A 112431-nucleotide genomic window follows, 5' to 3' on the forward strand; every position below is an offset into this window, starting at 1 on the left:
TCGGCGCTGACCGGTACGATCACCGATCCGCGCGACCTCGCCGACGAGCTGGGCCTGGACTATCCGGTGCTGAATCTGCCCGCACACGCGTCGGTCAACACCGCGATGCTGGTGCCGCCGCTGCCGGTGGCGCAGGCGCGCACGGTGGAATTGGTGAAGGGCCCCAACATCTCCGCGCTGCCGGATTTCGATCCGCTGCCCGACGTGATCGAGGCACCTGTCCTGCTGGTGGTCGGCGACAACATCTCCACCGACGACATCTCCCCGGCCGGAGCGCGGGCGCTGCCGTTCCGCTCGAATATTCCGAAACTGGCCGAATTCGCTTTCACCCGTATCGATCCGGACTATCCGCGGCATGCGGCCGATATCTCCGCCACCACCGGGCATGTCATCGTCGGCGGAGACAACTACGGGCAGGGCTCGTCGCGGGAACACGCCGCGATCGCGCCGAGGTATCTGGGGCTGCGGGCGGTGATCGCGAAATCGTATGCGCGCATCCACTGGCAGAATCTGGCCAATTTCGGCATCGTCGCGCTCGAATTCGCCGATCCCGCCGATTACGACCGCATCGGAGTGGGCGACGTGCTGCGCATCGAGGGGCTGCGTTCGGCACTCACGGCCGGTTCCGCGATCACCGCCCGCGATGTCACCGCGAATGTGGATATCTCGCTGCGGCACCGGCTTTCGGGCCGCCAGGTGGAAACGGTCCTGGCCGGCGGCATCATCCCGCGGCTGGCGGCCGCACAGGCGGCGCGGGAGATGTCGACCCCATGAGCTACTCGATGAGCTTTTCGCTCTTCAACCAGTCGTAGGCGACATCGGCGGGATCCTCGCCGTCGATATCGACGCGGCCGTTGAGTTCCTGCATCAGATCATTGGTCAGGCGTTCGGAAATCGTGCCCAGCAGCTGTCGCAACTGCGGATAGCGGTCCAGGATCTCACCGCGCACGACGGCGGCGCCGCTGTAGGGCAGGAAGAATTTCTTGTCGTCGTCGAGCACGACGAGATTCAGATTCTTCACCCGGCCGTCGGTGGTGTAGATCATGCCGAAATTGCACGGCGAGCTCTTGGCCGTGGCGGTGTAGACGACGCCGGCGTCCATCCGGGTGACGTTGCCGGTGGGCACGCCGTTCGGATCGTTGTAGGGGATGCCGTATTTCTGCAACATCGGAATGAAACCGTCGGCGCGACTGAAGAATTCGTCGTCGACACAGAACGTGCGCTCGCGCACCGGCAACGCCGCCACATCCGACAGCGACTTCACCCCCAGCCGTTGCGCGGTCGGCGTGGACACACCGAACGCGTAGGTGTCGTTGAAATTCGCCGGTGGCAGCCACTCCAGATTGTGCTCGCGCTTCTCGATGTCGTGCACGCGCTGCCAGAGTTCCTGCGGATCGGAGATCGTCTCGGTTTCGTTGTGGTAGTTGACCCAGCCGGTGCCGGTGTACTCCCAGAGAATGTCGGCGTCGCCGTTGAGCTGAGCCTGCCGCGACGACGCCGAACCCGGTGCGCCGGTCAGGTCGGTGACCTTCGCGCCGGCCGCGGCCAGATAGGTCGCGGTGATCTTGCCCAGCAGCACGCCCTCGGTGAAACTCTTCGACGTCACCACGAGTTTCGCGCCGTCGAGCGGTCGTTGCCCGCCGGGCAGGCTCGCGTCGTGGAAGGTTCCCGACGAGCTCACCAGACCGCATCCGCCGAGTATCGACACCGCGAGGACGATCGCGCACACCGCCAGGGCCCGTGCCGATCTCATGACACACCTCGCGGGGTCGCGGCCAATTCGACGAGTCTGCCCAGCCAGTCGATGATCAACGCCAGCAGTCCGACCAGGATCGCTCCGGACACGAGCAGTTTCGGCAGGAACAGCGTGACGCCCGTGGTGATCAGCGTGCCGAGGCTGGTGGCGCCGATGAAGGTGCTCAGGGTCGCGGTGCCGACCAGGATCACCAGGGCGGTGCGCACCCCGTTGAGGATCACCGGCACCGCGAGCGGCAACTCGACTCGGACCAGGGTGCGGGTGGCGGAGAACCCGATCCCGCGCGAGGCCTCGATGGTGCGCTGATCCACCTGCCGCAGGCCGATGATCGTGTTCTGCAGGATCGGCAGAATCGCGTACACCACCAAACCGACGACCGCCGTACGGAATCCGGTGCCCAGCCAGAAGGTGAACAACACCAGCAGCCCGACCGCCGGCGCCGCCTGGCCGATATTGGCGATGTTGACCGCGATCGGCTCCAGGCGTTTCAGCGCGGGCCGGGTCAGCGCGATACCCAGCGGAATCGCGACGACGACCACGATCACCGTGGCCACCACGGTCAGCTCGATATGCGACCAGATCGTGGTCTGCAGGTTGGACCAGGCCAGCGAGGCCTGCTCGGTCGGGGTGAACGTGGTCGACCGATACCAGACGATGTAGCCGATTCCGATGACGAGGATGATCAGCGGCTCGAACCAGACGTCCATCGGCAGCCGGCGCAGGCGGGTCATGATTGCCCGGCCGATTCGTGTTCGTCGTCGTCGGCGGCGACCACCGGCGTGGGCGCGGGATCGGTTCCGTCGACGTAGGTTTCGTACGAGGTGTCGTGTTCCTCGGAGCGCACATCGGCGAGTGCGGCCTGGATGGTCTCGGTCACCGCGCCGATGCCGATCGAGCCGACGACCGCGCCGCGTCCGTCGGTCACCAGGGCCGCACCCTGACTGGCCGCCAGCATCGCGTCGAGGGCGTCGTTGAGGGTCGAGGAGCGAGCGACGACCGGCAACCGCCGATCGAGGTAGTCCGACACCTCCGGTTTGCTCGCCAGTTCGGTGAGCGAGGGCCACGACCGTGGCCGTCCGGCATCGTCGACGACCACCACCCAGGTCTGCCCGGCGGCCCGCGCGCGCTGGATCACCGCCTGCGCCGGCTCCCCGATGCGGGCGGTGACCACGTCGTCCCATTCCACGTCGCGCACCCGCTGCACGGTCAGATAGGCGAGTTTGGCGCCGGATCCGACGAATTCCTCCACGAAGGGCGTGGCCGGTGCGGTGAGGATCTCCTCGGGCCGCGCGTACTGCTCGACGTGCCCGCCCTCGGACAGGATGAGCACCTTGTCGCCGAGTTTGGTGGCCTCCTCGAAATCGTGGGTGACGACGACGATGGTCTTGCCGAGTTCGTGCTGAATCGCGATCAGGCTGTCCTGCAGGCGAACCCGGGTGATCGGGTCCACCGCGCCGAACGGCTCGTCCATCAGCAGCACCGGGGGATCGGCGGCCAGCGCCCGCGCGACACCGACCCGCTGCTGTTGTCCGCCGGACATGTCCTTGGGCAGCCGGTCGGCGAAGACGCCGGGATCCAGGCCGACGAGTTCGAGCAGATAGTCGGTGCGCTCGGCGATCCGCTTCTTGTCCCAGCCGAGCACCCGCGGGATCGCGCCGACGTTCTTGCGCACCGACCAGTGCGGGAACAGGCCGCCGGATTGGATGACGTACCCGATCGACTGCCGCAGCTTGTCCGGGTCCTCGCGGGTGACGTCGCGCCCGCCGATGAAGATGCGGCCCTCCGTCGGTTCGATCAGCCGGTTGATCATCTTCAGCGTGGTCGTCTTGCCGCAGCCGGAGGGGCCGACGAAGGCGACGATCTGTCCGGCCTCGATCTCGAGGTCGAGGCGGGCGACGGCCGGTTTGTCCTGGCCCTTGTACCGCTTCACGACCGAGTCGAGGACGATGGACGCCCCGGTGACATTGCGTTCCGGCGTCGCCGGTCCGTGCCGGTCGGTCACAGCGTCGGTCATGAGAGTCCTTTTGCGATGGTGAGGCGGCCCAGCAGAACGAGTAGCGCGTCGAACACCAGCGCCACGATGACGATGAGGATCGTGCCCGTGGCCGCCGTCTCCAGGGCGTTCGCGCCGCCCAGTCGCGACAGGCCGTTGAAGATCAGCGATCCCAGACCCGGCCCCAGGACGTAGGCGACGATGGCGGCGACACCGACGATCATCTGCGTGGAGACCCGGATACCGATGAGGATCACCGGCCACGCGATCGGCAGTTCGACGGTGAGCAGGATGCGGGTGCGGGAGAATCCGATTCCGCGTGCGGATTCCACCACCGAGGCAGGTACCGAGCGCAATCCGACGATCGCGTTGCCGATCACCGGCAGCGCCGCGAAGAACGCCAGCATGATGAACGACGGGACGACGCCCAGCCCGAACGGCACCAGCAGCAACGCCAGCAGCGCGAGCGACGGAATGGTCAGCGCGACCCGGCTCGAGGTGAGCGAGAGCTGCGACAGCAGCGGCAGCCGGTAGACCGCCATCGCGATGAGCACGGCGACGATCGTGCCGACGAGAACCGTCTGAAACGCCAGTGACGCATGCTGATAGGTGAGGAAGGCCAGAGTGTCACCCCGCCCTCGGATGTAATTCCACAGGTTCACGGGACTCCCATCGTCAGCCCTCTGCCGGCACCCGTCCGCGCGCCGCCGCCGGACGCCGGTGTGTCAAAGACTAAATGACAGTACGGCTCCGGTTCCGCACGCCGCGCGGTTCAGGCCGCTCGCGGGAGCGGCTCCACGCGGGAATAGGCCTGCGCGTCACCGGCGATCACCGTGCTCGCCCGGCCGTCGACGCCGACGGGTATGTCACCGGCCAGTGTGATGCGGGTGAGCCGGCGGTGTTCGGCGCCGTCGTAGTCGTCGATCGCGTAGTGCTGGGTGGCGAGGTTGTCCCAGATCGCCACATCGACGGGCGCCCAATCCCAGCGCGTGGTGTGCTCGAGCTGGGTCACCCGATCCTGGAACAGGCGAAACAGCGCGCGCGATTCGGCGGTGGACAGGCCGACGATCTCCTTGACGAAGCAGCCCAGCAGCAGGGCGCGTTCACCGGTCTCGGGATGGACGTGCACCACCGGATGTTCGGTCTCAAAAATTCGGGACTCGAATTCGGTTCGGTACGAACGTGTTCCGTCGTCCGGTCGGTCGTCGGTGTCGGCAGCGTAGTCGTAACGATTGGTGTGGCGGGCGCGCAGATTCTCGGCCAGCAGGTAACCACCCGGTGGCCGGGCCCGGCCAGCGTTACGGTCACCGGGATCGAAATCCAGCAGTCTCAGGCCCGGCCGCGTGCCTCGAGCTTGCGTTCCAGCCCGGCGATCACGAGCTCGAGGTCGAATTCGAACTGCTCGCCGACGCGCGCGGCGCTCTCGCGGGTGGTCGCGACCTGGCGCAGGAGTGGGAACTCTTGTCCCGCTTCCGAATTCAGGGTCCGGGCGACATGTTCGGCCTGGATGTCGACGTGGCCCCGGGTCGCCTCCGCGGCCTCGCGCGCCGCCGAGTACGCGATATCGGCGAGCAGTCGCAGCGTGCGCCCGGCCTCCATCGGCTCGAATCCGGCGCCGACCAGCGACTGGAATATCCGCTCGATCTCCGCCAGCGTCGAAAGGCCGCCTCGGCCACCGAATCGCACATAGGAGATCAAGACGCCGACCTGGGAGAGGGCCTCGGCGACCGCGGCGGCGAACAGCCGCAGCAGTTGCCGCCAATCGCCCTCGGCGGGCAGGGCCAGGCGGCGGAACTCGGTTTCGAAGGCGTCCAGCGCGACGAGTTCCAGCAATCCGTCCCGGTCGCTGACGTAGTAGTTCAGCGATTTGCGGTCGACGCCCAGCGCGTCGGCGACCGCTTTCATGGTGAGGGTTTCCGGCGGCAGCGCGCGGGCGGCCGCGACGATGCGATCCCGGCTCAGCCGGGGCGGACGCCCGCGGCCGCGCCGCGATGTCTGCACGATTCCAGTCCCGGACCCGGTTGTATTCCCGCCGCTCACCCCTCTCAGGCTACGGCTGCCGGCGGCGGGTCCGGACAACACGCCCGGTGGATGGACACGAGTTCGGCCAATATTTTCTCCCGCTGGGGGAAAATAAACTAGTCTCTGCTCGGGCGATGTGGGCCGCCCGAGGCGGGGGAAGGCAGTGGTGGTTGTGATCGGAACGGAAGTGCTATGTCTGCTGTGTCGCACCGGTACCCAACGAACGCCCACGCGGCGGAAGCTCCGCGCGAATGCGCCGTGGCCGAATCCGGCCGGCGCTCGCTGCGATATCAGCTGGTCGTGGTCGCGGACAATCCTGTCGAGGTCGTCTCGCGCGCCGGCGGCTGGCTGTTCGACCGAGCGGTCGCCGGCTGGGAGGTCACCGTCGCGGTCGATGCGCCCGGCGACATCCGGCCGCTGATGATTCTCGGGCTGGGCGTCCTGGATCTCGGATGTGTGCTGCGCTGCCGGCGGCAGGTGCCGATACCGCATGCTTTCGCGGTCGCCGGAGATCTGTCCGCACTCGGCGAACCGGCGCGCGAGTGGGCCCACCGGTATCTGGGCAGCGCACGCACCGATGTCCGGTTCTGGGGCGATACGGAGTACCGCGACACATCGTTCGCGCAGGCCTCGCCGACGCAGTACGTGCCTACCCGTGCGGCACGAGCCTTCAAGGCCTACGCGCTCGAGGCGGTGGGCATGCGGCCGCCCGCCACCGATGTCGAATTCTTCCGCGCGGTGGTGGGTGCGGTGGTCGCGGGGTCGGCGGTGCGCACCCTGCCGGCCGGTTGAAGCGAATTACCGGACGGCCGCGATCGCCCCGTCGAGTGCGCGCTGCATCCGGCTGCCGACCACCCGGGTGATTTCGGCCGGTCGCTCCGGGAAATCCGGCAGCGGCTCGTCGAGGTAGAACGTGGCGCGGCCGTCGGGGCCGTAGGTCAGGCCGAGGAAGACGAAAACCGGTGCCGCCCCGGCCTTTCGGGCGCGTGCGGCGATGTGGCCGATGCCGGTGCCGATGGTCTGCACGCGGGCCGGATCGGTTTCGTTGCAGGTGCCCTCCGGGAACAACGCGAGGTCGTCACCGTCGACCATGCGCCCGACGCAGACGTCCATCAGTTGCTGGCCGGCGGCGTAGGCGGCGCGTGGGCCGTGGTCCTTGCCGCGGAACACCGGGATGGCGCCCATGATGTCGATGCGCGACCGCTGCTCCGGCTCGGTGAACAGTTCGTCCTTGGCCAGCACACGGATATGGCCGATCCGCGGCCGGAACACGCTGCGCCAGGCGAAGGCGGCCACCGTGCGCGGATCTTCCACGCTCACATGGTTGATCGCGATGATCATGCGGCGGTTGTCGCGAATCAGCTGCCGGATCGCCGCGCGGGCGCCGTCCGCATAGCGGACCGTGGGACGTTTGCGATACGCGGTGATCGCGTAGAACAGGCGCGCGCGGGTGCGAGGCGCGCGGTGGGTGCGGTAGTACTCGTAGACGGCATCGCGATTGTCGAATTCGACCGACGGGGGCGCAACGACGGGATCGGCGGTCGAGGTCGGGACGTTCATTCAACCTACGCTACCGTAACCTACGCCTGCGTAGGCAGAGGTAGTCGCAGCGGCCGTGGCGAGCGGGCGAAAGACGCTGCTCCCGTGACTACCCTCGAATGCGGGAAGTGGGGACCGGCGACCCCGCGCCGCGGGAGCCGGACGATACGGCCGACCGAAGGGAGCAGCGCGATGGCGAGTGCACGACCGCGGGTTCAGGTCCGGCGGATCTACGACGATCCCGATCCCGACGACGGAATGCGGGTGCTGGTCGATCGCCTCTGGCCGCGCGGGATGAGCAAGGAGAACGCCCACCTCGACGAGTGGTGCAAAACGATCGCACCCTCGACCGAGTTGCGCACCTGGTACGGGCACGATCCCGCCAAATTCGACGAGTTCGGTCGCCGCTACCGCGAGGAGCTCCGAAATCCGGAACGCGCCGGCGACCTCGACCACCTCCGCGAACTCGCCGGGCGCGGCATGCTCACTCTGTTGTCGGCCACCAAGCGGATCGACATCAGCGAGGCGGCCGTACTCGCCGATCTGGTCGGGAAGAAGCCGGCGTCGCACTGAGGTGGCCGGGTGCACACCTGCCCGCTCACAGCGGATTCGCGGTGTGCCGCACGGTCCAGGCGGCGCCGCGGCCGTGCAGTGTGGTGGCGCTGAGTGGCGGAATGTCGATGCGCCAGAACGATTCCGGCGGCGCAGCGAGGGCGAGGAGCACACTCGCGCGGACGACGGCGGGATGGGTGATCGCGACGATCCGGCTTCGGTTCGCGGCCACCGATTCGAGCCAGTCGCGCACCCGGTCGAGCAGGTCGGTGATCGCTTCACCGCCGTGGCCGCGGTAGGCGGGATCGGACATCCAGGCCATCAGGTCGGCCGGGTTCACGGAGTCCAACGGCCTGCCCGCCCACTCGCCGCAGTCGAGATCGCGCAGGGCGGGTTCGGTGGTCGCCCGCAGACCCAGCAGGGTGGCGGTCGCGGCGGTCCGCAGTTCCGGCGCGGCCACGACCCGGTCGGCCCGCGGCGCCGCGGGGGAGGCGGCGTCGCGGGGAAGTTCGGCGAGTGGTTCGTCGACCGGGAAGCGGGCCGTCCGCATCGCCTCGGTCATGCCGTGGCTGATCAACGTGAGCCGGGTGACGGTCGCGCTCATACCGCCGCTGCCGGCGCGGCCGCGGCCGATTCGTCCGCGTGCCGGAACAGCCGCGGCGCCAGCGTCGCGAAACCCACGCCGATGACGGACCACAGAATGACCTGCGCGGCAAGGGAATAGAAGCGGAAGTAGTACAGATCGTCGGCGGGGAAGCCCGGATAGACGATCCGGCCGCTCGAATCGATGAGCGGCCCGGGTGTTTCGGTGGCCGCGTCGCCCAGTGCCCGGTTGGCGGCCAGATGCCCGAGTGCGGGCAGCAACGCCGCGATCGCGGTCACCACCACCACGAACGCCAGGCCCGCAGCGATGGTCGCCGTCCAATTACCCAGGCGCGCTTGCAGTTTCCGCCCCAGCCACACGGCGCCCACCGCGCAGACCGCGGCGATCGCCACCATCGACAGGTACAGGCCGGTGCGTTGCCCGATCGTGTCGGGATTGCCGATCGAGGGTGGATTGGCCGGATATTTGAGGAACGGCACGGCGTACAGCACGCCGAACATGCCGCCCGCCACGCACAGCGCGAGATTGCGCGGGCTCAAACTGCCGACGCGGCCCATGAACAGGCAGTACACCACCGCGAACAGCGCGCCCATCGCGGCGCCGAAGACGACCGTGCCGAAGCCGAGACCGATGGTCGACTGCACCGACCGGGTGAACAGTTCGCTCTCTTCCATGCCGGCCGTCGAATGTCCGGCGGCCGCTTCGAGTGTCGCGTGCGCCGCGTCGCGCCCGCCCTCGTAGTCGATGGCGCGATCGATGATCGGCTCGGCCAGGATCCGCGCGAAGACGAAGGCCGCCAGCCCGCCGATCGCACCGACCAGCACACCGCGGGCGATGATTCGTTTTTCCATTGTGGGGGCTCGATCCCGCGGTCAGTGGCAGGGGTAGCCGAGGAAATGCCGTGCGTCGTGGACGAATTCGTGCACGTGCATATCGTCGCCGAAGATCGAGACCGCGCCCTGATCGATGCCGATGAAGTAGAGGGCGAGCAGAGCCAGGAGCGTGGTGCCGCCCAGCCACAGGGCCGTCGTGGGAATGGAGAGCCGAATCGACTCCAGGCCGGACCGGGGAACATAGGACGTCGCCATGTGACTCTCCTCCGGGGATTGCGCGTCCCCGCTCGATGGTGGTTACCACGCGATCCGAGTATCTGACTCACATTCCGCCCGGCGAAACGCTCACAGTGGCGCGACCGTCCCGGATTTTCACCGGGTTCCTCGAATCGTCGCTCGCACAACCATACGAAATTGCCGTTCGGCTGGTCAATCGGCGGATTGCGAGATCGGGTCGTGACTGAAATGTCAGCGTCATCGTCGCTGTAAGAGGAGGATTCCAGGGTAGTAACCGAGAAATAGCTATTAATCGAAAGGTGGGCACTCATGAGCGGATTGCCGCGATACGCGGCGATGCTGGCGACCGCCGGCGCTCTGCCCGCCGACAGTGCGGCCTGGGCGTACGAGGTGAAATTCGACGGTATCCGCGCCATCGGTTACGTCGAGCGGGAATTGCGGCTGATCTCGCGCAACGGCAACGATGTGACCGCCGCCTGGCCGGAGCTCGCCGACCTCGCGCCCGCGGTGCCGCCGATCGTCGTCGACGGCGAAATCGTCGCCTTCGCCGCCGACGGCCGTACCTCCTTCGCCGCCCTGCAACCGCGGATGCACCAGCGCAATCCGGCCATGATCCGCGCACTGACGCGCTCGGTACCCGCCACCTACCTCATCTTCGACCTGCTGCACATCGGCGACCGCCCGCTGATCGACCTGCCGTACGAGCAACGCCGCGGCCTGCTGGAACAACTCGGCCTGCGCGGCCCGAGCTGGCGCATCCCGCCGCGGCTGACCGGTACCGGCGCCGATGTGCTCGCCGAATCGGCGCGGTTGGGGCTCGAGGGCATCGTGTGCAAGCGGCTCGACAGTCCCTATCTGCCGGGCCGGCGCAGTCCGCTGTGGACGAAGGTCAAGAACGTGAACGATCAGGAGATCGTCATCGTGGGGTGGCGGCCCGGCGCCGGCCGTCGCGCGGGACGCATCGGCTCACTGCTCATGGGCGTGCACGACGAGACCGGGGAATTGGTCTACATCGGCAATGTGGGGACCGGTTTCACGCAGGCCATGCTCGACGATCTCCAGGCCCGGTTGCGTCCGCTGCGACGGCAGACCCCCACTGTCGCGGCGCCGGTAAAGGACGCGATCTGGGTGGAACCCGAACTGGTGGGCGAGGTGTCGTTCACGGAGCGGACCGGCGACGGGCGCCTGCGCCACCCGTCCTGGCGCGGCTTGCGGCCGGACAAGACGCCGGACGAGGTCGAAGTGCCCGGGCGCGCCGACAGCGCGCTCGATTCCTGAACGGGAAAGGGACGATTCGCCCACTGCTGCGGCTTGGGAAATCACTATAGTGACCGCGTGTCTGCTCGTGATGCATCGTGGAATCGGTGGAACCGTCTCGCGTACACAGCGCAGGTCATTGCCGTCGGCGCGCTGGCTGTGGCGTGGCTGGCGATCGGGCGCGGACTGTTCTCGGGACCAGATCTCGATGCGGGTGGCCAATTCGCCGTCAACTTCTCGATCTATTGGCCGTTCCTGTTCGTGATCAGCCCGGTGCTGTTCGTCACCGCCATCTTCGGGCTGTTGCCCTACCCGTTCGCGCCTGGCGGCACCATCGCGGGTGGAATGATTGCCAGCTTTTTCGCTCAGTGGGTGGGAACCGAGCTGTCCTTGTCCGACTACAAGCCGGAGCTACCCGGACGCCTCGACACGAGCGTCGCCGCGGCGTGCTTCGCCGTTGGCGCAGCGTTCACGGCAGCCTTCTTGCACCTGTACAGCAACCGATCCGGTCGGACGCGTTCCGCCTCGATGCGAGGCGGAGCAGCGCTGGCAGTTGCCGTTCTCGTCGGTGCGGTGGTCACGATTCCGCCGCTGATCGCGGGCAGCGGTACCCCGTCCGGTGTCCTGGCCGGGCTCGTCACCAACTCCCATTGCGGCAGGAAAGTGTCGGACTGGACGGACGAGGCACAGGCGACCGTCTATACGGGCGACGCGACACAGTGGTATCCGCCGAAGAACGGGCCGGACAACGTGTTCGGGGTCCTGGTCACTCTGCGTAACGGCACGGGCAGCGTCGAAACCAACCCGCCGACCGCGATGTCGTTCCGAGACGAGCTGCCGTTACGGTCGGGTCCGCCGGCAACCGAATTGCTGCTGCATCAGCCCGGTACCGGCAACGGGTTCGCGTTTACTCGCCTGCGCGATCCGCAGTGTGAGGACGGCAGTAGCCGGGTGGTTTCGGCGACCTATCACTATGAGGAGTACGGCGGAACGAGCGACAGTCGGCTTCGGGGCAAGGTCTCTCGTAGCAAGTAACACGCGGTCCCACGCGGTGGCGAAACGCGTGGTTCAGCGTGTGGTCGGGGCGCGCGGGCACGCTCACAGGTCCGCGCCCCAGCGGTCGACCGGGTCGGTGCCGCCGACACCGGAGGCGAATTCCCGCACCCGCAGCCGCCCGCCGGCGTCGGACGCCAATGGTGGTGTTGGCGCCGCCGGATCCGTGACTCATACCGGTGAGGACTTCGCGCAGGGCGGACACGGCGTCGATGCGCGGCGTCCAGCCCAGATCACGCCTGGCCCGCGTGGTATCCATGATCGGCAGGCGCATCATCGCGTCGAACAGTTCGGGCGGGGCGGGGACCAGGCGCAGGCGCCAGCCGACGGCCAAGGCGGCTCGCACGGCTCCGGGGGGTACGGAAACCGTTGGCGCATCGAACAATACGCCGAGTTTCGCGCGGTCGATCACCGGATCGGCCGCGAGGTTGAAGGGGCCGTGCACACTCGGGTCGACGATGGCGAGACTGTAGGCGCTGCCGATGTCGTCGGCGTGCACCGCCTGCAGCCGCAGACCCGCCGGCACGGGCAGCACCGGAATCAGCGGCGGGCGCAGCACACTGCCCGGGACCAGCGGGCCCGCGAACAGGCGGCGCTGCTGGCTCGCGGAGGCCTGCTGGAATGTGAAGGCGGGCCGCATCCGCACCACGCGCCGGTCCGGATGCTCGTTCTCGAACAGATCGAGCAGACGCTCGACGTAGGCCTTCTCTCGCATGTACCCGGCCGGAGGCCAGCCCTCCGTGGGCCAGTCCTCGCCGACGGGATCATCGTGGTGCGCAGGGGAATACGCGCCGACCGACGACGCGTACACCAGTGACGGAACACCGGCCTGCGCGACCGCGCGCAGTACCCGTTCGGTGCCCTGTACGTTCGCGCGCCAGGTCTCGAGCGGCCGATGCGTCGGCTGGAACAACCACGCGAGATGGACCACCACATCGGCGCCGCGGAATTCGGTGAGCAGATCGTCGCAGCGTATGTCGGCACGCGCCCACCGCACTCCGTCGATCGGTTGCCGCGGCAGCCGCCGGGCCAATCCGACGATCGCGTCGATCTCGGGACGCCGCGCGAGCGCGGAGACCACCGCGGTACCGACGTTTCCGGTGGCGCCGACCACGACCACACGCATGACCGTCACCTCCCTCCCGGTGAAGGCGACTGTGCCGCTTGGAGCGCGCGGGCCCGCGCGGTGAAGTCGATGCGGAAGTTGTCGAAGGTGATCGGCAGCGCCGCCGCGGGGGTGGGCTGCGGGTGCGAGCGCAGCTCGAGATCCAGTTCGTCGATCAGATGCGCCAGCAGGCTCGTGGTGAGGAACAGAACCAGATCGCGACCGGGGCATCGGGCGGGCCCGGCACTGAACGGCACCAACTGCGGATACCGCTCGGCGCGGCCGTCGAGCCAGATATCGGGGTCGAAGCTGTGCGCGAACGGCAGGATGTCGGGGTCGCGGTGGAAGGCAGGCACCGGAATCAGCAGGGCCGCACCGGCTTCCACGGTGAACCGCTGGGCACCGCGGCCCCATTCGGTGTCCTCGGTGGTGTCGCGCAACACCGCGGGGGTGGTCGGCCACAGCCGTACCGACTCCAGAACACAGGCCCGCAGATACGGCCGCGGCACGGCGCGCTCGGGCTCGTGCGCGTCCAGCCGCGCGCGGGACAGTTGCTCGGGATGGGTGGACAGGACGGCGAGGGCGCGCAGGGTCGCCATACCGGCAGCGTCGAAGGCGAACAGCCAATGCGGGATCTGGCCGACCGGATCGACCGCCCCCGCGGCCGGCAGTTGCGCCAATGCGCCTGCGAGGCTGTCCGTTTCGGCCGTCTGCACGTAATCGTAGAGTTTTTCGTAGAAGCGCTCGCGCAGGCGACGATGCGGAAGCGCGGCATAGGACCAGTTGCCCGCCGCGCGCAGCCGCCACAGCCGATCGGTGATCGAGTCGTCCTCGCGGGCGCGCCGGCCCAGCACGATCCGGCGCACCAGCCGCCACCAATCGGTGGTGAAGTGCGCCGCGTCGAGACTGCCGCGCTGCACCGCGGCGCGGATCTGTTCGCGGGCGGCATCGGCGACCACCCCGGCGAACGGATCGGCCAGGTGGTGCAGCGGCCGGTCGGTGTCGAGCGCCTGTTCGTTCAGGCGCCGGCGCTGTTCGCGGGCCGCACCCTCGGAGATGAGAACCCCGTGCGGCTGAAAGGTGCGCAGCGCGGCGATCTTCTCGCGATTGGCGGGATGGAACGGAGTCGGCGTGCCGTCGAGGATCCGCGAGACGTCGGCGGGATCCAACGGCACCAGCACCCGCTGGCCGGGCAGCACCAGTTCGACCGGGCCGCTGCCGAATTCACGCCGCAAGCGATGCATCCTGCGGACCGCGCGGTCGTCGGCGCCGACGCGCTCCAGCAGCGCCATCACGGCGCGGCGCCGGGCGATCACCCCGGCGGCGACCGGTGCCAGGCCGAGGTCGGCCAGTGCCGCCGCGGCGCGCAGTCCGGTCAGCCGGTGGGCGGCTCGGCCGGGGGCAGGCGGCGGACGGGCAGGGTCGGCTGGGCTGCGCGAATCGGCTTCACCGTGCGGATCGGGTTCGCGGTGCACATCGGCCTCCTTTGGTCCTCAGCGACCGCCTACCCGGGAGGACCGGGGCGAAACGACACCCCGGGTCCCGATCGAATATTCGCCGGGAGGCCGGGTAGTGCCACGGTGATCGGTTAGTGCGACGGTGACGAGCGCACGACGAACGGGCCGGAGGTGACGATGGCACGCGAGGTCAACCCGCGCTGGAGTGACCCGCCGAGTTTCCGGCGGGCGGTGCGGTATGCGGTCGGTGTGCTGGTGCTGGCGGCGATCGTCGCCGGGGTGGCCCTGGGTTGGGCGGCCTCGCGGGATCAGTGCGCGAACGCCGATCACGTGGCCTGCGATACCGCGTCCCGGCTGGCCGTGGGACTGGTGCCCGGAATCGTGTTGTTGCTGGGCGGCATCGGCGCATTCGTCATCACCGTGCGGCAGTGGCGCGGCGGGCGGCCGTGGCCGGTATGGCAGGGCGCGGGCTGGTTTCTGTTCGCGGTGATGGTCGTGTATCTGGCGATGGCGATGGCCGCCGGCTGAACCCCGCCGCTCGTTTGGAGTGGCCGGCAGCGGGTAGGTCGTGCACGCAAGCAGTCGCCTAGGTGATGACTGTCAGCGAGGAAGGAGACCATCGTGGCCAAGACCTCCACGACCACCGATCCGATCGCGACGGTGCTGGAGCCGGAACAGCAACGGATCGCCGGTGACGCGCTGTGCGCCACCGTCGTCGATCTGATCGATCTGAGCCTGATCGGCAAGCAGGCGCACTGGAATGTGATCGGCCCCCGGTTCCGCACCGTCCACCTGGCGTTGGACGAACTGGTCGAGACCGCGCGCGGCTTCACCGACGCGGCGGCCGAACGGGCCACCGCGATCGGCGTCAGCCCGGACGGGCGCGCCCACACGGTCGCGGAGAGTTCCAGCGCCGAACCGTTCCCGTCGGGGTGGCAGCAGGACGGCGACGTGGTCAGCGCGATCGTCGCCGCCCTGGCCGCGGTCGTGCGCAGGCTGCGCGAGCGGATCGACGCCTCGGAGAAGGCCGATCCGGTCACCCAGGATCTGCTCATCGATATCGCCGCCCGGTTGGAGCAACTGCATTGGATGTGGCAGGCCCAAGCCGCGTAACGCGCGCGCTGCGCCGATATCTGGTTCCGGCGGCGGCCGTGCTCGCCGTCGCCGGGTGCTCGGCGCCGGGGTCGCGATTGGAAGCACCCGACGCCGTGCGGGTGACACCGATCGGGGCGATCGTGCACGCGCCGGTGTGGTCCTACCGATCGGGAGCGCTCGTGGCGCTGGCGCCCGACCGCGTGGTGAAGGTGAACGGCCTGGCCGACGGCCGCGGCGACACGGTCGGCTCGGCCCGCCTGCCGGGCTTGGGGCCGAACCTGCAGATCAGCCCGGTGGACGAGGGCACGGCGCTGGTCAGCGCCACCGATCGGCAGGCCGTGGCCTCGATTCGGCTGTCCGATCTGGTCGATACCGGCACGCTGTCCGCCGGACCGCGGCCGTCGTATCTCGCCCTCGATTCCGGGGAGCGGATGCTGCTGGCGCTCTCGGAGGACGGCGCCACGGTCACGCCGGTGGATCTGCACCGCCGCACCGCATGGGCGCCCACGGTGGTGAACGCGGGTCCGCAAGCCCGTCTCGACGGGGCGAACCGCAGCCGTGAAGTGGAGTTCCACATCTACGGACCGCGGGGGAGCGCGCACTACAAGGGCAGTTCCTCACCCGCGGACGAAACCGGCGCCGACGACGAACCCGTACTCGCGGCGGCGGGGGACGGCACGAAGGTCACCCGGCTGTACGTGGCCCGGCCCGGAGGCAGGCTGGTCGCCCTCGACTCCCGTCGCGACGGATCCGGAAGCGAGACGGTCGGATCCGTCGACCTGGGCGCGCCGATCCGCTATCTGGCCACCGACGACACCCGCATCTACGCCGCGACGGACCGGCAGCTGGTGGTGCTGGAAACCCGCAGCTTCGAGGGCTACGCGAACGGCACCATTCCCGTGCTGCGCCGATTCGATCTGCCGACGCGCGGAGCGCAGGGATCGGCGTGGTCGGGGATCGCCGTGGGGCCGCATCGGGTCTATCTGACCGTCCGCGACCGGCCCGAGGTCGTCTCCGTCGCCAAGCCGCAACTGTGAGAGGTATCGTCGTGGCCGAAACCCGTGCCGGCACAGTGGATGTCGGTGAGGATCTGGACATCTTGAGTGAGCAGCTGCGGGGATTGCGAGAGTTGGCCGCCGACCCGGATCTGACCGCGGCGGACGGCGTCGTCTACGACTTCGGCATCCGGTGGGGTGCGATGATGTCGGGACGGCTGCCGCGCGTGGTGTACTACCGCGAACGTGACGCCCTGTCCGCGGCCGACCGGGACCGGTTCGACCGGCTGGCCGGCGAATTCGCCGCGGCCGCCGCGACGATCGAGCGCTTCCGGCTGGCCCCGGCGCGAACGGGCGGCCGGTCCGAGCCCGCCCGCTAGGCCACCGGTTCCAGCCACAGCTGAGCGCGGCGCATCCGGATTCCGGTGTGCGGCACCGGACATGCGGGATTCGCGCAGGTCAGCGCGACCATATAGGAGTCGAGTTCCTCGTCGAGAAACAGGAACCCCAGATACAGCGCATCGCCGACACGGAAATCCGTTGCGCCACAGGCCGGGCAGCGTGCGCGCCGTCGGTCGAGGTAGGCCAGGACGCGATCGCGTTGCCGTTCGGTCAGTTCGATGTTCTCCGGTCGCCGCGGCGGGGTCGTCGTCTGCTGCGTCGTCATATCTCGACGTCCTTGTCGTAGTAGATGTTGTCCTCCCGCCAGCCGCCCATCCCGCGGCCGATATGGGAGTAGTCGGAGACGAATTCGATCCGGTCGATCCATTTCGCCATCTTGAAACCGACCTGGTTCTCCACCCGAAGCCGAAGCGGCGCACCGTGTTCGATGGGTAGCGGCTCGCCGTTCATGCGATAGGCGAGCAGCGTCTGCGGGCTATCGGCCAGCTCCAGATCCAGTACCTCGTAGAACTGGCCGACGCCGTCGGCGCTCGGATCGTCGCGACCGGTGTCCTGCATGGTGAGGAAGCACAGATACTTCGCGTCCGGCAACGGGCCGGCCCGGGCGACGAGTTCGCGCAGCGGCAGTCCGGTCCACTCGCCGATACTCGACCAGCCCTGTACGCAGTTGTGCAGCACCCGCTGGGTCTGCGGTTCGCCGAGCGCGCGCAGATCGTCCAGGCTCAGGTGCATCGGGTGCTCGACCAGACCGCCGACGTCCAGGCGCCAATCCGCGAAATTGTGCGCGGCCATCACCTTGTACGGCAGTGCCGTGGGCGGTTTGCCGTTCACCCGATGTTCCGGCGAGAGGGCGCGGGTCGAGTAGTCCTGTCGAGGTGTCAGCGGCCGGAGCAGGCCCAACCGCAGCCGGCGCACGAAGGCACCCAGCACGCGCTGCACCGATCGCGGGTCGCGCAGGCTCCACACCGTGGCCGCGATATGCAGCAGCACGATCGCGCCGACGATCACGAACGACAGCGCGATCGCCCAATTGATATTGCGCACCTGTCCGAAGATCATCAAGGCGCTGAGCTGGCCCCAGCTCCAGAAGAACACCATCGACACGTGGATGACGATGAACACCGCGAAGGCCAGCAGACCCAGGAAATGCAGGCTGCGCGCCGACTGCCGGCCGCCGAACATGCGCACGAACCATGGAAAGCGCGCCTCCATGGCCGGTGATTGCGCTGCGCCGGTGAGTATCTGGAACGGGGCGAGCACGAAGATCACGCCGGCGTAGGCGAGTTTCTGCACCGCGTCGAACGGCTGTCCCGGCAGCAGCGGCGGCAAATTGAAACTCATGTACGTCACGATGTCGTGCCAGGCCGCGGGAAACAGCGACCACGAGGTCGGGATGTAGCGCCGCCACTGGCCGGTCGCGAACAGCAGGATGTAGTAGGCGAGGCCGACGAGTATCCAGCCGGCGACCGTCGCGAAATGCCAATGTCTGCCGAGGCCCAATTTCTTGTGGCCGGGCAGCGCGATCAGGGAGGGGTAGCTCTCCTCCTCGTCGAGAGTGTCGTAGAGCTTGTCGGTCGGCATCCGTTTGCGGGTGAATCGCGCCCATTCGGTGCCGGGTTTGCTGTCGTCGCGCCAGAAGAGTTTCGGGTAGCTCGACAGGATCTCCACACCGCTGCGCATCGCGAAGGTCAGAAACAGCACATTCAGCCAATGTTCGATGCGCAACCAGGCCGGAAAATCCAAGGTGGTCATCGTGTTTCACCCCGTTCCGTTCAGTCGTGCCAGTGCTGTCCCCGCGGATGCGCCACGGTGATACCCAGCACGATCGCGGTGATCACCGCCAGGAAAGTCAGTGCGCAGACTCCGGCCACGCTGCCCGGAGCGCTGTCCCACCAGCCTCGGACCTCAGGCAGGCCGGGGAGCCCGGCGAGCCTGCTGACCACATAAACGACCAGGAACGCGAGGCAGACGAGCCCGCCCAGGGCCCAGCCCGCGCGTGCGGTGCGGGACCCGCACACCAGCGCCGCGGCGACGACGCAGCAGGCGATCAGGAATCCGAAACCCACCCGCAGGTAGTTCGGCAGCCCCGCCTCGCGCAGCAGCACGTACAGATGCACCCCGCCCAGACCGAGCAGCAGTGCCGCCCCGGCCGCGGTGGTGGTGCGGGGCAGGTCGACGGCGGCGTAGCGGTCCACGATCAGCGGAAGGCCACCGCGTCGAGGACGCGGCCGTCCTCGGTGGCGGTGGCGTAGAGCTGCTCCGGTCCGTTGGTGCTGTGCAGGTCGATGCGCAGCGGCCGCACGCGCGCGCCGGAACGGCGCGGCGATTCGGCGGCCACGTCGATCGCGGCGTCCTCGGCGGCGATGACCACCTCGTAACCGCGTTCGGTGAATTGTCTGGCGCGCTCGAACCCGATACCGCTGGACGCGCCGGTCACCGGGGCGAGGGGAGGTGTGTCGGTCATATCTCCCGCCTACCCGGACAGGGCGAACACATACCTGTGCGTCGCGATCGCGGCCGTCGGTCGCCGACCCCGCCACCGGCCTAGGTTTCGCCCGATTTCCCCGTACCGGCGTGGTTGTCCGCGGCGGTGCGGGGTATGGGCTGCAGTGAGAGCCGACGACGATCAGGGGCGCTTCGCCCCGGACAGGACGCCGAACATGTCTGCAATGGATCCGGACCCGGCCAAGACTCCGGACCTGGAACCCGGTGGTGGCGTAGCCCCCGGTTCCACCCCGCCGGATACGGCACAGACCTCGGGCCTCTCGGCGCCCGAGCCGAGCACCCGTCACCATTTCCCGGCCAGCGGGGCGATGCTGATCGTCATCGTCGCGGCGATCGTGCTGGTGTTCGTCGCCGTCGCGATCGCGCTGATCGTCTCCCTGGCCTGACGTGTCCGGTCCTTGACCGAAACTTTATCGAGCTCAATCGAATTCGCGGTTTTTCTTCCTTCCGGCTCGGGTACTCGCGCTCATATCGCCATGGCGCGGGCCGGAGGGAGGGCGCGAGATGTCGGTCGAACAGAGGGAATTCGACGACGGGCCGGTGACTCCGGAACTCGACGACCAGCCCGGCCGGATCGTGGGTCTCGTCCGGGGCGCGCAATGTGGGGCGGCGCGCGGGCGCGAGCGCGGATACCGCCCGTACGCCACGCATCGCCCCACGCATGCGTCACCACCCGGTTCGGGTGGGACGACCTCACGGAAAATCTTTTGGCACAACATCATCGGAGAAATCGGCCGGCACCGTCCGTGAGGTCGGTGCCGGCCGCCGCGGCAGTCTCCATGCCTGCTGTGAGGGCCTGCTGTGACTACCGCCCCGTCCGGAGAGACGATCCGTCGTACGCCTCGCATCGGTGCACTCCGTTGTGCGGGACCGAATTGCGGGTATCCGTCGCCGTTGACGAATAGGGCGCTACGTGCGGATCGTTCTCGGTACGGGAGAAGTACCCCGCCCGCTCGGCCGTAACCGGCGCAGTGATGGCCGATTCGAGGTGCACGCGATCAGTCGACCTCGCCGGTCCGGTCGTGCTCGGCGCCCTCCGGCGTCGTGGTGTGCGGGGGTGTGAGCTCGGGGTCGTCGTCGGCGGGTGGTTCGGGATCGCGCCACTCCTCGGCGCGGCTGGAACGGTTGCCGCGCAAGGTCCCCTGTAGTTCGTGCCGCAGTTGATCGTCCTCGCGCGCACCGTGTTTGGTGTTTCCTCGGTCCATCGTCCTCTCCTTTCGCGGATCACCGGTGTCGGAGCAGGGCAGCGACGCCGTCGGTCGGAACGGGATCTCGATCGATGGTCACGATGTCGGCGCCGGCCGCGAGCGCGGCCGGCGGCAGCGCTTCGTCGGCGGTGGCATCGATGGTCCGGCGCACCGTCTCCTCGACCCGGCTCTGCATCGAGCGATGCGACCACCCGCCACCGTGCACCTTGTGCTCCGTATGATGCGCCCCCTCGTCCGGCGATCGGTGCGGTGACCGTCGCCGTCGACCGCGTACAGATCGGCGCCGCGATCGTCGACCACCGCGACGACGTGCGCGACGGCCGGCGGGCGCACCTGCAGCAGCGGCAGCAGATACGGCATGTCCGACAGTCGCACGGTCGCGCGAGCGGGCGGCTCCGGCAGCGCCGCGGTGAGCAGGACGCCGTCGGCGTCGGCGATGACGGCCTGTCCCGCGCGCCCCGGCGGTGGATCCGACAGACCGCGCTCGACGGCGTCGAGGACGGTCTCGATGTAGACCGATGCGAAAGGCCCTGGGTGCTCGCTCAACTCTCGTAGTCCTGAAATGGTCACATGCGGCGGGCTACCCGCACCCGCCGAGTGAAACCTCGATCCGCCCCGGAATGCGTTTGCGGGTCCGGTCGCCGGGCATCTCCGAGCCATGGAGTGTGCCGGGCGGGTGAGCCGATGGATGCCGCCGATGTGACCTTCGGGGTCGAGGAGGAGTTCCTGCTGGTCGATCCCGTTTCCGGAGCGCCGGTCCCGAAGAACTGCGAGGTCGCGCGGTCGGCATGCGACGCCGGTATCGATCTGCAGTTGGAGTTGACCAGTTGTCAAGTGGAAACCAGTAGTTCGGTGCATACGCGCGCGGACGACCTGCTGCGGGAGTTGCGGCAGTTGCGCGCCGCCGTGGTGCGCGCCGCGGCCGGCAACACCGCCCGACTGCTCGCGACCGGAGTGCCGCCGACCGTGCCCGACGCCTATCCGGTCACCGATACGCCGCGTTATCGCCGCATCGAGAAGCATTTCGGCATGCTCGCGCACGAACAGGGGCTGTGCGGCTGCCATGTGCACGTCTCGGTGGACGATCCGGAGACCGCGGTGCAGATCAGCAATCATCTGCGGCCCTGGCTGCCGGTATTCCTTTCGCTCACAGCCAATTCCGCGGTCTACCGCGGCACCGACACCGGATACGCGAGTTGGCGCAATGTGCTGTGGCGGCGCTGGCCAAGTGCCGGCCCGCCACCGTATTTTCAATCCTGCGCCGACTACGACGCCGCGGTCGACATGATGCTGACCTGCGGCAGCATTCTCGATACCGGCATGGTCTATTGGGATATTCGCCGCTCCACGCATTTCCCGACGCTGGAGATCCGCATCAGCGACGTTCCCGTGACGGCCGAGGAATCGGCGTTGCTGGCGAGCCTGGTGCGTGCCGCGGCGGTGGTCGGCCGTGCGGAGGTGCGCCGCGGCCGGCGGGCGCCCGCGGTACCGGCCGCCACCCTGCGTGCCGCCTACTGGAAGTCCGCGCGCGAAGGACTCGACGGCGACGCCGTCGATCCGCTGGACGGCCGGGTGGAACCGGCCCGCATCCGGCTGGCCCGGCTCGTCGACCATGTCACCCCGGCCTTGCGAGAACTCGAGGAGGAGCAGTTCGTGACCGAGACGATCGCCGCGGTGACGGCCCGCGGCAACGGAGCCCGGCGGCAGTCGGCCGCGTTGCGCCGGCGCGGAGCGATCGCCGATGTGGTGGACGAACTGGCCGAGGCGACCGCGGACGGCTGTCCGGTATAGGGGAGGGGTGCGTATGCGTATCGCGATCACGGGCGCGAGCGGCAATGTCGGCACGGCACTGTTGCGGGCGCTGCCCGACGCCGAGGTCGTCGCGATCGCCCGGCGGCCACCGCCCGCCGACCGGGAACCGTATGCGCGCGCACGCTGGCTCGCCTGCGATATCGGAGATCCCGCGGCCCGTCCCACGCTGGCGGCGGCATTCGACGGGGCGGACGCGGTGGTGCACCTGGCCTGGGCGGTGCATCCGCGCCGCAGCGACCCGCCGCTGGAACGCACCAACCGGACCGGCACCGACCACGTGCTGGGCGCGGTGGCCGACAGCGGCGTAGCGCATCTGACGGTCGCGTCGTCGGTGGCGGCCTATTCGCCCGCGCCACGCTGGACCCGCGTCGACGAGCAGCAGCCCCGCGACGGCGTACCCGGCGGTGCCTACAGTCGGGGCAAGGCCGAACTGGAACGGCGGCTGGACGCGTTCGCCGGTGAACGACCGGCGGTCGGTCTCGCCCGGATCCGGCCGTGCGGCATCGCCCAACCCGACGCGGCCGCGGAACTGGGCGACTGGCTGCTCGGGCCCTGGCTGCCGCGTTCTCCGGTCGGGCGCCCGTGGTTGCCGGTGCCGCTGTGGCCGCGGCTTCGCCTGCAGCTCGTGCACGCCGAGGATGTGGCCGCGGCGATCCGGGCCATCCTGGTGCGGCGGGCCACCGGTGCGTTCGACCTGGCCGCCGAACCCGTGCTCACCCCACCTACGCTGACCGAGATATTCGGCGGATTCCGGCTGCCCGTCCCCCGCCCGGTGCTGAGCGCCGCCGCCTTCGCGGGCTGGCGAGTCGGACTGCTCCCGTTGCACCCTTCCTGGCTGAATCTGGCCGACCGGGCCTGTCTGGTCCGCGCGGAGCGGGCGCGGCGTGAACTCGATTGGCGCCCGGTGCATTCCGCGGTCGATGTGGCGACGGAGCTTGCCGCCGGTTTGCGCGAGCACACCTCCGGCGGCAGCCCGCCGCTGAATCCCGATCCGATGCGGTTTCGCCCGGGCCGCCCGACACACCAGGATCAGCGGCCGGACCATCGGCCGGGGGATGAACGCCGGTGACTCGGACGCCGGTGACTACGGCTCCGGGTTGTCGGGCGTGAGGGTCCCGGGCCGATGGGTGTCGAACTTGCGGGTGTCCACGTAATGGGAGGCCACCAGGTCACAGAGGCGCGCCAGCGACTGCTTGTTGCGGGGCTTGAGGGCCAGGGTCTGCAACACGTCGGGGATGAGCCGGCCCGGCCCGCGAATCACCTCCTCGCTCATGCTCACCTCGGTGGTGTCGGCGTCGATCGGCGTCATCGCCAGCCGGATCCACGCCACTCCCAGCGGCCACAACTCCGCCTCCAGTTCGATGCTGTTGGGTGGATCCACGGCCACCACCCGGGTGGCCTGCTGAGCCATCAGCGGCCAGGCGCCGACGCTGTGATGAATCCGGGAGCCGATCCGCGGCCAGTCCTGGTCAACGTCGCGCATATGGGTGGACCCCACCACCCAGTGGCCGTAGGACCAGCCGTCGGCCAGCACGGCGAACACCTGCTCGGCCGAGCCGGGAACTCCCATCGTGACCTCGCCCATCAGCACACCGCCAACGCGTCGCGAATCATGTCCAGATGGTGTTGAACTACGGGCGCCGCGTTCTGTGCCAGCGCCGTGACCTGCGGGCTGCTGCCCTGCGCGGTCTCGGTGGCGCCCGCCTGCAGCGTCTGGACGTGGAATCCTTCCTGCATGTGCAGCCAGGCCAGGTCGTAGTCACGCCCGGTCTTCATCGCCGTGTCGCGCATCTGCTGCGACTGGTCGGCGGTCGGCATCAGCGGCAGGGCGACGCCGTTCGGTATCGCGACCGCGGCGCCCATCGCCTCCAGCCGGGTGTGGTCGGCGACCAGAACGGGACCGAGATCGCGGACCTGCTGACACGTACCCATGGCCGCCGCGCCGGCTCCCGACAGCATCTCGGTCATATTGCCCTGGTGGACGGCGACGAGAAAATCACTGTCCTGTGCCGACAACGCGGCCGGTTGGGCCGCGCCGACCGCGGTCGCGCCCAGCCCGAGGCCGATCGCGGCGGCGGTGGTGACCAGCAGACGATGCGGTGATCTCATGATGTGCTCCTGTTCGCCGGGTATTTGCAGGCCGGATGCCCAGCGCGGCGCGTCGTACACGTGCCGATGGCGCTCACAGCACGACGGTTTCGCCGCGCGGGATCTCCACGATCCGGTCGGCCCAGCCTCGCCGGCCCATCCGGTCCCGGAATTCGCCGAGCGGGGAGGCGAAGACGGTGTAGTCGTCGTAGTGCACCGGCACCGCACGCGGCAGTCGCAGCAGGTCCACCAGTCCGGTTCCCTGCGCCCCGTCCATCGTGACGGTGAGTCCGAAGGGCAGTCGCGGCCCGGCGGGCAGCCGCCGGGAGATCAGCCCGTAACCCAGATAGGCGTGCTGGTTGCGGTGCAGGAAGTTCGGGTCGGTCAGCACCGTGATCTCGCCGAAGGACAGCAGCGTCGTCGCGTTGCCGACGAAGGTGATCGACAGGTCCACAGCTGTCTCCGTCCGGTCAGCGGTCGGTGTCGTAGAGGGCGTTGTGCAAGCGGGACAACAACTTTCGCCGCGGCCATCCGGTGGGCCGGGAATCGGCCAGGGCGGCGCGGGCGGCGTTGGCGCCGCAGGTGCCGTGCACGCCGCCGCCCGGATGTGCCGACGCCGAGCCCAGATACAGTCCCGGCACCACGGTCTCGGGGCGGCCGAGCCCGGGAACCGGGCGGAACACCAACTGCTGGTGCAGTTGGGAGGTGCCGCCGTTGACCGCGCCGCCGACGAGATTGCCGTCGGCGCCGTGCAAATCGCTGGGCCGCTGCACGATTCGTGCGTGAATCCGGCTGCCGAAGCCGGGGGCGTGGGCCTCGAGCACGGCGTCTACCCGTTCGGCCAGCAGGTCGGCCGAGGCGTCGTCGGTGACCCCGCGCGGCAGGTGGGTGTAGGCCCACGCCGATTCGGTGCCGGGCGCCGACCGGCTGGGATCGGCCGTGGTCATCTGACCGAACAGCATGAACGGCGTGTGTGGGACCACGCCGGTGCCGATATCGGTGGTCCACCGCGCCAGCCCTGCCCGGTCGGCGCCCAGATGCACCGTGCCCGCCGCCCGCAGTTGCTTCGATCGCCACGGAATCGGTTCGGAGAGTGCGTAATTCACCTTGACGGTCGGCGCGTCCCAGGTGAATCGTTCGAGATCCGCGCGCAGCCGTTGCGGCAGATCCGCGTCGGCGAGCAGCCGGGTGTAGAGCGTCGGCGCGTCGATGTCGGCGATGACCGCCTTGCGTGCCCGCACCACCTGGCCGGCGGCGGTGATCACCCCGGCGGCGCGTCCGTCACGGATGAGGACGCGGTCCACCGGCCGGCCGCAGTGCACCCGGGCCCCCGCCGATTCGGCGCGGTGGACCAGGGCCGCACTCAGCGCCCCGGCGCCGCCCACCGGAACCGGAAATCCGCCGTCCTGGGCGAGCATGGTCAGCAGATAGCCGTAGACACCGCTGCCGGGGGCGTCCACCGGGACATCGGCATGCATCGCGTTGCCCAAGATCAGCAATTTGGCGGCCTCGTCGTGGAACAGTTCGTCGACCATCCGCCCGACCGGCAGGATCAGGAACCGCAGATAGCGGAACAGTTCGGCGGAGCCGAGATCGCGCCACAACCCGGCCGCGCCGCGTACGGGCGGGAACGGGCCGAGGAACGAGCCGAGCAGATGTTCGCGCACCTGCCGCCACTGCTCGACCAGCCGCAGCCAGGTGCGGCCGTCGCGGGGATCGCGCCGAGCCAGCGCCTCGGCGGTGGCGTCGGCGTCCGGATGCACGACGGCGGCATCCGTATCCTCGGGGCTCGACGGGTGGCCGTACACGATGGGTGCTCGGCTCCACCGCAATCCGTGATCGTCCAGACCGAGGTCGCGCAGCGCCGGCGAGGCGCCGGCCATCGGATAGAACGCGCTGAACAGATCCATCCGGTAGCCGGGCACCAGCTCGGCACTGCGCACGGCGCCCCCGGCGGTGTCCTGGGCTTCCAGCACCGCCACATCCCAGCCGTGATCGGCGAGCAGCGCGGCGCTCACCAGGCCGTTGTGCCCGCCGCCGATGATCACGGCATCGACCGGCTCGGCGTCGAGCGGCGTCGAACCACCGGGGGCGGGCGAGGTCACGGGCACTCGCTACGGCTGGGGCCGGTCGACGTCCCCGCGCCACGCACCGGATCCTGTTGGCGCGCTTCGATGAAGTCGCGGAATCGCTCGAGGTCACCCTTGACGCGGCGATCGAGTATGCCGAGCTTGTCGGCGACGTTCTCCACGAACCCGTCCGGATCGATATCCATCTGCGCGGTGACGCGCGTGGTGTCCTCGTCGAGCCGGTGGAAGGTGATCACGCCCGCATGCCGGGGGCCGGCCTCCGAGGTCCACGACACCCGCTCGTCGGGGTGCTGCTCGGTGATCTTCGCGTCGAATTCGCGCGTCGCGCCGGCGACGTGCACCGTCCAGTGGGTGTGCGTGTCGTCGCGCTGCTCGACCCGCTCGACGCCCTGCATGAACTGCGGGAACGATTCGAACTGGGTCCACTGGTTGTAGGCGGTGTTTACCGGTACGTGCACATCGACCGATTCGGTGACTGTTGTCATGCTGCGACCTCCTCGTGGTCTCGGTGGGCAACGCTGACGCCATACCCGCGCCACGCGCTCGTACACGGATCACTCGGTGGTGGCGCCGAGTGCGTGCGGCGCCGCGTCGCGGGTTACCAGGTCAGAACGGGTTTGACGACGCGTCCCGCGTGGTGGTCGGCCAGGGCGGTGCCGATCTCGGTGGACGGGTAGGACCGGACCAGCCGGTCGAGCGGTAGCCGCCCGGCCGTGTAGAGCTGGAGCAACTGCGGGATGAACCGCTGCGGCACGGCGTCGCCTTCCAGGCAGCCGTGAATGGTCTTGCCGCCCAACACGATCTCGCGCATGTCGAGCTGCGGGACGCCGATGCCGAGGCCGACCACCGCCACCGCGCCACCGGTGGCCAGGGCCGCCACCGCCGCGGCGAGCACCTCCGGGCGGCCGGTGGTGTCGAGGGCATGGGTGGCGCCGCCGCCGGTGAGTTCGGCGATCGTGGCGGCGGTCTCGGCGTCGGCCGGGTCCAGCGCGGCGGCCGCGCCGAGTTCGAGGGCGAGCGCACGGCGATCGGCCGAGGGTTCGACGACCAGCACCGTGGTGCCGGGCAGTGTCCGCGCGGCCAGGAGCCCGGCCATGCCGACCGCACCCGCGCCGTAGATCAGGATCTGCGAATCCGGTTCGGGGGCGAGCACATTCAGGATCGCGCCCGCGCCGGTCTGGAAACCGCAGCCCAGCGCGGCGGCGACGACCGGATCGGTGTCGGCGGGGACGACGATCGTGTTGTCCGCGGTGCTCAGCGCGTACCCGGCGAAACTCGACTGCCCGAAGAAGCCGTCGCGCACGCGCGTGCCGTCGACGGTGATGCGGGGCGAGCGGTCGGCACGGCCGCCGAACTGGTTCAACGCGGTGGATCGCGCACAGTACGGCAGCCGGCCGAGACGGCAGTTGCGGCAGCTCCCGCAGTGCCGGAAGGTCAGCACCACCCGGTCGCCGGGCCGCACACCCGTCACCTCGGCGCCGACGGCCTCCACCACACCCGCGCCCTCGTGGCCGAGCAGCACCGGACGGTCGGACGCGCCGGCGGCGCGGGAGACCAGATCGGTGTGGCAGATGCCCGACGCCTCGATCCGGACCAGGATCTCGTCGGTGCGCGGCTCGTCGATCGCGACGGATTCGAGGCTGAACGGAGCCCGCGGATCACGCGACAGCGCGGCAGTGGTCAGCGGCACGGCTCAGACCCGCTCGAGCAGGAAGTAGAAGAATTCGCCGCCGGCCAGCACCAATTCGGGGCGGCCGTTCATGATGCCCATCAGCGTGTTGTCGTCGAGGCGCTTGAAGTGGTCGAACACCGCGCGGCCGTCGTAGACCATGGTCGCGGTGACCTCGCCGCGGAATTCGATATTCCACAGCGTGGCCTTGCCGCCGCCCAATTCGACATCGGAGAACAGCGTGCCGTCCTCGGCGCGGCAGATCAGCGGTTCGGCATCCATCGTCGAATGGAAGGTCTTGCCGTACCAGCCGCTCTTGTCGAGTGCGCGGCACAGCGGATGTCCGGTGCGGAAGGCGGCGCCTTTCCATTCGCCGAGGATGTCCTCGGCGCGTACCACGGCGAGGTCGGCCCACAGCCGGTCCAGCTCGTCCGTCGTTACCCCGCTCGATTGCGCCGCCAGCTCGCGCCAGCGTTCGGTCGTCCCGGTCATCGCGTCCTCCACAGTTTCCCGAACCAGCTGGTTCGGCAACCTACACCCGAACCAGCTGGTTCGGCAAGATAGGATCCGCGGCATGCGCGCAGCAGGCCATGCCACCAGGGAGCGAATCCTTGCCGCGGCCAAGGCGGAGTTCGCCCGCTACGGCGTGGCCGGAGCCCGGATCAACCGGATCGCGGAGGCGGCCAATGCCAGCAAGGATCGCCTGTACGCCTATTTCGCCGGCAAGGACGATCTCTACGCTGCGGTGACCGAGCAGTGGGCGACCGAGACCACCGCCGAGACCGCCCTGGACGCGGGCGATCTGCCGTCCTATGTCGGCAGGCTTTTCGATCACTATCTGCGAAACCCCGACAATGCCCGCCTGCAGGCGTGGGCGGAGATCGAACGCACCGACATCCCGGGCGCCGACGAGGCGATCCGCCGCGCGGTCGCACCCAAGATCGCCGAGATCCGCCGCGGTCAGCGCGCCGGGGTGATCACCGGCACCTTCCATCCGCTGACGCTGCTGACCCTGCTGACCGATCTCGCCCGCACCTCCGCGGTCCACGCCCTGCACGACGACGATGCCGAGGACCGGCGCGCGGCCACCGTTCTCGCGGCCCGGCGGCTGATCGCCCCCTGAGTGTGGCGCCGGTTTGCCCGCCGTGGTCGCGGGTAGCGCGAGTGCTGAGGCTCCGCGCAAGCGCGGGGCTTCCACCGCCGCCACGTCGACAGGAGATCGTGATGGGTTTTCCGGAGCAGCAGCAACAGGTCCCCGGGGTGCAGCAGCGGATGTCTCCGCGACCGGACTGCGGGGAGGGCAGCTATCAGGGATCGGGCAAGCTCACCGGAAAGTCAGCGGTGATCACCGGCGCCGACAGCGGAATCGGCCGGGCCGTGGCCATCGCCTTCGCGCGCGAGGGCGCCGATGTGCTGATCTCCTACCTCGACGAGCACGAGGACGCGCAGCAGGTCGTCACGCTGGTGGAGCAGGCGGGCCGCAAGGCGGTCGCGGTACCGGGCGACCTCTCCGATCCCGAACACTGCAAGGCCGTCATCGACCGCGCCGCAACCGAATTCGGCAAGATCGACGTGCTGGTCAGCAATGCCGCGTATCAGATGACGCACGAAAGCCTCGACGAGATCTCCGGCGAGGAATGGGATTACACGTTCAAGCTCAATGTCGGCGCGCTGTTCCATCTGGTGAAGGCGGCCGTCCCGCATATGCCGGCGGGCGGCTCGATCATCGGCAGTTCCTCGGTGAACTCCGATATGCCCTCACCGACGCTGGCGCCCTACGCCGCCACCAAGGCGGCGATCGCCAACTTCTGCGCCAGTCTCGCGCAGATGTTGGGGGAGAAGGGAATTCGCGTCAACAGCGTGGCGCCCGGCCCTATCTGGACGCCGCTGATCCCGTCCACCATGCCGGTGGAGAAGGTGCGCAACTTCGGCGACGACGTCCCGCTCGGGCGGGCCGGGCAGCCCGCCGAGCTCGCCGCCTCCTATGTACTGCTGGCCTCCGACGACGGCAGCTACATCTCCGGCGCGCGGCTCGCCGTCACCGGCGGCCGACCGATCCTCTGATCGGCCCGTCAATCGGTCCGGCCGTGGCCGGTCCCGGGCGGCGGAGCGGACTCCGGCCGTCCCGGCTGCGGAGAGCCCTCGAACAGGATGGGACGGTCGCCCGGGCCCAGGAACAGGCCGAACAGCAGCATCGCCGCGCCGAGGCCCAGATGCAGCCAGTTGTCCGCGGTGTTGACCGGAATGACGTTCGCGGTCGACTCCTTGTCCACGACCAGTCCGTACACCCAGAGCGCGAGATAGACGACACCGCCGGCGATGAGGTAGGTCCGCGCGGTCATCGTCGTGCGGCCCATCGCCAGACCCGCGACGCCGAACACCAGGTGCACGGTGTTGTGCAGCCCCGAGACCTGGAACACCCCGAACAGTTCGGCGCCGGAATGGTGCCCGCTCCAGGTGAGCATGTCGTAGTTCGTGGTCACGCCCGGAATGAACCCGAGCACCCCGACCACCAGGAACGCCGCCCCGACCAAATAGGCCGCGGCCTGCACCGGGGAAACCCGCGCCCGATGCCGAGGTACAGATGCGGTGGCCATCGCTGCTCCCTTCGAGTGCCGACGATTCGCCCGTATCTCCGAAGGTAACCGCACCGGACCGCCACAAACAGCGCGAAGCAGTTACAACCCGGTGAGCGCGGGTATGGCGCACACAAACCTGAGCTACCGCCAGGACCGGTCCGCTTCGTCCGCCACTCTTCGTCTCCGAGGTGACCATGCATATCCGATCCGGCACAGACACGGCCGGGACGAGTGAACACGACCGCATCGCACACCCGTGGGGAACGCGAACTCCGTACGGCCCCGGCCAAGCGTGGCCGGAGCGCGTGGATATGTTCCTGGCCGAAGGTGTGCGCGAGGACATGGTGGAACGCTGGGTGCCGACCGCCTCGGTGCTGCACTCCAACGGCGACGCCATGGATATCGCCGTGCACGAGGGACGCATCGTGGGAGTGCGCGGCCGCGCCGGGGATCGGGTCAACCGCGGTCGGCTGGGACCGAAGGACCTCTTCGGCTGGCAGGCCAACAATTCACCCGACCGGCTGACGGCCCCGCTGGTGCGCCGGCGCGGCAAACTGGTCGAAACCGATTGGGACACAGCCATGTCGATGGTGGCCGAGCGGACCCGCGAACTGCTGGGCGAGCGCGGGCCGGGCTCGATCGGCTTCTACACCACCGGGCAATTGTTCCTCGAGGAGTACTACGCGCTGACCGTCCTGGCCCGGGGCGGCATCGGCACCAATCATCTCGACGGCAACACCCGGCTGTGCACCGCCACCGCCGGTGAGGCGTTGAAGGAATCCTTCGGATCCGACGGGCAGCCCGGCAGTTACGCCGACGTCGACCACGCCGACGTGATCGCGCTCTACGGCCACAACGTCGCCGAAACCCAGACCGTGCTGTGGGCGCGCATGCTCGATCGCCTGCGCGGCCCGAATCCGCCCGCCCTCGTCTGCGTCGATCCGCGCACCACGCAGGTGGCGCGCGCGGCCACCGTCCATCTGGCGCCGCGCCCGGGCACCAATGTGATGGTGATGAACGCGCTGTTGCACGAGCTGATCCGCAACGACTGGATCGACCGCGACTACATCGACGCGCATACGGTCGGATTCGACGAACTGCGCAAACAGGTCGCCGACTGCACGCCCGAACGCGCGGCACAGGTCTGCGATGTGCCGGAGGCCGATCTGCGGGCCGCGGCGCGGATCATCGGCACGGGCGAGCGGGTGCTGTCGACCGTGTTGCAGGGCTTCTACCAATCCCATCAGGCCACCGCGGCCGCGGTGCAGGTCAACAACATTCACCTGATTCGCGGCATGCTCGGCCGGCCCGGCTGCGGCGTCCTGCAGATGAACGGCCAGCCCACCGCGCAGAACACCCGGGAATGCGGGGCCGACGGCGATCTGCCGGGATTTCGCAACTGGGCCAACGATTCTCACGTCGAAGAACTGGCCCGGCTGTGGAATGTCGACCCGCAACGCATACCGCACTTCAGCGCGCCGACGCATCTCATGCAGATCCTGCGCTTCGTCGAGGACGGGTCGATCCGCTTCCTCTACGTCAACGGCACCAATCCGGCGGTGTCGCTGCCCGAACTCGCGCGCGTTCGCGCCCTGCTGTCGCAGCGGCGGCTGTTTCTCGTCGTGCAGGACATCTTCCTTTCCGAGACAGCGCAATTGGCGGATGTGGTGCTGCCCGCGGCGACCTGGGGTGAGAAGACCGGCACCTTCACCAATGCCGACCGCACCGTGCACCTGTCGGAGAAGGCGGTCGAGCCGCCCGGGGACGCCCGGCCCGACCTGGATATCTTCCTCGATTACGCCCGCCGCCTGGATCTGCGCGACGCCGACGGCGCACCGCTGTTGCCCTGGCGGACGCCGGAGGAGGTGTTCGAGCAGTGGAAGCGGTGCAGCGCGGGGCGCCTGTGCGACTACTCGGCCATGACCTACGCGAAACTTCGCGTGCGCGGTGGCATTCAGTGGCCGTGCACCGAGGAGCATCCGGACGGCACCGAGCGGCTGTACGCCGACGCGACATTCCGTGCGGCGCCGCAGGATTGCGAAACCTACGGTCGCGACCTGATCACCGGTGCTCCGCTGGAGCCGACCGAGTATCGCGCGCTGAACCCGGAGGGCCGCGCCGTGATCAAGGCGGCGCAGTACCTGCCGCGGCACGAGACGCCGAGCGAGGACTATCCGTACGCGCTGATCACCGGTCGCACGCTCTACCACTTCCACACCCGCACCAAGACCGGCCGCGCACCGCAACTGCAGGCCGCCGCGCCGCAGGTGTGGGTGGAGATGGCGGCCGAGGACGCCCGGCGGGAGGGATGGGACGACGGCGACCTGCTGCGCATCCGCACCGCGCGCGGGCAGGTGACGGCGCGGCTGCGCACCGGCGCCATCCGCTCCGGCGTGGTCTTCCTCCCGTTCCACTACGGCTATTGGGATACCGCGGCCGGGGATCGCCCCGCCGGTAAGGACGGCACCGCAGCCAACGAGCTCACCCCCACCGAATGGGATCCGGTCTCGAAACAACCGCTGTTCAAATCCGGCGCCGCCGCAGTGGAACTCGCCCGGCCCGCCCGGCGATCCGAACGCGTCACCACACCGGCGGTCGAACTGGAGCGGAGTGCGCGATGAACGACCTGGACGCCATGCTCGCCGAGATACACCGCAGCGAGACCCATCTGGGAAAGCTGCTGATCCGCACCGCCGACCGGCACCGCACCGATCACGAGGTCCACCACGTGTGCCGGGACCTGCTGGTTTGGACCGACGACCATCGCCGCAAACTGGCCGCCGTCGGGGAAGACCGCGGTCTGCATCTGGACCCTTCGCCGGTGACGGCTTCCGGATCGGTGGAATCGGTCCGGCGGGCTCTCGGCACCCTGGTGGGGCGCCGCCACGCGCCCGCCCTGCTGTTGCTGCGCGATCTGCGCGAGATTCACAGCCACGCCGCGGTGGTGTCGGTGAACTGGGAAATCCTGGCGCAAGCGGCACAGGCCGGGCGAGACAGCGAACTGCTGGAACTGGCCTCCGACTGTCATCCGGAGACGTTGCGGCAAATGCGCTGGGCCAACGCCAAGATCAAGGAGACCGCGCCGCAGGCCGTCGCGACGCCGTGAATACCGCTGCCCACGGTGGGTATGCGCCCGCTATGACTGCCTCGATAGAGCAGTTGCTCCACACGCTCACCAAGGTGGTGAACGCGCTGCTGGCCCACGAGATCGACTTCGCGGTCGGCGGCGGTTGTGCGGTGTACGCGCGCGGTGGTCCCGCGAGCGACCACGATGTCGACATCTACGTCAAACCCGTCGACGCCGGCCGCGCCCGCGACATCCTGACCGCATCCGGGCTGCACGCCGTCGACCCGCCCGAAGACTGGCTGACCAAGGTGTACGACGGAAATACGCTGGTGGACTTGATCTTCCGGCCCAACTACCGCAACGTCGACGACGATCTGCTGGGCCGGGCGACCTGGATGCGGATCGGCCCGGCGGCGGCTCCGGTGCTCAGTGGCACCGATCTGATGGTGGACAAATTGATGGTCCTCGACCCGCACCGGCTCGATTTCACGCGGTTGCTGGCGATAGCCCGGGATCTGCGGGAACAGGTCGACTGGCGGCGCGCGCGGGAAGAAACCGCGGTGTCGCCGTACGCGCGGGCGTTTCTGGCGCTGATCGAGGATCTCGGAATCGGAGGTGAGGTCATGGCTCAGGACTCGGGCGACGAGGTGTTGCCGCAATATCTGGTCGCGAATCTGCGGCGGGCTTTCGCGGAGGACCCGCGCACCGCCGAACTCGGCGTGCAGGTGACCATCCGCGGCGCCGTGGTGGTGCTGTGCGGGGAGGTCGGCAGCGAACAGCAGCGCAGCGATCTGGAGGACATCGTGCGCGAGCACGCGCCGAAACTGCGCATTCACAACGATATTCGGGTTACCCCCACGCACGCGCCCACCGTCGATCACGAACGGCTGAGCTGATGACGGGCGCCGAACGGACGACGGACGGGGTGGTGCGCATCGCGGCGGTGGCCGATATCCACCTCGGCGCGGAATCGCAGGGGACCCTGCGCCCGGCGTTGGAACGACTGCCCGAGGAGGCCGACGTCCTGCTGGTCGGCGGCGACCTCACCCGGCACGGCACTCTCGACGAGGCGCGGGTGGTCGCGACCGAACTGGAGGACCCCGGTGTGCCCGTGATCGCGGTGCTCGGCAACCACGATCACCATTCCGATCGGCAGGACGACATCACGGCCCTGCTGTGCGATCACGGGATCCGGGTTCTGGAAGGGACCTCCACCACGGTGACCGTGGGGCCTCACTCGCTGGGCGTCGCGGGCACGAAGGGATTCGGCGGCGGCTTCGCCGGAAAGTGCGCGAGCGTCTTCGGCGAGCGGATCATGCGCGAATTCGCCTCCTACACCGTCGATCTCGCCGACGCGCTGCACGTCGCACTGTGCCGGCTGGACACCGATGTGAAGGTCGCGCTCACCCACTATTCCCCCTGCGGGGACACCCTGCACGGCGAGCCGCCCGAAATCTATCCGTTCCTGGGCTCGTATCTGCTCGGTGAGGCGATCGACACCTGCGGTGGCGCCGATCTGGCGATCCACGGGCACGCCCACGCCGGATACGAGCGCGGCACCACACCGGGCGGGGTGCGGGTGCGCAATGTGGCCCAGCCGGTGATCCGCGCGGCGTACACGGTCTACGATCTGGAGGTACCGGAGCGGGCGGCGACGTCCGGTGTGCCGACCGAGTCGGCCGAGACCGCGCGGACTCCGGCCTGACGAGCAATTGCCGGTGTTATCCGGGTGGGAAGTGCCGCCGAACTTCTGGCAATTCCCTCCGGGCTGCGGAATCATTTGTGGAGAATACTCATCGGCGGGTGCGGGCAACCGCCGCCCGAGCGGCAGGAATTCCCTTCCCGCCGATGCGGGAAGGATTGTTCCGGGCGATCGCGAGGCGAATTCGCGCGGCCGCCCGGCCCGGGAAGGTGGAGGCGGTCCCGCTCGGGCACCGGCCGCGACACACCCCGGAACCCGGCGGGAACGGCCGGTGTCGCGGAGGGTTTCGCAGTACCGCTGAGCTCGCCGGACCACACCTGATGAAGATCGACGAGCGGGCCGCCGCACGCACAAAATCACGTACATTCGACCGTGCAAATGTGCTTGCATCCGTAAATGTGTCCGTAAAACACGTAACAATGCGTGCGGTTGCGCATTGTTGTTGTTCTGGCTAATGTGTCCGCATCCCGGTGGCGTACATGTGACGTTTTCCTTCGCAGGCGATGTGTCGCTGCCTGTGTCCACATGTGATCGGGTGCGAGCGTGTACTGCGGGGAGGAATGCGGTAGATATCGGACAAGGGGGAACAAAGATTGGTATTCGATGACAATAAATTCTGCATCGGTGAATATTCGAGGATATCGGGGCAGGGATATCGCGACCGGTGCCGGTAGACCCGCGCTGCTGTTCAGCGCGGTCACGACCGCCATGCGGATGCGTCCGTACGCGACGGTGTCGAGCATGCACGACAGCCGGACCTTCGGCGACCTGCTCGCCGAGGTCTCGGACAAGGCCGCGCGATTCGATACGGTGTTGCGCCGTCCGCGGGCGAGAGTCCTTGTGGCGCTCGGGAATTCGCCCGGATACATTTCGACGATGCTGTCGCTGCTCGCCCGCGGCGACATTCCGGTGCTCGCCAATCCGGCACTGCCGCTCACCGCGATGCGGGAGCTGATCGAGGAGTGCGGAATCGACGCCGTCGTCGCCTCCGGGCAGGCCGGCGGAATCCGGCTCGACGAGCGATCCTGGGCGCAGCGCACCGATTTCGACGGCGACCGCCCGGCCCTGCACCGCGACACCGAACTGTGCCGCGTCGCCTCCGCGCCGTCGCGGCGGCTGGTCTGTCTCGAATACTCCGCGACCGCGGTCCTCAACGCCGCCACCGCTTGGGTCGGTGCGAGCAAACTGCGGGAATCCGATCGGACGCTGTGTTTCGCAGGCCTGTTCGGGCGCTTCGGATTTCACACCGCCACCGTCGCCAACCTCGTCGCCGGCGCCGATCTGGTATTGCCGGCCGGAACCCATGCGCCGGGCAACATTCATCGTCACCTGGCCGCGGAATCGCCGACGGTCCTGGTGGCCGAACCCGCCGTCTATCAGGCCATGGTGCAGGGCACCCGGGAGGATCTGTCGGCCGATGTCGCCGCGGCACTGCGCCGGGTCCGCCTGCGGCTGTCCCCGCATTCGGTCGCATCCTCGGTGGCGGCACGGGTGCGGGCGGTATCAGGGCCGATCACCATCTGCTACGGCCTGGACGAAACCGGTCCGGTCGCATACGGCTTCGACGCCGCGGACGGGGAGTCCGGTGTCCATCTGCTGTCCGGAGTCCGCATGGAGGCCCGCTCCGCCGACGGCGAACAGTACGCGCACGTGCACACCAAATCCCTGGCGACGACCTACCTCAACGACCCGGTCGAATTCGAACGCTGCCTCACCGGCGACGGCAGCTATCTCAGCCGCAGCCTGGCCGGCCTGCCCGCATCGGTCGTCGACGCCGGCTGACCGGCGGCGCCCGGTACTTCATCCGCGCCGGGTGATGCCGCCGTCGCGCGGGCGATACACAGTCGATGCGCCGGTGCTCGACGTCTCGTGAGCACCGGGACCGATCGGCCGGTGAGGAGCCACGGTGGCGAATCGACGATCTGAGCGGATGCGGGGTCGTGCCGCGGCGGCATGGCGCTACGTCCGCACGGCGCCGTGGACGTTCTCGTGGTTGGCGCTGCTGCTGGTGACCACGATCGTGCAGCATGCGGTGTCACTCGACGATTTGAAGATCATTCTGGGTGAGCGCTCGACGAATCTGTCGAACCTGAAGAGCGATCCGCTCCACGTCCTGGTGACGAGCCTGCTGTGGGTCGCCGGCTACTTCTGGCTGCCGTATCTGGTGCTGTACTGCGTATTCCACGCCCCCGCCGAGCGGTGGCTGGGCGCCCTGCGCTGGGCGATCGTCGGATTGCTCGCCCACGTGGGCGCGACCTACATCAGCGAGGGACTGCTGGGCTGGGCGATCCGGCACGGATACGCCGACCCCGCCCTCGTCGACGTGCGCGATATCGGCGTCAGCTACTTCCTCGCCGGCATCATCGGCGTGCTGACCTACCACATCGCATATCCGTGGCGGTGGGCGTATCTCGTGGCGGCTACGGCCTGTTTCGCCGCGCCGCCGCTGATCCACCTGACCTTCACCGGAATCGGCCACTTCTCGGCCTTCCTGATCGGGCTGGCGTGCTACCCGCTCACCCGGAGCCGCACCGCGCCGACGTGGAATCCGGCGCAGGCCCGGCGCGACCGCCACCGTCGCGCGCGCGCAGTCTAGTTCATCGGCGCGCGTCCGGAAGGCGAAGTGGCGCTGAGTGTTTGCGGCGTGCTAAGAGAGTGGACGTGTTGTGGTCTGCGCGTGTTCATCTCCACCCTCGTGTGTCGGTACCGGCGCCCCCTCGCGGGAACCGGCGTTTCGCGTGGTGACCGGAGATATCGCGCGCAGCCGGATCGCCGTGGCGGCCCGATCGGCCCGATCGTCCTCGGACACCGCCGATACCGCGACGAGAACGACCGCCTACCGCGGCGACCTGGACGGGTTGCGCGGTGTGGCGATCGCGCTGGTGGTGGTGTTCCACATCTGGTTCGGCCGGGTGTCGGGCGGCGTGGACGTCTTCCTGGTGCTGTCGGGATTCTTCTTCACCGGACTGCTGGTGCGCCGGGCCGAACGGGGAGCCGTCGGCATCGGATTCACGGTGCGCCGGACCGGGCGGCGGCTACTGCCGGCGATGGTCGTCGTTCTGGCCGCCGTCGTCGCCGCGACCGTGTATACGCGGCCCTACACACAGTGGTCGGATCTGGCGGGACAGACCCTGGCCTCGCTGTTCTACTACCAGAACTGGCGGCTCGCGACGAGCTGGTCGGATTATCTGGCCGCCGATCCGTCGGTGAGTCCGCTGCAGCATCTGTGGTCGATGGCAGTACAGGGGCAGTTCTATCTGCTGGCCCTCGTCGTGGTGGCGGCGGTCGCGACCGTGCTGCGCCGCACCGGCCGCACCGCACTGCTGCGCCCGGTCCTGGCCGCTCTGATCGCACCCGCGGCCGTCGCGTCGCTGCTGTACGCGACCCACGGGGCGGCCACTCATCAGGGCTGGAACTACTACGACAGCGGCGCGCGGCTGTGGGAACTGCTCGCCGGGGCGGCGCTGGCACTGGCCGGACCGGCCCTGCTGCTGCCGCGGATGTTGCGGGCGGTGACGGCGCTCGCCGGCGTGCTGGGCGTGCTGGCGTGCGGCTGGCTGATCGTCGACGGCGCCAACCGCTATCCCGGTCCCGCGGCGCTGGTGCCGGTCCTGGCCGTCGTGGCGGTGATCGTCTCCGGTAACAATGTCGCCGCGGCACAGATGCCGTGGCCCAATCGAATTCTCGCCTCGCGGGTGGCACAGTGGCTCGGCGAGGTCGCCTATCCGCTGTATCTGTGGCACTGGCCGATCCTCATCTTCTATCTGGCCGAATCGGGTCGTCCGCACGCCGGGCTGCGCGACGGCGCGCTGGTGGTCGCTGTGTCGCTGCTGCTGGCCTGGGCGACGCACCGGCTGATCGAACAGCCGTTGCGGTTGGGTGCGCGCGAGGTGCCGGTGCCGATCGCCTCGCGGCTGTATCGGCGCGGCGCGGGCACGGTGGTGTGCGTGGTGGCCGTCGTCGTGGTGGCGGCCACGGGTGCGTGGCAGTTCGGCGTGGTGCGGATGCATCCGGCGCAACCGATGCGGCCGCTGGATCCGGTGCTGTATCCGGGTGCGGAGGCGCTGGCGGCAGGGGCGCCGACACCGCAGGCCCCCATGCGGCCCACCGTCCTGCAGGCTCCGGGCGAACTACCGCCCCCGACCCTCGACGGATGTATCGCCGACTGGGACACCCGCGAGGTGGTCACGTGCACCTACGGCGATGCGAACGCCACCCGCACACTGGCGGTGGTGGGTAGTTCGCATGCCGAACACTGGGTTCCGGCGCTCCAGGAGCTCGCCGCGCAGTACTCGTTCCGCATCCGGGTGTATCTGAAGATGGGCTGCCCCCTCACCCTGGCCGACGACGCCACCTACAAGGGGGAACCGATTCCCGACTGCCGCGACTGGTCGCGCGCGGTGCTGGACCGCCTGGCCGCCGACCGGCCGGAGTGGGTGTTCACCACCGGCAGCCGGCCTCGCGCCGGAACCGGGGACGAAACACCGCCCGAATACGTGGACGTCTGGTCGGCGCTGGCCGAACGCGGCCTCGACACCATCACCATCCGCGATTCACCGTGGTTGCGCCACAACGAGATTCGCTACGCGGCGGCCGACTGTCTGGCCGGCGGCGGCGACCCGGTCAGCTGCGGTATGCGCCGTAGCGATGCGCTCGATCCGGTCGATCCCCAGCTGGAACCGGCCTCGCGGTATCCGAATATCTTTCCGATCGATCTGAGCGATGCGTTCTGCGACGCGTCGGTCTGCCCCGTGGTCGCCGGCAATATCCTGATCTACCACGACGAACACCATCTGACCTCGAGCTATTCGCGCTCGCTGTCCGGGGCGCTGGGCCGGCAGTTGCGGCCGTTGCTGCACTGGTGGTAGTGCCGCGCGTCACGTGGGGCGACAGGGCGGCTCGATTGCCAGTACGGTATTCACGAGTGGCTCGAGCAGGAGGTGCCCGCACGTGGTGGGCGTTGGACAGGGTGGGGCGCGCCGGTGGGTCATGGCCGGGGTTCTCGCGGTCGTCGTCGCTGGGATCGGTTTCGGTTCCGTGGAACCGGCGGCACCGGATGGGCATGCCGGTCCGGCGGTGCCCGGTCTGATCACTCAATCGGCCGAAGCCGGTGTGCCGATCCGGATCGCGTACGGCCGCGAGGCCGATACCTTCGGTGACCTGTATCTGCCCGCCGGTGGGCCGTTGTCCGGATCCTCCGGCCGGTGTCAGGTGGTCGTGCTGATCCACGGCGGCGGGTGGGCGCAGTACCGCGACCTGACCCAGTTCGCCGCGCAGGCCCGGCAACTCGCCGAATCCGGTGTCGCCGTGTGGAATATCGAGTATCGGCGGGTCAACGGCGCCGGCGGCTGGCCGGTGACGCTGACCGACGTCGACGACGCCGTCGGCGCTCTGGCCACGGTCGTCCAGCAGCGCGCCGGCGGACGGCTCGATCTGGACAACGTCCATCTCGCCGGTCATTCGGCGGGCGGGCAGCTGGCGGCGTGGGTCGCGGGCCGCCGGACCGACGGAGCCGCCGCCTCGCGCGGGCTGCACATTCGCAGTGTGACGTTGATGGCGGCCGTATTGGATCTCGACTACGCGGTAGCCCACGGCAACGACGGTTTCGCGCGCAAACTGCTGGGCGGTCTGCCCGACGAGGTGCCCGACCGCTACCGCTACGCCTCTCCGATCGTCAATCTTCCCAGGGGCGTGCACATCACGGCCGTGCACGGCGACGCCGACCGGGTGGTACCGGTCGAACAGAGCCGCCGTTACGCCGAGGCCGCTCGCCGCGCCGGCGACCCCACCGACCTGCACGTCCTGCCCGGCGTCGGGCATGCCGAATTCACCGATCCCGGATCGGCGGCATGGGCGGTGGCGCGGGTGGCGATTCTCGCGAGCATCGCGGAATCGGCGTAGCCGGGCACCGTCCCTGCCCCCGGTCGCCGCGACCGATAGTGTGGGTTCGTGACGATCGCGGACAGACAGTACGGCGGCCGTGCGGTGACCGAACGCCGGGCCGAACGCCGTCAGCGCTTCGTCGTCGCGGCGACGAAGGTGTTCGCCGAACGGGGCTACGCGAACTGTTCTCTCGCCGATGTGTGCGCCGCGGCCGGGCTGTCGAAACGGCAGTTCTACGAGGAGTTCCAGACCCGTGAGGATGTGCTGATCGCCGCCTACGACCGGGTCCAGGACGAGGCCGCCGCGGCGGTTGTGCGGACGCTGGGCTCGCTGTCGCCGGCCGACCCGGCCCGGGCGATGGCGGTGGTGCTGTCGGCCTATCTCGACTCGATCACCTCCGACCCGTACCGGGCCAAGCTGGCGTTCATCGAGGTGGTGGGCGCGAGCGACCGGATGGAGCAGCATCGCCGCGAACGCCGGCACGGCTGGGTCACCCTGCTCGAGATGGTGGTGGTCCCGATCGCCGGCCCGGGCGCGCGCCTGCGGGGCGATGCCGCCCTCTCGGCGAGTGTGCTGATCGGGGCGGTCAACGGCCTGGCCCACGAATGGTTGCTGATGCAGCCCCGACCAGACGTGAGCGAGCTGACCGACCTGCTCATCCCGGTCGCCCTGTCGTTGATCGAGACGTAAATCGCCACGACGGTCGTCGCGCCGTGTGTCGCGACTGTTCGGCGGTGCGTTCCGGTGCAGCACTCAGCCGTTGTCGCGCATCGAGTGATCCGGACCTAGCGTGCGGGGTCGAGTGAGTCGAGTTCGGCGCGCAGCCGGTCGACCTCCGCGGCGACCTCGTCGCGCAGTTCTTCGCGTTCGGCCAGGCTCAGCCGCAGACTCTCGATGGTCTCGTTCATCGCCGCGAGTCGCCGGTCCGCGCCCTCGAGATGCCATTCGAGCACCGAGCGCCGGTCGACGTCGGTACTGGCCGAACCCACCCACTCGACCAGATAGTCCAGCCAATGCGGTTGCTTCGGCATCGGCTCGTCGTCGTTCCAGCCGCGGCGCAGCGCGGGCTTGGGGGAGAGCACACGCTCACTGTCACCGCCGTCGGCGGTGGGGGCGTGCAGCTGGATGAGGCTCAGCTTGCCGGCGCTGGTCACCACCGCGGTCACCCGATATCGCCCGGCGAGATGCATTCTGAGTTCGGCGGTGCCGCGGCCGTCGGCGTCCATCGCGCCCAGCCACGGGCCGTGGGCCGCGCTGAGAATCGATTCGAGGATGCCGAGCTGACCGACGCCGCGTCGCAGCCGGGTCGCTCGCTTGCGCAGCTCCTCGGTCGTGGCGGTCATCTGATCCCAGTGCATACCCACGAACATAGTGGCCCAGCCGCGCCGGTTCCCCACCTCGGGGGAAGTGGGGAACCGTCCCGATTACTCCGCAGGCGTGGCGGCCTGCGCACTTCCGCTGGAAAGCGCCTTCACCAGATCGGTGATGCCGGACGAGGAGCCGGTGCCCGTGGGGTCGGGCTCGCCCGGCGCCACCACCGGCGTCGCCGAGGTGGCGTCCGCCGCCGCGACGCCCGCGCCGCCGCACAGCACAGCCGCCGACGCGGCACCGATCAGGGTGAGAGTTCCGAGTTTCTTCATTCGGATGAGGTCCTGTTCCGTGGATGTCGTTGTGAATGCGGCTGCCGCATCGTCCAATTCACTACATGCGGATGGATTCGGACAGCCCCGAGTGTCCGGGGCAGCAGTGCCGGGGGCCGGCACGCGCGTCCCGGGCGCCCCGGTCGTGCCCGAAGGCCGGCGCCCTCGCCGTCATCCGCCGAAATTCTGGAGTTTCGCCGCCGGTTCGGCAGCGATCGTTTGTGCACTGTCCGGGCTTCGGGCAGACCTGTCGGAGACGACCCCGCGAGCCCGTATCGTGAAGTCCGGCAGCGCAATACCGAGTTGGTCTCCGGTAGCGGCACTGCCGCTCCAGAGGTTGCCGAAGAGGATTCCGTTCCTGCGCGCATTCCTGCGCCGGAATTCGAGGTGTCCGACGCCCCGACCCGTCGGCCACGCCGGCGACCTCTGCGGGCCGGGGCGATGGACCGACCGATCGCCCCGGCCCCTTGCTTTCGGTGAACGGATCGGCGGTGCCGGACGGAAGGCGCACGGTCGCGGACTTCGACGAGCACAGTGCGACCGAATATGATGGCTGCGGCGCTTCGGGCCGTTGTTTCGGGCCTCGATAATTGGAGTGAAAACTCGGAGGGATCGCTCGGCGGCCCCGACCGGGGCCTGCTGATCAATGGTAGGAACCGCCGAGCGAATGTGACACCGGCCGCGCATTTCGGCGTCACGATTTTCAGAATAGTCCGGGCGAGACGACCGATTCGATTCTTTTGTTCGCGGTTGGAAAACCGACAACCCGCGGTCTGCGCCGGGACGTGCGCGATCACATTTCGGTCGTTGTGCCGAGGTGTATCCGTGCGCCGGCGTCGGCTGCCGGTCGGATATCGGGCAGGTTCACCGCCGCCGACGCGCGCGCGAAGAGGTGCCGGCCTCGGCAGATCGCATCGAGGTCGAGGTCGGCGCTGCGCCCGTCGGAGCTCATTCGTCCGACCGATCCCAGCAGCTCGATTCGCTGCGCACCGGGCGCCGGCCGGACGCAGTGATGACTGAATTCGGCGTGCAACGTGCGCACCATGCCGGGGTCTCCCAGCCAGGACACCACGGCTCCCGCGGTGAGAGCCAGTCGCATCAGCCCGGGCGCGGTTCCGATACACAGCGGTTCGTCAGCGCGTGCGACCCGTCCGTCGACCGTGCCGGTGAGCGCGACGTACTGCTGCAATTCCCGGCGCCGCATCGTCACCGTGTGCGGGGGCAGTCGCGTACCCGGCACCGGTGTCCGGAACCCGGAACGAGGCCGGGGCCGCCGGGCGAAACCGACCGGCTCGGCGACGTCGGCGCGGTCCTCGACCACGCGCGGATGCCGCCGGATCACGTCGATCGCCGGGCCCTCGAGCCGATCGAACGAGCGGTCGCTGAACAGCTTTGCGGAGCCGGCCTGCAGCACGCGGTCGTCTCTGTCGCGGAGGACCATGGTGACGCCGAGCGAGCGGTAGTCCGGATATCGCTCGAGCGAGTCGATGTAGAGGTCGGTTGTCAGCACGTCGCCCGCCAGTAGGAGCCGGCCGATCCGAATCGTCTGTTCGGCGTGCAGAATGCGACGTGGTCGGATGCCGGGCGGGAGGATGCCGAGCAGCTCACGTGCGGCGGCGAGCCAGGGCATCGCCGCGAACGTCGGCGGCGCCACGAGCTCCGAGAAGCCGGACCGCGCCGCCGCGGCCGTGCTGAAATGCGCGGCGTGCCGATTGCGCACCGCTGCCGAATACGCCCGTATGCGTTGCGCGGTCACGACATAGCGGTCGGCGGCGCGATAGCGCAACCCGATCGGGCTCCGGTTTTCGTCGGTCTGATCCGGTGCGATGGCATGCATCGGCGTCTCCTTCGCGAGCTTCGAGTCGGCAACGGATCAATCGATCGTCGAGGTGTCGTTCGGGCGGGGTCCGGAATCGGCAGAAATCTGTAGATCGGACAGCAGTGGTCACCCAACGGTTGTGGTGTCGACTTGCTCCGGAAGAAAAGAATCGGTATCGAATCGGCGGATGCGGCACGGATAAGGCCAGCCTGCCATTTGCAACGATGATACGTATACAGGTGCAAGGTATCTTTGGAGTGCCGGAATCGGTCCGCGGCGCAATTCGGACAGCACGTGTCTACGATGAATCGAATCTTGATTCATTGTTTCATCGGCGGTAGCCTGGTTCCCGACCCGGTGATCGGATGCCGGGTCGATCCAGGGGAAGCTCATGTGGACGAATTTCGTATCGAAAAGTCCCACTGCCGCACGCCCGTTACCGCCGGGCCGATCTCGAGCCGAATCCCCCAGCGAGCGAACGGAGTTCGAACGATGCGTGCCTCCACTATCGAGGGAAACCGTTACTCGGGCCGGACGCGGGCAGGCGATCACGACGACCGGCCGTCACCGGGCGATCACACGACCGATCCGGCGGCCAAGCGAGCCGGTTTCGAAATCATGGCCGGAATGCTCATCGGCCGGGTGATCGAAGGACGGATTCCGCCGGCCCAATGCAGGCAACTGCTGGCGCTCGCGGCGGAGTCGGCGCGCGACGGGCTGTCGGTGGACAGCGCGACGGACGCGGTGCGGGCTGCGGTCGACAAGGTCGCGCTGGACGGCGCGGGCGGCCGGCTCGGCGATGGGTGCGAGCGGGGCGGGGTGGTCGGCCGATTGGAACTGCTGCGCAAGGATCTCGTCGCCGCCACGTCCGCGGCGCTGGTCCGGGCGCACCCGGACGGCGCCCGTCCGGCATCCATGCGGTCGCTGGCGTCGGTGATCGCCGAGAGCCGCAGTGCGGTGCCGGAACAGCGGTGCGCCTCGTATGCGGTTCTCGCCGTGGCATTTCCACCGCACCCCGACGAGTCGGCGCCGGACACTGCGGAGCAGGCGGCATGGGAGAAGGTCGTGCGCGTGCATCGAGAACTCGATCGGCGGTGCGACCCCGCGACGACCACGACGCTCACCGAGCACGGCGGCACCATCGTCGTGCCCGCCGAGCTCGATACACCCCGGCCGTACGACGATCTCGTCGCCGCGGTCGCCCGCGCGGCGGGTGTATCCGTCACCGCGACACTGGTCTTCGCCTCGGTGGCGGATCTACCGGGTGCCACCGATCGCGCACACGAATTGCTGGATGTCGTCCAGCGTCTGGGGCGGGGGCCGGGGCTGTATCGGTTCACCGATCTCGCCCTGGAGTATCAGCTCACCCGGCCGGGGCGAGGGCTGGAGCGTCTCAAGACCATCCTCGCGCCTCTGGAGAATCAGCCTCGGCTGCTGCAGACCCTGGTGGTGCACATCGCGGCCAATCTGAGCCGGCAGCACACGGCGTCGGTCATGAAGGTGCACCGCAACACCATCGACTATCGGCTTCGGCGGATTCAGGAATTGACCGGTTACGACCCGTCACGGCCGCCGGGGATCTGGTATCTGCAGGCCGGTCTGATCATTCGCTCGCTCGGGCACTCGGACGGTTCCGTCGGCTGACCGATCGAGCCCGGTCTCGTCCGGCAGCGTGGCCGGTGTGGAGGGGAGTCCCTGATATGGTCAGCGAGGTTGTCGAATCCGTGCAGGATGTACCGGTTCCGCTCGGGTTGCTGTGGGATGCGCTCGTCGATCCGGAAACCTATTCCCGGCTGTTCACCGGAATCGGCGGCTGCGAACGGCAGGAGACCGTCGCCGACTCGATGTCGCTGCAGTTCCGGATCGGAAGTCCGGAGTGCGGTGTGGTGACCGTTCCGGTGCGGCTCGTTCCGGGACGCCGATACGAAAGTCTCGAACTGCACAGTCCGACGCTGGGGAGCATGGCGCTGATCCGTCTGCGCGCGCAGAGCGACGGCACCAGGGTCGCGGTGACCGTCTTCGCGCCCAAGCGTCTGCATCCGGTGATCGCTTCGAAAAACAATGCGGCAGTGGTGCGTTGGCTGCGAGACGGGATGGAGAAGGTGGCACAGCGCTGTCTGGCGGTGCCGACCGCGGTGATCGACGGAACGTCGCGGTCGCCGGTTCGCCGGAAAGCCGACGTGGTGCGGCAGCTGGTAGCGGCGGGTGTCGTCCGCCCACATCGGCTCGACCACGGGCTGGGGCAGCTGCACGGACTCGCGCGCTGGGGAATCAGCCTCGCCGGCGGATACGCGGCCGCGGCGGCATGTGCGCCGCAGCGCACGGCGATCATCGACGAGCGCGTTCGTCGCAGTTTCGCCGAATTGCACCGGCGCACCGACGATATCGCCCGCGCGCTGCTGGCGCTCGGACTGGACGGATCCGAAAGTGCCGGACTGCTGGCACGCAACCACATCGGCATGGTCGAAACCATGGTCGCCGCCGGTAAGGCCGGGCTCGAACTGGTTCTGCTGCACCCGGGCATGGCCGCTCGTCAGCTGGAGAACGTGTCCCAGCGCCAGCGCCTGTCGGCCGTGTTCGTCGACGACGAGCTGGAGTCGCTGGTTCACTATCTGCATCCCGGGATCACGCGTTTCCGCACGGATCGGTCCGAGCAGGCGGCCGACCGCACCACCCTCGACGAGCTGGCAACCCTCGCGCCGGAGACGGCCTTGCGGCGGTCCAGGCCCGGCCGTCTCGTCGTTCTCACCTCCGGCTCCAGCGGTGCGCCGAAAGGTGCCCGCCGCCCCCGCACCCGCAACCTCGACCCCGTGGCGGCGATCCTGTCGCGGATCCCGCTGCGGATGGAGGAGAACATGCTGATCGCCGCCCCGCTGTGCCATACCTGGGGGTTGGCGATGCTGCAGCTCGGCACCGCGTTGCGAGCGACGGTGGTGCTACCGCGGCGCTTGGATCCCGAAGAGTGCCTGCGCTCGATCGCCGAACATCGCGTCACCACCGTCGTCACGGTCCCGCCGCTGCTGCATCGCATTCTCGAGTTGCCGGCGCATGTGCGGGCTCGCTACGACACCTCGTCGGTGAAAATCGTCGCCTCCGGGAGCGCCCCCTTGTCCGGAGCCACGGTAGAGCGCTTCATGGACGCCTTCGGAGATGTTCTCTACAACGTCTACGGCTCGACGGAGGTGTCGTGGGCGACCATTGCCACACCGCACGATCTGCGGCAGGCGCCGGCGACGGTCGGCCGGCCACCGATGGGCACCACCGTGGCGGTGCTGGGCCCCGATCTGCGACCACTGCCGGTGGGCGCGACGGGGCGGATCTTCGTCGCCAATCCGATGCTCTTCGACGGATACGTCAACGCCCCGCCGCCGGCCGAAACCGAGGACGGCATGCTGGATACCGGGGATATCGGATATATCGATGTCGCGGGCCGATTGTTCATCTGCGGCCGCGGTGACGAGATGATCATCTCGGGTGGCGAGAAGGTCTTTCCGCGGCCCCTGGAGGAGGCGCTCGAGTATCTGCCGCAGGTGCGCGAGGCCGCCGTCGTCGGGGTGCCCGATCGCGAATTCGGGCAGCGCGCAGCGGCATTCGTCGTCACCCGGGATGGCAGTGGCCTCGACGCTCGGATGGTGCGCGACTACCTTCGCGCGCGGCACGGGCGCACCGCGGTGCCGCGCGATGTCTCGTTCGTTTCCGCGCTGCCGCGGGGCGAGACGGGCAAGATCGTGAAGCGGCTGCTACCCGCCCCCGAATCACCGAAGCGCTAGGCATTACCGAATCGCCAGGCTCCCCCCGATTTCGGCCGAATCGGCCCCGATCACTGTGCGCAAGAACCGCTCCTGCTCGGTGCGACCGCGGATCTCCGCCCGGATCATGCCGCCGGGCACGACTCGGGCGGTCAGGCAGCGCACGAGATTGACGGGGATGCGCAGCAGCGGATACCACGGTGGAACGAAACGGGGCAGGCCCAGATCGCGCATCGCCCGGGGGCCGAGAAAGGCGCTCGACACGGACAGATGTTGCGAGCGAGCGAGGTGTCCGCGCACGCGCCGAAAGTTCGGGTACTGCCATCCCAGCGGGTCGTCGGCCATCGGCACGGCCAGTTGCGGCGTGGTCTCGTCGGGGTTCGTGATCGCCGTGAGGCAGTGATAGAGAATGCGCACTCCGTCGCGAAAGTTCTCGGGTAGCAGTTCATCTCGTACCCCGATCAGCCAGCCGACATAGCGGGTGAGATGTGCCGCGGCGGCCATTTCGCGTGGCGTCGGGACGATGCCCATGGCCATGGCGCCCACGAACGGCGCGATCAACGCGCCGACCAGAGTGGCGGCCATATCGGTTTGGTTGATCGGCAGCCCCCACTCCGCCTCGCGCCAATCCGGCATGGCGGCGACATGCCGGCGGACGAAGGAGTGGATGAGGCGGACGCGGATCGTCGAGCGATAGCCGAGCCCGCGGTCGGCCATGCCGTCCTCGGCGGTCACGTCCAGTGCCCACTGCAGCGTTTCGGCGAATCGCCGGGCCGGTCCCTTCTCCAGCGCACCGGTCCGGATCAGTGTCTTGTTGAATCCGGACGCGAGATAACCACCCAGGAACGACACGTCGCGCGCGATGTACAGACCATCGGCGCCTCCCATGCGGAACACCCGCTCGCCGTGCCGGACCTTTGCGCGATCCACCCAGCCGGGCGGTGTTTCGACCAGGTCGAAGAATTCGCGCAGCGGTTCGGGCGCGCCGGGGGTGTGCGCGATGCCGGCCCGCAATGCCTGCTCGAACAGTGGGCGGGTCCGGTCGGTGCCGGCGGTAACCATCCACTCGACCAGGCGATCCATCGGCTCGTCGCCGATTCGAAGCGAGTCGCCCAGATGTCGCCACTGCTCGGGCGAGGGCTTGCGCAAGCCCAGCGCGAGGGCGACGGGCCGCAGTCCGGGGACCTTGCGGGGTGAGGCGGGGTGTCGGAGTGGAATTCCGTTGTCCATCGGTGTCCCTCGCAATGCGGCCGGAGTGTATCGAAGATACGAGAGTCGTTGCATTGAGTCAACAGTCGGTTCGCACCTGATCCTCGCGCGAATGAATCAAAGAATCAACGCTTGTTGCAATAGTTCATCTGCGTTAGGTTGATGTCGGTGACGAATCGGAACCCTTTCCGGGGCAACGGGTTCGGCGACAGGAGCGCGAAGTGCAGAGTAGGCAGCCGTCGATCGCGATCGTGGGTAGCGGTTTCAGCGGAATCGGACTGGCCATCCGCCTGAAACAGGCAGGTTTCACGAACCTGACGATCTTCGAGAAGGCCGGCGACGTGGGCGGGGTATGGCGCGACAACACCTATCCCGGAGCGGCGTGTGATGCGCCGTCACACCTGTACTCGTACTCGTTCGAGCCCAATCCGGACTGGACGCGGCGGTTCGCCGACCAAGCGGAAATCCATCGGTACCTTCGGCACTGCGCGACCCGGTACGACGTGCTGCGGCATGTGCGCACGAACGCGGAGGTGCTCGCCGCGGAGTTCGACGGCTGCACCTCGAGCTGGCGACTGACGATCGAGGGTGGGCACACCGCTCGCGCGGATATCCTGGTGTCCGCGTGCGGTCAGCTGAGCCGTCCGGCCCGGCCCGACCTGCCCGGCCTGGATTCCTTCGCGGGCACGGTCTTTCACTCGGCGCAATGGGATCACGGGCACGTGCTGCACGGCCGTGACGTCGCCGTCGTCGGCAACGGCGCCAGCGCCATCCAGTTCGTCCCCGAGATCGCCGATCGAGCCCGCACGCTCACGGTCTTCCAGCGGCAGGCGCACTGGATCAGTCCCAAACCGGACTACCGGTACCCGCGGCTGCGCCGGTGGGCCAACCGGCGGATTCCTCTGCTGCAGAAGCTTTCTCGACTCGCGGTGTTCCTGTGGTTCGAGGTCGTTCTCAATCCGATGCTGATCTCGGCCCGCGGCCGGCGGATTTTGTCGTGGCCGATCCGGGCTTGGTGTATCCGGAACTTGCGTCGCATTCACGACCCCGAGCTGCGACGGGTGCTCGAGCCGGCATACGAGGTCGGATGCAATCGAATACTGACCTCCGATGACTACTACGAGGCGCTCGATCGCGCCGACACCGGCCTCACGACCAGTCCGATCGTCCGAGTGGAACCGACAGCGCTGGTCACCGCGGACGGTGTGGTGCACCCCGCGGACACGATCATCCTGGCCACGGGCTTCCGGTCGCACGATTTTGTGGCGCCGATGCGGATCGCCGGGCGTGACGGCCGGGACCTCGCCACGTCCTGGCAGGGCCGTCCCCGCGCCTACCTCGGCATCACGGTGCCGGGCTTCCCGAATTTCTTCCTGATGTACGGGCCGAACACCAACGTCGGCTCGGGATCGATAGTGCACATGCTGGAAAGTCAGATGGTCTACATCGTTGCGGCGGCTCGGGAGGTGAGCCGAACCGGCTATCTGGAGGTTCGCGAGGACGCCCTCCGGAAATTCGACGACGCGGTCCAGCGCCGATTGGCCACCACCGTGTGGAACACCGGCGGCTGTCACAGCTGGTATATCGCCGCCACCGCCGGCGGCCCCGCCAATACCAACAATTGGCCGGGGTCGATGCTCGGGTACCGCGTGCGCACCCGGCGGATCCGGACGGCCGATTACCTTGCGGCACCGCCGATCACGCCGGACGCATCGTGGGATCGCAACGGCGGCTAGGAGATTCCTGATTTGACCATGGGCACGATGGTGGTCCGGACGAAGGAGCGAGCCAGTTCGTCGTCGTTGAAGTTCATGCCGCCGTTGGGCGTCAGCAGCAGCGAATGGGCGAATCGAGCGAGGAGTTCGGCGACCGGAGCGATTGCGAACTGTCCGATCGCGCCCGCCTTATGACTCCGCCGCAGGACGTGTTCGATATACCCGATCCCCATGCTCACCAGTTCCTGGCCGCGGACGGTATAGAACTCGACGGCTTCTTCCGGGGCGACGTCGAGCAGTTGGGTTGCCAACGGGTGCGTTCTCGTCTGGCGAATGATGAACAAAACGGCTTCTTCGATTTGAATATCGACGTCGGGGGTGGATCGCACAATTCTCCCGACCTCGGCCAGGACGCGCTCGATCTCACGCTGCAAGACCGCGTCGACCAGATTTTCCTTGACTCGGAAGCGCCGATAGATCGTGACGCGATTGATTCCGGCCCGCCGGGCGATGTCGTCGAGGCTGGCGCGTCGGATACCCACCTGGAGAATCCGCTCGAGAGCCGCATCGAGTATTGTCTCCTCCAAATTGTCGCGCGTCGGCATGCACCGACAATACATAGTTTGTTGCGTTGCGGCCACTTGACAGGACCGGGGGAGCGCCTCGCCGCTGATCGCCGCACGATGTACGGGTGCACCAATGGTGCGTTCTCCGGCATGTGACCTGCCTAGCGGATGGACGGCATCGTTTCGCTGGGCACGTGACCGACTTACCGTGGTAACAGAATCGATTGCCACCGGCGATCTGAATCGAACCCGTGTGGATGCAAAGGAGCATGCAGATGGCGGGCACAGCGGATTCTGCCGACAACGGATGTGGGTTACGCGACGAGCCGACGAGGCGAATAGTCGTCTACTTCGAAGGACACAATCCGGGCGAGCAGATAGTCCTGGAATTCGCGGCAACGTATATCGAAGCTCGCGAATTCACGGCGGCGGCATTGGCCGACGGATTGGCCATCGCGGTGGACGGAAAAGTGCGGCCGAGCCTGCGCCGATTGCCGTGCCGCCGGCTGTGGCGCTGACCCGCCGGTCGTCACCGGATTCCGGAATTACAAATGGGCATTCCGATAGGCGTGTACCACCAGAGCCGATTGCAGATGCCACAGATCTGCGAGGCGGCTGGGATCGAGACCGGTGAGCTCTTTGACCCGGCGTAGGCGATAGTCGACGGTATTGCTGTGGATATTCAACGCCCGCGCCGTCTGCTGCCGGTGAAAATTGTTTCCGATGTGCTGGCGCAACGTTCTCATCAACTCGGGATGATCCGTGATCGGATCGACGATGCGAGACAGGTATTCGGTGGCGGCCCCGGGGCGCGTCAGTTGATATTCGAGGGTCAGGTCTTCGAAGCGATAGAGCCGGGGCCGGTAATGCAGCCGGCACGCGATATCGAGTAGTTCGTGGGCGAGATGGGTGGTCCGGGGGATCGAATCGATCAGGCTCGGGACCGCCACCGCGGTGACCGGTGCCCGCGCGGTCCGCCGCAAATGTTCCATCAAACCGCTCGGGACATCGTCTTCCGCCTCGTCCGCCGGAACGAGTACGGTGCCGCCACCGACACCGATGAGCGGGAGCGTGCCGGGACCGCAGGTCCGGATCGCCGTGCGTTGCAGGCGCGCGACACCGTCGAGATCGGCGTGATCGGGCGGGCGGCTGATCGTAATCGCCAGTGCGACAACGGTGTATTCCTCGGCGATCGTGATCCCGGCCGCGCGCGCCATCGCGGCCGGATTCCGGCCGCCGATCAGCAGTGCGCTCAATGCTTCCGCGGCACGGTCGGCCTCGCCTGCCGCGGCGCGCAGCCGCTCCGGGTGAGAAACGGTCGCGGTCACCGGCGCCGCGGAGTCGGTACTTTCCGCCTCGGGGCTGCGCGATCGGCCGTTCGGCGGTCGGCGCCCTCCCGGATCGGTTTCTGTGATCTCACGGTGGAGCGGGTGGCCTCGCAACGTTCATCCCCTGACATTGTGTTCGTCCACACGATCGGACTGCACGACATTTTAATAGTCATGCAACAGATAATCAACACTTGATTCATTGTAATTCTCGTCTATGTGGGGTAAGGCATCACAATGTCCATGGCTGTTTCGCAGTATTGTGAAACCAACACCGTTGTAGCATTGATACAACTTTTGTATCTTCGGCTTCGAGATGCCGTTGCTGATAGTCGGTCTCAACGTCCTCGGTGTGCTCGGCTACGACCGGTTGCGGCGGTGGCGGCGCGGAATCATCTTCGGGCAGTTCGTTTTCGCGGCGATCGTGACGCCGCAGGATCCCTTCTCCATGCTCGCGCTCGCGGCGACGTTGACCGTGTTGTCCGAGGGCGCGATCCAGGTGTCACGGATCGGCGACCGCCGCAAGGCCCGGCGCGCCGCGCGGCGCGCGGCCGAGTTGCCGGATACGGCGGCGTCCTCGGTGCCGTCACCCGAGCCCATAGCGCCGGCCGGTGAGGTGTCGCCGCGCGAATGATTCAGGTGGCGTCGGCATCGATCGGCGGAAGATCGGGCTGCGGTTCCGGCTCGGCCGTGCTCAGCCACGCGCCGGGCCGGACCACGCCGCAGTTCGCCGGATCCACGAACTCGACCGGAGCGACGATGCGGTGGCCGGCGGAAGCGACCGGCTCCGCCGGGGCGTTCTCGAATTCGCCGGTGAAGATCGAATCATCGCCGTCCAGAAGGTATTTGGTCGTGATGTCGCGAGGTGACATCTCCCGCAACTCGTTGAGCTGTGCCAGGGGTTCGCGAAACCGATCCACCTCGGGCCCGAGTTCGGACCGGAGTTGTTCGGCGGTATCGCTGATGTAGTTCCGGGCCTGGCGGACGGAGTTCATCGTCCATTGGATCGCCCCCGGAAGCCGCTCCGGGCCGAGGATCACGAGCGCTGCGATGAGCAGAATTACCAATTCGGGCCAGCCGATTCCACCGAACATGCGCCGAGAGTAGCGAGAACGCACGGCAGTCGATTCGCATCGCGCCGAAAGCTGTGCTGATGCACAGCATATTACGGCTGTTTATTGCGCAACCCGAGATATTTCGCCCGACGGCTTCGCGCGGGACGATTCCGGGGATACTCTTTCGGCGCATCGAAGATCAGCCGCGCAGAGAGTTGATCGAACTCATGAATACATTCGGAAAATTGATTGCGACTGCCGCATTCGCCGGCGGAGTGGCACTGATGGCGGGCCCGGCAGGTGCCGCGACGGGCCCGGTCCCGGCGGCGACGCCGGTGGACAGCACCGGGTCGTCGATGGACGGCACCGGATCCGCGTCGTTGCTGCCGTCCGGTGGGGCGGGGTCGTCCTCCCCGGCCGCCGTCGACGGGACCGGTTCATCGATGCCCGCAACCGGGTCCGCGATGATCGATTCGTCGTTCGGCATGCTGTGCTCGCTGACCGGCTCCGCGATGGGGTCGGCCGGCTCCTCGGCCATGTCTCTGCCGGGTTGCTCCTGAGTACGGCGAGCGCGGCTCGCTGACCGGGTTCGGCGCTGCCGTGTCCACGACTCCGGGCCGCTCGGATGCGGCCCGGAGTCGTGGTTTCACCGCTCCGGCGCGGCGTCGCGCCGGGCAGGCCGTTCACCATTCGAAGATAGAAAGGTTGTCGGTTCATGGGTTCTCTGAGCGCGACACACTGGCTCGTCATCGCGGGATTGTTCGTGGTGCTGTTCGGGGCGAAAAGACTTCCGGACGCGGCCCGAAGTGTGGGCCGATCGTTACGGATTTTCAAGAGTGAAGTACAGGAAATGCAGGCGGGTGGCGCAGAGACGCAAACCCCCTCATCCGATGGCGCGGCGGCGTCGAACGCTGTATTCGAACCCGGCGGAAAGATTGTGCACGGTCACGAATCCTCTTGCGGCACTGATGAATTCGGATAGTCTGGCGTCGGTCAAACAAAGTCCGCCGCGCAGAGAGTTGTTCGAATGATGAGTGCATTGAAGAAGGTGTGTGCGGCTACCGCGATAGCCGGCGGGTTGGTGATGGCCGCCGGACCCGCCGGTGCCGCCTTCGAACCCGCCCCTGGTGTGTCGCCGATCGCCGCCACCGGCTCCGGGGACACCGGTTCGTCGTTGCCGAGCACCGGATCCGGCGGGGTGGACCAGGTGATCCAATTCGCCTGTGCCTTCGCCACGGGAATCACCGGATCGGCAGCCGGGTCCGCGGGCTCCTCGGTCCCCGACATCCCCGGCTGCAGCTGATCGGTCGAGCGCTCAGCGCTCGATCTTTCCGGCTGCACAGCAGCGTGCGAACGCCGGACCGCGCCGTGGTCCGGCGTTCGTGACAGTCGAACGAAATCAGCCGCGCAGAAGGTTGTTTCATCACATGCATGCTTTCGAGAAGATCTGTGCGGCCGCCGCTGTCGTCGGCGGCCTGGCGCTCGGAGCGGGAGCGGCCGGCGCCACGCCGGGTATCGCGCTCGGTCCCGCGGAGCCGTCCTCTGTGGACGACGTGCAGACAGGTTCTACGGCCGGATTGCCGTCGTTGCTCAATTCCGGTGTCCCGGATCTGGGTTCGAGCGCGGGATCGGTCGGTGCTTTTCCGGCGCTGGGAAGCTTCAGTGCCGACCTGGGCCTGTGCGGCCTGACCACCGTATCCAGTATTCCGATCTGCCCGCAGTGACACTCGGCGCTCGGCGACGGTGGCCGGTTCCGCCTCCGTCGTGACCGGTCGACGGCAATGCCCACCCCTGCCTTCGGGCCGGGGTGGGCATTGCCGTCTCCGCGGTGGGACCGGGTTGCCTGCTTCGGGCGGCAAACAATTGGGGCAGAACAGCTTTCGACAGGCAAGAAGCGATTTGTAACGATGCACCAATATGCGATTCATTGTTGACCTGCGTCACCGCCGTGCATAGAGTGAGCTCCACTCGACCGCTGGCCTGCTGTCGATGAGGACGGATTTCCATGGCCGACTCCGAAGTAAATCGCCGCAAAATCTTGAAGGGCGCGGCCGCCGGCTCGCTGGCGGTAGCCGCCGCCGCGGCGGCGGGCGTTGCGCACGCGCAACCCTCGACGACGGCGAGCCCGACTCCGTCGGGTACGCCCACACCTTCCGCAACCCCGACAGCGCCGGGAACCACGACACCGTCGCAGACGACCACTCCCGCGCCGTCGGCGACCCCCTCGACATCGGCTGCCCCGCTCACCACGGCGTCGGCTCCGGGACAGAATCGCGTCGCCATTCTGGGCGGAGGTCCCGCCGGACTGACGGCGGCACACGAACTGGCCGAACGTGGCTTCCACGTCACCGTTTACGAGCGGCGAGGGTGGGGCGGCAAGGCGCGGAGTATGGATACGCCGCTGCCGGTGGCCGGCGGCCGCAAGCCGCTCCCGGGGGAGCACGGTTTCCGCTTCTTTCCCGGCTACTACCGCTGCATTCCGGACACCATGAGCCGAATTCCCTTCGAAGGCAACAAGAACGGTGTCCGCGACAACCTCGTGCCGGCTCCGACGGTCACCGGTGAGCAGAAGGGCGGCAATATCACGATTCCCTTCGGCTTCAGCACGGGCGACGTCGCGACCGCGGCGAATCTGGAATGGCTGGTCAACACTCTGGCGGGCGGGATGTACTGGATTCCCAAGTTGCCGTACGGCGATCTGATCACCTTCGCCAAGCGGCTGCTGGTGTACTTCACCAGTTGCGACGATCGCCGGAACCAGCAGTGGGAGAAGACGCCGTTCAAGGAGTTCGCGAAGATCAAGCCGGGCTCCAACCCGAATTACCAGCTGCTCATCTCCACGCTGGCCCGAACGCTGGTCGCGGCCAACGAGAACATCGCCAGTGCGAAGACGATCTGCGGGCAGGGCGAGAACTTCCTGCTCAACATGCTGGGCCGCAACAACGGTGGCCTGCATACCGACAACGTCCTGAACTCGCCGACCAACGAAGTCTGGATCGATCCCTGGATCGACTATCTGAAGCAGATCAACGTCGATCTACAGCTCGGTTTCGACGTGCAATCGCTGACGGTGAAGGACGGCAAGATCGCCTCGGCGACGCTGAAGGACCCCTCCGGCGCGACGTCGGACGTCGAGGCCGACTGGTTCGTGCTCGCGCTGCCGCCCGAGCGGGTCACCGCTCTGTTCAGCACCGAGATCCTGCAACTGGACCCCGATCTGGACAAGATCAAGAAGCTGTTCGTCGACTGGATGACCGGGATCCAGTTCTACCTCAACACCGATGAGGTCGAAGCGCCCGGCCATATCGGATGGATCGAGTCGCCGTGGCGGATGTCGGGCATCTTCCAGAGCCAGTTCTGGAAGAAGCGCCACGACATCGCGAAGGATTTCGGCGACGGGAAGGTCAAGGGCATTCTGTCGGTGGACATCTCCGACTGGCATACCCCCGGCCTGCAGAACAAGAAGCCCGCCGATCAGCTGAGCCCGGAGGAACTGGCCAAGGAAGCCTGGTACCAGATCACCAAGACCTCCGACCACATCAAGTCGAACCATCTGGTGGGCTGGTTCCTGGATCCGGGAATGGCATGGGACGGTTCGAAATACACGAACTCGGACCCGCTGCTGATCAATACGGCGGGCTCGTGGGAGAACCGCCCGGGCTCGATCACCAAGATTCCGAACATGTTCCTGGCCGGGGACTACTGTCGCAGTGAAATCGACCTCGCCACCATGGAGGGCGCGTGCGAGGCCGGTCGTAATGCGACCAACGGAATTCTCGACGCGTCCGGATCGACGTCGAAGAAGGCGATGATCTGGCCGAAGGTGACGATCAGGGAGTTCGACGGTCTCCGAAGCCAGGACGCGGGCAACTTCCGCAACGGCCGGCCGAACATCTTCGACAACTGACCGCACGAACGCCTTCGTTCCAGCCCGCGTATCGCCGGCCCTGAATCGGTGCGCCCCGCACCGATCGGCTGATACGCCGACTCCCGCTGGAGCGGAGTGCAGGTGTCGGGACCGGCGTCGGCCCGATACCGGCCCGAGCGGCCCGGAACTCGTCCTCCGGGCCGCTCGGGTGCTCCCGCACTTTCGACTATCGAGGACAAACGAATGAAGCGTGCTGCGTTCGGTCATGTGGCAGCCCTGCGGATCACCATGGCATTGCTGGCCCTCCTGGTCTCCACGGTGCCGGCCTGCGGGAGCGCTGCGGCGGCACCCGGCCGCCGGCCGGAGGTGACCGATGTCGTCATCGAGGGCCGCACGTGGCATCTCACGGTGTACTCGGCCGCGATGGACAAGGAGATCGCCGTCGATGTCCAACGACCGGCCGACGAGTCGCGGCCCGCGCCGAACCTCTACCTGCTCAACGGTTTGGACGCCGGCCAGGGAAAGATGAACTGGAAGGGTCAGACCACGGCGCTGCAATGGCTGGCGGACAAGCAGGTCAACGTGGTTCAGCCGATCGGCGGCCGGGGCAGTTACTACACGGATTGGCTGCGGCCGGATCCGGTCCTCGGCGTCAACAAATGGAAGACCTTCTTCACCACGGAACTGCCTCCGCTGCTCGATGAGACGCTGCACTCCACCGGCCGCAACGCGCTGACCGGACTGTCGATGTCCGGCACGTCGGTCCTGCAGCTGGCCGAGGCGGCGCCCGGCCTGTGGAAAACCGTCGCCGCCTACAGCGGATGTGCGCAGATCGCCGACCCGATGGGACGGCTGGCGGTGAAACTCGCCGTCGAGCTGTGGGCCCGCGGCAATACCGTGAACATGTACGGTCCGCCGGACAGCCCGCTGTGGGCCGAGAACGATCCCGTCCTGCATGCCGAGAAGCTGCGCGGCACCCTGCTGTACCTCTCCAGTGGCAGCGGCATCCCGGAGGCCGGTGATGTCCGGAACTACTCGGACAACGCACCCGGTCCGGTCGGCGGAGCGAATTTGGCGCTCGGCATGATGATCGAAGGTGCGACCGATCTGTGCACGCACAATCTGCAGGCCCGGCTCGATGCGCTGGGCATTCCGGCGACCTACCGCTTCACCGCGACGGGGACCCACTATTGGCCGTATTGGGAAGCGGCGCTGCACGATTCCTGGCCACTGCTCGCCCGGGGCATGGGGGTGCCGGGCTACTGACCGGCCGGCAGCCGAGTTGCCGGCCGGGGCCGTACCGCGGTGCGGTGCCGAGGCTTCAGCGACCGGTGCCGTGCAATGCCGTGGCGGTGCGGGAATTCGGCGTCGACGCCGGATCCGGGTAGGTGCCGAGCAGCCGGTCGGCGGTGCCGGAGCTGGTGACGGTGAACCAGTAGTGCTCGTTCTTGAAGTGATGCAGCCGGTGGTTGCGCCGGACCGCGGTGTAGAGGCGAGTGCGGGGCTGATAGTCGGTGTGGATCAGGTAGTGGGTCCACTCGTAGCCCAGGCCCAGCACGCCGACCACGGTGAGGAAGGTCAATCCCAGCCCGATGCGTGGAAAGGCCAGTGCCGCAACGACAACCAACGCCGGAAAGAGCCACAGGAAGGTCTGCCACGGGATGAAGATCAGATCCACCCGGCGCGGGTCGGCATGGTGTTCGCGATGTTTGCGCGCGAGCAGGGAATCCAGAGTGAGACGGCCGATCCGGCGGGGGCGCCAATGCAAGATGCAGACGTGGATCACCCACTCCGTCACCGGGAAGAACGCCAGCATCACGCCGGCGACCAGAGCATCGGTGAGCTGCCAGTCGCCCACCGCGATCCGGGCGGCGAGTGCGCCCGCCAGCAGTGTGGTGATGATCCACGGCGAGGGACGGCGTACGAAGACGCCGAAGGCGTCGGGCAGCGTCGTGGTCCGGCGGTGGGAGCGGGTCTCAGCGGTCATCGTCCGCACCTTCCATCGTGCGTACTACGGTGTCGAATTGTGTTGCGGCCACACGCAACAGCGTGTCCGCGGCGGCGCGGGCCGCGTCCGGGTCGCCGCCGACGACGGCGGCGGTGAGCCGGCGGTAGTGGTCGATGCTGCCGACCTCGGCGGCCATCACAGCCGCCAGCGCGACGATCGCGGGCTCGTAGACCTCGCGCAGTGTGTTGAACAACAGCCGGAACACGATCGAACCGGTGCCGTCGACGATGTGGTCCCAGAACTTCAGCGCCTCGACTTGCTGCGCGACCGGTTCCTGCTGTGCGGCAAGCGATTCCAGGCAGTCACCGAGTTCGGCGTGCAGCTGCGCGCCGCCGTGCTCGGCGGCCAGGGCGGCCACCTCCCGGCCCAGGACCAGTCGCGCCTGCAGGATGCTCGCGACCACGGTGTGGTCGAACTCGCCGTTGCGCACGATGAGCCGCGGCAGTAGGTCCAATCCGGCCGCGCGGCGGAAGTCGCGCACCGTGGTCGCCCCGCCCTGACGCACGTCGATGAGGCCGGTGTGCGCGAGTTTGCGCAGCGCCTCTCGCACGGTCGGCCGCGACACTCCGAGCGCCTCGGCGAGCTGCCGTTCGGCCGGCAGGGTGGCGCCGGCCGGAAGTTCCCCGTCGAGAACCTCGGTCACGAGTTGGTCGAATACCGCGTCGGGCACCGTCTGCCGGTCGATCCGCTGAAAGGCCATGAACGGACGGTAATCCCCACCGCGGTCAGAGGTCAAGTGGTCAGACCAGTTGAATTCCGAGGAAATCGTCGCGCTCCCGCTACGATCGAGCTGTTCCGATACGTGCAGTGCTTCCGAGTTTCACCCGGTGGCGGCCGCCGGGCCGGACCGGCTTTCGTACGCCGCGCAGTCGACCGAGGAGGATGTCCGTGACCACCGAGGAATCCGTGACCGAGAAGTCCGCGCCCGCCGGGCGGCCGGAGACCGCGACGGGACCGATCGTCGTCGCCGTGGACGGTTCACCGACCTCGCTGCAGGCCGTGGCATGGGCGGCCCGCGATGCGGCGCTGAGCGGATCACCGTTGCAGATCGTGCATTCGATCGCGATTCCGGCGAGCTTCGGCCCCGGCTTGGCCGCCGGTACCGCACAGCCGGATTGGCTGCGCACCGACGGTGAGCAGATCCTGACCCGCGCCACCGAGGTGGCTCGCGACATCGGCGGACCGGATCTCGATATCGACGCCGAACTGGGCCTGGAGCTGATCATCGGCGACATGCTGGTGCGATCGGAGACCGCCGGCAAGCTGGTCGCGGGCAGTCGCGGGCGGGGAGCGTTGCAACGCGGGCTGCTCGGGTCGGTCAGCTCGGCGCTGGTCCATCACGCGCGGTGCCCGGTGGTGATCGTCAAATCGCATGCGGCCACCGACCCGGTCACGGCGCGGCGTCCGGTGCTGGTCGGTGTCGACGGCACAGAGAACAGCGAACCCGCCGTCGAGGTCGCCTTCGCGGAGGCGCACCGGCGTGGTGTGGAGGTGGTGGCACTGCATTCGTGGAGCGACACCACCGGTCTCGACATCTCGATGTTCGGCTGGGATACCATCGTGCGCGCCGAACACACCATGCTCGCCGAGCGGCTCGCGCCGTGGCGCGAACGGTATCCCGATCTGCCGGTCACTCTGCAGGTGGTGCGCGACAACCCCGCGAAATCGCTTCTGGAGCAATCGGATTCGGCGCAACTGGTGGTGGTGGGCAGCCGCGGCCGCGGCGGATTCGCCGGGATGCTGCTCGGTTCGACCAGTGCGGCGCTGATCGGTTCGGTCGAATGCCCGATCATGGTGGTGCGCCGCTGACGGCGCACCACGACGCCCCGACCACGAGGAGATGTCATGTGCGTCCCGACCACCTGCACGACCTGCGGTAAGACCACCTGGTCCGGCTGCGGCGCCCACATCGACGAGGTGCGCGCGACGGTGCCGGCCGACCGGTGGTGTGGTGGCCACACCGAACCGGCGCCGGCGAAGCGCTGGTGGCAGCGCGGCTGATTCAGTCCTCGGCGACGATCACGTGGACGTCGATGTTGCCACGCGTCGCATTGGAATACGGGCACACCTGGTGGGCCTTGTCGGCCAGCGCCTGAGCCTCCTCGCGGGTCAGGTGCGGCAGTGACACCTCCAAGGTCACCTCGAGGCCGAAGCCGCCGGCGTCGTTCGGGCCGATGCCGACCTTCGCGCCGACCGCGGAATCGCTGACATCGGCCTTTTCCTGCTTGCCGACCAGACGCAGCGCGGAGTGGAAGCATGCGGCGTACCCGGCGGCGAACAGCTGCTCCGGGTTGGTGCCCGCTCCGCTGCCGCCCATTTCCGGCGGCATGGCGAGGGCGACGTCGATCTTGCCGTCGGTGGTGCGGGCGTGGCCGTTGCGGCCGTCTCCGGTGGCCAGGGCCTCGGCGGTGTAGAGGATTGCCATATCGGTCATCGCTTTCTCTCGGTGGATGCGCCTGCGGCATCCGGTTCGGTGTTCAGCGCGGCAGTCAGCCGGGCCAGGGTTTCGCGCAATGTCACCAGCTCGTCCAATGACAGTCCGCCGCCGAAGGTGGCGGCCATGCGCGCCGGAATGTCGCACGCGCGTTCCCGCAGCGCGCTTCCGCGTTCGGTGAGCCGGATCTCGACCCGGCGTTCGTCGTCCGCGGCGCGCCGGCGCTCGACGAATCCGGCGGCCTCGAGGCGCTTCAACAGCGGTGAGAGCGTGCCGGAATCCAGGGCGAGGGCGGAGCAGAGATCGCCGACGCCGCGCCCGTCGCGCTCCCACAGCGCGAGCATGACCAGATACTGCGGATACGTCAGGCCCAAGGCGTCCAGCTGCGGCCGGTAGCGGGCCGTCATCGCGCGGGAGGCGGCGTACAGCTGGAAGCACAGCTGCTGGTCGAGCGCCATCGGATCGATCATGACTACAAATGTAGGACGCAATAAAATTGTGCACAACCTAAATTCGATGTGTGCTGGGTCACCGGCCGAGGGGGTCGACAGATCGGTCGACGCGCGGTCGACGCCGCCGAGGCCACTAGGGCCGGGGCGGTGATACTCGATCTGAAGCCCGTCTCAGTCCGGAGGCGTGCTCATGCCGAGATCGCCCGTGCGACCATTTCCGCGATCTCGTCGTCGTTCAGGGTGCTGCGCTCGACGAGTATGTGCGACAACACGGTGCGCACGATGATCTCGGCGGCCTGTTCCGGTGTCACCCGCAGCTCGTCGGCGCGCTGCAGGGACAGTAGTGGGGTCAGAAGCACGGCGACGGTTTCGACGAGGTTGCGCTCGGCATCCACGTGCGTGACGGCGGCGTTGAGCAGCCACTGCGGTTCGTGCGTGCGGATGTACCCGAACGCGGCGTGGCCCCGCAGGTAGCTCAGCGCGAAAAGTGTTGCCGTGCGGGTCAACTCGGGTGTCCGTGCCGTCATGTCGACGACCTGGTACGCGGCGGCGATCATGGCGCCGATCTCGCGCCGGACGAGGGCGGCCACCAGTCCGTCCTTGTCGCCGAACTCCCGGTAGGTGGTCGCGCGCGATACGCCCGCGCGCCGTGCCACGTCGGTCAGCGTGAGGTCGGTCAAGCCGGATTCCGTCACGAGTTGCAGTGCGGCATCCATCAGTTCGGTCGCGGACCTGGTCACCGCCTCATTGTGCCCTCCCGCGCGCGCCGGTACGGACCGGCTGTTGTTTCCCCAACGTTTTGAGACTAATTTGTAGTTCAGTCTCACTGAATGCGATGAAGGTGGCTCGATGGCGAGAATTGGCGAACACGCGGTGGTGGTGGGGGCCGGCATGGGCGGTCTGCTCGCGGCCCGGGTGCTGAGCGACCATTACGACCGCGTCACCGTCGTCGAGCGCGATGCGCTGCCCGACGGTCCGCAGGCGCGCAGGGGCGTGCCGCAGGGCCGGCACGTGCACGGGTTGCTGCCGCGTGGAAAGGATCTGCTCGAGGAGTTCTTCCCGGGATTCGAGGCGCAGATGCGCGCCGCCGGGGCGATCGACTGTGATGTGCTAAGGGAGGTCAACTTTCAGATGGCCGGGCGCACTCTCGCGCAGGTCTCCACCGGGTACCGCGGCCTTCAGGCCAGTCGTCCGCTTGTGGAACATCATGTGCGGCAACGGATTCGGTCGCTGCCCAATGTGGTCCTGCGCGATCGTGCCGAGGTATCCGGCGTCACCACGACTCCGTCCGCGTCGCGCGTCACCGGCGTGACCGTGCACGACCCGGGCGGCGTGGACGAGCTGGCCGCTGACCTCGTGGTCGCCGCCACCGGACGCGGCAGCGTCGTTCCGGGCTGGCTGGCCGCCCTCGGCTATCCGCGACCGCGGGAAGAGGGCACCACCATCGACATCGTCTACCGCAGCGCCTTCGTCGAACTCGATCCGGGCGCGCTGGGGACCGACAAGTCGTTGACCATCGGCGTGCGAGAGCTTCCGCCGCGCGCCCTGGCGCTGTTCGCGGTGGAAGGCCGGAATCGCTACGTGCTCACCCTGATCGGGCACGCCGGCGAACAACCGCCCGCGGATCCGGCGGCCTTCCTGGACTTCGCGGCGGCCCTCGCCCCGCCGGGCGTGCGTGCGGCGTTACGACGGGCCGAACTGCTCACCGATATCGCCACCTTCCGCTACAAGGCCAACCTGCGCCGGCGCTATGAACGCCTCGACCGGTTCCCGTCCGGACTGCTCGCGGTCGGTGACGGCCTGTGCAGTTTCAGTCCCGTCTACGGACAGGGCATGACGATCGCGGCGATCCAGATGCGGGTCCTGCAACGCTGTCTCGCCGCGGGCGGCGACCGCGATCTCGCCCGCCGCTTCTACACCGCGGTGACACCCGAAATCGATATCGCCTGGCAGCTCACCGTGATCGCCGACAGCGCGATGCCACAAGTCGGCCCACACCCGGATCCGGCGATCCGCGCCGCGGTCGCGGCCCTCGACCCGGTTCTGGCCGCGGCGGAGCGCGATCCGGTCGTCGCCGCGACGCTCTATCGCGTGATGGGGCTGACGCAGCGGCCGGCGGCACTGTTTCGTCCCGATCTGGTCGCACGCATCGCGGTCGGCGCGGCGCGTGCGGCCGGCGAGGCGGCGGTGGCGGAGGCCGCACGCCGGGCCGGTCGAATCGGTGGCATCGCGGCGGCGCTGGGGCCGGCCCGATGCCTCCACCTCGTGAAACAGCGCAACCTCAGGTGAGATCGAAACCGCCTGCCGGGTCGGCCCAGCGGGTGGCGTCGACCGCGGCGAGCAGTTCGGCCATAGCGCGCACGGCGGCGCGCATCGCGTCGAGCGCGGTGATTTCCTCGGGGTCGGTGGTCCAGGTCATGATCGGCTCCTGACGGTTCAGCGGAGAGCGGTGGGGATCTCGGTGTGATGGGTGGTGCGGCGCTGGTAGGCGTCACCGGCGCGCAGGACGGTGGCCTCGTCGAAATGGTTGCCGGACACCGACATCGACAGCGGCAGGCCGTCGGCGGTGGTGCCGATCGGCAGCGCGAGGGTGGGATTGCCGAGCGGGTTCCAGTACGGCGTGTGCAGACTCGACAGCACACCCATCGGTTGCCGCTGATCCAGATCGGCGATCGCGGGGGCGCCGAGGTGCCCGGTCGGTGTCACCACCAGATCCACCTTGCTCAGCAGTTCGGTCATCCGCTGTCGGCCGATGCGGCGAACCCTTTGGGCCTGAACATAATCCGGGCCGCTGACCGCATCGCCGCCCGCGAGGATGACGCGGGTGGCCCGGCCGTAGTCCGCCCAGCGTTCGCGCAGTGCGGTCCGGTGGTAGGCGTGTGCCTCCGCGAGCATGACCACGACGTCGACCGCGGTCAGTTCCCGGTACATCGGCACCTCCACGGGCACGATGCGGGCGCCCGCCTCGGCGAGCACGGCCACCGCGTCGGAAAACCACTGTGGCTGAGCGGGATCGATTCCGCCGTCGGCGAACCGGTCCAGGGTGTCCACGCCGATGGTCAGTCCGGTCAGATCGCCGGTGAGCGCACCGGGATAGTCGTCGACCGGCGTGTGCGCACTGTAGGGATCGGCCGGGTCGTAGCCCGCCAGCACCGACAGCAGCAGGGCGCAGTCGGCGGCCGACCGAGCCATCGGGCCCGGATGGTCGAGGGTGTAGCCCAGCGGAACCACACCGGACTTCGGGACGCGGCCGAAAGTCGGCTTCAATCCGGTGATTCCGTTGAAGGCGGCTGGGATCCGGATACTGCCCGCGGTGTCGGTCCCGACGGCGCCGAGGAACATCCCGGCGGCCACGCCGCTGCCCGATCCCGAACTCGACCCGCCCGCCCAGCGGGACGAATCCCACGGATTACGCGGTACCGGAAAGGGTTTGGCCGGATCCGGGAGACCGATGGCGAATTCCATCGTGGTCACCTTGCCGGTGACGACGGCGCCCGCCTCCTCGAGCCGGCGGACCACCGCGCAATCGCCCTGGGCGGCGCCCCAGCCGGGATCGAGAACCAGGCTCTGCGCGGTGGTCGGTGCGGCGGAATGGGCGAGAATATCCTTGATTCCCATCGGGATTCCGGCCAGCGGGCCGACCGGAACGCCGGCGGCCAGCTTCTCGTCGATGCGCGCGGCCTGTGCGACGGCACGCTCGTCGAACCGCGACAGGTAGACACCGAGCGCCGCGTCGTGCGCGTCGGCGGCGGCGAGGGCCTGTTCGACCAGCCGGGTGGCGGTGGTCTCGCCGGAGCGCAGCGCGGCGGCGGCCTCGGTCAGGCCGGAGAGTACGGGTGGATCGGCGAGTGTCATGGTCGTCCTCACATCAGCGGGGCAGGGTGGCGGTCATGTCGAGGCGGGGAATGGCGCCGAGTTCGAGCTGGATCTCGGCGCGGCAGGAGCCCAGGGCGTAATCGACGGCGACTCCGTCGCGGGTGCGGATGGTCTGTTCCACCAGCAGCACCGGCTCACCGGGCAGGACGTGCAGCAGTGCCGCGGTGCAATCGTCGGCGCGCGCGGCTTGGACGCCGACGTCGCTGCCACCGACATCCACCCGGCCGCCGCGCAGCAGGCTGTAGAAGTCGTCGCCGAATGCGGCCTGGTCGACGCGCGTCGCCTCCGGCGCGCGCAAATAATTGGTGAACACCGCGAGCGGGCGGTCGTCGAGCAGCAGGACGTATTCGACGCACAGACAGTCGTCTCCGGGCCCGACGCCGGCCAGATGGGCGGCGATCACCGGCGGTGCCGGAATCCAGGCCCAATACAGCAGGCGAGGTGAGATCCGGCCCAGGGCCAGGTGCTGCTCGAGCGTCCGGCCCTCCGGCGGCAGCGCGCCGGAGACGACGTAGTGCTCACCGACCGCCACCGTCCCCACGCCGCGGCGTCGCTCGATCAGACCATCGGCGCGCAGCATGCTCAGCGCGGCGCGGACCACATCACGCGGGAGATGGTGGCGCGCCATCAATTCCGGCTCGCCGGGCAACCGTCCGGTGCCGAACGCGCCTGCCCGCAGATCGGCGCGCAGCAGATCCCGCAGCCGCCGGGCGGGCAACTGCGCTGCGGCGGGCAGGATTTCGCGCATCTGATCGTCGAAGGCCCGGCGGTCGCGGGCAGTCCGATCGGAGTGGAGCTGTTCGGAGCGGTGGTGCATGCCGGTAGCGTGCAGAGAATCCGCGTTACGCGACAAGGGCTTGCGGTAAAGACCTGGTTACGCGGCCGGTCGGCCTGGACCGGACCGGCGTGACCAGCGGTTTCAGGTGCGGCTGGACGGCATTTCGCGGCCGCGCCGCGCTATGCGATCCGGCCCGCAACATCGGTGCCGGGAGTTACGCGGGCGTGCGGCAGTGAGACCGAGCGCGCGACGTGTCCGATCCGTTCAAGACATTCCCGGCGCCCTGGGGGTTGACTGCCTGCGGACAACGACGAGAACGGAGGTATCGGGGTGCGAGCACAGATCCACGCGATCACGCTGGGCGTGCGCGATCTGGAGGTGTCGCTGCGGTTCTACCGGGCGCTCGGACTGGAGTCGCCGGGGATCATCGGAACCGAATTCCGGCCGGATGCGGAGAATCCCGGTGGGGCGGTGGTGATGTTCACGCTCGGCAACGGGGTGACGCTGGCGCTCTACGGGCGCGACGACCTGGCCAAGGATGCGGGTATCCCGCCGGAACGTATGCACGGTTCCGCGATGAGTCTGGGCTGGTTCGTCGACAGTGACGCCGAGGCGGAACGAGTTCTGGAACTCGCCGGCGCGTCGGGCGGCACCGTGGTCCAGCCCGCGCGCACGCGGCCGTGGGGGATCTACGCCGGCTACTTCGCCGACCCCGACGGGCATCTGTGGGAAGTCGTGCACTTCGCCGAGCCCGGGGCCGCCGAGTCCGGAGCTGCCGAGTCCGGAGCGGCCCAGTCCTGAGGGCCCGGGTGAGGGCCGAGCCCTGACCGGCCCGGCCCTGACCGGCGCAGCCCTGAGGGCCCAGCCCCTGAGTTGCCGAGCCTCGCGTCGCCCCGCCGGGAGTCGGCGGGGCGATCGCTCACCCCTGCGCCGAGTCGCCGCCGTCCCGGTACAGCGCGGCGATGGCCGCGATATCGGCGCCGGGATTCGTTCGTGCCGCATCCTCGTAACGCTTGCGGACGATTTCCGCCAACGGCAGGTGGGCGCCCGCCTCCGCGGCGAGGTCGAACGCGAGCCCCGCGTCCTTGGCGCCCAGGACGGTCGTCCACCATCCGTCCGGAGAGGCGGTGAGCACGGCATCGAAGCGGTTGGCCAGGGCGGGCGCGACGACCGGCGCGTCGGCGAGCAATTCGCGCAGCTGATCGTCGCCGAGTCCGCCGCATCGCCCCACGGCGAACGCCTCCGCCAGCGCCGCCACCCCGGTGATCAGCAGAAAGTTCGTGGTCACCTTGGCGGTCAGCGCATGGGCCGCCGACTCGTAGTGGCGCACCCGCTCGGAGAGCGTGCCGAGCAGAGGTGCGAGCCGGTCCCGCAGCGGTGCGGGCCCACCGGCCAGCAGCGTCGCCTTCCCGGCTGTGACCGCGCCGGGCGCGCCCACGATCGGAAGGGCGAGGAACCGGTCACCGAAGGCGTCGGCGAGGGCGGCGCCCAATGCGGGGGAGACGGTCGAACAGTCGATGTACGGGGTCCTGGAATCGAGGGATGTCTGCAGCTCGCCGAAGGCCACCGAGGTCACCGCCGCGTCGTCGGCGAGCGCGGTGAGGGCCGCGTCGACCCCCGACACGGCCGCTGCGACAGTGCCGGCCTCCGTCGCGCCGGCCGAAATCAGTTCGGCCGCTTTGCCTTCCGTGCGGTTCCACACCGTCACCCGGTGCCCGCCGTCGAGCAGGCGCCCGGCCACGGCGCGGCCCATCCGTCCCATGCCCAGTACCGCGATATGCACTGTTGCCTCCTCGTCTCGGTCCCGGCCGGCGCACGACACCGACCCTGCCTTCCCACTGTCCCGCAGTGCGCCGCGGCGGTCGCGATCGCCCTCGGTGATAGGCGAATCGTACAAGTGACCAGGAACGCCGCTGCGGTAGTATCGCCCGTGGGCGACGCGAAGCGATTCTGCGCCAGCTGTTTTCGACGCTCTCCTCCGATCCGGGGGAGTGCCGATGGGGTGGAGGCCCCCGGATCGAGTTGTGATATAGATCACAATTCGGTCCCGGTGCCGACTTTTGTGCTGAAAACCCTTTCCAACTGCTTTGCGTTGTCTTTACTATTAAGCGCGTTGTGCCGCTGCCGGGCTCGCATGTCCGGATGCGTCGCAGGCACAACACATCTCGCGTTATCCGCTTCGCCCGCCCCCTCTCGATGCCAGTACATGTTCCACCGATGGACCGAACCGACACCGGTTCGGCGAAGGAGAAATATGTCCACCGACACCGACTCGGTCCGACGGACGTCACCTCGGAGCTTCTCGGTCGCTGTACGACATGATCTACCCGCCTCCGTGGTGGTTTTCCTCGTCGCGTTACCCCTGTCCATCGGTGTGGCCGTCGCCATGGGCGCGCCGGTCGCGGCGGGGCTGATCGCCGCTGTCGTCGGCGGTCTGGTCGCCGGGCTGTGTGGCGGTTCGGTCCTGCAGGTCAGCGGGCCCACCGCCAGCCTCACCGTCGTGGTGGCCGAGTCCATACACCAGTTCGGCTGGGCGACAACCTGTTTCATCACCGTGTGCGCCGGTGCGCTGCAGGTGGTGTTCGGCCTGAGCCGCATCGCGCGCGCCGCGCTGGCCATCGCGCCGGTGGTGGTGCACGCCATGCTCGCCGGCATCGGCGTGGTGATCGCACTGCAGCAGTTGCATGTGCTGCTGGGCGGGCAGACGCTGAGCTCGTCGTGGGCGAGCATCGTGCAGCTGCCGCATCAGCTGACCGTGATGCACGCCGGGGACGCGCTGGTCGGCGGGGTGGTGATCGCGATCATGCTGGGCTGGCGCTATCTGCCCGGCCGAGTGCGGGCGGTCCCGGCGCCCCTGGCCGCGGTGGTCGCCGCGACCGCGCTCGCGATGGTGGTCCCCACCAGCGTGGAGCGCATCACCCTGCACGGCTCGCTGTTCGACGCGATGTCGTTACCGCAACTGCCGCACGGCAATTGGAGCGCCGTCGTGCTGACCGCGTTCACCATCGCGCTGATCGCCAGTGTGGAGACGCTGCTGTCCGCGGTGGCCGTGGACCGGTTGCGGCCGGAGTATCGCACCGACCTCGACCGCGAACTGCTCGGTCAGGGCGTGGCGAATATGACCTCCGGCATGCTCGGCGGCCTGCCCATCGCCGCGGTCATCGTCCGCAGCATCACCAACGCCAAGGCCGGCGCGCGAACCAAGTCCTCCACCATGCTCAGCGGCGTGTGGGTGCTGGTGTTCTCCGTCGCGCTGGTGGAGGTGGTGCGCCAGATTCCGAAGGCCGCCCTGGCGGGCCTGTTGATCGTCATCGGCATCGGACTGGTGAAACTCGCGCACATCCGCCTCGCGCGCCGGGCTGGCGATCTGATCGTCTATGCCGCAACGGTTCTCGTCGTGATCTTCGGGAATCTGTTGCTGGGCATGCTGATCGGGCTGGTGCTCTCGTTCGCGCTGCTCATGTGGCGCGTGGTGCGGGTGGTGATCGTGGCCGCGCCGGTCGGGGACACCGGGCGCTGGCTGGTGACCGTGGACGGTTCGGCCACCTTCCTGGCTCTGCCGCGGCTCACCGCCCAGCTGGCGCAGATCCCCGCGGGGGTTCCGGTGACCGTCGAGATGACCGTCGATTTCATCGACCACGCCGCATCCGACGCCCTGCACGAATGGGCGCAGCGGCACGAAAGCCTCGGCGGCACGGTGCAATTCGTCGAACTCGGCGCCGTCCGGATCGCCGATCTCACCGCGGGCCCGCCCGCGCGCGGGCACGCCCGGCGCATGCTTGACGACGTTCTCGCGCCCTGGCGTCCCACCACCCGATCCGACCGGATCGCCGCCGGGATCGCGGCCTACCACCGCGGCCACGCGCACATGATCCGGCCGCATCTGGACGAACTGCGACACACCCAGGATCCGGAATCGCTGTTCGTCACCTGCGCCGATTCCCGCATCGTGCCCAATGTGATCACCAACAGCGGCCCGGGCGACCTGTTCACCGTGCGCAATATCGGCAATCTGATCCCCGCCGACGGCCGCGACACCTCGGTCGAGGCCGCGCTGGTCTACGCGCTGAACAAACTCGACGTGCGCTCGATCGTCGTCTGCGGGCATTCCGGCTGCGGCGCCATGGACGCGCTGCACCACGGTCTGCACACCGGCTCGGGTCTCGACGACTGGCTCGCGCACGGACGCCCGGCGCTCGAGCGCTTCCGGGCTGGACATCCGGTCGCGGCGGCGGCCGCGGCCGCCGGCTACGGCGAGGTCGACCAGCTGGGCATGGTGAACGTGGCCGTGCAGATCGAAACACTGTCCGCCCATCCCGTCGTGCGTCGCGGAATCGAGGCCCGCGGTGTGGTGCTGTCGGGACTGTTCTTCGATATCGCCACCGCTCGCGTGCTCGCGATCACGCCCGACGGTATCGCCGATATCGACGACCTCCGGCACCCGGTGCCGGTGCCGGTTTCCTGAAAGGAGCATTCCCAGTTTTGGCAATTCCCCGGGTGGAAAACGTGCGCTGAGCGGGCGCACAGTGGTGCCGGTGCAGGTCACAGCTCCAGGGCGTGGGGGCCGTCACATCGAATCCGGAACGTGCGCGAGGCTAAATATCCTTTTCTAAGGCTTTGCTTAGTCTTTACTATTAGGGTTGCCCTCGCTTCCGGCTCACTGCTGGACAACGAAGTCTCGCAGCTGAATTCGATGCCTGGAGAACATGTTCGACCGACCGGACCGCCGCGGCGGCTCCGGTGAAGGAGCAATATGTCCACCGACACCGTCGCTACGTCCAGACCCTCGGCCCCGCCGGGCCCCAGCTGGTCGGACCGGATGAACTCGGTCCTTCGACACGATCTGCCCGCTTCCGTCGTCGTCTTTCTCGTCGCTCTGCCGCTCTCGATCGGCATCGCGGTCGCCACCGGCGCTCCGGTCGCGGCCGGACTCATCGCCGCCGCCGTCGGCGGCATCGTGGTGGGAACTCTGGGGGGCTCCGTCCTGCAGGTCAGCGGCCCGGCCGCCGGACTGACCGTGGTCATGGCCGAGACCATCAATCAATTCGGCTGGAAGACAACCTGTTTCATCACCGTCGGCGCCGGCCTGCTGCAGATCGTGTTCGGCCTGAGCCGGATCGCGCGCGCCGCGCTCGCCATCGCCCCGGTAGTCGTCCACGCCATGCTCGCCGGCATCGGCATCACGATCGCCTTGCAGCAGGTTCATGTCCTGCTCGGCGGATCGTCGCAGAGCTCGGCGTGGGAGAACGTCACCGAATTACCGAATCAGCTGCTGCACCTCAGCGGTATCGACGTCGTGATCGGCTGTCTGGTCATCGCGATCATGCTCGGCTGGCGCTACGTGCCGGCCAAGATCCGGGTGGTGCCCGGACCGTTGGTGGCGATCGTGGTCGCCACCGCGCTGTCGCTGGTGCTGCCCGGAGACCCCGCCCGCATCACGATGAGCGGTTCGCTGTTCGACGCCATCGGCCTGCCGAACATGCCCAGCGGAGACTGGAGCGGCGTCGCACTGGCGGTGCTGACCGTGGCCCTGATCGCCAGCGTGGAGAGCCTGTTGTCGGCGGTCGCGGTCGACAAGATGCACACCGGCCCGCGGACCAACTTCGACCGTGAGCTCATGGCCCAGGGCGCGGCCAACGTGACCTCGGGCATGATCGGCGGCCTGCCGGTCACCGGCGTGATCGTGCGCAGTGCGACCAATGTGACCGCCGGTGCGCGCAGCCGGGCCTCGGCGCTGCTGCACGGCGTCTGGGTGCTGCTGTTCTCGATCGCCCTGGTGGGTGTCGTCGAGCAGATCCCGAAATCGGCCCTGGCCGGACTGCTGGTGATGATCGGTATCCAGCTGGTGAAGCTCGCGCACATCAAGATCGCGCACCGCACCGGTGAACTGGTGATCTACGCGGTGACCATCGCCGCGGTGGTGTTCCTGAATTTGCTCGAGGGTGTGCTGATCGGCCTGGTCGTCGCCTTCGCCCTGCTGCTGTGGCGCGTGGTGCGCGTCTCGGTCGAGGCCGCTCCGGTCGAGGGAACCGACCGGTGGCTGGTGAGCGTGGACGGCACCTGCACCTTCCTGGCCCTGCCGAAGCTGACCGGGCAGCTGGCCAAGGTGCCCGCCGGTGCCGATGTTCTGGTGGAGCTGACGGTCGACTTCCTAGACCACGCCGCCTACGACGCCATCCACTCCTGGGCGCAGCAGCACGAAAGTACCGGTGGCACAGTGGAATTCGTCGAGATCGGAACGGCGCGGATGGCCGATGCCGCAGAGCGCCCGCCGCGGCGCGCCCGGGCCCGCGGGCTGCTCGACGACGTCCTGGGACCGTGGCGTTCCGAGGGTGGCAATCCGGTCGCCGCCGGTGTCGCCGCCTACCATCGCAGCCACGCGCACGTGATGCGGCCGCATCTGGACGAACTGCGCGACGGGCAGGACCCGGACTCCTTCTTCCTCACCTGCTCGGACTCGCGGATCGTGCCGAATGTGATCACCAACAGCGGCCCGGGTGACCTGTTCACCGTCCGCAATATCGGCAATCTGATCCCCGCGCGCGGCACCGACGTGTCGGTGGACGCCGCGCTCGGCTTCGCGCTGCACAACCTGTCGGTGCGCAACGTCGTGGTGTGCGGACATTCCGGCTGCGGTGCGATGAACGCTCTGCTGTCCGACCGGTCCGCGGGCCCCGATATCGACGATTGGCTGGCCCACGGCGCCGCGGCCCTGCAGCGCTACCGAGCCGGCCATCCGGTGGCGGCGGCCGCGGCGGCCGCCGGGTACGGCCCGGCCGACCAGCTGAGCATGGTCAACGTCGCGGTCCAGCTCGAGACGCTGCGGGAGCATCCGGTCGTCGCCCGGGCCGTCGAGGAGCGCGGTGTTGCGCTTTCGGGCCTGTTCTTCGATATCGGAACCGCACGGGTCCTCGAGGTCACCACCACCGGCATCGCCGAGATCACCGAGGCCGAGCGACCCGGAATACCCGCCCGGGATCGGACCCACGCCTGATCCGGGCGCGGGGTGCGCGAGTTCGGCAGCCCGACAGCCGAACTCGCGCACCCGTCCGGCGCGTCTGATCGTCGCCGTCGCCCGCGCCGATACGCTGAGCGACGCACCCCGAAAGCCGCGGCCGACGCCTCGATCCGAGCGCGGCGGACATGCCATGGTGGAGGTGGTGCATTCGGTGAATCGACGTGGATCGGAGTCGGAGGGAAATGGTTGCGCAGTCGGTGGAGTCCGGGGTGCCCGCCCAGGTGGCCGGCATCAAACTCACCGAGCCCGCGTGGCTGTCGGAACGGATCGCCGATATGGGCATCTCCTGGGGTACAGGCAATTCCCGCGTGTCGGGCACGCTGTGGTGGTGTATGGCCGCCTCGGCGCTGGTCGATCCGATCACCGAGGCGTACGCGAGCGGCGCACCGGCGCCCGACCCCACGCTGGAACGGCTGCGCTGCGAGATCCGGCCCGACGGTGGCATCGAGCGGATCGTGCCCGACGCCGTGAGCGAGTCCGAAGCGGTCGGCGCGGCGCTGGGGGAGTCGCTGCGGCGCGTCATCCCGGTGGTGGCACGGGTGACCGGCGCCGGTCCGGCGGCGCTGTGGGCGATCGTCGCCGATGCGATCGGTAACCGGGCCATCGACGCGGGCGACCCCGAGGCGGGTGCGCGGCTGGCCGCCCAGGTCGGTGAACGGTTGCCCGCGCCGCGATTCACCGATGTCGAATCCCGCACGTTCGTGCGGCGGATCTCCTGCTGCCTGGTCTACGAGGTGCCCGGCTGCGGTATGTGCACCAGCTGCCCGAAAAGGACCGCCGCCGAGCGCGAGCGGCTGCTTACCGAGCTGGCCCGGCGCGGATGAGCGGGTCGCGGCCGGTTCGCGGCCGGTCCATCGGCGCGCGACCGGTACTGTCCCGATAGCATTGGTCGCGCCGGTGACTTTTCTGTTCGTCGACCGGCCTGGACCGAGAATGCCGACATGTTCAAGGAGAGCGCAGCCGTGACCACCTCAGCCCGCATAACCCCCGCCGCCCTCGTCCGGGTGCCGGCCGGGACGACGGCGGGCGCCGCGGTGCGCGAAGCGGGCCTGCCCACCAAGGGCCCCGACACCGTCGTCGTCGTGCGCGACGGCGAGGGCAACCTCAAGGATCTGTCCTGGGTGCCGGAGACCGACGTCGAGGTCGAGGCCGTGACCGCCGGCTCCGAGGACGGCCGCAGCGTCATCCGCCATTCGGCCGCCCACGTGCTGGCCCAGGCGGTGCAGCAGGAGTTCCCCGAGGCCAAGCTCGGCATCGGCCCGCCGATCAAGGACGGCTTCTACTACGACTTCCAGGTCGAGCGGCCGTTCACCCCGGAGGATCTGGCCAAACTCGAATCCCGGATGAAGAAGATCGTCAAAGGCGCGCAACGGTTTTCGCGCCGGGTGGTCGAGGTCGACGAGGCTCGGGTGGAATTGGCCAAGGAGCCGTTCAAACTCGAGCTGATCGGCGACAAATCGGGAATCGACGACCCCGAGATCATGGAGGTCGGCGGTAACGAGCTGACCATCTACGACAATCTCGACCCGCGCACCGGCGAGAAGGTGTGGGGCGACCTGTGCCGCGGCCCGCATATCCCGACCACGAAGTTCATTCCCGCGTTCAAGCTGACCCGCTCCTCGGCGGCCTACTGGCGTGGTGACCAGAACCGCGAGGATCTGCAGCGCATCTACGGCACCGCATGGGAGTCGCCGGAGGCGCTGGAGAACCATCTGCGCATCCTGGAAGAGGCCGAGAAGCGCGATCACCGCAAACTCGGCCTGGAACTGGATCTGTTCTCCTTCCCGGACGAACTGGGTTCGGGCCTGCCGGTGTTCCATCCCAAGGGCGGCATCATCCGCAAGGAACTCGAGGACTATTCCCGTCGTCGCCACATCGCCGCGGGCTACGAATTCGTCAACACCCCGCATATCACCAAGGGGCATCTGTTCGAGGTCTCCGGACACCTCGACTGGTATCGCGAGGGCATGTTCCCGGCCATGCACCTCGACGCGGAATACAACGACGACGGCACCGTGCGCAAGCCCGGCCAGGACTATTACGTCAAGCCGATGAACTGCCCGATGCACAATCTGATCTTCCGCTCGCGCGGCCGGTCGTATCGGGAGCTGCCGCTGCGGCTGTTCGAATTCGGGTCGGTGTATCGCTACGAGAAGTCCGGTGTCGTCCACGGGCTGACCCGGGTGCGCGGCATGACCCAGGACGACGCGCACATCTACTGCACCAAAGAGCAGATGCACGCCGAGCTGACCTCGACCCTGCAGTTCGTGCTGAGCCTGCTGCGCGACTACGGTCTCGACGATTTCTACCTGGAATTGTCGACGAAGGACCCGCAGAAGTTCGTGGGCTCGGACGAGTTGTGGGAGGAGGCCACCGACACGCTGCGCAAGGTCGCCACCGATTCGGGTCTGGACCTGGTCCCGGATCCGGGTGGCGCCGCGTTCTACGGCCCGAAGATCTCCGTGCAGGCCAAGGACGCGCTGGGCCGTACCTGGCAGATGTCGACCATTCAGCTCGATTTCAACCTGCCCGAGCGCTTCGGCCTCGAATACACCGCCTCCGACGGCACCAAGCAGCGGCCGGTGATGATCCACCGCGCCCTGTTCGGGTCCATCGAGCGATTCTTCGGCGTGCTCACCGAGCATTACGCGGGCGCGTTCCCGGCCTGGCTGGCGCCCGTGCAGGTGGTCGGCATCCCGGTCGCCGACGCGTTCGCCGAACACCTCGACTCCGTGGTGGAGGAACTGCGCGCGCACGGTGTGCGGGCCGAGGTCGACCGCAGCGACGACCGGATGCAGAAGAAGATCTTCAACCACACCGCGCAGAAGGTGCCGTTCATGCTGCTGGCCGGCGAGCGCGATGTGAACGCCGGTGCGGTGAGCTTCCGATTCCGCGACGGCACGCAGGTCAACGGCGTGCCGGTCGCCGATGCGGTGGCGACCGTCGTCGACTGGATCTCGCGGCGCGACAACGCCTCGCCGAGCGCGGAAGGATTCGAGGTCCGGACCGGTGGGGCGTGAGTGAGGGCATGGTGGAAGAGGCTGTGACGCAACAGGATCCGGGTCGGATCGTCGACACGGGAGCGGGGGACCCGGACCGGTTGCAGCGATTGTGGACCCCCTACCGGATGTCCTACATCACCGGCGCGGTCGCAGCCGATCGCGACAGCCGGAGCGCACCGGTCGACGCCGACGCGCCCGCCGGTGCCGAGGAGAAGACCTCGGCCGGGCTGAAGCATCCGTTCACCGAGATCCCGAAGATGTCGGACGAGGACGGACTGGTCATCGCTCGCGGTGAATGGGTGTTCGCGGTGCTCAACCTCTACCCGTACAACCCCGGCCACATGATGGTGGTGCCCTACCGGCGGGTGGCCGACCTCGAGGATCTCACCCCCGAGGAGAGCGCCGAACTGATGGCGTTCACCCAGCGGGCGATCCGGGTGATGAAGAAGGTGTCGCGGCCCGAGGGATTCAACGTCGGGCTGAATCTCGGCGGGGTGGCCGGTGGCTCGCTGGCCGACCACCTGCACCAGCACATCGTTCCCCGCTGGGGTGGGGACGCCAATTTCATCACCGTCGTCGGCGGGGTGAAGGTGATGCCGCAGTTGCTGCGGGAGACGCGGGCCCTGCTGGCCGGGGCGTGGCACGAGGCGAAGGAAGTCGAGTAGCGTGCTGAGCTTCTTCGGTCGGGAGACGTTCGCCAAGGCGACCGCGCCGCTGGGACGGGCGCTGGTGAGCACCGGGCTCACGCCCGACGCGATGACGCTGATCGGCACCACCGCCTCGATCGTCGCCGCGGTGACGCTGTTCCCGACCGATCACCTGTTCTGGGGAACATTGGTGATCTGGCTCTTCGTCATGTTCGACATGCTCGACGGGGCGATGGCCCGCGCCCGCGGCGGCGGCACGAAATACGGTGCGGTCCTCGACGCCACCTGTGACCGCGTCGCCGACGGCGCCATCTTCGGTGCGCTCGCGTGGTGGTCGGTGTATCACGAGCACAGCAAGCATCTGTTCGTGGCGACGCTGGTGGTCCTGGTGACCTCGCAGGTGATCTCCTATGCCAAGGCGCGCGCGGAGGCGAGCGGGCTGTCGGCCGACGGCGGGATCATCGAACGTCCCGACCGTCTGGTGATCGTGCTGGTCGGGGCCGGCCTCACCGGCATCGGTGGCTATTTCGACGTCGAGTGGCTCACCTACGCGGTCTATGTCGCGATGTACATCCTGGCGGTGCTGAGCATCGTCACCGTCTTCCAACGAGTCCTGGCGGTACGGAATTCGGCCGGTGCCCGCGATGTGATCGCGCCGGTCAACAAGGCCGACTCCGATACGGCGAAATGAAGGTGGTAGAGGGCGTGACGCAGATGAGGGCGGCGCTGACCGATGGGGCCTATGCGGGCGGGTGGCGACTGGTGCGGGGGCTGCCGGAGCGCACCGCACGCCGCTGGTTCGACTTCGGGGGTGATTGGGCGGCTCGGCGCGCGAACCGTGCCGCCCGGCGCGGTCAGGGACCGAATCAATTGCGCCGCAACCTCGCCCGGGTGCTGGGCGTCGATCCACTCGAGGTGCCCGACGAGTTGATCCACGCCTCGATGCGCTCGTACGCGCGGTACTGGCGTGAGGCGTTCCGGCTGCCGGCCCTCGACCATGCGGCACTGGCGGATTCGCCGCTGATGCCGTTTCCGGAGGGGCTGGAACATCTCGACGAGGCACTGGCGCAGGGGCGCGGCGCGGTCTTGGTGCTGCCGCATTCGGGAAACTGGGATATGGCCGGGGTGTGGCTGGTGCAGCACTACGGCAGCTTCGCCACGGTCACCGAACGGCTGCGACCGGAATCGCTGTTCGAGCGCTTCGTGGCCTACCGGGAGAGCCTGGGGTTCGAGGTGTTCCCGCTGACCGGCGGGGAGCAGCCGCCGTTCCGGCAGCTCGCGCAACGGTTGCGCGACAACAAGGTGGTCTGCTTGATGGGCGAGCGCGATCTCACCGGCAAGGGCGTGCCGGTGGAGTTCTTCGGCGAACGCACCTGGATGCCGGCGGGCGCGGCGAAATTGGCCATCGAGACCGGCGCCGCGCTGATGCCGGTGCACGCCTGGTTCACGGTGGACGAGCAGGGCCGTGAGGGATGGGGGATGAAAACCGAAGTGCCGCTGGATGTTTCGGAGGGTGTCGCGGCGGCCACGCAGCAGCTGGCGAATCGCTTCGCGGCCAATATCGCCGAACACCCCGCCGACTGGCATATGTTGCAGCCGCTGTGGGAGGGGGATCTGTCCCCCCAGCGCCTGGAGCGGATCGCGGCCGCGCAGGCCGTGCGCGGCGGTGAGCGGCCCGCCGGAGACGCGGTGTCATGAGAATCGGCATGGTCTGCCCGTACTCGTTCGACGTGCCGGGCGGAGTGCAGTCACATGTCGTGGAGCTGGCGCAGGTGCTGATCGAGCGCGGCCACAAGGTGAGCGTGCTGGCGCCGGCCTCCGACGACACGGAACTGCCGGAATTCGTCGTCTCGGCCGGGAAGGCGGTGGCGATTCCGTACAACGGTTCGGTGGCGCGGCTGTCGTTCGGGCCGACCGCCTACACCCGGTTGCGGCGCTGGATCGCCGACAACGACTTCGAGGTCCTGCACGTCCACGAACCCAACGCCCCGAGCATCTCGATGCTGGCGCTGAAGGTGGCCGAGGGACCCATCGTGGCCACCTTCCACACCTCCACCACGAGATCGCTGGTGCTGGCGACCTTCCAGGGCGTGCTGCGGCCGTATCACGAGAAGATCAGCGGGCGGATCGCGGTCTCCGAGCTGGCGCGGCGCTGGCAGGTGGAGGCGCTGGGCAGCGACGCGGTCGAGATCCCGAACGGGGTCGACGTGCCGGCGTTCGCGAATGCGCCACTGCTGCAAGGGTATCCGCGCGCGGGCGGGACGGTGCTGTTCCTCGGTCGCTACGACGAGCCGCGCAAGGGGATGGCCGTGCTGCTGGGCGCACTGCCCACACTGGTGGCCCGGCATCCGGACGTGGAAATTCTGATCGTCGGCCGCGGGGACGAGGAACGCCTGCGCCGGGAGGCGGGCGAACACGCCGGACATCTGCGTTTTCTCGGTCAGGTCTCGGATGCGGAGAAGGCGTCCGCTATGCGCAGTGCCGATGTGTACTGCGCGCCGAACCTGGGCGGGGAGAGTTTCGGCATCGTGCTGGTGGAGGCGATGGCCGCCGGAACCGCCGTGGTCGCCAGCGAATTGGACGCCTTCCGCCGGGTGTTGCGCGACGGGACCGCGGGTGTGCTGGTGCCGGTGGGTGACTCCGCGGCGCTGGCCGAGGTGATCGACGGGCTGCTCACCGACCGCGCCCGCCGCGAGGATCTGGTGCGCACCGCGGACCAGGTTGTCGGCGAATACGATTGGCCGGTGGTGGCCGAACAGATTCTGAGGGTGTACGAGACGGTCACCGTCGGCGACGCCCGGGTGAGGACCGCTGGATGATCACCTTCTCCGCGACGACCATCCTGGTCCTCGCGCTGATCGCGGCGGTGATCATCGCCATCGGAGTATGGGCCTACTCCACCGCCAACCGGCTCGACCGGCTGCACGTGCGCTCTGACCAGGCCCGCGACGCCCTGGAGTCCGCCTTGGCGCGACGCGCGGTGGTGGCCCGCACGGTCGCGATCTCGATGGCCGGGCCGATGTCGGAGTCCACGGCGGCGGAGCAGTCCAAACGGCTGATCGCATTGGCCGACCGGGCCGAACGCGCCGACTGGAACGATCGCGAAACCGCGGAGAACCAGCTCGCGGCCGCGCTCTCCGCGGTCGACATCACCTCGTTGCGTCCGCAGCTGGTGGCCGAACTCGCCGACGCCGAGGCGCGGGTACTGATCGCGCGCCGCTTCCACAACGACGCCGTGCGCGACACGCTGGCGCTGCGTACCCGGCGCCCGGTGCGGTTGCTGCACCTGGGCGGTACCGCGCCGCTGCCCACGTATTTCGAGATCGCGGAGCGGGTCACCCCGGCGGCGACCACCGGACTCGAGGTCGACACCGTGCGCACCTCGGCCCGGGTGGTGCTGCTCGACGACGAGGATCGCGTGCTGTTGATGCGCGGCCACGACCCCCAGACTCCCGATTCGCCGTTCTGGTTCACCGTCGGCGGCGGCATCGAACCGGGGGAGACGCTGCGGACCGCGGCGGTGCGCGAGGTCTGGGAGGAAACGGGCCTGGCGCTGGACTCCACGCTGCTGCGCGGCCCGATCTGGCGGCGGGTCGCGGTCTTCCCGTTCAACGGGGAGCTGATCCGCTCCGAGGAACTGTTCTTCGTCGCCCGGGTGCGCTGGTTCGACCCGAAGCCCGCGGATCCGAGTGTCTGGGAACGTCGCTGCGTCACCGCCTACCGCTGGTGCCTGTCGCCGGATATCGCCGAACTCGACCGGATCGGCGAAACGGTGTACCCGTACCACCTGGACAACCTGCTGGCCGAGGCGCTCGCCGCCGCCGGTTCCGAGATCGAGCCGGAGGTCCGGTCGATCCGCTGAGCCGCGGCGATTATTCGGGCCGCCTCACGCCGCGGCGTATCCGGTGAACGTGTCCGCGAGCACGACAACCATCCGGCCGCCCATCGCTTCCACCGTCGAGCGCAATCTGGGATCACCACTGGGCGGCAGCGACATCGACCATGCGGTCGAACCGTCGCCGGCGTCGATAGCGTGCACGGCGGCGCCGTCCGCGAGAACGAGGTGCCGACCGTCGGTGAGGCCGTCGCGCACCGTGTTCGCGAGCCGCGCCGGCTGCTGCCATACCTGGTGTCCGTCGGCGAGATCGAGGCCGATCAGCGCCGTCCCGTCGAGCGATCGGACGATCACCGTGTGATCCACTACTCCTTCGACCGCGCCCTGGCGACCCGTGGGCTCGTCGAGGCCGATCTGTGGATTGGTCCACAGCACTCGCCCTGTCGTTCGGTCGTAGGCACTCTCGCCGGTGAGGATCGGCGGCGGCGACGCGGTCGCGGTCGGATACCACTCGAGCAGGAAACTCGGATTGCCGACTGCGGTGATCGGGTGACCGTTGCGATCGAGAAGTGTGATCGTCCCCGGGCTCCCGCTGCGATCGATCACCTGCCTCGCAATGATCCCGCCGTCGAACACGGCGCCGACGGAGTCGGTGAACAGCGGGTCGCCGGTGCGCAGATCGTAGACACGAACATTGCGGTCGTGGCCGTCCCGGAAGTAGTCGGGCGCATCGAGTCTCGGCCTGACCGCGTCGCCGGGAACCGGTGTCGGATACGTCCGGCGCCAGGTTGCCTCGATGTCGGAAACGGTTCCCCGGGTGACGACGGCGGTCATCCGGTCGGCGGTGCGGCCGGCGACGGAAACCACGCCGTCGCGCACCGCCACGTCCGTCACCTCGAAGTCCGTCGAGCGGTCCGTGGCTATCGTGCCGGTGGCAGCGTCGACGATCAGCACTCGATGGGTGCCGCGGCAGGTCAGCTGGCCGTCGAAGACGCGCTCGTTACAGCTGAGGAGTTCGCCGGCGTCGATCGTCCACCGCACCGCGCCGGTGCCCGGGTCGATGCCGTGCAGCCGTACCGGTCCGGCTTTCGGTGCGGTGCCCGGCCCGGGCTCGCCGGGTACCGCGGTGGCCGCGACGATCATCGGCCCGGCGTCCATCGGCGAACCGTAGCCGTAGTAGTTGTCCAGGCTGTGCGGAAGTGCCAGCAGGACCGCGCCGGGCTCGTGCGACAGATCGGCGGCCCGTAACGTCCATCGCGGCACCGGGGCGGAGTCGAGCCGACCGGAAATCCGGAACCGGCCACCGGCCGCGGGACCCGCCGGCGGCTCCTCCGGCGATCGGTTCACCCACACGACCGCTGCGACTCCCGCCACCACGGCCACGATCAGCACCGCGATCCAGATCCGGCGCGTGCCTCGACCGGTGAGCCAGTGTGCGGCCGCGTTCATCCGGCGGTCTCCTTCATCCGTCCAGCCGGCTCACGCACCGGCCCCACTGTGCGAAAGAGGCAAGGTATCAGCCTCTTTCGAGGTGGGCGATCGCGAGGACGTCCCAGCACCGGTAATGCTGTAGCTCGAAAGCCGCTTCTCGTCGAAGATCCCCATCGTGGTCGGAGAAACTGTCACCGTCCCCGGCGGGCATCGGTCAGCGACGAGGGCGTGCTGCCGGGTTCGGTGTGGATGACCACGCTCCGGAACTCCCGGAGGCCGGTGTCAGCGCGACACGGTTGCGAAGTGGCCACCCGGTCAGTGGTGGCCCGAGAGTTCCGTGGCGGATGCCAGTTCCTGGAGGGGAATGGTTGTGTCGGACCAGGTTTCGGGAGCGTGGGTCGTTCGGGCGGCGATGAGGCTTCGGGCGGTACGCAGGTCGGCGGGACGGCCCACGGCCGCCGCGGCGACCAGTCGACCCGCTCGCAGGGACAGTGCGACGAACTGCCCGGGGGTGTCGGTGGTGCGGACCACGACGTCGTCCTCGGTGTGCGGTCGCCCTGCGAATTGGATCGTGACGCCGTACTGCGTGGTCCAGCCCCAGGTGACCTCTTGCGCGGGGAGAGGTTGTCCGAGAACGGATTTCGCTACAGCGACCCCGTGTGATTGCGCACTGTTCCACTGTTCGCTGCGCCGGTGGACCCCGAATTCCGGATCGTAGACGGCGGCGGCGTCACCGGCGGCGAAGACATTCGGCGCCGAGGTCGTATAGGACTCGTCGACGAGGATCCCGTCCCCGACGGCGAGTCCGGCCTGCCGGGCCACCTCGGTCTCCGGTTCCGCGCCGATCGCGACGAGTATGGCGGCGGCGGTCCACTGACGTCCGTCGACAGCGATGGCCCGGATATCGCCGTCGCCACCGTCGATCCGGTCCAGCACCACCGCGTCGTGAATGTCGACGCCCTTGCCGGCGTGCAGGTTTCGGCAGTGCGCGCCGATCGCCGCCGGGGCCACCCGCTCCAGCGGAGCGTCACCCGCGTGCACGATCGTCACCGCCGCCCCGAGTCCACGCGCCGTCGCGGCGGCCTCGCAGCCGACCAGGCCGCCGCCCACCACCAGCAGTGATCCACCGGTCACCACGGCCGCGCGCAACGCATCGACATCCGCCGCGGTGCGCAGCGTGTAGGCGCCCGACTCGGGCCCGGGCAGTTCTCGGGCGCGCGCGCCCGTGGCGAGCACCAGGGCGTCGTAGCCGAGGGTTTCGCCGGTGCCCAGATGTAGCCGGTCGCGGTCGACGTCGATGCCCGCGACCGGGGTCCCCGGGCGCACCTCGATGCCGAGTTCGCGCCACGATTCCGCGGATTCGAGCAGGAGCCGGCGTTCGTTCGCGGTGCCGGCGAGCAATTCCTTGGAGACCATCGGGCGGCGGTAGGGCAGCCGGTCCTCCGCGCCGAGCAGCACGATCTCACCGCTGTAGCCCTCGGTGCGCAGGGTGCGGGCGGCGGTGGCGCCCGCGACCCCCGCACCCACGACGACGATGCGTCCGGTCATGCGCGACTGACCTCGACCATCTCGAAATCCGCCTTGGCCGCACCGCAGTCGGGGCAGGACCAGTCGTCGGGAATGTCGTCCCAGCGGGTGCCCGGCGCGATGCCGTCTTCGGGCCAGCCGAGCGCCTCGTCGTATTCGAATCCGCATTGCAGGCAACGGAACAGCTTGTAGTCGCTCATATCAGGCGCCTTTCGTGAGGGTCGGATCGTGGCTCGCGAGATCGAAATCGACCTTCTCCCGGACGCCGCAGTCGGGGCAGCACCAGTCGTCGGGTATCGCCGACCACGCGGTGCCGGGCGGAAAGCCCTCGCGAGGTGCGCCCTCGGTTTCGTCGTACACGTAATCGCAGACGGGGCAACGGAATCGGGACATCAGGCGACCCCGTACTTCGCGAAGGCCCGATCGCGCTTGCGGGGCTGGATGTTGACGCGGGTGATGTCACCGCCGTAGTGCGCGAGCACGCGCTTGTCCATCACGCGGCGCCACAGCGGCGGGAAATAGGCGACGGTGATCATGCTGGCGTAGCCGCTGGGCAGATTCGGCGCGCCGTCCATACTGCGCAAGGTCTGATAGCGCCGGGTGGGGTTGGCGTGATGGTCGCTGTGGCGCTGCAGGTGGTAGAGGAAGATATTGGTGACGATGTGGTCGGAGTTCCAGCTGTGCTCCGGCGTGCAGCGTTCGTAGCGCCCGGCCGCCGTGCGCTGCCGCAGCAGGCCGTAGTGCTCGAGGTAGTTGACCGTCTCCAGCAGCGAGAAGCCGTACACCGCCTGCAGCACCAGGAACGGCAGCACGCCGGGGCCGAAGATCGCGGCCATCGCGCCCCACAGCACCACCGACATCAGCCAGGCGTTGAGCACGTCGTTGTGAATCGTCCACGGCCGCTTGCCCATCCGCTGCAGGCGAGTCTTCTCGAGCGACCAGGACGAGCGCAGGCTGCCCCACACACTGCGCGGCAGGAAGGTCCAGAACGATTCGCCGAACCGGGAACTGGCCGGATCCTCCGGTGTCGCCACCCGTACGTGGTGGCCGCGGTTGTGCTCGATGTAGAAGTGGCCGTAGAACGTCTGCGCCAGCGTGATCTTCGACAGCCAGCGCTCCAATTCGTCCTTCTTGTGGCCGAGTTCGTGCGCGGTGTTGATGCCGACGCCGCCCATGGTGCCGATGCTGAAGGCCAGGCCGATCTTCGACACCAGGCTCAGCCCGCCGTCGACACCCAGCCAGGACAGATCGGCCGCACTCCACAGATAGCAGGCGAACACCAGGCTGAGCAGCTGGAACGGGATATAGGCGTAGACGCACCAGCGGTAGTAGCGGTCGTTTTCGAGCTGTTCCATCACCTCGTCGGGCGGATTCTGCCCGTCGGGCCCGAAGAAGCGGTCCAGGATCGGCAGCAGGACGTACACCAGTAGCGGCCCGATCCACCACCACACCGGCGCCGCGTGGTGCCAGCCCAGCTGGTTGAACAGCCACACCAGGCCGGTGGCGAGCAGGACCGCGGTCGGCGGGACGAGGCCGAACAGCCAGAGATGGCGTTTGCGGTCGCGCCACTGCGGCGGCGCGGTCGGGGCCGGATCGCCGATTCGGGATGTGGTCACGGAGTTCTCCTCACGAACGGTACGCGGACTGCGCGCCGGAACGGTGCGCCCGGCGTACGGGCTGCGTGGACGAGGTCGGGGCCGGAGCGCGGCCCGTTCACCTCGGCGTATTTACACTTTCTGAAGAAGTGTTCTCATTGAATACAGATGTAGTGAGATTGTCAATAGTCGAACAGTTTCGTGGACCGTGTACGATCATGGACGTGGCTACCGCGCCGAACTTCCAGTCCGATATGCGCCGACTTCTGCGCGAGCGCGTCATCGAGACCGCTCGTGGCCTGGTCTGTACCGAGGGCTGGGGCGCGGTGAACATGTCGCGGGTGGCCAAGGAGGTCGGTGTCAGCCGGCCGGTGCTGTACAAGGAGATCGGCACCAAACAGGACCTCGCCGATGTGGTGATCGCGAACGAGGTGGACGTCTTCCTGGTCGGGATCGCCGAGAAGCTGGCGGCCCACCCGGACGATGTGATCGCCGGCCTGATCGCGGCCGTGGAGTTCACCCTGCGCAGCGGCGCGGACAATATGCTGCTGAAGGCGGTGCTGTCGGGCCGCTCGGCGCCGGATACCGCACTGCTGCCGGCGCTGATGACCGAACCGGAACCGGTGCTCGGCCGGGCGATCGCCGCGGTGACCGCGACGGTTCGCGCGCAATACGATCTGGCGTCGGTGGGCGACGAGGAACTGGGATCGGTCGCCGAAACCGTTGTGCGCCTCGCCCTCAGTCATCTCTTTCAGCCCACGGGGCCGGTCGAACGGGCGTTGGAGCAGATCCGGGTCGTCGCCGTCGGTCTGTTCGAGCCACTGCTGTCCGAGGCGTGACGATTCGAGCCTGACGATTCGGCGGTGGGAGACGTTGGCTGTCAACGCATTTCGTCGGAAATCCGCCGATTCCGCCGATACCCGGCCGTTGCCGCTGTGTGGCAGGTCACCATCGGTTAGGGTCGAAACCGGTTTGCCGCACACCGAATCCGGCGAACCGGTGTGTGGAGGTGAGGTACCGAATGCATATGTCCTATCTGCTGTACGACTTCCTGCTGCCGTATATCGGCGAGCAGGCCGCGACGTACTGGGCGCAGCTGTTCGTCGTCGACCCGATCTGACGAACAGGTGGCGCCGGCCTGCGGTTACGGTCGTCCGGCGCCACGGGTACCCGCTCTCGGCGCGCCCGTAGCGACGCCGTAGCGGCCGCCTGCCGGGCGTGTGATTCCGGCCGGGGGTGGCTGACCAGTCCAGTGCTCTCGGACTGGCTATCTAGTGGCCTGATCGGGGCGCCTAGAATCGTGGAGGTTCGCATCGCAGCGATGCCTCCTCGAACGAATCCCCGATAATCAGGAGTTTGCCCGTGACAACGCCCGACACCACCTCGACGACCGGCACCGCCCGCGTGAAGCGCGGCATGGCCGAGATGCTCAAGGGCGGGGTGATCATGGACGTCGTCACCGCCGATCAGGCCAAGATCGCCGAGGATGCCGGCGCGGTCGCGGTGATGGCGCTCGAGCGGGTTCCCGCCGACATCCGCGCCCAGGGTGGTGTCGCGCGGATGAGCGACCCGGACCTGATCGACGGCATCGTCAACGCCGTCTCCATCCCGGTCATGGCCAAGGCGCGCATCGGCCACTTCGTCGAGGCGCAGATCCTGCAGAGCCTCGGCGTCGACTACATCGACGAGTCGGAGGTGCTGACCCCGGCCGACTACGCCAACCACATCGACAAGTGGCAGTTCACCGTGCCGTTCGTCTGCGGCGCCACCAATCTGGGCGAGGCGCTGCGCCGTATCACCGAGGGCGCGGCCATGATCCGCTCCAAGGGTGAGGCCGGCACCGGCGACGTATCCAACGCGACCACCCACATGCGCAAGATCCGCGCCGAGATCCGCCATCTGCAGTCGCTGCCCGAGGACGAGCTGTTCGTGGCCGCCAAGGAACTGCAGGCGCCCTACGAGCTGGTCCGTGAGATCGCCGAGACCGGCAAACTGCCCGTGGTGCTGTTCACCGCCGGTGGTATCGCCACCCCCGCCGACGCCGCGATGATGATGCAGCTGGGCGCCGAGGGCGTCTTCGTCGGCTCCGGCATCTTCAAGTCCGGTAACCCGGCCGAGCGTGCCGCCGCCATCGTCAAGGCCACCACCTTCTACGACGACCCCGATGTGCTCGCGAAGGTGTCGCGCGGCCTGGGTGAGGCCATGGTCGGCATCAACGTCGAGGAGATTCCGGAGCCGCACCGCCTCGCCGAACGCGGCTGGTAATTCGGACGGAAGACTTTCCGAGACAACCGCTTTCGCCGGGTCGTCCTGTACGGACGGCCCGGCGTCGTCGTAGGTGAGGGGTAATCGTGCCGCAACCCGGAGACCGTCCCGGAGTGTGCGGTCGGCGCCTCACCTGTCCTGCGCGATCGCCCCGATCCGATCCCGCGCCGCGAACTTCGCGATCGCGGCGGCCGTGACCGGGGTGAAGAAGTTGACCAGGTTGCCGTCCGGATCGCGGACCAGCAACGACCGGTTGCCCCACGGCATCGTCGTCGGTTCGGCGACGATCTCGGCACCGGACAGCTCGCGATGGACGCGGTCCACGTCGGCGACGAGGAATTCGGTGATCACACTGCGGTTGGCGCCCGGAGCGGCGGAATCCGGTGCGAACAGCGCCGTGCGCGTGCTCGCGATCGCGAGGGTGGCGGTGGCGGTCTCGAGCTCGGCGAAATCCTCGGTCGCCCACTGCGCCCGGACGCCGGTCGCGCGCTCGTAGAACGCGACCAGACGGGCGACGTCGCCGGTGATGATGCGGATGGAGACGAAATCCATGACTACTTCCTTGCTGTTGAGAGGCGTTTTCCGCAGCCTAGGAGAAATAGTGGACACAATCGGTCCGGTATCGGAACTAGAGTTTTCCGCATGGCTCGACCCACCGGCCGCGTGCTGATCCTGCTGGAACTCCTGCAGTCCGGCGGTACCCGCACGGTGGCCGAGCTCGCCGACCGGCTGGGCGTCGAGGGACGCACCGTGCGGCGTTATGTGGACCATCTGATCGACCTCGACATTCCGGTGGAGTCCGTGCGCGGCCGCTACGGCGGCTATCGCCTCGCCGCCGGATACCGGCTGCCGCCGCTCATGTTCAGCGACGACGAGGCCCTGGCCGTGCTGCTCGGTCTGCTCGCCGGCCGCCGGAACGGTTGGGCCCCAACGGATGTCACCGCGAGCGAGACGGCTGCCGCCAAGATTCGTCGCGTCCTGCCCGCGCCCCTGACCCGGCGATTGGACACACTGCTGGAATCGTTCGACGTCACCGCGCAGCCGGACGCGGCGGCCCCGGCTCAGGCCGCGGTTCTGCTCGCGATCGCCGATGCGGTACGCCACCGCCGGCCCGTCACCATCCGTTACACCGATCGGCACGGCCGCGGAAGCGAACGCGTCCTGCATGCCTACGGCCTCGTCGCTCACGCCGGGCGGTGGTACGTGACGGGCACAGATCCCCGGCTCGGCGAAGACCGCACCTTCCGCCTGGATCGCGTCACCGATGTGCGAACGCTGCCCGGCTCGTTCGACCCGCCCGCCGGGTTCGACGCCGCACAGCATCTCGTGTCCGGCTTCGCCGCCGCCGACTACCGATACGACATCGGCCTGCGGATCTTCGGCACCACCGAGCAGATCCGCGCCCATCTGCCCGCGACCGTCGCCACCGTGGCCCCCGCCGACGACGAGGAGGCGCCGCAACGCTGGTGGCGCGTCGACGTGCGGGCCGAGCGCCTCGAGTGGCTGCCGCCGGTGCTGGCGGCACTGGATCGCCCGTTCGTCATCGACCGGCCTGAGGAGTTGCGCGACCGCGTCCGGGCCCTCGCCGATCGGCTCGCCGCCTCCGCCCGCCGAACCTGATCGCCCCTTCTCACCGATGCGGCCGCTCCCTGCCGAGCGAATGAGCTTCCCGCTACTGTCTTTCGGGCACTGTGCGATCCTTCGCACCGATCGACGAGACGAGACAGGGGACCACATCCGATGGTTGGGTCAGGGACTGTGGGCCGGGACCTCGATCTGGCGGCGGTGCGGGCGTTCGTCGCCGCGGCCGAGGAGCGGCAGTTCAGTCTCGCCGCTGTGGTTCTGGGCATCAGTCAGCAGGCGGTGTCGAAGCGGATCCCGAAGCTGGAGGACCAGCTCGGGACGGCGCTGTTCGACCGCGTCCCCGCCGGAATCGTGCCGACCGCCGCCGGTGCGCGGCTGCTGCCGCATGCGCGAGCGCTGCTGGCGGTGGCCGAAACCGCGGTGGCGGCGGTCTGTGAGATGCCGCGTCCACTGCGTGTCGCGGTGCAGGGCGAGCGCCAGGGCGCGACCGAGCAGATGCGGTTCTACCTCGACCGCAACCCCGGCGCCGAGACCGAGATCGTGATCTCGAACGTCTTCGTCACGTCGCGGGACATGGTGGTGCACGGCCGCGCCGACGCCGCCTTCGCGCGCCCCTCGGGCGGCCCCCGCCCGCTGCCGCCCGATATCGCGGCCGTCCCCGCCTATGTCGATCCGGCGCATCTGCTCGTCGGCAGGGACCATCCGCTGGCCGGGCGCTCGGCGGTGCCGCTCGGCGAGCTGGCCGCGTACACGGTGTGGATTCCGGGTGCCGGGGTGGCGTCGGAATGGGCCGACTTCTATCGCGAGCTGAGTGAATTCTGCGGTGTCACCATCGATACGACACCGCGCGACCGCACCCGGTTCCCCGGGCCCGACGGTATCGAAGCCATGCTCGCACGCATCGCGGACTCCGACACCCTGGCCACCGTCAGCAGCGATCACTTCCGCAATCCGTGGCATCCGCACATCCGGCGGGTGCCGATCGTCGACCCGACGCCGGCCTATCCGCATGCGCTGCTGTGGTCGACGGCCAACACCCATCCGGGGCTACCGCACCTGATCGAGCATTTCCGCACGACCTACAACCGCGACATCGCCGCCGGCTGCTGGCTGCCCGCCGCCGACCGCGAGCGGTTCGCGGGCTGATCGCCGCGAATCCCGCTGCGCCCCTGCGCATTCGGTTCGGGACCGACGCAGATCAGGATCCGGTGCGCACCGCCGGGCGGTCCGGATGATCCCAGCGCACATCGAAGGTGGGCATGTCGTCGTGCTCGCGATCATGGCGCAGCAGCGCGGGCACGGTCCACCGGTCCGCGGGGTCGGTTCGGCGCAGCAGTGCCGATTCCGACATCTGCAGCCGCACGGTGACGTCGAAATCCAAACCCCGGCCGAGCAACATCGGCCCCGCGACCACCAGGACGAGACCCGGTTCGGCGGGCTGCATGCGCGCCCGCGCGGACCGATCCTCGACTTCGTCCCACAGCGCGGGCAGCCACCGCCCGCGCCCGCGTACCGCTTCCAGCACTTCACGATCCAGGGCGGCGTAGTCGAACCAGGCTGTGCGATAGGTCATCTCGTCGCGCCCGAACTCCAGCCGCAGCGATGCCGGGCGCACGAAGTCGTGCAACCAGACCCGCTCGGCCGGGCGCCCCCGCGTGCGGATCCGTTCGACGATCCGGTCCGCCGGTTGTCGCGGGTGCGCACCGTCGGCGCCGTCGACGGCCACCACGACCGGGCCCGGCAGGGCGAGAGCGGCCGCGGCGACCCGCTCGACCAGCCCGTCCACGGCGATCGGTTCGTATGCGGGCATCCGCCTATCATGCCCGTCACCGCGCGGATCCCGGAGAGTCGCCCGGCGACCGGGTTTGCCATCACATAGCCTGGGCGGGTCGATTTCGGGCACGGCGGTACCTGCGAGGCGATCGAGCACCCTCCGCGGAGCCCCGCCGGCGCCGGTGATCGACGATTGTCGTGAACTCGAGGAGGTCGTGGTCCGTGGCGGTGCTGGTCCCGCGTGAACGTCCGAGGCGGTGGTCGCTCGACGACATCGTCGTCACCGATCCGCCGATCATCCGGCGGGCGATCGGCGCCGCGAGTATCGGCAACATCACCGAGTGGTACGACTTCGGCGTCTACGCGTATTTCGAGCCGACCATCAAGGACGTGTTCTTTTCCCATCTCGGGGACACCGCCGGCACGATCGCCACCTTCGGCCTGTTCGCGGTGGCGTTCCTCGTCCGCCCGTTCGGCGGCATGTTCTTCGGGCCGCTGGCCGACCGCATCGGCCGCAACAAGGTGCTCGCCACCACGATGATCCTGATGGCGGCCGGCACGTTCGCCATCGGCTGTATCCCGGATCAGAACACGATCGGGATCTGGGCGCCGATGTTGTTGTTGTGCGCGCGGTTGCTGCAGGGTTTCTCGACCGGCGGCGAATACGGCAACGCCATGACCTTCATCGCCGAATACGCACCCGACCGGCGGCGCGGATTCCTCGGCAGCTGGCTGGAATTCGGCACCTTCACCGGATATCTGCTGGGCGCCTTGGTGGTCACGCTCGCCGACGCCACCCTCACCGACGAGCAGCTGCTGTCGTGGGGCTGGCGGCTGCCGTTCTTCGTCGCGCTGCCGCTGGGTGTGGTCGGCGTCTATCTGCGGATGCGGCTTGCCGACACCCCGGCCTTCGCCGCCCTGGAGAAGGAATCCGAGGAGCGGGAGAAAGCGAACAAGACCGGCGAGGAAGCGAAGATCCTGGCCCGGCTGTGGCCGTACGTGCTGGTCTGCATGGGCCTGGTGGTCGTCTGGAATGTCACCAACTACATGCTCACCTCCTATATGCCGACCTACGTCACCTCGACCGTGCCCGACAGCACCGGCGGCGGCGTGTCCTCCTCGGCGTCGCAGTGGCTGCAGATCGCGGTGATGACCATCGCGCTGCTGGCCATCCCGGTGATCGGCCTGATCTCGGACCGGGTCGGACGCAAACCGATCATCTGGGCCGGGATCGTCGCGTTGCTGGTGCTGGCGTTTCCGATGGTCCTGCTGGTGCGCACCGACAACGCCTTCGCCGTGTTCCTGGGCCTGCTCATGATGGGCCTGACCCTCATCTGCTTCAGCGCGACCATGCCGTCCACCCTGCCGTCGCTGTTCCCGACGAAGGTGCGCGGCGCGGGGCTGTCGGTGTCGTTCAACGTCGCGGTCTCGCTGTTCGCCGGCACCACCTCGGTGGTGGTCGGCGCGCTCGTGGGTGCGACCGGCGATCTGAACTGGCCGGCGTACTACCTGATCATCGCCGGCCTGGTGGGCGCGGTCTCGGTGTACTTCCTGCAGGAGCCCAACGGCCGGCACATGTGGGGCTCGGCGCCGGCCGCGCGGTCCGCGGAGGAGGCGAGGGAACTGATCGGATCGCAGGGCGAGCGGGCGTCGTGAGCGGTGTCACGGCGGAGAGTCGCGCGCCGGGGCGGGTTCGCCATCGCTTAGCCTGAGCGGGGCACGTGGCGGAAGGACGGTACATGGCGACGATCGAAGAGGCACTGGAGATCGAGCGGCTCGAGCGGGACATCTTCCGCGGCGCGATCACCAAGTCCCAGCTGGCGCGCACATTCGGCGGTCAGGTTGCCGGGCAGGCGCTGGTCTCGGCCGTACGCACCGTGGAACCGCGCTTCGAGGTTCATTCGCTGCACGGATACTTCCTGCGCCCCGGCAATCCCGCCGAGCAGACCGTGTATCTGGTGGAACGCATTCGCGAGGGGCGCTCGTTCTGCACCCGACGCGTCACCGGCGTCCAGGACGGCGAGGCGATCTTCACCATGTCGGCGTCCTTCCATGTCGGCGACGAGGGCCCCGAACATCAGGACCGGATGCCGGAAGTTCCACTGCCGCAGGACATTCCGGACGAACGCGCGTCGATGAGCCCGGAGCGGCTGTGGCTCATGCGCGAATGGGAGCACTGGGACATCCGGCTGGTGCCGCAGGAAGAGGTGGTCCGGCGCGACGGCCTGGCCTCCCAGCAGCAGGTCTGGTTCCGCTACCGGCACCCGCTGCCCGACGACCCGCTGTTCCACGTCTGCACCCTCGCCTACATGAGCGATATGACCCTGCTCGGTTCGTCGAAGGTCACCCACCGCGACGAACCGACCCAGGACGCGTCGCTCGACCACGCGATGTGGTTCCTGCGCCCCTTCCGTGCCGACGAATGGCTGCTCTACGACCAGAATTCCCCGTCCGCGGGCTACGGCCGCGCGCTCACCAGCGGGCGGATCTTCAACCAGCGCGGACAGTTCGTCGCCCAGGTCGTGCAGGAAGGGCTCATCCGCAAACTGCGGCGGTAGGTGAGCGGCGCCACAACGGCGGTGGCCGCGGGCCGCGTCCGCGCCGCGCGACTCGTATGCTCGTGCCGTGAAACCGACCATTGGCGTGCTGGCTCTGCAGGGTGACGTGCGGGAGCACTTCCACGCGCTGGCCGCGTGCGATGCCGAACCGGTGAGTGTGCGACGGGAATCGGAACTCGAGTCCGTCGACGCGCTCGTGCTGCCGGGCGGCGAATCCACCGCGATCAGCAAACTGCTCGAGGTGTTCGGGTTGCTGGAACCGCTGCGGGCGCGGCTGCGCGCGGGCATGCCGGCCTTCGGTTCGTGTGCCGGGATGATCCTGCTGGCGTCGGAGGTGCTCGACACCCGTCCCGACGCGCAGTCGCTGTCGGGCATCGATATGACGGTGCGGCGCAACGCCTTCGGACGTCAGGTCGATTCGTTCGAAACCGATCTCGACTTCACCGGACTCGACGAGCCCATCCGCGCGGTGTTCATCCGGGCGCCCTGGGTCGAACGCGTCGGCGACGGCGTCGAGGTCCTGGCCCGGGTTCCGCACCGGCCGCGGCCGGGGACCGTGGTCGCCGAGGGCCCGTCGGTGGGCGACCCGCAGGAGGCGGCGGGCCGGATCGTGGCGGTCCGGCAGGGCTCGGTCATCGCGACCTCGTTCCATCCCGAGGTGACCGGCGATCTGCGCGTGCATCGCCTGTTCGTCGACTCGGTCCGGGCCGCGGTGGCCGCCGGTACCTGACCGTTCGCCGCGCACCCCGGCCGGGCGATGGCGGACCGGGCAGTAGACTGCACAGCGATCGCCGGAACGCAGATCGCGAATCTGCCCGGGCCTCGAGCACACCGACCTGAAGGAAGTAGGGAATGAGCGGCCACTCCAAATGGGCCACCACCAAGCACAAGAAGGCCGTGATCGATGCCAAGCGCGGCAAGATGTTCGCGAAACTGATCAAGAACATCGAGGTCGCGGCGCGTACCGGCGGTGGTGATCCTGGCGGAAACCCGACTCTCTACGACGCCATCCAGAAGGCGAAGAAGTCGTCGGTTCCCAACGACAACATCGAACGCGCCCGCAAGCGCGGCGGTGGTGAAGAGGCCGGCGGCGCCGACTGGCAGACCATCATGTACGAGGGCTACGGGCCCAATGGTGTTGCGGTGCTGATCGAATGCCTCACCGACAACCGTAATCGCGCCGCCGGTGAGGTGCGCGTGGCCATGACCCGCAACGGCGGCAATATGGCCGACCCCGGGTCGGTCGCCTACCTGTTTCACCGCAAGGGCATCGTCACGCTGGAGAAGAACGGGCTCAGCGAGGACGACGTGCTGACCGCGGTGCTCGACGCGGGCGCCGAGGAGGTCAACGACCTCGGTGATTCGTTCGAGATCATCAGCGACCCCAGCGACCTGATCGCCGTGCGCACGGCGCTGCAGGAGGCCGGAATCGATTACGACTCAGCCGAATCCGGCTTCCAGCCCTCGGTGTCGGTGGCGGTCGACGCCGACGGCGCCCGCAAGGTGTTCAAACTCGTCGACGCGCTCGAGGACAGCGACGACGTGCAGAACGTGTACACCAACGTCGACGTCTCCGACGAGGTCCTCGCCGAACTCGACGCCTGATCCGTACCGCCGCGGGCCGCTGCCGGAGACCGGCGGCGGCCCGCGGCGTGTGATCAGGTGTGCACGGGCAGTCCGAGCCGCGCCGACACCCACGGCAGCGACGAGGTGAACGCGGCCGCCGCGAACTGCCAGGTATGCCCGCCCTGAGTGGTGTGGATGGTGCACTCGATGCCGACCGCGCGGCCCTGACCACACAGTTTCTCGGCGGCCCCGACCTCGCCGGTATCCATGACGCCGTCCTGGCCGCCGACGCCGATGCGGCTCTCGTCGACCTGCGGCAGGTGGAACCGGCCGCCGGCGTCCTTACCGGTGCGGTCCGGGCGGTGCGGCGGCGTCAGATCGTCGAACAGTCCGGCGACATCGGTATAGGGGCCGTGTTTCGCCATCACCGTCAACGGGTCGAAGCGGTCGTAGGCGGCCGCGTCGCCGCCGTAGAGGCGGGAGATCGTCTGCTCCTTGGTGCCGGAGGTCGGGCCGAGGTCGCCCGCGATGTCGACGAAGGTGTGGAACAGTTCCGGATGCATCACGGTCAGGTCGGTGGCGCAGGTACCGCCCATCGACCAGCCGACCACCGCCCACTTCGCCGGGTCGGCCGGCACGCCGAAACGCGAGTCCACATACGGCACAACATCTTTCGTGAGGTGGTCGGCGGCGGCGCCGCGCGGCCCGTCGACACATTCGGTGTCGTTGTTGAAGCTGCCCGAGGAGTCGACGAAGACCAGGACGGGGGCGCTGCCGGCGTGGTCCGCGGTGAAGGCGTCGATGGCGGGCATGATCTGGCCGCTGCGCAACCAGTCGGCGGGAGTGTTGAATTCGCCGCCGATCATCATCACCGCCGGCAGGGCGGGCGGGGTGGGCCCGGCGAACCACGCCGGTGGCAGGTAGACGTATTCGGTGCGGTGCTTGAACCCGCTGGCGCCGTCGCCGGTGTCGATCGGCACCACCACGCCGTTCGCGGGGTGACTGTTGCGCATCGCGGCGAGTTCGTCCTGATCGGTCTGGTGGGGCAGCGGCCCGGCCGTCAGCGCATTCCACGCCGACTGCACACTCGGGTAGTAGCCCACCCACTGGTTGAGCACCACCGCCGAACTGGCGACCGCGAACGGCACCGCCACGATCGCGGCGGTACGGTGCCACCACCGCGCGCCCGGCCAGCCGACGACCACCAGCGCGATCGCGGCGACCGCCGCGCCCACCCAGATCCACAGCCGCACCGGAGCGGGATCGGAGGCCAGGCCCTCGTTGTTCATCACGGTGCGGGCGGCGAAGGCGGCCACCACGCCGAGGGCGAGGCAGATCGGCACCCGGATCAGCCACCACCGCCGGCCCCAGCGCACGACGGCGACCACGAGCAGGACGGCGGCGACGACCTCGATGGTCAGCGGCAGCCAGCCGTGCAGCAGCGAGACGCCGTGATGAAAACCGTTGTAGGGGTTCAGTTTCGCCGAGGGGAGCTGAGGTGGCGGAGGCGGCGCCACTGCGGGGGCGGCGGTCGGCGCGGGGGCGGTCGGCGCGGGCGTCGGCACATCCATGGGCGCTGGGAACACGGCGTAATTGTCGGTGGCGTTCCTCGAGAAACCCTGTGAACTCGCTCGGAGTCCGGTCCGGCCGGGCGGCCGGCGAAGATGGGGTCGAAGTCCGGCGCCGCGCGAGCCCCGCGCGGCACAATGGGGCATATGGCCGAGATCGTGCTGGTGCGCGGGGATATCACCGAACAAGACGTGGACGCCGTGGTCAACGCCGCCAACTCCGGGCTGCTGGGCGGCGGAGGGGTCGACGGTGCGATCCACCGCCGCGGCGGACCCGACATCCTCGCCGCCTGCAAGCAGTTGCGGGCGACAACCTATCCCGACGGCCTGCCCACCGGGGCGGCCGTGGCGACGACGGCCGGCAACCTTCCCGCCCGCTGGGTTATCCACACCGTCGGCCCGGTCTGGGCGGCGAAACACGACCGCTCCGGCCTGCTGGCCTCCTGCTACCGCGAATCCCTGCGTGTCGCAGAGGAATTGGGTGCCCGCACTATCGCCTTCCCGGCGATCTCCACCGGCGTCTACGGCTGGCCTCTCGACGACGGCGCCCGGATCGCCCTCGACACCGTCCGGACGGCGCGTACCGGCGCCGCCGAGATCCGTTTCGTCCTGTTCGGCGCGACCGCGCATCGGGTGTTCGAGTCCGCGCTGGCCGCACTGGAATAGCCGGATTCGTCGCTCCGCGGCGCGGGGTCGCGGCGTCCGGGCTCCGTGTCGGTGGCCGCCGGTACGGGGGCTTTCGGTTAGACTTCGAACAATTGTTCGCGAATCGACAGGGGTGCATTTTCGTGCGGGTGATGGGTGTCGACCCCGGGCTCACCCGGTGCGGCCTGAGCATCGTCGAGGGCGGTCTGGGGCGGCAGGTCACCGCGCTCGACGTCGACGTCGTGCGGACACCGGCCGATATGGACCTCGCGCAGCGGCTGCTGGGCGTCGCCGACGCCGCCGAGCACTGGATGGACACCCATCGGCCCGAGGCGGTCGCGATCGAGCGGGTCTTCTCCCAGCACAACGTCCGCACCGCGATGGGCACCGCACAGGCCGGCGGGGTGATCGCGCTGGCCGCCGCGCGGCGCGGCATACCCGTCGCCTTCCACACTCCGAGCCAGGTCAAAGCGGCGGTGACCGGCAACGGGTCCGCGGACAAGGCTCAGGTGACGGCGATGGTGACCCGCATCCTAGGCTTGCAGACGGCGCCGAAACCGGCGGACGCGGCCGACGCCCTGGCGCTGGCGATCTGCCACTGCTGGCGGGCGCCGATGCTGGAGCGGATGGCGAAGGCGGAGGCCCAGGCCGAACAGGCGCGGCGCAGATACGCCGAAAGGCTTGCCCAGCAACGAAAGGCGGTGACCAGGTGATCGCGTCGGTGCGCGGTGAGGTGCTCGAGATCGGGCTCGACCACGCGGTGCTGGAGGCCGCGGGCGTCGGATACCGGCTCAACGCCACCCCCTCCACGCTGGCCGGTCTCACCCGCGGCGACGAGGCCCGCCTCTACACCGCGATGATCGTGCGCGAGGATTCGATGACGCTGTACGGCTTCGCCGATACCGAGGCGCGCGATCTGTTCGGGCTGCTGCAGACCGTCTCCGGTGTCGGTCCCCGGCTGGCGATGGCGGTGCTGGCGGTGCTCGAGCCCGAGGCGCTGCGAAAAGCCTTGGCGGAGAGCAACGTCGCCGCACTGACCCGGGTACCGGGCATCGGTAAACGCGGGGCCGAGCGCATGGTGGTCGAATTGCGCGACAAGGTGAATCTGGTTCCCGTGCAGTCCGCCCCGCCCGGCGCGGCGCCCACCCCGGTCGTCACCCCGGTGCGTGATCAGGTCGTGGAGGCGTTGACCGGTCTCGGGTTCCCGGTGAAGCAGGCTGAGCCCGCCGTCGACGGCGTCCTCGCCGAACAGCCCGAACTGGGTACCTCGCAGGCGCTGCGGGCCGCACTGGCGATCCTCGGCCGGAATCGGTGACGCCGATGCACGACGACGAATTGCCTTCCGGCAGTGACGGTATCGCTCCCGGCACCGACGAAATCGGCACCGGTGCGGACGGCGGCGAATCCGCGGTCACCGCGAACTACCTGACCTCCGACGGCGACATCGAGGCCGGCCTGCGCCCGAAATCCCTGGACGACTTCATCGGCCAGCCCCGGGTGCGCGAGCAACTCGCCCTGGTCTTGCGCGGTGCGACCCAGCGCGGCGGTACCCCCGACCACGTCCTGCTGTCCGGCCCGCCCGGGCTCGGCAAGACCAGTATGGCGATGATCATCGCCGCCGAACTCGGTACCGCGCTGCGCATCACATCCGGACCGGCTCTGGAACGCGCCGGTGACCTGGCCGCGATGCTGAGCAATCTCGTCGAGGGCGACGTGCTGTTCATCGACGAGATCCACCGCATGGCCCGGCCGGCCGAGGAGATGCTGTACCTGGCGATGGAGGATTTCCGGGTCGACGTCGTGGTCGGCAAGGGACCGGGAGCGACCTCGATCCCCTTGGAGATCGCGCCGTTCACCCTGGTCGGCGCCACCACGCGCTCGGGCGCGCTGACCGGCCCGCTGCGCGACCGCTTCGGCTTCACCGGCCATATGGACTTCTACGAGCCCGAGGAACTGCAGCGCATTCTGCAGCGCTCGGCGGCGATCCTCGGCGTGCGCATCGAAACCGATGCGGCGGCCGAGATCGCCGGCCGCTCCCGGGGTACACCTCGCATCGCCAACAGGCTGCTGCGCCGGGTCCGCGACTATGCCGAGGTACGGGCCGACGGCCTGGTCACCCGGGACATCGCCAAGGCCGCGCTGGCGGTCTACGACGTGGATTCGCTGGGATTGGACCGGCTCGACCGCGCGGTCCTGGGCGCGCTGGTCCGCGGCTTCGGCGGCGGCCCGGTCGGTGTGTCGACGCTGGCGGTGGCCGTGGGGGAGGAGGCCGCCACCGTCGAGGAGGTGTGCGAACCGTTCCTGGTTCGCGCCGGTATGGTCGCGCGCACCCCGCGGGGGCGGGTCGCCACCGCCGCCGCCTGGGAGCATCTGGGCCTGGTGCCGCCGCCGGATCTGGTTTTCGGATCTATCGAGGTCCGAGGCCGCGAAGTCCAGCCCACCCTCGACCTGTTCGACTGATCCCGTCCGGCCCGGCGGTTCGATCGCGTCAGCTCACCAGCGCCGCGACCGCATCCACGAAGGCATCCACCTCGCCGCGGTGGTAGGCCCGGACCCCTGCCGCGGCGGTGCCGAATGCGGGGCGGATCGCCGCCGCGTCCCATCCCGTCGCGGCCTGTGCCAGTAGCGCGGCGACGCGCTCGCGGAACGCGTCGACCTCGTCGGCGACATATCCGCTCCGGCCCAGCGGCGGTGCCGAAAACCGCAGCCGGGAAACATATTCCGGCGACGGCGGCCACGCCACCTGCGGCCGGGCCGGGCCGTAGCGCGCGGATTCCAGCGCCACGCAGGCGCGATCGAGAAATGCGTCCACCTCGTCGCGGTCGTAATCGCGGCGGCCGGGAGCGGCCAGGCCGAATTCGTGTCCGCGAATGGCGGCCGCGCTCACAATGGCCCGGCCCGCGAAGGCATCGGCGAGGGCGGCGCAGAACGCGTCGACCTCGGCGGGGTCGTAGCCGCGGTGCCCGATCGGGGCCCGGCCGAAACGGATCCCTCGCACATACTCCGGCGTCACCCGCACATTGTTACAACACCGCTCGGCCGGCGCGCACCCCGTCGATCAACAATCGCGGAATCGCCTGGGCCAGTCCGGCGGTCGACTCCGGATCGGGATCGCGCAGGCCGTGCACGATGGCCGCGAGCAGCATGCCGGTCACCGCCTTGGCCGTATTGGCGGCGTCGAGGTCGGCCCGCAGATAGCCCAATTCCACACCGTGCTCGAGATATCCGGTGGTCAGCGCGTCGGCGGTGTCGAGCAGGCCGTAGAGCCGCATCGTCAACTCCGGATCGATGCCGGTCGCCTGGAACAGCAGCAACTGCGCGACCCGGCGGTCTTCGAGGAAGATCCGGTGCAGCGCGACGCCGATGCGGTCCAGCTGACGCCGGTAATCGGCGAGCGAGGTCGCCGCGTCGGGGGCGTTCTCCGTTCCGAGCGCCTCGATGATCCGCGCGGCGAGATCGTCGATCACGTGGTCGATGATGTCGCGCTTGTTCTCGAAGTAGCGATAGAACGTCCCGTGCCCGATTCCGAGGGCCGTGGCGATATCGGCGATTCCGGTGGCGTGATAGCCCTTGTCGGCGAAGCAGGCGAAGGCGGTGTCGATGATCTGTTGCCGCAGTTCGGCCTTGCGTCGCTCCAGATGTGTGGATGGCTTCGGCACGGACCCGATGATACGGTGTTCCGCAACGGAATGATGTGTCATTCCGTACCAGATACGTCAGGTAACAGGGAGGTTCGGCGTGGCACCTCAGTACGACGCCGTGGTGGTCGGTGCGGGATTCGGCGGTATGGGGGCCGGAATTCAGCTGGATCGTCTCGGTCTGAAGAATTTCGTGATCCTCGAGCGCGAGGACGGCCTGGGCGGGACCTGGCACGTCAACCACTACCCGGGCCTGGCCGTCGATATCGCCTCGGTGACCTACTCGTATTCGTTCGAACCGAATCCGCACTGGTCGCGGCTGTTCGCCCCGGGCGCCGAGCTCAAGAAGTACGCCGAGCACATCGCGGACAAATACGACCTGCGCCGCCGGATGCGGTTCAACCAGGTCGTCGGCGGCGCTCGATGGGATTCCGAACACGCGTACTGGGTGGTGTCGGTCGAGGGTGGCGAAACCCTCACCGCGCGCTATCTGCTCACCGCGACCGGATTCCTGTCTCAGCCCTACACCCCGCCGTTCCCGGGCATCGACAGCTTCGCCGGCAAGATCATCCACACCACCGCCTGGGAGGACGATTTCGATCTGACCGGCCGGCGCGCCGCCGTCATCGGCACCGGCGCCACCGCCGTACAGCTCGTGCCGGAGGCCGCGAAGAAGGTCGCGGAACTGACCGTCTTCCAGCGCACGCCGATCTGGGTCGTACCCAAGGTCGACACCGCCATCCCGAAGCGCGTTCAACAGCTGTTCGAGAAGGTGCCGGTGACCCAGAAAGCGGCGCGGCTGGTCAACACCGGCGCTCTGGAACTGCTGATGGTCTCCGGTGTCCTGCACTACAAGCAGGCCAAACTCGGCAACAAGGGCGCCGCACTGCTGGCGAAGGCGCATCTGCGCGCGCAGGTGCGCGACAAGGAGACCCGCGACAAGCTGACGCCGCACTACGACTTCGGCTGCAAGCGGCCCACCTTCTCCAACACCTACTTCAAGACCTTCAACGAACCGCACGTGCGGCTCGAGACCAATGCGATCGACCATGTCGAGGCCGACGGCATCGTGACCGCGGACGGGCACAAGACCGAGATCGACACGCTGATCCTCGCGACCGGCTTCAATCTCTGGGATGTGAACTTCCCGGCCGTCGAGATCATCGGCCGCGACGGGGTGAATCTCGGAAAGTTCTGGCGCGACAACCGATTCCAGGCCTACGAGGGCATCACGGTGCCGAAGTTCCCGAACTTCTTCAGCCTCAACAGCCCCTATTCCTACAGCGGTCTGTCCTACTTCACCACCATCGAGGCGCAGATGAAGCATATGGACCGGCTGCTGCGCGAGGCTCGCCGACGCGGTGAGGAGGTCTTCGAGGTGCGGGAAGAGGCCAACGCGCGCTTCCTGGACTACGTGACCGAGAAGCTCGGCTCGTCGGTCTTCTACGCCGGGAGTTGCTCGACGGCCCGCAGCTACTACTTCAACCAGCACGGCGAGGCCGCGCTGCTGCGCCCGAACAGCACGATCACCACCCACCGCGAAGCGGTGAACTTCCCGCTCGACGACTACGTCTACGGCGCGCCCGCCGCCTGAGGCGCCGCTGCGGCGGGGTTCGCGCCGGTGTGGCGCACCTCGCCGCGCGCACCGCGGGTGTGGCGATATTCCAGGTTGCTGGCAGACTGTGTGGGTACAGCCCATCCAACCCACCAAACTAGGACCGACTACGACGATGGCGAACCTGCTGTTTCCGCTGCTACTGGTAGTTCTGCTCGTACCGATGTTTCTCGGTGTCCGCCGCCAGAAGCGCGAAGCGCAGAAGGTCGCCGATATGCAGGAGAGCGTGAAGGTCGGTGACCAGGTCACCACCACCTCCGGCCTCTACGGCACCGTGGTCGACATCGACGAGGAGACCGTCGACCTGGAGATCGCCGAGGATGTGGTGACCACCTGGCTGCGCGCCGCCATCCGCGATGTGCGCCCCGGTGGCGACACCGCCGACTCCGCCGAGGCGGCTTCCGACACCGAGGAGTCCGGCGACGTGGCGATCGCCGCCCCCGCGGCGGAGACTGCCGGCACCAACGGGACGAACGGTTCGGCTTCCGCGAACGGCTCGGGGGCCAACGGTTCGGCCTCGGCCTCCGGCGTGGAGGAATCCGTCGAGGACACCGCAGCCCGGCTGCGCAAAGACTGACCCGCTTCCGCCGTCGCAGCGCTCCGCCGCCGCGACGGCGGTGCGGCGTGTCCGTGGGCGAGCGTTCGCCGGTGCTCCGCGCTCGCAGGTCATGCCGCAATTCCGGCCGCCACCCTCACCGCCTAGGAGATATGTACTGTGCCACCTTCCAAGGGAACGGGGCATCCGCTGCGGCTGCTCGGCGTCTACGCCGTGCTGCTCGCGGTGATCTACGCGTTGGTGTTCTTCACCGGTGACAAGTCGCCGGAACCCAAACTGGGAATCGACCTGCAGGGTGGAACCCAGGTCACGCTGACCCCGCGCACGCCCGACGGCGGTAAGCCGAGCAAGGACAGCCTCAAGCAGGCCCAGCAGATCATCGAATCCCGGGTCAACGGCCTCGGTGTGGCCGGTTCCGAGGTGGTGATCGACGGCAACAACCTGGTCATCACCGTGCCCGGCAGCGACGGGCAGCAAGCGAAGTCGCTGGCCACCACGGCCAAGCTGTACATCCGCCCGGTGGTCGGACAGCCGCTCCCGGTCGGGCCCGACGGCAAGGTCCAGACCGGTGGCGAGCCCGCTCCTGGCGCGGAGCAGCCCGGCACCCCGCCGGCGAACACCCCGGCTCCGGGTGCGGGCCGGCAGGCACCCGCACCGGGTGCGTCGCCCGGTACCGAGTCGAAGCCGTCGAACGAATCCGGCACCGCCTCGGGTACGGCCTCTTCGGGTGAGACGTCCGGCACCGGCGAATCCTCGGGCACGACCGCGCAGAACCGGGTCTTCCCGGCTCCGGCGCAGGCTCCGACGACGCCCGCTCCGGCTCCGACACCCTCTCCGGAGCCCGGTGCGCCGAATCCGGCGCTGACGCCGCAGCAACAGGCCAAGCAGGAGATCGACGCGGCGCGTGCGCTGCGGCAGAGCACCGACCCGCAGGTCCAGCAGCTGGCGGCCCAGCAACTGGACTGCCACAAGCCCGACCCGCTGGCCGGTAACGACGATCCGAAGCTGCCGCTGGTGACCTGCTCGTCGGACGGCAACGCGGTGTACCTGCTGGCCCCGATGCGCATCGACGGCCAGGACATCAAGGATGCGAGTTCGTCGCTGAACCAGCAGTCGCAGTGGGCGGTCGATCTGACCTTCAAGAACGCCGACGCGTGGGCCGATCTCACCAAGGAATACCTGCAGAAGCAGGTGGCCTTCACCCTCGACTCGAAGGTGATCAGCGCGCCCGTCGTGCAGCAGGGGCCGCAGCTCGGCGGTACCACCCAGATCACCGGCCAGTTCAACGCCTCCACCGCCAAGGAACTCGCCAACTCGCTGAAGTACGGCTCGCTGCCGCTGTCGTTCGAGGTCTCGGAAGCCTCCACGGTGTCGGCGACCCTCGGCCTGGCCTCGCTGCACGCCGGTCTGATCGCCGGTGCGATCGGTTTGGTCGCGGTGCTGCTGTACTGCCTGCTCTACTACCGGATGCTCGGCTTCCTGGCCGGCTTCTCGCTGGTGGCCTCGGGTGTGGCGGTGTACGGGATCATCGTGCTGCTCGGCAGGTGGATCAATTTCACCCTCGACCTGGCCGGTATCGCCGGTCTGATCATCGGTATCGGTATGACCGCGGACTCGTTCGTGGTGTTCTTCGAACGCATCAAGGACGAGATGCGCGAGGGCCGCAGTTTCCGCTCGGCCGTCCCGCGCGGCTGGGCTCGGGCGCAGCGCACCAACCTCTCGGGTAAGACCGTCAGCCTCATCGCCTCGGTGGTGCTCTACATCCTGGCGGCCGGACAGGTGAAGGGCTTCGCGTTCACCCTCGGCCTCACCACCGTGCTCGACGTGGTGGTGCTCTACCTGGTGACCTCGCCGCTGATGATGCTGGCCTCGCGCTCGCCGTTCTGGGCGAAGCCGTCGGTCAACGGTCTGGGCGCGGTGCAGCAGATCGCGCGGGAGCGTAAGGCGGCGGGCACACTCGTAGGGACGGGGTCACGATGAGCGACAATCGCAGTCAGGTGTTGGAGGAACCGATCGTGGACGAGTCGCTGCCCGCCGGGGAAGCGCCGAAGCACGGATTCTTCGAACGCCTCTACACCGGTACCGGCGGCTTCCGGATCGTCGGCCGGCGCAAGCTGTACTACGGCATCGCCGCCGTGCTGGTCCTGATCGCGGTGCTGAGCATCGCGGTGCGCGGCTTCACCCTCGGCATCGATTTCGCCGGTGGTACGAAGATCCAGATCCCGGCGACCAGCGGTATGACCACGACCTCGGTCGAGGACACCTACTCCCAAGCCCTGGGACACAGCCCGGTCACCGTGCAGAAGGTCGGATCGGGTTCCTCGGCCTCCTTCGAGATCCGTTCCGAGACACTGGATTCCGCGCAGCAGGACAAGATCGCGGACGCGCTGTTCACGAAGTACCACCCGAAGGATTCGAGCGGTACGGCCAGCCGCAGCGTCATCAGCGTCACCGAGATCAGCGAGACCTGGGGTGGGCAGATCACCCGCAAGGCGATCATCGCGCTGGTGGTGTTCGTCCTGTTGACGATGGTCTACATCGCCATTCGATTCGAACGCGATATGTCGATCGCCGCCATCGCCTCGCTGTTCTTCAACCTGATCGTCACCGCCGGCATCTATTCGATCGTCGGCTTCGAGGTGACGCCCGCCGCGGTGATCGGTCTGCTGACCATCCTGGGCTACGTGCTCTACGACAACGTCGTGGTGTTCGACAAGGTCGAGGAGAACACCCGCGGCGTTCTGCATCTGACCCGGCGGACCTATGGTGAACAGGCCAATCTCGCCGCCAACCAGACGCTGATGCGCTCGATCAACACCACCGTGATCGGCATTCTGCCCATCGTCGGCATGCTGGTGATCGCGGTCTGGCTGCTCGGTGTGGGCACGCTGAAGGACCTCGCGCTGGTGCAGCTGGTCGGCATGATCGTCGGCGCCTACTCGTCGATCTTCTTCGCCGTGCCGCTGCTGGTGTCGATCAAGGAACGCTTCGGCCCGGTGGCCGCGCACACCCGCAAGGTGCTCGCCAAGCGCGCCGCCGGCGATGCCAGCCGCACGGGGGAGGCGCTGAGTCGTCGCACCTCCGGTGCCCCGGTCGCCACCCGCACCCGCGACAGCGGTTCCGCCGCACCGAGACCCGGTGCCCGGCCCACCGGGAAGCGGCACAAGAGAACCCACTGATGAGGCGAAGGGGGTCGGATCGCGTGCGGCGGACGCTCCGGCGGACATTCGGTGTGATCGCGGCCGGTGCACTGCTCACCGGGGTGATCGCGGGTTGTTCGAGCAAGAACCAGGTGCCGTCCATCGGATATGCCGTCGACGCGGTGCCGGCCACCTACAACGGCGGGAGTTCGGCCGGTGTCGCGGGCGGCTCCGCGGCGCTGTTCGCCCGCGTGCTGACCGGGTTCTACTACACCGGTCCGGACGGCCAGCCCGTCGCCGACACCGATGTCGGCACCGCGAACGAGGTGGCCGGCGAGGCGCAGACCATCCGGTACCGGCTCAACCGCGACGCGGTCTATTCCGACGGCGTACCCACCTCGTGCGACGATCTCGTGCTCGAATGGGCCGCGCGCAGTGGGCGATTCACCAAACCGGGCCCGGGCGGCGCGATTCCGCTGTTCGACGCCGCCTCCACCACCGGCTACTCCGATATCGAGCGGGTCGAATGCCAGCCCGGATCCAAGGACGCCACCGTGGTGTTCCGGCCCGATCATCACTTCCTGGCGTGGCGGACGCTGTTCAACGCCGGGGATCTGATGCCGTCCCATATCGCGGCCAAGGCCGCGGGTGTGCCGAATGTGGTGGCGGCGGTGCAGTCCGGCGACCAGGCCGCATTGGACCGGCTGGCGCAGTTCTGGAATACCGGCTGGAATCTGAAATCCGGTGACATCAACGCCGACCTGCTGCCTTCGTCGGGGCCGTATCGCGTCGAGTCCTACAGCGACGGTGACGGTTTGGTGCTGGTCAAGAACGACAAGTGGTGGGGCAACAAGCCCGCCACTCCCCGAATCGTGGTGTGGCCCAAGAACGCCGACCTGAAGAAGAAGATCTCCGACAACTCCGTCGAGGTGGTCGACATCGGCGCGGGCTCGGTGAAAGACCTGAGCCTGAACAAGTTTTCGGTGAATCAGGAACCGGGCCGCGGCGCCGAGCAGTTGGTGCTGTCCACCGCGGGCGTCTTCGCCTCCGCCGATGCCCGGCGCGCGTTCGCACTGTGCGTCCCGCGGCAGGCGTTGTTCGACACGCTGGGGCATCCGGGTTTCGACAACAAGTCCGGCCTGGGATCGGGGCCCCTCGATTCCCGCACGGTCCAGGCCGATTCGGTGTACTACCCGGCGATCACGGGACCGGCGGACAAATATCGCGCGGGCGACGCGCCGGGCGCGCAGCGCGCCCTGTCCGCGGCCGGGGTGGCCAATCCGACGATCCGGATCGGCTATCGCAGTCCCGACGACCGTCGTGCGCGCACGGTGGCGATGATCGCGGATGCCTGCAAGGCGGCGGGCGTGACCGTCGTCGACGCCGGTGCGGCGGACTTCACGCCCGCGGAACTGGGCGCCGGCAAGGTGGACGCCGTACTCGGCGGCACCGCGGCCGCCGTGGGCCCCGCCGGTTCCCTGCCGGGGATCGAGGCGACCGCGGCGTTGCGCACCGGCCAGGGTGTGAATTTCGGGCGGTTCGGCAACGGGCGTTACGATGCGATCGCGGATCAGCTTGCGGCGGACGACAATTCGGTGACGGTGTTGAATCTGGACACCGAGGCCGAGAATCTGCTGTGGAACGAGATGCCCTCGATCCCGCTGTTCAACACGCCTCGGACCGTAGCGTTCGGGAAAGGGCTGGAGAACGGGGTCGCGAGCCCCACCAAGGCCGGTGCGGGCTGGAATATGGACCGCTGGGTGTTGCGGCGGTGAGCGTCCTCGGACGCTGGATGAGGGAGCGGGTGTAGATGAGTAAGCACACGATGGTGGAAACGGCCGAAACCGCGGAGGAGAAGGTCGCGCGGACCGCCGAGGTGGTCGGGCGACTGACGCGCTGGCACGATGATTTCCCCACCCCCGGTGTGCGTTTCGCGGATCTGACCCCGGTATTCGCCGATGCCGAAGGCTTCCACGCGGTGATCGAATGCCTGGCCGCCTGCGCTCCCGACGCCGATCTGGTGGCCGGCGTGGACGCGCGCGGATTCCTGCTGGGCGCGGGTGTGGCGGCGCTGCTGGGGACCGGGGTGGTGGCCGTGCGCAAGGGTGGCAAGCTGCCGCCACCGGTGCTCTCGCGTGAGTACACCCTCGAATACGGCTCCGCCGCACTGGAAATTCCGGCCGACGGCATCGACCTCGGTGGCCGCAAGGTGCTGCTGCTCGACGATGTCCTCGCCACCGGCGGCACGCTGGCCGCCGCGGCGGAACTGTTCCGCAGTGCCGGGGCGCAGGTGGTCGCGACCGCGGTGGTACTCGAGATCGGCGAGCTCGGCGGGCGCGCTCGCCAGGGCGAATACCCGCTGACTTCGATCGTGCAGGTGTAAATCGCGTGTCGGTTGTGGGGCCCGCGCGGGGGTCGTTATGCTGACGTGCGGCAAGGGGGCCCGGATGAACGACCGACGGACGATCGCATGAACGAGTACCGCAGTGCGCGCGACAATGCCGGAACAGGAGACGCCGACCGGTGGTGGCGATGAGCCGTAGTCGGCGTACCCGGATCGGGGCCGCTCTGGCGGGCGCGGTGGGCGTGGCGTTCATCGTCGGCGCCGCGACCGCCGCGGCTACTCCTTCGGTGGCGCTGCGCGGCGGCGCCACCGTCACGGCCCGGGTCACGGGGGAGAAGGCCGGGCAAACCTGCCGGATCACCGGCTCGGATATCGATATGCCCTGGCGTACGGTCGGTTCCGACGGTTCGGTGGAGCTGGACAGCGGACCGGTCTCGTCCGGACGTCACAGCGCTCGCGTCGTCTGCCGAGATCCGCGCACCGGCGCGGCCTCACAGCATGCGGTGGGTAAGGAAGAGGACGTCTTCACCGGGCATTGGGCCCCGGCCTTCGAATTCCTGCACCATCACCGGATGGAGTTCCTTACCCCGCACGAGCCCTGAGCTGGTTCGACCCTGGGCTGATCGAACACCGAGTCGATCCGCTTCCGGCGCCACTAGATCCGCGCCAGCAGCCGGGCGATGATCCCGGTCACCACGAGCCAGAACACCGCTGCCAGACCGTAGTTGATGATGATGTCCCAATCTCGGGAGCCGGTGTTGAACAGGCCCGGGAAGAACAGCGCCAGCGGTTCGGCCAACCCCTTGATGAAGGTGAAGAACCGGTTGGTCTGGTTGGCGTCGAAGACCTGCAGCAGGATGTAGACGATCTCGATCAGAGCGAGCACACCGCCGATCGTGCTGACGATCGCCGCCAGCCCACCCGTGCGGTTCGTTCCATAGGTTCTATATCTGTACATGCCGGCCGAATACCCGCCTGACGGCGTTGAACGCAGCCGATTTTGTCCAGAGGTCTGAACTTCTACAAATGTGAGCGCTGCTCTTGACAGGGGGTGCGCCCGTGGGCGATGATTGAGTCATCGAAGAGAGCAGCGCTCACAAAAGCGAGGAGTAGTCATGAACGCCACCCGGTACATCGCGCCCACCGGCCTCGACCCGATCATGAACCGGATGTTCAACGCCCTGCCGAAGTGGGGCATCAGCGTGATGGGTTCCCGGCTGCTTGCCGTGCGTGGTCGCACCTCCGGGGAGTGGCGGACCACGATGGTCAACGTCCTGCAGGATGCGGACGGAACCCGGTATCTGGTCGCTCCTCGCGGTCGTACCCAATGGGTCCGCAATATCCGCGTCGCCGGCGGCGGAGAGTTGCGGCTCGGGCGCAAGACCGAGGTGTTCACGGTGACCGAGGTCGCCGACGCCGACAAGGTGCCCGTGCTGCGGCTGTACCTGAAGAAGTGGGGCTGGGAGGTCGGCAAATTCTTCGAGGGCGTGACCGCAAACGCCACCGACGCCGAACTCGCCGCCATCGCGCCCGGCTTCCCGGTCTTCCGAATCAACTGAGCCGCAACGGCTTCCGTCGCCGGTGACGCGTATCAACGGCGACATGATCTTGCGGCCTGCCTTTCGGTCCGCTAAAGTTGCCGAGTCTTGTTTCCGTTGATCGGAGTTCTGCCGTTGCTCTTCTGAGGTAGCCATCGCGTGGCCCGCGCATCTGCGCGCCATTCCCGCCGCCCTCAGGAGCACGCATATGTCTATTTCGACTATTTCTCTGTCCGATCTCACCTTCGTATGGCCCGACGGCACCCCTGTGTTCGACGGTCTCGACGCGGTTCTCGGACCCGGCCACGTCGGTGTGGTGGGCAGTAACGGAGCCGGAAAATCCACGCTGTTGCGCCTGGTCACCGGGGAATTGCGCCCCGTACGTGGTTCGGTGACGGTGGCGGGCCGGCTCGGATATCTGCGCCAGGATCTCGGCTTGGCCGCGAGACAGCGCGTCGACGCCGTACTCGGCATCGGCGAGGTGCGCGCCGCGCTGCATCGCATCGAATCCGGCGCCGGAACCGAGGCCGATTTCGAGCAGGTCGGAAACCGCTGGGATGTCGAGGAATCGGCGATCGCGCTGCTC

General features: G+C 68.4%; 118 protein-coding genes, 3 pseudogenes and 1 riboswitch (2 of these 122 running past the window's edge). Of the genes and pseudogenes, 67 read left to right on the forward strand and 54 right to left on the reverse strand.

Annotated features, from left to right (window positions below):
• Positions 1-774, forward strand: partial view of an aconitate hydratase gene (locus IG65_RS0105930; RefSeq protein ID WP_030513810.1) — the 3' end only. It extends 1233 nt beyond the left edge of the window; the window shows 774 of its 2007 coding nt (coding positions 1234-2007); the start codon falls outside the window, past its left edge; its stop codon occupies positions 772-774.
• A 1-nt stretch (position 775) separates the two neighbouring features.
• On the opposite strand, the gene IG65_RS0105935 is transcribed toward IG65_RS0105930, so the two are convergent.
• From IG65_RS0105935 to IG65_RS38390, 6 genes and pseudogenes are all read right to left on the reverse strand, one after another.
• Positions 776-1753 (reverse strand): glycine betaine ABC transporter substrate-binding protein, encoded by a 978-nt coding sequence (locus IG65_RS0105935; RefSeq protein WP_030513811.1) that lies wholly within the window; start codon positions 1751-1753, stop codon positions 776-778.
• Positions 1750-2487 (reverse strand): ABC transporter permease, encoded by a 738-nt coding sequence (locus IG65_RS0105940; protein WP_030513812.1) that lies wholly within the window; start codon positions 2485-2487, stop codon positions 1750-1752. The genes IG65_RS0105935 and IG65_RS0105940 overlap by 4 nt, the downstream gene beginning before the upstream one ends.
• Entirely contained in the window at positions 2484-3770 is a 1287-nt protein-coding gene (locus tag IG65_RS0105945; protein WP_030513813.1) for an ATP-binding cassette domain-containing protein, read from the reverse strand. The genes IG65_RS0105940 and IG65_RS0105945 overlap by 4 nt, the downstream gene beginning before the upstream one ends.
• The gene (locus IG65_RS0105950) at positions 3767-4411 is read right to left on the reverse strand and encodes an ABC transporter permease (RefSeq protein WP_030513814.1); all 645 of its coding nucleotides are present in this window, start codon (positions 4409-4411) and stop codon (positions 3767-3769) included. Before IG65_RS0105950 ends, IG65_RS0105945 begins: the two co-directional genes overlap by 4 nt.
• 110 nt (positions 4412-4521) lie before the next feature.
• A pseudogene (locus tag IG65_RS0105955) lies at positions 4522-5013 on the reverse strand (TauD/TfdA dioxygenase family protein); the annotation flags it as partial.
• Between the two features lie 65 nt (positions 5014-5078).
• A complete protein-coding gene (locus IG65_RS38390) occupies positions 5079-5750 on the reverse strand; it encodes a TetR/AcrR family transcriptional regulator C-terminal domain-containing protein (RefSeq protein ID WP_030513815.1) in 672 nt (223 codons plus the stop codon).
• A 213-nt stretch (positions 5751-5963) separates the two neighbouring features.
• Between IG65_RS38390 and IG65_RS38395 the strand changes: the two genes are divergently transcribed.
• Entirely contained in the window at positions 5964-6563 is a 600-nt protein-coding gene (locus IG65_RS38395; protein ID WP_197039790.1) for a hypothetical protein, read from the forward strand.
• Positions 6564-6569: 6 nt separating this feature from the next.
• Here IG65_RS38395 and IG65_RS0105970 read toward each other — a convergent pair whose 3' ends face one another.
• A complete protein-coding gene (locus IG65_RS0105970; RefSeq protein ID WP_036523444.1) occupies positions 6570-7331 on the reverse strand; it encodes a 1-acyl-sn-glycerol-3-phosphate acyltransferase in 762 nt (253 codons plus the stop codon).
• Positions 7332-7502: 171 nt separating this feature from the next.
• On the opposite strand from IG65_RS0105970, the gene IG65_RS0105975 reads away from it, so the two are divergent.
• The gene (locus tag IG65_RS0105975) at positions 7503-7883 is read left to right on the forward strand and encodes a DUF488 domain-containing protein (RefSeq protein WP_030513818.1); all 381 of its coding nucleotides are present in this window, start codon (positions 7503-7505) and stop codon (positions 7881-7883) included.
• 25 nt (positions 7884-7908) lie between these two features.
• Here the strand turns inward: IG65_RS0105975 and IG65_RS0105980 are convergent, their stop codons facing one another.
• Genes IG65_RS0105980 through IG65_RS0105990 form a run of 3 tightly spaced genes read right to left on the reverse strand, consistent with a single transcriptional unit; the run spans position 7909 to position 9554 of the window.
• Positions 7909-8466, reverse strand: a complete 558-nt coding sequence (locus tag IG65_RS0105980) for a histidine phosphatase family protein (protein WP_030513819.1) — start codon at positions 8464-8466, stop codon at positions 7909-7911.
• Positions 8463-9317: a CbtA family protein gene (locus IG65_RS0105985; RefSeq protein ID WP_030513820.1), complete on the reverse strand. Its 855-nt coding sequence runs from the start codon at positions 9315-9317 to the stop codon at positions 8463-8465. The genes IG65_RS0105980 and IG65_RS0105985 overlap by 4 nt, the downstream gene beginning before the upstream one ends.
• A 21-nt stretch (positions 9318-9338) precedes the next feature.
• Complete coding sequence (locus tag IG65_RS0105990; RefSeq protein WP_030513821.1) at positions 9339-9554, reverse strand: CbtB-domain containing protein; 216 nt, start codon at positions 9552-9554, stop codon at positions 9339-9341.
• A 34-nt stretch (positions 9555-9588) separates the two neighbouring features.
• A riboswitch (cobalamin riboswitch) is annotated at positions 9589-9732 on the reverse strand.
• A gap of 113 nt (positions 9733-9845) precedes the next feature.
• On the opposite strand from IG65_RS0105990, the gene ligD reads away from it, so the two are divergent.
• On the forward strand, positions 9846-10814 hold the full coding sequence (gene ligD / locus IG65_RS0105995) for a non-homologous end-joining DNA ligase (protein ID WP_030513822.1): 969 nt from the start codon (positions 9846-9848) through the stop codon (positions 10812-10814).
• Positions 10815-11700: 886 nt separating this feature from the next.
• Here ligD and IG65_RS34425 read toward each other — a convergent pair.
• Together IG65_RS34425 and IG65_RS0106010 are read right to left on the reverse strand one after the other, a co-directional pair.
• Complete coding sequence (locus IG65_RS34425; RefSeq protein WP_369801471.1) at positions 11701-12972, reverse strand: NAD-dependent epimerase/dehydratase family protein; 1272 nt, start codon at positions 12970-12972, stop codon at positions 11701-11703.
• Between the two features lie 5 nt (positions 12973-12977).
• Positions 12978-14330: a cytochrome P450 gene (locus IG65_RS0106010; protein ID WP_030513824.1), complete on the reverse strand. Its 1353-nt coding sequence runs from the start codon at positions 14328-14330 to the stop codon at positions 12978-12980.
• Between the two features lie 255 nt (positions 14331-14585).
• Between IG65_RS0106010 and IG65_RS0106015 the strand changes: the two genes are divergently transcribed.
• The 4 genes from IG65_RS0106015 (at position 14586) to IG65_RS35735 (ending at position 16878) form a co-directional block, all read left to right on the forward strand.
• Positions 14586-14936: a hypothetical protein gene (locus IG65_RS0106015; protein ID WP_030513825.1), complete on the forward strand. Its 351-nt coding sequence runs from the start codon at positions 14586-14588 to the stop codon at positions 14934-14936.
• A 93-nt stretch (positions 14937-15029) separates the two neighbouring features.
• A complete protein-coding gene (locus tag IG65_RS0106020; protein WP_030513826.1) occupies positions 15030-15521 on the forward strand; it encodes a Dps family protein in 492 nt (163 codons plus the stop codon).
• Positions 15500-16540 (forward strand): hypothetical protein, encoded by a 1041-nt coding sequence (locus IG65_RS0106025; RefSeq protein WP_051755428.1) that lies wholly within the window; start codon positions 15500-15502, stop codon positions 16538-16540. Before IG65_RS0106020 ends, IG65_RS0106025 begins: the two co-directional genes overlap by 22 nt.
• An 11-nt stretch (positions 16541-16551) precedes the next feature.
• A complete protein-coding gene (locus tag IG65_RS35735; protein WP_051755430.1) occupies positions 16552-16878 on the forward strand; it encodes a hypothetical protein in 327 nt (108 codons plus the stop codon).
• Here IG65_RS35735 and IG65_RS0106035 read toward each other — a convergent pair.
• From IG65_RS0106035 to IG65_RS36690, 4 genes are read right to left on the reverse strand one after another with little or no spacing between them, the layout of a single operon-like run.
• Complete coding sequence (locus IG65_RS0106035; protein WP_030513829.1) at positions 16875-17165, reverse strand: hypothetical protein; 291 nt, start codon at positions 17163-17165, stop codon at positions 16875-16877. The genes IG65_RS35735 and IG65_RS0106035 overlap by 4 nt on opposite strands.
• Positions 17162-18652 (reverse strand): molybdopterin-dependent oxidoreductase, encoded by a 1491-nt coding sequence (locus IG65_RS0106040; RefSeq protein WP_030513830.1) that lies wholly within the window; start codon positions 18650-18652, stop codon positions 17162-17164. The genes IG65_RS0106035 and IG65_RS0106040 overlap by 4 nt, the downstream gene beginning before the upstream one ends.
• 20 nt (positions 18653-18672) lie before the next feature.
• Complete coding sequence (locus tag IG65_RS0106045) at positions 18673-19095, reverse strand: hypothetical protein (RefSeq protein WP_030513831.1); 423 nt, start codon at positions 19093-19095, stop codon at positions 18673-18675.
• 2 nt (positions 19096-19097) lie between these two features.
• Positions 19098-19364: an SDR family NAD(P)-dependent oxidoreductase gene (locus IG65_RS36690; RefSeq protein ID WP_030513832.1), complete on the reverse strand. Its 267-nt coding sequence runs from the start codon at positions 19362-19364 to the stop codon at positions 19098-19100.
• A 196-nt stretch (positions 19365-19560) separates the two neighbouring features.
• On the opposite strand from IG65_RS36690, the gene IG65_RS0106055 reads away from it, so the two are divergent.
• Complete coding sequence (locus IG65_RS0106055; protein WP_030513833.1) at positions 19561-19791, forward strand: DUF6480 family protein; 231 nt, start codon at positions 19561-19563, stop codon at positions 19789-19791.
• Between the two features lie 612 nt (positions 19792-20403).
• Here IG65_RS0106055 and IG65_RS34430 read toward each other — a convergent pair.
• Entirely contained in the window at positions 20404-20610 is a 207-nt protein-coding gene (locus tag IG65_RS34430; protein ID WP_036523450.1) for a hypothetical protein, read from the reverse strand.
• A 19-nt stretch (positions 20611-20629) separates the two neighbouring features.
• Positions 20630-20824, reverse strand: a pseudogene (locus IG65_RS38930) (hypothetical protein); the annotation flags it as partial.
• 38 nt (positions 20825-20862) lie between these two features.
• Between IG65_RS38930 and IG65_RS38935 the strand changes: the two are divergent.
• From IG65_RS38935 to IG65_RS0106085, 3 genes are all read left to right on the forward strand, one after another.
• Positions 20863-21168 (forward strand): hypothetical protein, encoded by a 306-nt coding sequence (locus IG65_RS38935; protein WP_030513835.1) that lies wholly within the window; start codon positions 20863-20865, stop codon positions 21166-21168.
• Between the two features lie 129 nt (positions 21169-21297).
• The gene (locus IG65_RS0106080) at positions 21298-22404 is read left to right on the forward strand and encodes a glutamate--cysteine ligase (RefSeq protein ID WP_030513836.1); all 1107 of its coding nucleotides are present in this window, start codon (positions 21298-21300) and stop codon (positions 22402-22404) included.
• A gap of 13 nt (positions 22405-22417) precedes the next feature.
• Positions 22418-23494 carry an NAD-dependent epimerase/dehydratase family protein gene (locus IG65_RS0106085; RefSeq protein ID WP_030513837.1) on the forward strand — a complete coding sequence of 359 codons (1077 nt, stop codon included), beginning with the start codon at positions 22418-22420 and terminating at the stop codon, positions 23492-23494.
• A gap of 15 nt (positions 23495-23509) precedes the next feature.
• On the opposite strand, the gene IG65_RS0106090 is transcribed toward IG65_RS0106085, so the two are convergent.
• The 7 genes and pseudogenes from IG65_RS0106090 to IG65_RS0106120 form a co-directional block, all read right to left on the reverse strand.
• On the reverse strand, positions 23510-24010 hold the full coding sequence (locus IG65_RS0106090) for an SRPBCC family protein (protein ID WP_051755494.1): 501 nt from the start codon (positions 24008-24010) through the stop codon (positions 23510-23512).
• On the reverse strand, positions 24010-24534 hold the full coding sequence (locus IG65_RS0106095) for a DUF4142 domain-containing protein (RefSeq protein ID WP_146098665.1): 525 nt from the start codon (positions 24532-24534) through the stop codon (positions 24010-24012). Before IG65_RS0106095 ends, IG65_RS0106090 begins: the two co-directional genes overlap by 1 nt.
• Before the next feature lie 73 nt (positions 24535-24607).
• A complete protein-coding gene (locus tag IG65_RS0106100) occupies positions 24608-24967 on the reverse strand; it encodes a hypothetical protein (RefSeq protein WP_030513840.1) in 360 nt (119 codons plus the stop codon).
• Positions 24968-24983: 16 nt separating this feature from the next.
• A complete protein-coding gene (locus tag IG65_RS0106105; RefSeq protein ID WP_051755434.1) occupies positions 24984-26618 on the reverse strand; it encodes an NAD(P)/FAD-dependent oxidoreductase in 1635 nt (544 codons plus the stop codon).
• A gap of 9 nt (positions 26619-26627) precedes the next feature.
• Positions 26628-27088 (reverse strand): annotated as a pseudogene (locus tag IG65_RS34435) (SRPBCC family protein).
• Between the two features lie 113 nt (positions 27089-27201).
• Entirely contained in the window at positions 27202-28293 is a 1092-nt protein-coding gene (locus IG65_RS0106115) for an NAD(P)-dependent alcohol dehydrogenase (RefSeq protein ID WP_030513842.1), read from the reverse strand.
• A 3-nt stretch (positions 28294-28296) separates the two neighbouring features.
• Positions 28297-28764 carry a DUF4334 domain-containing protein gene (locus IG65_RS0106120; protein WP_030513843.1) on the reverse strand — a complete coding sequence of 156 codons (468 nt, stop codon included), beginning with the start codon at positions 28762-28764 and terminating at the stop codon, positions 28297-28299.
• Between the two features lie 82 nt (positions 28765-28846).
• Here IG65_RS0106120 and IG65_RS0106125 point away from each other — a divergent pair, with 82 nt between their 5' ends.
• Complete coding sequence (locus IG65_RS0106125; RefSeq protein ID WP_030513844.1) at positions 28847-29395, forward strand: TetR family transcriptional regulator; 549 nt, start codon at positions 28847-28849, stop codon at positions 29393-29395.
• 101 nt (positions 29396-29496) lie between these two features.
• Entirely contained in the window at positions 29497-30336 is an 840-nt protein-coding gene (locus IG65_RS0106130) for a glucose 1-dehydrogenase (RefSeq protein WP_030513845.1), read from the forward strand.
• A gap of 8 nt (positions 30337-30344) precedes the next feature.
• Here the strand turns inward: IG65_RS0106130 and IG65_RS0106135 are convergent, their stop codons facing one another.
• Positions 30345-30869 carry a DUF4383 domain-containing protein gene (locus tag IG65_RS0106135; RefSeq protein WP_081879294.1) on the reverse strand — a complete coding sequence of 175 codons (525 nt, stop codon included), beginning with the start codon at positions 30867-30869 and terminating at the stop codon, positions 30345-30347.
• Positions 30870-31045: 176 nt separating this feature from the next.
• Here IG65_RS0106135 and IG65_RS0106140 point away from each other — a divergent pair, with 176 nt between their 5' ends.
• The 9 genes from IG65_RS0106140 (at position 31046) to IG65_RS0106180 (ending at position 42193) form a co-directional block, all read left to right on the forward strand.
• A complete protein-coding gene (locus IG65_RS0106140) occupies positions 31046-33472 on the forward strand; it encodes a molybdopterin oxidoreductase family protein (RefSeq protein ID WP_081879316.1) in 2427 nt (808 codons plus the stop codon).
• Positions 33469-33957: a hypothetical protein gene (locus tag IG65_RS0106145; protein WP_030513848.1), complete on the forward strand. Its 489-nt coding sequence runs from the start codon at positions 33469-33471 to the stop codon at positions 33955-33957. Before IG65_RS0106140 ends, IG65_RS0106145 begins: the two co-directional genes overlap by 4 nt.
• A 32-nt stretch (positions 33958-33989) precedes the next feature.
• Positions 33990-34814 carry a BON domain-containing protein gene (locus IG65_RS0106150; RefSeq protein WP_030513849.1) on the forward strand — a complete coding sequence of 275 codons (825 nt, stop codon included), beginning with the start codon at positions 33990-33992 and terminating at the stop codon, positions 34812-34814.
• A gap of 29 nt (positions 34815-34843) precedes the next feature.
• Complete coding sequence (locus tag IG65_RS0106155; RefSeq protein ID WP_197039796.1) at positions 34844-35623, forward strand: metallophosphoesterase; 780 nt, start codon at positions 34844-34846, stop codon at positions 35621-35623.
• A gap of 621 nt (positions 35624-36244) precedes the next feature.
• On the forward strand, positions 36245-37402 hold the full coding sequence (locus tag IG65_RS0106160; RefSeq protein ID WP_030513851.1) for a class I adenylate-forming enzyme family protein: 1158 nt from the start codon (positions 36245-36247) through the stop codon (positions 37400-37402).
• A 124-nt stretch (positions 37403-37526) separates the two neighbouring features.
• Positions 37527-38216 carry a rhomboid-like protein gene (locus IG65_RS0106165; RefSeq protein WP_369801472.1) on the forward strand — a complete coding sequence of 230 codons (690 nt, stop codon included), beginning with the start codon at positions 37527-37529 and terminating at the stop codon, positions 38214-38216.
• Positions 38217-38361: 145 nt separating this feature from the next.
• Positions 38362-40488, forward strand: a complete 2127-nt coding sequence (locus tag IG65_RS0106170; RefSeq protein ID WP_231509067.1) for an acyltransferase family protein — start codon at positions 38362-38364, stop codon at positions 40486-40488.
• A gap of 82 nt (positions 40489-40570) precedes the next feature.
• Positions 40571-41521, forward strand: a complete 951-nt coding sequence (locus IG65_RS0106175) for a S9 family peptidase (RefSeq protein ID WP_231509068.1) — start codon at positions 40571-40573, stop codon at positions 41519-41521.
• A 48-nt stretch (positions 41522-41569) separates the two neighbouring features.
• Positions 41570-42193, forward strand: coding sequence for a TetR/AcrR family transcriptional regulator (locus tag IG65_RS0106180; protein WP_030513855.1), 624 nt, complete (start codon positions 41570-41572; stop codon positions 42191-42193).
• Positions 42194-42288: 95 nt separating this feature from the next.
• Here IG65_RS0106180 and IG65_RS0106185 read toward each other — a convergent pair whose 3' ends face one another.
• The 3 genes from IG65_RS0106185 to IG65_RS0106195 all read right to left on the reverse strand — a co-directional run bounded on the left by IG65_RS0106185 (position 42289) and on the right by IG65_RS0106195 (position 44980).
• Positions 42289-42861: a hypothetical protein gene (locus tag IG65_RS0106185; RefSeq protein ID WP_156055510.1), complete on the reverse strand. Its 573-nt coding sequence runs from the start codon at positions 42859-42861 to the stop codon at positions 42289-42291.
• A gap of 66 nt (positions 42862-42927) precedes the next feature.
• A complete protein-coding gene (locus IG65_RS0106190) occupies positions 42928-43143 on the reverse strand; it encodes a hypothetical protein (protein WP_063015577.1) in 216 nt (71 codons plus the stop codon).
• A 793-nt stretch (positions 43144-43936) separates the two neighbouring features.
• Positions 43937-44980, reverse strand: a complete 1044-nt coding sequence (locus IG65_RS0106195) for a MaoC family dehydratase N-terminal domain-containing protein (protein WP_030513858.1) — start codon at positions 44978-44980, stop codon at positions 43937-43939.
• 474 nt (positions 44981-45454) lie between these two features.
• On the opposite strand from IG65_RS0106195, the gene IG65_RS0106200 reads away from it, so the two are divergent.
• On the forward strand, positions 45455-46606 hold the full coding sequence (locus IG65_RS0106200) for a CdaR family transcriptional regulator (RefSeq protein ID WP_051755438.1): 1152 nt from the start codon (positions 45455-45457) through the stop codon (positions 46604-46606).
• 56 nt (positions 46607-46662) lie between these two features.
• The gene (locus tag IG65_RS0106205; protein ID WP_030513860.1) at positions 46663-48732 is read left to right on the forward strand and encodes an AMP-binding protein; all 2070 of its coding nucleotides are present in this window, start codon (positions 46663-46665) and stop codon (positions 48730-48732) included.
• A gap of 3 nt (positions 48733-48735) precedes the next feature.
• Here the strand turns inward: IG65_RS0106205 and IG65_RS0106210 are convergent, their stop codons facing one another.
• Positions 48736-49941: an oxygenase MpaB family protein gene (locus tag IG65_RS0106210; RefSeq protein ID WP_030513861.1), complete on the reverse strand. Its 1206-nt coding sequence runs from the start codon at positions 49939-49941 to the stop codon at positions 48736-48738.
• Positions 49942-50141: 200 nt separating this feature from the next.
• On the opposite strand from IG65_RS0106210, the gene IG65_RS0106215 reads away from it, so the two are divergent.
• A complete protein-coding gene (locus IG65_RS0106215; protein ID WP_030513862.1) occupies positions 50142-51656 on the forward strand; it encodes an NAD(P)/FAD-dependent oxidoreductase in 1515 nt (504 codons plus the stop codon).
• Here IG65_RS0106215 and IG65_RS0106220 read toward each other — a convergent pair.
• Positions 51653-52240, reverse strand: a complete 588-nt coding sequence (locus tag IG65_RS0106220; RefSeq protein WP_030513863.1) for a TetR/AcrR family transcriptional regulator — start codon at positions 52238-52240, stop codon at positions 51653-51655. The two genes, IG65_RS0106215 and IG65_RS0106220, sit on opposite strands and share 4 nt — an antisense overlap.
• Positions 52241-52476: 236 nt before the next feature.
• Here IG65_RS0106220 and IG65_RS0106225 point away from each other — a divergent pair, with 236 nt between their 5' ends.
• Positions 52477-52719, forward strand: a complete 243-nt coding sequence (locus IG65_RS0106225) for a hypothetical protein (RefSeq protein WP_030513864.1) — start codon at positions 52477-52479, stop codon at positions 52717-52719.
• A gap of 27 nt (positions 52720-52746) precedes the next feature.
• Here IG65_RS0106225 and IG65_RS0106230 read toward each other — a convergent pair whose 3' ends face one another.
• Entirely contained in the window at positions 52747-53529 is a 783-nt protein-coding gene (locus IG65_RS0106230; protein WP_051755441.1) for a CdaR family transcriptional regulator, read from the reverse strand.
• Between the two features lie 316 nt (positions 53530-53845).
• Between IG65_RS0106230 and IG65_RS0106235 the strand changes: the two genes are divergently transcribed.
• A complete protein-coding gene (locus IG65_RS0106235; protein ID WP_030513866.1) occupies positions 53846-54163 on the forward strand; it encodes a twin-arginine translocase subunit TatC in 318 nt (105 codons plus the stop codon).
• A 1-nt stretch (position 54164) separates the two neighbouring features.
• Here IG65_RS0106235 and tatB read toward each other — a convergent pair whose 3' ends face one another.
• Complete coding sequence (gene tatB, locus IG65_RS39740; RefSeq protein ID WP_030513867.1) at positions 54165-54623, reverse strand: Sec-independent protein translocase protein TatB; 459 nt, start codon at positions 54621-54623, stop codon at positions 54165-54167.
• A 160-nt stretch (positions 54624-54783) separates the two neighbouring features.
• The gene (locus IG65_RS0106245) at positions 54784-55122 is read right to left on the reverse strand and encodes a hypothetical protein (RefSeq protein ID WP_030513868.1); all 339 of its coding nucleotides are present in this window, start codon (positions 55120-55122) and stop codon (positions 54784-54786) included.
• 177 nt (positions 55123-55299) lie between these two features.
• Here IG65_RS0106245 and tatA point away from each other — a divergent pair, with 177 nt between their 5' ends.
• The 5 genes from tatA (at position 55300) to IG65_RS0106265 (ending at position 59718) form a co-directional block, all read left to right on the forward strand.
• The gene (tatA, locus tag IG65_RS39550) at positions 55300-55566 is read left to right on the forward strand and encodes a Sec-independent protein translocase subunit TatA (RefSeq protein ID WP_081879297.1); all 267 of its coding nucleotides are present in this window, start codon (positions 55300-55302) and stop codon (positions 55564-55566) included.
• A 45-nt stretch (positions 55567-55611) separates the two neighbouring features.
• Positions 55612-55887, forward strand: a complete 276-nt coding sequence (locus IG65_RS37640) for a hypothetical protein (protein WP_156055511.1) — start codon at positions 55612-55614, stop codon at positions 55885-55887.
• Between the two features lie 124 nt (positions 55888-56011).
• The gene (locus IG65_RS0106255; RefSeq protein ID WP_030513870.1) at positions 56012-56308 is read left to right on the forward strand and encodes a hypothetical protein; all 297 of its coding nucleotides are present in this window, start codon (positions 56012-56014) and stop codon (positions 56306-56308) included.
• Between the two features lie 281 nt (positions 56309-56589).
• Entirely contained in the window at positions 56590-58491 is a 1902-nt protein-coding gene (locus IG65_RS0106260) for an FAD-dependent oxidoreductase (protein ID WP_051755442.1), read from the forward strand.
• Between the two features lie 204 nt (positions 58492-58695).
• Positions 58696-59718: an alpha/beta hydrolase family protein gene (locus IG65_RS0106265; RefSeq protein ID WP_036523454.1), complete on the forward strand. Its 1023-nt coding sequence runs from the start codon at positions 58696-58698 to the stop codon at positions 59716-59718.
• A 55-nt stretch (positions 59719-59773) separates the two neighbouring features.
• Here the strand turns inward: IG65_RS0106265 and IG65_RS0106270 are convergent, their stop codons facing one another.
• Positions 59774-60439 (reverse strand): sterol desaturase family protein, encoded by a 666-nt coding sequence (locus tag IG65_RS0106270; RefSeq protein ID WP_030513873.1) that lies wholly within the window; start codon positions 60437-60439, stop codon positions 59774-59776.
• Positions 60429-61160: a FadR/GntR family transcriptional regulator gene (locus IG65_RS0106275; protein ID WP_030513874.1), complete on the reverse strand. Its 732-nt coding sequence runs from the start codon at positions 61158-61160 to the stop codon at positions 60429-60431. The genes IG65_RS0106270 and IG65_RS0106275 overlap by 11 nt, the downstream gene beginning before the upstream one ends.
• Positions 61161-61348: 188 nt before the next feature.
• Between IG65_RS0106275 and IG65_RS0106280 the strand changes: the two genes are divergently transcribed.
• The gene (locus IG65_RS0106280; RefSeq protein ID WP_231509069.1) at positions 61349-62269 is read left to right on the forward strand and encodes a universal stress protein; all 921 of its coding nucleotides are present in this window, start codon (positions 61349-61351) and stop codon (positions 62267-62269) included.
• A 36-nt stretch (positions 62270-62305) separates the two neighbouring features.
• The gene (locus tag IG65_RS38405; protein WP_169812423.1) at positions 62306-62461 is read left to right on the forward strand and encodes a hypothetical protein; all 156 of its coding nucleotides are present in this window, start codon (positions 62306-62308) and stop codon (positions 62459-62461) included.
• Position 62462: 1 nt separating this feature from the next.
• Here the strand turns inward: IG65_RS38405 and IG65_RS0106290 are convergent, their stop codons facing one another.
• The 3 genes from IG65_RS0106290 to IG65_RS0106300 all read right to left on the reverse strand — a co-directional run bounded on the left by IG65_RS0106290 (position 62463) and on the right by IG65_RS0106300 (position 64086).
• Positions 62463-62885, reverse strand: coding sequence for an organic hydroperoxide resistance protein (locus tag IG65_RS0106290; RefSeq protein ID WP_030513876.1), 423 nt, complete (start codon positions 62883-62885; stop codon positions 62463-62465).
• 5 nt (positions 62886-62890) lie between these two features.
• Positions 62891-63364, reverse strand: a complete 474-nt coding sequence (locus IG65_RS0106295) for a MarR family winged helix-turn-helix transcriptional regulator (protein ID WP_030513877.1) — start codon at positions 63362-63364, stop codon at positions 62891-62893.
• 170 nt (positions 63365-63534) lie between these two features.
• The gene (locus tag IG65_RS0106300) at positions 63535-64086 is read right to left on the reverse strand and encodes a TetR/AcrR family transcriptional regulator (RefSeq protein WP_231509070.1); all 552 of its coding nucleotides are present in this window, start codon (positions 64084-64086) and stop codon (positions 63535-63537) included.
• A gap of 109 nt (positions 64087-64195) precedes the next feature.
• On the opposite strand from IG65_RS0106300, the gene IG65_RS0106305 reads away from it, so the two are divergent.
• The gene (locus IG65_RS0106305) at positions 64196-65635 is read left to right on the forward strand and encodes an NAD(P)/FAD-dependent oxidoreductase (protein WP_156055512.1); all 1440 of its coding nucleotides are present in this window, start codon (positions 64196-64198) and stop codon (positions 65633-65635) included.
• Here IG65_RS0106305 and IG65_RS37645 read toward each other — a convergent pair.
• Genes IG65_RS37645 through IG65_RS0106320 form a run of 3 tightly spaced genes read right to left on the reverse strand, consistent with a single transcriptional unit; the run spans position 65628 to position 68039 of the window.
• On the reverse strand, positions 65628-65765 hold the full coding sequence (locus IG65_RS37645) for a hypothetical protein (RefSeq protein ID WP_156055513.1): 138 nt from the start codon (positions 65763-65765) through the stop codon (positions 65628-65630). The two genes, IG65_RS0106305 and IG65_RS37645, sit on opposite strands and share 8 nt — an antisense overlap.
• Positions 65766-65782: 17 nt before the next feature.
• A complete protein-coding gene (locus tag IG65_RS0106315; RefSeq protein ID WP_030513880.1) occupies positions 65783-67201 on the reverse strand; it encodes an amidase in 1419 nt (472 codons plus the stop codon).
• Positions 67202-67214: 13 nt separating this feature from the next.
• A complete protein-coding gene (locus IG65_RS0106320) occupies positions 67215-68039 on the reverse strand; it encodes a GntR family transcriptional regulator (RefSeq protein ID WP_051755446.1) in 825 nt (274 codons plus the stop codon).
• A 291-nt stretch (positions 68040-68330) separates the two neighbouring features.
• On the opposite strand from IG65_RS0106320, the gene IG65_RS0106325 reads away from it, so the two are divergent.
• Positions 68331-68801 carry a VOC family protein gene (locus tag IG65_RS0106325; RefSeq protein WP_030513882.1) on the forward strand — a complete coding sequence of 157 codons (471 nt, stop codon included), beginning with the start codon at positions 68331-68333 and terminating at the stop codon, positions 68799-68801.
• A gap of 118 nt (positions 68802-68919) precedes the next feature.
• On the opposite strand, the gene IG65_RS0106330 is transcribed toward IG65_RS0106325, so the two are convergent.
• Positions 68920-69783 (reverse strand): NAD(P)-dependent oxidoreductase, encoded by an 864-nt coding sequence (locus tag IG65_RS0106330; protein ID WP_051755448.1) that lies wholly within the window; start codon positions 69781-69783, stop codon positions 68920-68922.
• Between the two features lie 471 nt (positions 69784-70254).
• On the opposite strand from IG65_RS0106330, the gene IG65_RS0106335 reads away from it, so the two are divergent.
• The 9 genes from IG65_RS0106335 (at position 70255) to IG65_RS0106375 (ending at position 82529) form a co-directional block, all read left to right on the forward strand.
• On the forward strand, positions 70255-72465 hold the full coding sequence (locus IG65_RS0106335) for a SulP family inorganic anion transporter (protein ID WP_030513884.1): 2211 nt from the start codon (positions 70255-70257) through the stop codon (positions 72463-72465).
• Between the two features lie 288 nt (positions 72466-72753).
• Positions 72754-74994, forward strand: a complete 2241-nt coding sequence (locus IG65_RS0106340; RefSeq protein ID WP_030513885.1) for a bifunctional SulP family inorganic anion transporter/carbonic anhydrase — start codon at positions 72754-72756, stop codon at positions 74992-74994.
• Positions 74995-75200: 206 nt separating this feature from the next.
• The gene (locus IG65_RS0106345; protein WP_030513886.1) at positions 75201-75842 is read left to right on the forward strand and encodes a (2Fe-2S)-binding protein; all 642 of its coding nucleotides are present in this window, start codon (positions 75201-75203) and stop codon (positions 75840-75842) included.
• Between the two features lie 117 nt (positions 75843-75959).
• Positions 75960-78038 (forward strand): threonine--tRNA ligase, encoded by a 2079-nt coding sequence (gene thrS / locus IG65_RS0106350; protein WP_195074827.1) that lies wholly within the window; start codon positions 75960-75962, stop codon positions 78036-78038.
• A gap of 8 nt (positions 78039-78046) precedes the next feature.
• On the forward strand, positions 78047-78685 hold the full coding sequence (locus tag IG65_RS0106355) for an HIT domain-containing protein (RefSeq protein ID WP_030513888.1): 639 nt from the start codon (positions 78047-78049) through the stop codon (positions 78683-78685).
• Between the two features lies 1 nt (position 78686).
• Positions 78687-79358, forward strand: coding sequence for a phosphatidylinositol phosphate synthase (pgsA, locus tag IG65_RS0106360; RefSeq protein ID WP_030513889.1), 672 nt, complete (start codon positions 78687-78689; stop codon positions 79356-79358).
• A 23-nt stretch (positions 79359-79381) separates the two neighbouring features.
• Positions 79382-80365, forward strand: a complete 984-nt coding sequence (locus tag IG65_RS0106365) for a phosphatidylinositol mannoside acyltransferase (protein ID WP_036523550.1) — start codon at positions 79382-79384, stop codon at positions 80363-80365.
• Positions 80362-81486, forward strand: a complete 1125-nt coding sequence (locus tag IG65_RS0106370; RefSeq protein WP_030513891.1) for a glycosyltransferase family 4 protein — start codon at positions 80362-80364, stop codon at positions 81484-81486. The genes IG65_RS0106365 and IG65_RS0106370 overlap by 4 nt, the downstream gene beginning before the upstream one ends.
• The gene (locus tag IG65_RS0106375) at positions 81486-82529 is read left to right on the forward strand and encodes an NUDIX domain-containing protein (protein WP_030513892.1); all 1044 of its coding nucleotides are present in this window, start codon (positions 81486-81488) and stop codon (positions 82527-82529) included. Before IG65_RS0106370 ends, IG65_RS0106375 begins: the two co-directional genes overlap by 1 nt.
• A gap of 24 nt (positions 82530-82553) precedes the next feature.
• On the opposite strand, the gene IG65_RS0106380 is transcribed toward IG65_RS0106375, so the two are convergent.
• The 5 genes from IG65_RS0106380 to IG65_RS0106400 form a co-directional block, all read right to left on the reverse strand.
• The gene (locus tag IG65_RS0106380) at positions 82554-83951 is read right to left on the reverse strand and encodes a PQQ-binding-like beta-propeller repeat protein (protein WP_030513893.1); all 1398 of its coding nucleotides are present in this window, start codon (positions 83949-83951) and stop codon (positions 82554-82556) included.
• A gap of 297 nt (positions 83952-84248) precedes the next feature.
• Positions 84249-85481, reverse strand: coding sequence for an NAD(P)/FAD-dependent oxidoreductase (locus IG65_RS0106385; protein ID WP_030513894.1), 1233 nt, complete (start codon positions 85479-85481; stop codon positions 84249-84251).
• Positions 85478-85660 carry a rubredoxin gene (locus IG65_RS0106390; RefSeq protein ID WP_030513895.1) on the reverse strand — a complete coding sequence of 61 codons (183 nt, stop codon included), beginning with the start codon at positions 85658-85660 and terminating at the stop codon, positions 85478-85480. Before IG65_RS0106390 ends, IG65_RS0106385 begins: the two co-directional genes overlap by 4 nt.
• Position 85661: 1 nt before the next feature.
• A complete protein-coding gene (locus IG65_RS0106395) occupies positions 85662-85853 on the reverse strand; it encodes a rubredoxin (protein WP_030513896.1) in 192 nt (63 codons plus the stop codon).
• Positions 85853-87076 (reverse strand): alkane 1-monooxygenase, encoded by a 1224-nt coding sequence (locus tag IG65_RS0106400; RefSeq protein ID WP_030513897.1) that lies wholly within the window; start codon positions 87074-87076, stop codon positions 85853-85855. Before IG65_RS0106400 ends, IG65_RS0106395 begins: the two co-directional genes overlap by 1 nt.
• 203 nt (positions 87077-87279) lie before the next feature.
• On the opposite strand from IG65_RS0106400, the gene IG65_RS0106405 reads away from it, so the two are divergent.
• Both IG65_RS0106405 and pdxS read left to right on the forward strand, forming a co-directional pair.
• Positions 87280-87894 carry a TetR/AcrR family transcriptional regulator gene (locus IG65_RS0106405; protein WP_030513898.1) on the forward strand — a complete coding sequence of 205 codons (615 nt, stop codon included), beginning with the start codon at positions 87280-87282 and terminating at the stop codon, positions 87892-87894.
• A 523-nt stretch (positions 87895-88417) separates the two neighbouring features.
• Positions 88418-89320 (forward strand): pyridoxal 5'-phosphate synthase lyase subunit PdxS, encoded by a 903-nt coding sequence (gene pdxS, locus IG65_RS0106415; RefSeq protein ID WP_030513899.1) that lies wholly within the window; start codon positions 88418-88420, stop codon positions 89318-89320.
• 129 nt (positions 89321-89449) lie between these two features.
• On the opposite strand, the gene IG65_RS0106420 is transcribed toward pdxS, so the two are convergent.
• Positions 89450-89872, reverse strand: a complete 423-nt coding sequence (locus IG65_RS0106420; RefSeq protein ID WP_030513900.1) for a glyoxalase/bleomycin resistance/extradiol dioxygenase family protein — start codon at positions 89870-89872, stop codon at positions 89450-89452.
• 90 nt (positions 89873-89962) lie between these two features.
• Here IG65_RS0106420 and IG65_RS0106425 point away from each other — a divergent pair, with 90 nt between their 5' ends.
• Entirely contained in the window at positions 89963-90940 is a 978-nt protein-coding gene (locus IG65_RS0106425) for a YafY family protein (RefSeq protein WP_030513901.1), read from the forward strand.
• Between the two features lie 138 nt (positions 90941-91078).
• Entirely contained in the window at positions 91079-92050 is a 972-nt protein-coding gene (locus IG65_RS0106430; protein ID WP_197039791.1) for a LysR family transcriptional regulator, read from the forward strand.
• 52 nt (positions 92051-92102) lie between these two features.
• Here the strand turns inward: IG65_RS0106430 and IG65_RS0106435 are convergent, their stop codons facing one another.
• Positions 92103-92714 (reverse strand): hypothetical protein, encoded by a 612-nt coding sequence (locus IG65_RS0106435; RefSeq protein WP_030513903.1) that lies wholly within the window; start codon positions 92712-92714, stop codon positions 92103-92105.
• Between the two features lie 185 nt (positions 92715-92899).
• Between IG65_RS0106435 and IG65_RS0106440 the strand changes: the two genes are divergently transcribed.
• The 4 genes from IG65_RS0106440 (at position 92900) to IG65_RS0106455 (ending at position 96840) form a co-directional block, all read left to right on the forward strand.
• Positions 92900-94333 (forward strand): MFS transporter, encoded by a 1434-nt coding sequence (locus tag IG65_RS0106440; RefSeq protein WP_030513904.1) that lies wholly within the window; start codon positions 92900-92902, stop codon positions 94331-94333.
• Between the two features lie 83 nt (positions 94334-94416).
• Positions 94417-95235 (forward strand): acyl-CoA thioesterase II, encoded by an 819-nt coding sequence (locus tag IG65_RS0106445; protein WP_030513905.1) that lies wholly within the window; start codon positions 94417-94419, stop codon positions 95233-95235.
• Positions 95236-95302: 67 nt separating this feature from the next.
• Positions 95303-95965, forward strand: coding sequence for a pyridoxal 5'-phosphate synthase glutaminase subunit PdxT (pdxT, locus tag IG65_RS0106450; protein ID WP_030513906.1), 663 nt, complete (start codon positions 95303-95305; stop codon positions 95963-95965).
• Between the two features lie 122 nt (positions 95966-96087).
• Positions 96088-96840, forward strand: a complete 753-nt coding sequence (locus IG65_RS0106455) for a YebC/PmpR family DNA-binding transcriptional regulator (RefSeq protein ID WP_030513907.1) — start codon at positions 96088-96090, stop codon at positions 96838-96840.
• 53 nt (positions 96841-96893) lie between these two features.
• Here IG65_RS0106455 and IG65_RS0106460 read toward each other — a convergent pair whose 3' ends face one another.
• Positions 96894-98372, reverse strand: a complete 1479-nt coding sequence (locus tag IG65_RS0106460; RefSeq protein ID WP_081879300.1) for an alpha/beta hydrolase family protein — start codon at positions 98370-98372, stop codon at positions 96894-96896.
• A 144-nt stretch (positions 98373-98516) separates the two neighbouring features.
• Here IG65_RS0106460 and IG65_RS0106470 point away from each other — a divergent pair, with 144 nt between their 5' ends.
• The 4 genes from IG65_RS0106470 to ruvB all read left to right on the forward strand — a co-directional run bounded on the left by IG65_RS0106470 (position 98517) and on the right by ruvB (position 101474).
• Entirely contained in the window at positions 98517-99035 is a 519-nt protein-coding gene (locus IG65_RS0106470; protein WP_030513909.1) for an O-acetyl-ADP-ribose deacetylase, read from the forward strand.
• A gap of 122 nt (positions 99036-99157) precedes the next feature.
• Positions 99158-99727, forward strand: a complete 570-nt coding sequence (ruvC, locus tag IG65_RS0106475) for a crossover junction endodeoxyribonuclease RuvC (RefSeq protein ID WP_030513910.1) — start codon at positions 99158-99160, stop codon at positions 99725-99727.
• Positions 99724-100329, forward strand: coding sequence for a Holliday junction branch migration protein RuvA (ruvA, locus tag IG65_RS0106480; RefSeq protein ID WP_030513911.1), 606 nt, complete (start codon positions 99724-99726; stop codon positions 100327-100329). The genes ruvC and ruvA overlap by 4 nt, the downstream gene beginning before the upstream one ends.
• Positions 100330-100334: 5 nt before the next feature.
• Complete coding sequence (ruvB, locus tag IG65_RS0106485; protein WP_231509072.1) at positions 100335-101474, forward strand: Holliday junction branch migration DNA helicase RuvB; 1140 nt, start codon at positions 100335-100337, stop codon at positions 101472-101474.
• 28 nt (positions 101475-101502) lie between these two features.
• On the opposite strand, the gene IG65_RS0106490 is transcribed toward ruvB, so the two are convergent.
• Complete coding sequence (locus IG65_RS0106490; RefSeq protein WP_030513913.1) at positions 101503-102027, reverse strand: DivIVA domain-containing protein; 525 nt, start codon at positions 102025-102027, stop codon at positions 101503-101505.
• A 10-nt stretch (positions 102028-102037) separates the two neighbouring features.
• Positions 102038-102682, reverse strand: coding sequence for a TetR/AcrR family transcriptional regulator (locus IG65_RS0106495; RefSeq protein WP_369801480.1), 645 nt, complete (start codon positions 102680-102682; stop codon positions 102038-102040).
• Positions 102683-102752: 70 nt separating this feature from the next.
• Here IG65_RS0106495 and IG65_RS0106500 point away from each other — a divergent pair, with 70 nt between their 5' ends.
• From IG65_RS0106500 to IG65_RS0106530, 7 genes are all read left to right on the forward strand, one after another.
• Positions 102753-104246: an NAD(P)/FAD-dependent oxidoreductase gene (locus IG65_RS0106500; RefSeq protein ID WP_030513915.1), complete on the forward strand. Its 1494-nt coding sequence runs from the start codon at positions 102753-102755 to the stop codon at positions 104244-104246.
• Positions 104247-104382: 136 nt separating this feature from the next.
• A complete protein-coding gene (yajC, locus tag IG65_RS39745) occupies positions 104383-104844 on the forward strand; it encodes a preprotein translocase subunit YajC (RefSeq protein WP_036523457.1) in 462 nt (153 codons plus the stop codon).
• Positions 104845-104982: 138 nt separating this feature from the next.
• Positions 104983-106803 (forward strand): protein translocase subunit SecD, encoded by a 1821-nt coding sequence (gene secD / locus IG65_RS0106510; RefSeq protein ID WP_030513917.1) that lies wholly within the window; start codon positions 104983-104985, stop codon positions 106801-106803.
• Entirely contained in the window at positions 106800-108002 is a 1203-nt protein-coding gene (secF, locus tag IG65_RS0106515; protein ID WP_030513918.1) for a protein translocase subunit SecF, read from the forward strand. The genes secD and secF overlap by 4 nt, the downstream gene beginning before the upstream one ends.
• A complete protein-coding gene (locus IG65_RS0106520) occupies positions 108002-109738 on the forward strand; it encodes an ABC transporter substrate-binding protein (RefSeq protein WP_030513919.1) in 1737 nt (578 codons plus the stop codon). The genes secF and IG65_RS0106520 overlap by 1 nt, the downstream gene beginning before the upstream one ends.
• 50 nt (positions 109739-109788) lie before the next feature.
• Entirely contained in the window at positions 109789-110346 is a 558-nt protein-coding gene (locus IG65_RS0106525; RefSeq protein WP_369801481.1) for an adenine phosphoribosyltransferase, read from the forward strand.
• Positions 110347-110495: 149 nt separating this feature from the next.
• Entirely contained in the window at positions 110496-110909 is a 414-nt protein-coding gene (locus IG65_RS0106530) for a hypothetical protein (RefSeq protein WP_146098662.1), read from the forward strand.
• A gap of 53 nt (positions 110910-110962) precedes the next feature.
• Here the strand turns inward: IG65_RS0106530 and IG65_RS0106535 are convergent, their stop codons facing one another.
• Positions 110963-111265 carry a hypothetical protein gene (locus IG65_RS0106535; protein ID WP_051755453.1) on the reverse strand — a complete coding sequence of 101 codons (303 nt, stop codon included), beginning with the start codon at positions 111263-111265 and terminating at the stop codon, positions 110963-110965.
• Between the two features lie 157 nt (positions 111266-111422).
• On the opposite strand from IG65_RS0106535, the gene IG65_RS0106540 reads away from it, so the two are divergent.
• Both IG65_RS0106540 and IG65_RS0106545 read left to right on the forward strand, forming a co-directional pair.
• Positions 111423-111866 carry a nitroreductase/quinone reductase family protein gene (locus tag IG65_RS0106540; RefSeq protein ID WP_030513923.1) on the forward strand — a complete coding sequence of 148 codons (444 nt, stop codon included), beginning with the start codon at positions 111423-111425 and terminating at the stop codon, positions 111864-111866.
• A 187-nt stretch (positions 111867-112053) separates the two neighbouring features.
• A protein-coding gene (locus IG65_RS0106545; RefSeq protein WP_030513924.1) for an ATP-binding cassette domain-containing protein crosses the window boundary here: on the forward strand, positions 112054-112431 show its beginning. The gene runs 1227 nt beyond the window's last position; the window shows 378 of its 1605 coding nt (coding positions 1-378); it begins with the start codon at positions 112054-112056; its stop codon lies off the right edge, out of view.

Origin of the sequence: Nocardia sp. NRRL WC-3656, from assembly GCF_000720265.1 — a bacterium.
In the GTDB taxonomy this organism is placed as follows: Bacteria; Actinomycetota; Actinomycetes; order Mycobacteriales; family Mycobacteriaceae; genus Nocardia; species Nocardia nova.

Bases quoted from the DNA above. Each gene is read 5' to 3' on its own strand.
- IG65_RS0106205 (WP_030513860.1), top strand. From the start codon at position 46,663: ATGGTCAGCGAGGTTGTCGAATCCGTGCAGGATGTACCGGTTCCGCTC.
- ligD (WP_030513822.1), top strand. From the start codon at position 9,846: ATGAGCGGATTGCCGCGATACGCGGCGATGCTGGCGACCGCCGGCGCT.
- IG65_RS0106470 (WP_030513909.1), top strand. From the start codon at position 98,517: ATGGCCGAGATCGTGCTGGTGCGCGGGGATATCACCGAACAAGACGTG.
- IG65_RS0106195 (WP_030513858.1), bottom strand. From the start codon at position 44,980: ATGCATGCCATCGCACCGGATCAGACCGACGAAAACCGGAGCCCGATC.
- IG65_RS0106090 (WP_051755494.1), bottom strand. From the start codon at position 24,010: ATGGGCGAGGTCACGATGGGAGTTCCCGGCTCGGCCGAGCAGGTGTTC.
- IG65_RS0105975 (WP_030513818.1), top strand. From the start codon at position 7,503: ATGGCGAGTGCACGACCGCGGGTTCAGGTCCGGCGGATCTACGACGAT.
- IG65_RS0106535 (WP_051755453.1), bottom strand. From the start codon at position 111,265: ATGTACAGATATAGAACCTATGGAACGAACCGCACGGGTGGGCTGGCG.
- IG65_RS0106125 (WP_030513844.1), top strand. From the start codon at position 28,847: ATGCGCGCAGCAGGCCATGCCACCAGGGAGCGAATCCTTGCCGCGGCC.
- IG65_RS0106445 (WP_030513905.1), top strand. From the start codon at position 94,417: ATGGCGACGATCGAAGAGGCACTGGAGATCGAGCGGCTCGAGCGGGAC.
- IG65_RS0106315 (WP_030513880.1), bottom strand. From the start codon at position 67,201: ATGACACTCGCCGATCCACCCGTACTCTCCGGCCTGACCGAGGCCGCC.
- IG65_RS0106435 (WP_030513903.1), bottom strand. From the start codon at position 92,714: ATGCCCGCATACGAACCGATCGCCGTGGACGGGCTGGTCGAGCGGGTC.
- IG65_RS0106395 (WP_030513896.1), bottom strand. From the start codon at position 85,853: ATGTCCCGATTCCGTTGCCCCGTCTGCGATTACGTGTACGACGAAACC.
- IG65_RS0106365 (WP_036523550.1), top strand. From the start codon at position 79,382: ATGAGGGCGGCGCTGACCGATGGGGCCTATGCGGGCGGGTGGCGACTG.
- IG65_RS0106120 (WP_030513843.1), bottom strand. From the start codon at position 28,764: ATGACCGGGACGACCGAACGCTGGCGCGAGCTGGCGGCGCAATCGAGC.
- IG65_RS0106055 (WP_030513833.1), top strand. From the start codon at position 19,561: ATGTCTGCAATGGATCCGGACCCGGCCAAGACTCCGGACCTGGAACCC.
- IG65_RS0106080 (WP_030513836.1), top strand. From the start codon at position 21,298: ATGGATGCCGCCGATGTGACCTTCGGGGTCGAGGAGGAGTTCCTGCTG.
- IG65_RS0105940 (WP_030513812.1), bottom strand. From the start codon at position 2,487: ATGACCCGCCTGCGCCGGCTGCCGATGGACGTCTGGTTCGAGCCGCTG.
- IG65_RS0106255 (WP_030513870.1), top strand. From the start codon at position 56,012: ATGCATGCTTTCGAGAAGATCTGTGCGGCCGCCGCTGTCGTCGGCGGC.
- secF (WP_030513918.1), top strand. From the start codon at position 106,800: ATGAGCGACAATCGCAGTCAGGTGTTGGAGGAACCGATCGTGGACGAG.
- IG65_RS0106150 (WP_030513849.1), top strand. From the start codon at position 33,990: ATGACTGCCTCGATAGAGCAGTTGCTCCACACGCTCACCAAGGTGGTG.
- IG65_RS0106225 (WP_030513864.1), top strand. From the start codon at position 52,477: ATGGCGGGCACAGCGGATTCTGCCGACAACGGATGTGGGTTACGCGAC.
- IG65_RS0106290 (WP_030513876.1), bottom strand. From the start codon at position 62,885: ATGGCAATCCTCTACACCGCCGAGGCCCTGGCCACCGGAGACGGCCGC.
- IG65_RS0105985 (WP_030513820.1), bottom strand. From the start codon at position 9,317: ATGGAAAAACGAATCATCGCCCGCGGTGTGCTGGTCGGTGCGATCGGC.
- IG65_RS36690 (WP_030513832.1), bottom strand. From the start codon at position 19,364: ATGACCGACACACCTCCCCTCGCCCCGGTGACCGGCGCGTCCAGCGGT.
- IG65_RS0106210 (WP_030513861.1), bottom strand. From the start codon at position 49,941: ATGGACAACGGAATTCCACTCCGACACCCCGCCTCACCCCGCAAGGTC.
- IG65_RS0106265 (WP_036523454.1), top strand. From the start codon at position 58,696: ATGAAGCGTGCTGCGTTCGGTCATGTGGCAGCCCTGCGGATCACCATG.
- IG65_RS0105970 (WP_036523444.1), bottom strand. From the start codon at position 7,331: ATGAACGTCCCGACCTCGACCGCCGATCCCGTCGTTGCGCCCCCGTCG.
- IG65_RS0106085 (WP_030513837.1), top strand. From the start codon at position 22,418: ATGCGTATCGCGATCACGGGCGCGAGCGGCAATGTCGGCACGGCACTG.
- IG65_RS38405 (WP_169812423.1), top strand. From the start codon at position 62,306: ATGTGCGTCCCGACCACCTGCACGACCTGCGGTAAGACCACCTGGTCC.
- IG65_RS0106530 (WP_146098662.1), top strand. From the start codon at position 110,496: ATGAGCCGTAGTCGGCGTACCCGGATCGGGGCCGCTCTGGCGGGCGCG.
- IG65_RS34430 (WP_036523450.1), bottom strand. From the start codon at position 20,610: ATGGACCGAGGAAACACCAAACACGGTGCGCGCGAGGACGATCAACTG.
- IG65_RS0106305 (WP_156055512.1), top strand. From the start codon at position 64,196: ATGGCGAGAATTGGCGAACACGCGGTGGTGGTGGGGGCCGGCATGGGC.
- IG65_RS0106270 (WP_030513873.1), bottom strand. From the start codon at position 60,439: ATGACCGCTGAGACCCGCTCCCACCGCCGGACCACGACGCTGCCCGAC.
- tatB (WP_030513867.1), bottom strand. From the start codon at position 54,623: ATGTTCGGTGGAATCGGCTGGCCCGAATTGGTAATTCTGCTCATCGCA.
- IG65_RS37645 (WP_156055513.1), bottom strand. From the start codon at position 65,765: ATGACCTGGACCACCGACCCCGAGGAAATCACCGCGCTCGACGCGATG.
- IG65_RS0106385 (WP_030513894.1), bottom strand. From the start codon at position 85,481: ATGACCGGACGCATCGTCGTCGTGGGTGCGGGGGTCGCGGGCGCCACC.
- IG65_RS0106525 (WP_369801481.1), top strand. From the start codon at position 109,789: ATGGTGGAAACGGCCGAAACCGCGGAGGAGAAGGTCGCGCGGACCGCC.
- IG65_RS0106015 (WP_030513825.1), top strand. From the start codon at position 14,586: ATGGCACGCGAGGTCAACCCGCGCTGGAGTGACCCGCCGAGTTTCCGG.
- IG65_RS34425 (WP_369801471.1), bottom strand. From the start codon at position 12,972: ATGCGTGTGGTCGTGGTCGGCGCCACCGGAAACGTCGGTACCGCGGTG.
- IG65_RS0106145 (WP_030513848.1), top strand. From the start codon at position 33,469: ATGAACGACCTGGACGCCATGCTCGCCGAGATACACCGCAGCGAGACC.
- IG65_RS0106390 (WP_030513895.1), bottom strand. From the start codon at position 85,660: ATGAGCGACTACAAGCTGTTCCGTTGCCTGCAATGCGGATTCGAATAC.
- IG65_RS0106095 (WP_146098665.1), bottom strand. From the start codon at position 24,534: ATGAGATCACCGCATCGTCTGCTGGTCACCACCGCCGCCGCGATCGGC.
- IG65_RS0106040 (WP_030513830.1), bottom strand. From the start codon at position 18,652: ATGACCACCTTGGATTTTCCGGCCTGGTTGCGCATCGAACATTGGCTG.
- IG65_RS38395 (WP_197039790.1), top strand. From the start codon at position 5,964: ATGTCTGCTGTGTCGCACCGGTACCCAACGAACGCCCACGCGGCGGAA.
- IG65_RS0106190 (WP_063015577.1), bottom strand. From the start codon at position 43,143: ATGAAGAAACTCGGAACTCTCACCCTGATCGGTGCCGCGTCGGCGGCT.
- IG65_RS0106425 (WP_030513901.1), top strand. From the start codon at position 89,963: ATGGCTCGACCCACCGGCCGCGTGCTGATCCTGCTGGAACTCCTGCAG.
- IG65_RS0106140 (WP_081879316.1), top strand. From the start codon at position 31,046: ATGCATATCCGATCCGGCACAGACACGGCCGGGACGAGTGAACACGAC.
- IG65_RS0106220 (WP_030513863.1), bottom strand. From the start codon at position 52,240: ATGCCGACGCGCGACAATTTGGAGGAGACAATACTCGATGCGGCTCTC.
- IG65_RS0106460 (WP_081879300.1), bottom strand. From the start codon at position 98,372: ATGGATGTGCCGACGCCCGCGCCGACCGCCCCCGCGCCGACCGCCGCC.
- IG65_RS0106260 (WP_051755442.1), top strand. From the start codon at position 56,590: ATGGCCGACTCCGAAGTAAATCGCCGCAAAATCTTGAAGGGCGCGGCC.
- yajC (WP_036523457.1), top strand. From the start codon at position 104,383: ATGGCGAACCTGCTGTTTCCGCTGCTACTGGTAGTTCTGCTCGTACCG.
- IG65_RS0106185 (WP_156055510.1), bottom strand. From the start codon at position 42,861: ATGCACTGGGATCAGATGACCGCCACGACCGAGGAGCTGCGCAAGCGA.
- IG65_RS0106200 (WP_051755438.1), top strand. From the start codon at position 45,455: ATGCGTGCCTCCACTATCGAGGGAAACCGTTACTCGGGCCGGACGCGG.
- IG65_RS0106035 (WP_030513829.1), bottom strand. From the start codon at position 17,165: ATGACGACGCAGCAGACGACGACCCCGCCGCGGCGACCGGAGAACATC.
- IG65_RS0106520 (WP_030513919.1), top strand. From the start codon at position 108,002: ATGAGGCGAAGGGGGTCGGATCGCGTGCGGCGGACGCTCCGGCGGACA.
- IG65_RS0106235 (WP_030513866.1), top strand. From the start codon at position 53,846: ATGCCGTTGCTGATAGTCGGTCTCAACGTCCTCGGTGTGCTCGGCTAC.
- IG65_RS0106135 (WP_081879294.1), bottom strand. From the start codon at position 30,869: ATGGCCACCGCATCTGTACCTCGGCATCGGGCGCGGGTTTCCCCGGTG.
- IG65_RS0106540 (WP_030513923.1), top strand. From the start codon at position 111,423: ATGAACGCCACCCGGTACATCGCGCCCACCGGCCTCGACCCGATCATG.
- IG65_RS0105980 (WP_030513819.1), bottom strand. From the start codon at position 8,466: ATGAGCGCGACCGTCACCCGGCTCACGTTGATCAGCCACGGCATGACC.
- IG65_RS0105990 (WP_030513821.1), bottom strand. From the start codon at position 9,554: ATGGCGACGTCCTATGTTCCCCGGTCCGGCCTGGAGTCGATTCGGCTC.
- IG65_RS0106370 (WP_030513891.1), top strand. From the start codon at position 80,362: ATGAGAATCGGCATGGTCTGCCCGTACTCGTTCGACGTGCCGGGCGGA.
- ruvB (WP_231509072.1), top strand. From the start codon at position 100,335: ATGCACGACGACGAATTGCCTTCCGGCAGTGACGGTATCGCTCCCGGC.
- IG65_RS0106295 (WP_030513877.1), bottom strand. From the start codon at position 63,364: ATGATCGATCCGATGGCGCTCGACCAGCAGCTGTGCTTCCAGCTGTAC.
- IG65_RS0106130 (WP_030513845.1), top strand. From the start codon at position 29,497: ATGGGTTTTCCGGAGCAGCAGCAACAGGTCCCCGGGGTGCAGCAGCGG.
- IG65_RS0106335 (WP_030513884.1), top strand. From the start codon at position 70,255: ATGTCCACCGACACCGACTCGGTCCGACGGACGTCACCTCGGAGCTTC.
- IG65_RS0106245 (WP_030513868.1), bottom strand. From the start codon at position 55,122: ATGGCCGAGGAGCCGGCCGACCCCATCGCGGAGCCGGTCAGCGAGCAC.
- IG65_RS0106420 (WP_030513900.1), bottom strand. From the start codon at position 89,872: ATGGATTTCGTCTCCATCCGCATCATCACCGGCGACGTCGCCCGTCTG.
- IG65_RS0106345 (WP_030513886.1), top strand. From the start codon at position 75,201: ATGGTTGCGCAGTCGGTGGAGTCCGGGGTGCCCGCCCAGGTGGCCGGC.
- tatA (WP_081879297.1), top strand. From the start codon at position 55,300: ATGGGTTCTCTGAGCGCGACACACTGGCTCGTCATCGCGGGATTGTTC.
- IG65_RS0106340 (WP_030513885.1), top strand. From the start codon at position 72,754: ATGTCCACCGACACCGTCGCTACGTCCAGACCCTCGGCCCCGCCGGGC.
- IG65_RS0105945 (WP_030513813.1), bottom strand. From the start codon at position 3,770: ATGACCGACGCTGTGACCGACCGGCACGGACCGGCGACGCCGGAACGC.
- IG65_RS37640 (WP_156055511.1), top strand. From the start codon at position 55,612: ATGATGAGTGCATTGAAGAAGGTGTGTGCGGCTACCGCGATAGCCGGC.
- IG65_RS0106455 (WP_030513907.1), top strand. From the start codon at position 96,088: ATGAGCGGCCACTCCAAATGGGCCACCACCAAGCACAAGAAGGCCGTG.
- IG65_RS0105935 (WP_030513811.1), bottom strand. From the start codon at position 1,753: ATGAGATCGGCACGGGCCCTGGCGGTGTGCGCGATCGTCCTCGCGGTG.
- IG65_RS0106380 (WP_030513893.1), bottom strand. From the start codon at position 83,951: ATGAACGCGGCCGCACACTGGCTCACCGGTCGAGGCACGCGCCGGATC.
- thrS (WP_195074827.1), top strand. From the start codon at position 75,960: ATGTTCAAGGAGAGCGCAGCCGTGACCACCTCAGCCCGCATAACCCCC.
- IG65_RS0106275 (WP_030513874.1), bottom strand. From the start codon at position 61,160: ATGGCCTTTCAGCGGATCGACCGGCAGACGGTGCCCGACGCGGTATTC.
- IG65_RS0106355 (WP_030513888.1), top strand. From the start codon at position 78,047: ATGGTGGAAGAGGCTGTGACGCAACAGGATCCGGGTCGGATCGTCGAC.
- IG65_RS0106320 (WP_051755446.1), bottom strand. From the start codon at position 68,039: ATGCACCACCGCTCCGAACAGCTCCACTCCGATCGGACTGCCCGCGAC.